Source organism: Paraburkholderia sp. RL17-347-BIC-D, from assembly GCF_046027915.1.
Classification (GTDB): domain Bacteria; phylum Pseudomonadota; class Gammaproteobacteria; order Burkholderiales; family Burkholderiaceae; genus Paraburkholderia.
In genome coordinates, this window is record NZ_JARESS010000012.1 from 1 (window position 1) to 113569 (window position 113569).

A 113569-nucleotide genomic window follows, 5' to 3' on the forward strand; every position below is an offset into this window, starting at 1 on the left:
TTTCCCCCCCCCCCCCCCCCCCCCCCCCGCGCGCGCGGCCCCCCCCCCCCCCCCCCCCCCCGCCCCGGTTCGAACCGAGTGACTCAATGTGTTAGCAGCCGTGTTTTACTGGCCGTTTTGCATCGTGCCGCCGGTTCCGTTATTCAGGCCATTACCGGTGCCGCCGCGCGTGCCGTTGTTCATGCCGTTACCCATGCCGCTGTTCGATCGGTTCATCGATGGGCTATTCGGCGTCGCGCCGGTGCCCGTCCCCAAGCCACCGCCGGTGCCGGTCACGCCCGGCGAACCGTAGCCCGAATCGCTCGGGCTCTTCATCGATCCGGCGCCGACGCCGGGCGCTGCGGTCCCGCCCGCGCCACCGGTGGTGCCGCCGCCCGCGCCCACGCCGGTACCGCCACCGCCCGCACCTCCGCCGCCCGCACCTCCGCCGCCACCGGCGCCACCGCCAGCCTGCGCATAAGCGCCGCCCGACAGTGCCATCACGAGCGCCGAAGCGAAAATTGTCTTGGTAATGCGTTTCATGGTTCACCTCCATAGAGTCGGTTTGATGTCACGCAAGCGCCTGTCGCTCACATGCATGGACTGCCGCAAGCGGTGTGCCTCGCTTGAGCGTGTTCCGCGCGAACATGGGGCCGCGGCAGCATGCCGGTGATCGAGCATGGGGCGTTCCCGGTGTCGCGTGATCAAACCGATATGGAAACCGAACTATTTTGCAGTGCAGCGAAACAGATTCAGCGTGCGCGTCTTGCCATGCCGTTGCGGCCCGCCTTTCGTCCACCTCGACCCCACGTGGTTTCGGTGCGCTGCCGGGATGCGCTGCACGCTTTCGCACTTTCCATTACATTGCGGGTGCGGTGGCGCTTTAGCATCGCTCCCTCCAATCAAACAACGGTGTCTGCCATCGTCGATTCCATGCAGCCAATCGTCTCAGTCACGAACCTGTCGAAAACCTATGCCACCGGTTTTCATGCACTCAAAAACATCAATCTGGCCATCAACCGCGGGGAAATCTTCGCTTTGCTCGGTCCGAACGGCGCGGGCAAAACGACCCTCATCAGCATCATCTGCGGCATAGTCAACGCAAGCGTTGGCAGCGTGACGGTGGACGGCCGCGACATCGCGACCGACTATCGCGGCGCGCGCTCGCTGATCGGCCTCGTGCCGCAGGAGTTGACCACCGACTCGTTCGAAACCGTCTGGGCGACCGTCTCGTTCAGCCGCGGACTGTTTGGCAAGCCGAAAAACCCGGCCTACGTCGAAAAGGTGTTGCGCGACCTGTCGCTGTGGGAAAAGCGCGATAGCAAGATCATCACGCTCTCGGGCGGCATGAAGCGGCGTGTGCTGATCGCCAAGGCGCTCTCGCACGAACCGCGTGTGCTGTTCCTCGACGAACCGACCGCCGGCGTGGACGTGGAGTTGCGCCGCGACATGTGGAAGCTGGTGCGCTCGCTCGCCGAGAGCGGCGTGACGATCATCCTCACCACGCACTATATCGACGAGGCCGAGGAAATGGCCGACCGCATCGGCGTGATCAGCGGCGGTGAGATCATGCTGGTGGAAGAGAAAACGGAGCTGATGCGCAAGCTCGGCAAGAAGCAACTGACCCTGCAACTGGAGAGCCCGCTCGCGCAAGTGCCGGTCTCGCTGACCGGCTATGGGCTCGACGTCGCGAAGGGCGGCACCGAGCTGATCTACACCTACGAAGGCGAGGGCGGCCGCACCGACATCATCGCGCTGCTCAAGGCGCTCGACGATGCCGGCATCCGCTTCAAGGACCTGCACACCACGCAAAGTTCGCTCGAAGACATCTTCGTCAGTCTGCTCCGAGGTGACCAATGAATATCTACGCAATTCGCGCGATCTACAAGTTCGAGATGGCGCGCACCTGGCGCACGCTGATGCAGAGCATCATCGCGCCGGTGATTTCGACTTCGCTTTACTTCGTCGTGTTCGGCGCGGCGATCGGTTCGCGCATCAAGGAAGTGGACGGTATCAGTTACGGCGCGTTCATCGTGCCGGGTTTGATCATGCTGTCGCTGTTGTCGCAAAGCATTTCGAATGCGTCGTTCGGGATTTACTTTCCGCGCTTTACGGGCACCATTTACGAGTTGTTGTCGGCGCCGGTGTCGTATCTGGAAATCGTCGTGAGTTACGTGGGCGCGGCGGCCACCAAATCGATTCTGCTCGGGCTGATCATTCTCGCGACCGCGGGCTTGTTCGTGCCGCTGCAAGTGCAGCATCCGTTCTGGATGATCCTGTTTCTCGTGCTCACGGCGGTCACGTTCAGTCTGCTCGGTTTTATTATCGGCATCTGGGCGGATAGCTTCGAGAAGCTGCAGCTCGTGCCGCTCCTGATCATCACGCCGCTGACTTTTCTCGGCGGCAGTTTCTATGCGGTCAATATGCTGCCGCCGTTCTGGAGGGTCGTGACGCTGTTCAACCCAATCGTCTATCTGGTGAGCGGATTTCGCTGGAGCTTTTATGGTCTCGCCGATGTGAATATCGAGGTGAGCCTTGGCATGACCGCGCTTTTTCTGGCGGTGTTTTTGTTGATCGTTGCGTGGATCTTCAAGACCGGTTATCGGCTCAAGACCTGATAGGCCGCGCGTCATGCGAAACTCACGGACACCCCCAACACGGAGCCGATAGCCATTATGTCCGTCGACCTGAGTCTGATTGAGCGAAGCGCGTGCGAAGTCGTCGATCTGTTGCGTGAGGAAGCGGTGAGTCCGCACGACCTGCTCGACACGCTCGCCGCGCAGGTGGCGCGCGTCGAACCGCAGGTCAACGCGCTGCCCACGCTCTGTTTCGAGCGTGCGCACGCGCATGCCGATGCGCTGCTGAAGAAGCCCGTGGCCGAGCGCGGCTTGCTGTGCGGCCTGCCGGTGCCGATCAAGGATCTGACCGACGTGGCGGGCGTGCGCACCACACGCGGTTCGCTGGTCTACCGCGACCGTGTGCCGGAAACGTCGGATGCCGGCGTGACCTTGCTCGAAGCGCACGGCGGCGTGGTCTACGCAAAATCCAACACGCCGGAGTTCGGCTCCGGCGGCCATACGTATAACAGCGTGTTCGGCGTGACGCGCAATCCGTGGAACCTGTCGCGTTCGGCTGGCGGCTCGTCCGGCGGCGCGGCGGCCGCGCTGGCGTCAGGCACCGCGTGGGTCGCGCAGGGCTCCGATCTGGCCGGATCGCTGCGCACGCCGTCTGCATTCTGCGGCGTGGTCGGCGTGCGTCCGACGCCGGGTCGCGTCTCGTACGGCCCGGTGGCCAATCCCTACGACACACTTGGCATTCACGGACCGATGGCGCGCAACGTGACCGACGCGGCGCTGCTGCTCGACGCGATGTGCGGCGAAGTCGACGGCGCGCCGTTGTCGCTGCGTGAGCCGGCGACCTCGTTCCTCGAGCATGCGCGCCGGCCGCAACGGCCAGCGCGTGTGGCATTCAGCGAAGGACTCGGCATCGCCACCGTCGAGCCGGAAATCCTGGCGATCTGCCGCAAGACGATGGATCGGCTCGCGGCGGCGGGCGTCGGCGTGGAGGAGAGCGATCTCGACCTGAGCGCGGCGACACAGGCGTTTCACACGCTGCGCGGCATTGCCTACGCGACGAACTACGAAGACGTGCTGGCGCAGCACCGCGACGTGCTGAATCCCAACGTGATCTGGAACATCGAGTTCGGTCTGCAACTGGACAACCGTGCGATGCGTTCGGCACAGCGCACGCGCGCGGAACTCTTCTACAAGCTGAATGCGCTGCTGCAGCGCCATGACGTGCTGATCTGTCCGGCCTCGATCGTGCTGCCGTTTCCGGTCGAAGCACGCGATGTCCGTGACGCGGTCGGCCAGCACTTCGAGACCTACATCGACTGGCTCGCGATCACTTATGCACTGACGCTCACCGGCATGCCGGTCATGGCGATCCCGTGCGGGATGAGTGCGAGCGGGCTGCCTGTCGGTATCCAGATCGTCGGTAAGCCGCGTGGCGAGGCGGCGTTGCTCTCGGCGGCGAGCGCAATCGAAGAGATCATCGGCACGTGGGCCACGGGCAAGCCGCCAGTCTTTTGAACGTCAACCTGCGTACGATGCGCGGCGTGTGAGCCGCGTGAGGAAAAGGGTTGAGGGCCGGGTGAGGCGTGCGTGAAGATCGCGCCGTGGCCGGCACCCCAACGGGCGTGGCGGCCGCGACGCCAGCCTTTACGTCACATACGCCTGCGCGACGTTGATCAACTGCACGCGGTTGCGCACGTTGAACAACTGCCGCAGACGGCGCAAGTGGTAGTCGACGTTGTGCGGCGACAGCCCGAGGAAGTAGGCAATCTCCTTGTCCCGCTGACCCTGCACGACCGCCTTCAGCACCGCATGCTGCAACTCGCTCAGCGTGACGCGCTGCTGCTGCGCGGGCGCGATGCCGATCACGCTCTTCGCGTGCGTCCAGATGAACTCATGGATCGTGTGCGCGAACATCAGCGTCTCGGCCACGATCGATTCGGTCATCCAGCGCGGATTGCCGATCTCCGAATTGAAGCACAGGCTCGCGCTCAGCTCCGGCTCGGGGAGCGGCATCTGCGTGAGAATGCCGCTTTTGCGCCCAGTCGCCTCCAGCAAGTCGATCAGCCCGCCGAGCCGTTCGCTGCGCATTTGCGCACGCGGCAGGTCGGCGCGCATGTCGGCCGTATTCCAGAGGAACGGCATGCCGGTCGGCGAGGCGAGTGCCACGCGCGGGTCGAGCTCGAAATAACGCTCGCGGAAATAACGCGTGAGCCAGCTTTGCGACTCGTAGCTGGTCAGCACGAACATCGTCTTGTGATGCGCCGACGTGCGCGTGGCCGAATAGCTGAAAGAGTCGAAGCCGAGTTGCTTGATGCGCTGCCGCACGAATTCGATGCGGTCCTGCGCGCTGCCAAAACGCACCAGCGGACTGATGACCGGTGCGGCGCGGCGCGCCGCGGGCGAGGGTGTGCCGATCTCCTCCTCGGTGAAGAGTGTGAGAAAACCTGTGGGCGCCACGCCTGTTGCGGTGCGGCTGGATGCCCTGGATGCTTCAGCCGCGTGGGCTGATTTCTCGAGTTGCCGCGTGCCGGCCGGGTAAGCCGGTTGGGCGGTAACCGCCGAGTTGTATGCTGCCGACGCGTGCCCGGCTTCACCTTGCGGCGAGCCGGTCAGCCAATGCGGCAGCGTATCGCATTCGTGTTCCATGAAACGGTAGCTCCGGCGTTCGAAACGCGTGAAAGACGACAACCTGAATGATTAGCTATTTCCAAAAATTGCGGTAGCCGGTTCCTTGCTATCATTTTTGAGTTCTTGCTCCGACAGCGGATTGGCAACGCGGGTATGGCAGGGTTCACTCTTCATATGGCACCTCCCTGGGAATGGACGTGATGGCACGAATTCCAAAACTCACAACGACGCTCGCCTACGACCGCTACATGGCGGGCCAGAAACTGGTGTCGAGCGTGGATCGCCCGTGGCGGCACCTGGTGCTGCGTTCCTATCTCGAACCGGCCGAGCAGGAACTGCTGGAAGCGCCCGGCTTGCAGGACCTCACGCTGATGACCCTCGCGAGCGGCGCCGAGCACCTCGAGCGCAACCTGAACGGGCGCTGGGAAAGCGCCGATCTGCGGATGGGCGACGTCTGGTTCGTGCCGCCCGCGCCGATCTCGTGGCGCTGGCGTTCGATCAGCGATGAGCCGCTGTCGACCGTCCATTTGCACATCGAGCGCAGCCTGATCGACAGCGTCGCCGATCAGATGGAGCTCGGCGGCTCCCGCGAGCTGTCGCTCGGCGACGCGATGCGGTTTCGTGATCCGTTGATCGCCGCGATGCTTGCTGCATTGCATCGCGCCGCCGCCGATCCGGCCGACTCGCGCCTGTATGTCGATGCGCTGGTTCACGCGCTCGCCGCGCACCTGTTGCAGCACTATTCGCGCGGCCGCCCCGCGTTGGCCGGATTGCTGGCGCGCCCGGAACGCCTCGTGCCGCGCCGGATCCGCCGTGTAACCGATTACATTCGCGCCAATCTCGCCGAGGATCTGGCGATCAGCGAACTGGCCGCACAGGCGGGGTTAAGCAGCTTTCATTTTGCGCGTGTGTTTCGCCGCGAGACCGGCGAGACGCCGCATCAGTACGTATCGCGATTGCGGCTCGAGGAAGCGGCGCGGCTATTGCGTGCCACCGATCAGACCGTGCTGCAGATTGCGATCGCGGTTGGTTTCGAGAATGCCAGTCATTTCTCCGTGCAGTTCAAGCGTGACTACGGCGTGACGCCGCTCGCTTACCGGCTGCGCGGCTGAAGTACGGATTGCGCGGCTGGAAGTGGCCGGCTGGTCAGCCCGGCAATCGCGGGACGGCGGCGGACGGTTCGAGGCAGTCCGATGAGTACACTCGGAGCCTCGCCGCTTTCGTCGCCGGGCAATGCTGCGGCCCCTGTCTCTGACGGCAGACAGGGTTGGGTCGCCGGAAGGTACAGTCCGATGAGCCGCCTTGGGGGAATCACGCACTTTGCGCAGTGTGCTGCGCATTGCGCGGCTTGCAAACTACGAACTTTCGTGGCGCTCGGGCGGTTGGACCTGGCATGCGTGTGCCGTTGTGGCTTGCCGGGCGGTATTCGCACAAGAAAACAGTACTGGTCCAACTGGCCTGACCAGTCGAACGGCAACTGTATCTGTCGAAGCCTTGCATCGGACGACAGAATGATGTGCCTACGGCCTGGCTCCGCCTTGCGTCAAACCTCCGACCGACCACTCCATTCACCCTCACACTGGAAACCTGGCGATGACCCGACTCCGAATCACCTCCTGTGGCCATGTCTTTACCGCCGAAACCCATCCGGACGCGCCGCAAACCGTGGCCGCCTTCCTGAAGCTCCTGCCGTACCGGCAGAAGATCATTCATGTGCGCTGGAGCGGCGAAGGCTGCTGGGTGCCGCTTGGCGACTTCAAGCTCGAGAACGACGGCGCGGCGGTCGGCTTCGAAAATCACACGAGCCATCCGTCGGTCGGCGACATCCTGTTCTACCCCGGCGGCTACAGCGAAACCGAGATCATTCTCGCGTACGGTTCGTGCTGCTTCGCGAGCAAACTGGGACAACTTGCGGGCAATCACTTCCTGACCATTGTCGAAGGCAAGGAGAAGCTGCGCGAACTCGGCACCAAGGTGTTGTGGGAAGGCGCGCAAGACGTGTTGTTCGAAAAGATCTGAAGCAGTGGCGCCGGGTCGCGCAAGGGGGAGACGTTCGGGCGGCTCTTGAGGGGACTTTCTTTGTGAGACCCTCACGGAGGCTTTCTTTGCGGCGCACTACTGCGGACGCGTCCTAACCCTGGTTAATTTTTATTCCGTAAATCGCGCATACTGGAGGCGCCCGGGCGGCTTGTGAAGCGCTCACCTTCTGCCTCCTGAGCGCGGTTTGCAGTCCATGCGGACGCGTTAGGTACGCTCCGAAAGCAGTTCTTTGGAGCCGGCGCGGAACACCTATTTTCGCCGCCATGCGGCGCCAGGTCTCGCACATGACGGACTCGCACGTACTGCCGCTTACCGCTTTCGCCACACAGTTGCGCCTGCAACAGGTCGATCTGACCGAACGCTGGATGAAGGCCGTCTTTCACGACGCCGAATTGACCGAATCCGACCGGCTGACCTACGAGCAACTGGCCGATCACATCCCGAACATCCTCGACGAAATCTGCAGCGTGCTGGAGAACCAGGATCTCGACCATGTCGAGAGCGCGATCGAACGCGACGCGCGCCTGCACGGCAAATTGCGCTGGAAGCAGGGCTACCGGATCGACGAACTGGTGCGCGAGCTCGATCTGTTCCGGCAGATGCTGACCGGCGCGATCGTCGAATTCAGCGAAGCGCGGCCGTATTTCACGCGGCGTCATGAGGAGCGGGCGCGGCATTTCATCGACGAAGCCGTCAGCTTTGTCACGCTGACCTCGATCCGCGAGGTCGTCAACGAGCGCGACCGGAAGATCGACGACTACACCGGACGCCTCGAACGCGCGAATCACGAACTGACGCTCAAGCAACGGCTGGTCGGCGATCTGTACGAGTCGCGCATGCAGATCACGCGTAGCGTCGTGCACGATTTGCGCAACTTTCTCAACGTGTTTTCGATGGCGCTGCAACTGATCAGTCGCGCGCCGTCCAAGATCGAGACCGCGCTCGCGCTCGCGAACCGTCAGGCAGCCGATATGAAAACACTGGTCGACGAACTGGTCGAATACTCGGTCGTGCTCGGCGACGACAGTCCCCTCGTGCTGGAAACCTTCGCGCTGCGCGAGCTGTTCGACGAACTGGTGATTTCGTGCGAAAGCGCGATCGAAGCGAAAGGGCTGCGCCTTCTGACTGCCTTCGACGGGGCGTTGGATATGGTCGTCTCCAATCGACTCAAACTCAAGCAGGTCGCGCTCAACCTGTTGACCAACGCGGCCAAATACACGAAGGCCGGTCAGGTCGAATTGAGCATGACGGCCGCGGAAGACGATCGCTGGCGCCTGCGCGTGTCGGATACCGGGGTGGGCATCGGCGCGTCGGACCGGGAACGCGTGTTCAAGGAGTTCGAGCGCGCCGCCGATGACGACGTTCCAGGCGCCGGCCTGGGCCTCGCGATCGTCAAGGAACTGTGCCGGGTGCTGGAGGGCGAAATTCGTTTCGACTCGCAGGAAGGCGAAGGGACGATCTTCGAGATCAGTTTTCCGATGCGCTTGCAGGCGGTGGATGGGTGATAGGGTTATTCGGCGTTTGTCCGTTTAAGGGTTTGGGCGGTAATTCTTAATTGAACAATGCTTTATTTAAGAATAACAAAAACTTCCACTTAATTCCGCCTAATACACAGTCCGTGCACATTGAGACGTTTGGCATTTCGCGTCTTAAATGGACTACGCCTTTGAGCTAATTCGAGCTAAAAAATAGCTTTTAAGAATTTGCCGTATTCCGCGTAATCGGGGCATGACGGCAAACTGTGCGCTTCGCTTTTGTCGGCCAAGTGAAAGCGCAATGCCATCTCAAGTTTTTACTGATTTCTCTTTAATAGTTAGGATGACATAAGAAAAATCTTGGCGTACGCTGCTTTAAGAAAAAGATTGGGAGGAATGTTGAACAAGTCTTATAGGACCGTATGGAACAACGCGACCCGCACATACGCGTCGGCGTCCGAGGTGGCGAAAAGTCGCGGTGCGAAAGGGGCTTCGGTACGCGGGGCGCTGATGGCCGCCGGAACCAGTCTGTTTGGCGTCCTGGTGGTGGCTTCGCCTGCGAGAGCGGCGGAGGAGTCGCCCAACCCGATCATGAATGCGCCTGTCCAATGGGATGCCGACACGCTGACGACCGTCTCCCAGCCGCCCGAATCCGGCGTGGCCCGTTCGAAAACGCTGACTCTGGGAGCCGCCGCGTTGACGGACGCAGTACCGGTCACCCAATACATTGCTGTGAGTTCGTTCACTACGCCGGCTTTGACGACGTCCGCGTCGGGGGGAGAAAACGCAATGGCGATTGGCGTCGGTGCGATGGCCATCGACGACAATGCGCTCGCAGTCGGTACGAGTTCCGGCGCTGCGCGTAGCAACACGACCGCGGTCGGCGCGGGCGCAGCAGCGTTGGCGCCTTATGCGACGGTGGTGGGCGCCGGCGCGACGTCCAACTATTTCGCCGAGAATGGTGTTGCAATCGGCTACATGGCAGCCGTTCAGAATGTCAACGCGGTGGCTATCGGGACAAACGTCCAGACGGACGCCGTAGACTCGATCGCAGCCGGCAGCGGTGCCTGGATCACGGCGGCCGCAGCGAAAGCGATCGCGTTCGGTTCCGGCTCGAAGGCTACCGCAGCGGGTTCCGTAGCGCTCGGTGCGGATTCCGTCGCGGACCGATCGAATACCGTCTCAGTCGGCAATGCCGCGCTGCAACGGCAGATCACCAATGTTGCAGCCGGTATCCAGGGTAACGATGCCGCTAACGTCACACAGTTGAAGGGCATGGCGGCCGTACTGGGAGGCGGCACGGACGTTGCCGCTGACGGAACGATCGCAAAGCCTGTCTACAAAGTCAGCGGGAAGATATACAACGACGTCGGCTCCGCGCTCGCGGCCGCCGTCACGACCAGTACTCAGGCCAGCGCGGATTCTGTCCAGTACGATTCGAGCTCACACAGCGCCGTCACGTTGGGCGGCACCGCCGCGCCGGTTCGGCTCACCAACGTGCGCGCCGCGAATCTCGCTGCCAACAGTTCGGACGCCGTCAACGGCGCGCAGCTGTTCACCACGAATCAGGCCGTCGCGCAGAACACGGGCAGCATCACGAACCTCGATCAGCGCGTTACGGATAACACGACGAACATCAGCAATCTCGACCAGCGCGTCACGGATAACACGACGAACATCAGTAATCTCGATCGGCGCACCACGACGATCGAAGGCGACGTGAGCAACATCACCAACCAGATCACCAATGGCGAGATCGGGCTCGTTCAGCAGGATCAGACGTCGCGTATTCTCACCGTGGCGAAAGGCACGGATGGCGCCCGCGTCGATTTCACCGGTACCGGCGGCGCACGCGAGCTGACCGGGATTGCGGCGGGCACCACCGATGCATCCGCGGTCAATCTCGGCCAGTTCAAACCGATGGTGGCCGCGTTGGGCGGCGGCGCCCAGATCAACGCCGATGGTTCTGTGACCGGCCCGAGCTATCACATGCAGGGCGGCACACAAACCACCGTCGGCGACGCGCTCGGCTCGCTCGACAACGGCCTCACCACCTTGCAGCAGAACATGGCGACCGGCGGCATTGGCATGATCACGCAGGATCCGGTGTCGCGTGTCATCAATGTCGGTGCAATCACGGACGGCAATCTGATCAACCTGGCCGGCACGGCGGGCAACCGCGTCGTCACAGGCGTGGCAGCCGGCGCGGTCGCTCCGGCCAGCAGCGACGCGGTCAACGGTTCGCAACTGTATGCGCAGTCGGCGGGCACGGCGGTGGCGCTCGGCGGCGGGTCGACCGTCAACGCGGACGGTTCGGTGACGGCGCCGTCGTATCGCGTGGGCGGCACGGTCGTGAACAACGTCGGCAACGCGATCACCAACCTGGACGGCCGCGTCACGCAGAACAGCAGCGACATTGCCGGTCTGCAGACCACCGTTGGCAACCTTGGCGGGGCGGTCGCGAATGCGGTGCAGTACGACAGTTCGGCGCATGACAGGATCACGCTAGGCGGCACGGCGGCCAATGCGCCGAAAGTACAACTGACCAATCTGCAGGACGGCACGCTATCGGCCACCAGCACCGATGCAGTGACCGGTGCTCAACTCTGGAACACCAATCAGACTGTCAGCAGTCTTAGTCAGCAGATCAACGTGGTGCAGAACAGTCAGACCACCGGCAGTCCCTATGTCGCCGTCAGCAGTTCGGGTAACGCGGCTCAGGCGATCGGCAACGGTTCGGTGGCGATTGGCGGCGGCGCCAAAGCGTCCGCGCCGAACTCGGTGGCGATCGGCGAGGGGTCGGTAGCCGATGTGACGAACACGGTGTCTGTCGGCTCGTCCGGCAGCGAGCGCCGCATCACCAACGTCGCGGCAGGCCAGACGCCCACCGATGCAGTGAATATGCAGCAGTTCCAGGGCGGCCTGAGCAACATTGCACGCGCCGCCTACACCGGGACGGCGTCCGCTATTGCATTGACCATGGTGCCGGAAGTGGACGCGACCAAAAATCTCGCGATCGGTGTCGGAACGGCCGGGTATAAGGGTTATCAGGCCGTAGCGGTCGGCGTGTCGGCGCGTGTCACGCAGAACCTGAAAGTGAAGCTGGGTGCCGGCATTAGCTCAGCCACGACGACAGTGGGTGCCGGTGCGGCCTACCAGTGGTAACGCAAGGGAGGTCATTCGCCGCACCCGAGCGGCGCGGGCATCAATTCCGCCACGACCGCGCTCACGGCCGGCGCGGCGTCTCAATGGAAACAGGGAGACGGGAGATCGGCGCGTTTGACATGCATCGGTAGACAGTCAGCGAGTCATGCTCGCTGCAAGCACCCCGCGCGCTGAACGCGCGGGGTTGCCGTACGACATTTACTTGAAGAGCTTCATCGCCTGCGAGAGCGTATTGACGACGCCCCATGCCAGCGGCAGCGTCACATACAGCCAGAAGACGGCGAGTTTGGCCTTGCTGGTCTGATTCCCTGCTTGAACGGTCGACATGCGAGTCTCCTTAAGCGCCTTTGGCGAGTTGTGCGTCGGTCATGTGGTGCTTGTCGTCCACGCGCTTGACCAGCAGGTTGCAGACGAAGCCGACTACAAGCAGCACGGCCATGATGTGAACGGTCATCGTGTAGGCGTCCGCCTTGGCGACGCCTTGCGCGACTTCATAGGCGCGAATGTAGTTCACCAGCACCGGACCGGCGACGCCCGCCGCGGCCCACGCCGTCAGCAGACGGCCGTGAATGCCGCCGACGAACGCCGTGCCGAACATGTCTGCGAGATAGGCCGGCACGGTGGAAAAGCCGCCGCCGTACATCGTCAGGATCACGCAGTAGGCGAGCACGAAGAGAGCGATGTGACCGGACGCAGCGAAGCCCGGCACGAGGTAATACAGCACCGCGCCGAGCGCGAAGAAGATGAAGTAGGTGTTCTTGCGGCCGATCCAGTCCGACGCCGACGCCCACACGAAACGGCCGCCCATGTTGAAGAGCGACAGCAGGCCAACGAAACCGGCTGCCGCGGCTGCCGACACCGTGTCCTTGAAGCTCTCCTGAATCATCACCGAGGCCTGGCCGAGAATGCCGATGCCGGCCGTCACGTTCAGGAACAGCACGAGCCAGATCAGATAGAACTGCGGCGTCTTCAACGCCTGATCGATATGCACATGGTTGCGCGAGATCATCTTGCTCTGGCTGGTGGCGCCCGGCGTCCAGCCGGCCGGCTTCCAGTCCGCCGGCGGCACGCGGATCGCGAGTGCGCCAATCGTCATCGAGATGAAGTAGGCGATGCCGAGCACGACGAACGTCTCAGCCACGCCGATGCTGCTTGCGCTGCGGAAGTGGTTCATCAACGCCACCGACAACGGCGCGGCGATCATCGCGCCGCCGCCGAAGCCCATGATCGCCATGCCGGTCGCCATGCCGCGGCGATCCGGGAACCAGCGGATCAGCGTGGACACCGGCGACACGTAGCCGAGGCCCAGCCCGATTCCGCCGATCACACCGTAGCCGAGATAGAGCAGCACGATCTGATGCAGATACACGCCGAGCGCCGAAACCAGGAAGCCGCCGCCGAAGCAGCATGCGGCGGTAAACATCGTGCGGCGCGGGCCGACGCGTTCGAGCCACTTGCCGGCGAAGGCCGCCGACAAACCGAGGAACACGATCGCCAGCGAAAAGATCCAGCCGAGCGACGTCAGCGACCAGTCATCCGCGCTGGATTGCGTAATGCCGATGACCTTGGTCAGCGGGCCGTTGAACACCGAGAAGGCATACGCCTGGCCGATACAGAGGTGGACGGCAAGGGCCGCAGGCGGAACCATCCAGCGCGAAAAACCTGGCTTCGCAACGGTGGCCTGTTTGGAAAAGAAGGGGGCGGAGCCTGAATTCCCGCTAGGCTCGGTGATACTGCTCATGGTCGGTCTCCGGGGTGACGAATTAGTTGTTATCGGCGCTTCACACCAATGCTTTAGGTCTCGCGGCGTAAAAATTGTGGTTTTTGGTGCCGTCGATATATGTAATTAAGGTGCATATGGTGTGCACGAATTCGCGCCAAAATCAGCTTCGTCGAACGATAGGGCGCGATCAAGCCCTTGGCAATATGAGATGCAAATACATAAGGTGTTTGCCTGGTGAAACACGACCGTAATTTGTCGAATCGCGGCTTGGCAATGAGGCTGTCCGGAATAAGCTACCGAACGCTCAAAGCAAAGCGGGCCGGCAATGGCATCTTTCGCCACGCCGGCCCGCTTATCAGTGATCGAGGGAAACTCAGTCGACGGTGCGCCCGGTCTTCATCTTGGCCGCCACGAGCACCGAGATCAGGCAGCCGACGGCCAGATACGCCGCCACCGGATGCCACGAGCCGCCGGCAAAGCTGACCAGCGCCACCGCGATGAACGGCGTGAAGCCGCCGCCGACCACGCTCGCCACCTGATAACCCACGCCCGCGCCGCTGTAACGGTACTCGGTGCCGAAGAGTTCGGTGAACATGGGCTGCTGGACGCTCACCACCATGTCGTGCGCGATGTTGGCGAGCATGACGGCGAACACCACGATCCACACCGTCGAGCGTGCTTCGAGCGCGAGGAAGAACGGCACCGCGCTCAGCATGCCGACCAGCGCGCCGACGATATACACGCGGCGGCGGCCGAAACGGTCTGCCAGCAACGCGAAGCACGGGATCGTCACGCAACTCAGCGCGCCCACCAACAGACCGATGGTGAGGAAGAACTCGCGCGGCATATGCAGATTGGCCGTCGAGTAGTTCAGTGCGAATGCGGTCACGATATACATCGTGAACAACTCGGCCAGACGCAGTGCGATGATCAGCAGGAACGCCTTCGGGTGGCGCAGCAAGGCTTCGACGATCGGCAGTCGCACGCTGCGCTCACCGTGCTTGCCGACTTTCTCGACGAACTCTTTCGACTCTTCCATGCTCGAGCGGATCCACAGCGCGATCAGCACCAGCACCACGCTGAACAGGAAGGGCAGGCGCCAGCCCCAACTCAGGAACGAGGCGTTGTCCATCGAACGGCTGATCAGCGCGACCAGTCCGGTCGAGAGTACGAGGCCCACGCCGTAGCCGACTTGCACGCCGCTGCTATAGAACGCTTTCTTCTTCTCCGGCGCGCTTTCGACCGCCATCAATGCCGCGCCGCCCCATTCGCCGCCCACCGCGAAGCCCTGGATCGCGCGCAGGGTCACGAGCAGCACCGGCGCCCACCAGCCGATGGCGGAGAACGACGGCAGCAGGCCGATCGCGGCGGTCGACAGACCCATCATCATCACCGTGAGCACCAGCATGCGCTTGCGTCCGAGCCGGTCGCCGTAGTGTCCGAACACGAAGCCGCCGAGCGGACGGAACAGAAAGCCGACGCCGAAGGTGGCGAACGCGGCCAGCGTGCCCATCGCCGGGCTGACTTTTGGGAAAAACTCGGAGTTGAAAACGAGCGCGGCGACGATGCCGTACAGCAGGAAGTCGTACCAGTCGACCACGGCGCCGACGAAGCTGCCGAGCGCCGCCTGGCGGGCCTGGCTGCGCGCCTTGCGGTTGTCGACCGTAGCGGCCGTCGGGATGGTGGTACTCATGACAATGTCTCCTTAAAACTCTCGGGCTGCTAGGGGCGGGCGGCGGACACTGGGCTGTGGCCGCTCGCGATCAATTGCAGGATGTGCGAAGGTTAATGATGCGGAGTCGATCCCACAATCCGCATCCGATAGAAATTGCGCGATCATCGGACGCGACTGCGCGAATAGCGCGCGTTTTGCGCGTTTACACCGAGCGCCATGCGTTCGTGCATGGCGATGAACCACCGGGAAGCAGCCCGTGCTACCGTGAGGATGTAATCCTGAAAACAACAGTTATTGATATACTACATACGGAATATTGATTTTTGCGGCAATGCAGCATATGATTGAGTCATTCCTTCACTCAATCATTCGGAGTTACAAATGGAATTTGTTCCTCTTTCGCTGTTCGCCGCTGCTGTTGTTGGTTTGGGCTCTGCCGCCACTGTGCTGTTGACCCGCTGGATTCCGCGGCCGGTCGCCCAGCTTGCAGCGCAACATGGCCGCTTTGTCGGTCTGGGCGAGCAACGCGTGGCAGTGGCAACACCGTATCGTGCGCATGTTAAACAAGAGGCGATGAATGTCGTCAGAACTTCAAACTGAAACAGTGGCCACACCGTTGACGTTGTCATTGCAGCCGATCGGCGCGAGCGCGAGCTTGCGCGATCAGGCGTATGCGATGCTCCGCCAGGCCATTGCCGACGCGGACATCTATCAGAACCGCGAAGAAATCCGTCTCGACGAGCGGGTGCTGAGCGAGTCGCTCGGCGTCAGCCGCACGCCGGTGCGCGAGGCCATGACGCTGCTCGAACAGGAAGGTTTTTTGCGCATGGTGCCGCGGCGCGGCATCTATATCGTGCGCAAGAGCAAGCGCGAAATCGTCGAGATGATCCAGATGTGGGCCGCGCTCGAAAGCATGGCGGCGCGTCTTGCCACCCTGCACGCCACGGACGAGGAAATCGCCCGTCTGCGCCACATGTTCGACAACTTCCGCGACGCCACGCCGGCTGAGCACATCGCCGAGTATTCGGACGCCAATATCGCGTTTCACCAGGCAATCGTCGAGTTGTCCAAGTCGCAGATCATTCTCGACACGATCAAGAACATCTTTATCCACGTGCGCGCGATTCGCCGCATGACCATTTCGCAGAGCGACCGCGCGTCGCGCTCGATCGTCGATCATCTGCGCATTATCGAGGCGCTGGAGCAGCGGGATACCGAACTGGCCGAGCGTCTCACGCGTCAGCATTCGCTGGATCTGGCCGCCTTCGTCGAGGCGAATTGCGATTTTCTGGACTGATGGCTGGCGGCCCAAGGGGCGTCTGATTGGCAAGTTGAACAAGAAGGGCCCGCGGTGGAGACACCGCGGGCCTTTTTTGTTTGCCGTTAAACCAACGTGGCGTGGGGCCGCGCGAGCGATGCGGGATAAACCTCGCTTGACGGTCTTAGAAATATGGTATGTGATATATCAAACGATGCGAGACAACAACCGGCCTCGGTGTTTTCCCTCGAATCGAGGCGACGGCATCGGCACTTTTCCTCGTAACCCTTAGCAGACAAGCAAAAGCAGCAGAACACGAGCCACGAGCATCTGGAAATCCCGATTGATTGAATCTGATATATCACATACGGTATGGTCCAGCTGAGTGGAGTGCAAGGTCGAGACTGTTCGAAGCGGGCGAGTTCACCGATAACCCTTTGCGTAACCGATTGACCCAGGAGCCGACTATGTCTGCAGTTGTGTCATCCCTGCACCCAGCCACGGACACGATGCGCGTGCTCACGCTCGAGCAGGAGGTGCGCACCGCCAGCGCCTTGCCGCGCGCTGCCCTCAAAGCGACCCATCGCACCGGCCGCCCGGCGGTCGTGAGCATCTGCGCTGACCCGAGCCAGTACGCGCTGGGGACCCGCAACCAGACCACATACCAATGAGCCACCCTTCAGGAGACAGGACATGAGCAAAGCACTCGACGGTGTGCGCATTCTCGACTTCACGCATGTGCAATCCGGGCCCACCTGCACGCAGCTGCTTGCATGGTTCGGCGCGGATGTGATCAAGGTGGAGCGGGCGGGCGCGGGCGACATCACGCGTGAGCAGTTGCGCGATATTCCCGACGTGGACAGCCTCTACTTCACGATGCTCAACCACAACAAGCGTTCCGTCACGATCGATACGAAGAATCCTGAAGGCAAGCAGGTGCTCGAAGCGCTGATCCAGAAATGCGACGTGCTGGTGGAGAACTTCGCGCCGGGCGCGCTGGACCGCATGGGCTTCACGTGGGAGCGGATTCAGGAGTTGAATCCGCGCATGATCGTCGCGTCGGTGAAGGGCTTCGGTCCTGGGCCGTACGAGGACTGCAAGGTCTACGAGAACGTCGCGCAATGCGCGGGCGGTGCGGCTTCGACCACCGGCTTCGACGACGGCCCGCCTGTCGTAACGGGCGCGCAGATCGGCGACAGCGGGACCGGCTTGCATCTGGCGCTCGGCATCGTCACGGCGCTTTATCAGCGCACGCACAGCGGACGCGGTCAGCGCGTACTCGCCGCGATGCAGGACGGCGTGCTCAATCTGTGCCGCGTGAAGCTGCGCGATCAGCAGCGGCTCGAACGCACCGGCGTGATGAAAGAGTATCCGCAATATCCGAACGGAGAGTTCGGTGAGGCGGTGCCGCGCGCGGGCAATGCGTCGGGCGGCGGTCAGCCGGGCTGGATCCTGAAATGTAAGGGCTGGGAGACGGACCCCAACGCGTATATCTACTTCATCACGCAGGCGCCGGTGTGGGCCAAGATCTGCAACGTGATCGGCAAGGAGGAGTGGGCCACGGATCCCAACTACGCGACGCCCGCCGCGCGTCTGCCGCACCTGAAGGATATCTTCGCCGAGATCGAGCGCTGGACCATGACGAAGACCAAGTTCGAGGCCATGCAGATTCTCAACAAGTACGACATTCCGTGCGGACCGATTCTGTCGATGAAGGAAATCGCCGAGGAACCGTCGTTGCGCAAAACCGGCACGATTGTCGAAGTGGATCACCCGACTCGCGGCAAGTATCTGACGGTTGGTAATCCTATCAAACTGTCCGATAGTCCGACCGAGGTCACGCGCTCACCGTTGCTCGGTGAACATACCGACGAAGTCATGGCCGAACTCGGCTATTCGCCTGAGCAGGTCAGTGCATTGCGCACTGCCGGCGCGATCTAGGCCTGATCCAGGCAAATACGGAGCGATGAATGGATACATGGATGCGGTTCATGTCGAGCGACGGCGGCGTCGTGTTCGGCCGTGTGGAAGGCGGCTATCTGCACGAATACGAAGGTCTGGAGCACCCGGTGCCGACTGGCGCCGTGCTGTCGACGCGCGCACTGACGCCGCTCGCGCCGTGCGCGCCCGGCAAGGTCGTCGCGTTATGGAACAACTTTCACGCGCTGGCGGCGAAGCTCGACAAGCCCGTGCCGGCGCACCCGCTTTTCCTGTTGAAGCCGGCGGGTTCGGTGATCGGCTCGGGTGAGCCGATCAGGCGGCCGCTCAGCTATGCGGGCAAGATCGCCTATGAAGGCGAACTCGGCATTGTGATTGGACGGCGCTGCCGCGATGCAAGTGTCGAGGAGGCGGCCGAAGCGATTTTCGGCTACACGCTCGTCAACGACGTGACTGCCGCCGATCTGCTGAACGAAAATCCGCACTTTCCGCAATGGTGCCGGGCGAAGGGCTTCGATACGTTCTGCTGTATCGGACCGGCGATCGTCTCCGGTTTCGACTGGCAGCAAGCGCATCTTGTCACGATGCTCGATGGCGTCGAGCGGCAGAACTATCCGCTCGACGACATGGTTTTCTCGCCCGCCGAGCAGGTGAGTCTGATCTCGCAGGATCTCGCGCTCGAGCCGGGCGACGTGATCGCGTGCGGGACGTCGGTCGGCGTCGGCTCAATCAAGGATGGCGCGACGGTGTCGATCACGGTCGACGGGATCGGAACGCTGAGCAATACCTTGGGCGCCGCGCGCGCGGTCGCCGCGGAGGGCGCGGCGCCGATGGTGGCAGGCGCTGTCTGAACGGTTGACCGATTGCGCGATGCGTTGGCATCGCGCCCATGTATTCCGACACGGAGAAGCGCGCATGCCGCTAGCGTATGACAGTACCGTGTGGTGTTCGCTGGCTGTGGTGTTGGCTTCCGTGCTGGCCGTTGCGCTTGCCGCGGTCGGGCAACTGCCGCTCGAACGGCGACCGAGGCGCCGGCCTGACTGGCACGCCGGTGCATTGGCCGTCGCGCTCGCGGGCCTTTTCGCGGCCGGCATGGGCGCGAGCAACGGCGTGGTCGGAGCAGCGGTGGCGGGCGCGGTGCTCGGCGCGTGGCTGGTGCGCCGGCGCAATCTGACACGGCGCCCGCGCCTCGTTGCGCTGTTGGGCAGCAGCATGGGGCTCGCTGTCATGTCGGGCGGCTTCGCGCGTTATCTGTCGTCGGCGGCGCAGGCGAATGTCGAGCGCGTCGAACTCTATGTCGCCGTGTTCATCGGCGCGCTGATCTTTGCCACCTCGGCTATTGCGTTCTGCAAACTGCGCGGTGCGTTGCAACTCGGCGCGGCGGTGCGGCCGGGGCACGGCATCGTCAACCTGCTTGCGCTGTTGCTGTGCGGGTGGCTCGGCTACGGATTCGTCACGGAACATGCGCAGCCATTCGGGCTCGCCTCGCTACTCGCGATGAGCGCGCTGGCTTGTGCGATGGGTGTGCATCGGATGCTCAGCCGCGAGTATTCCAGCGGCCACGAGCATGGCCACGATTCAAGCGAGCTTGCCTTTGCCGCGCGTTGCCATAGCTTGACGATGGGCAAGCGCGGCCTGTTGGCACGAATCGAATGGCACGGTGGAGAGGACCAGGCCTGGACGCTGCGCGACGTAGCGCAAGGTAAGGTGCGCACGGCAGCTTACCCGCATCGTCGAAATGGAAGCCATGGCGTGAATGCGGAACGGCGGCAACGTGTGTGCGCCGGCCACCGGCCGGCTCGCGCTACGACACGGCGCACGCCATGAATGCACACAGGCGTCGAATGGTAGGCACGACAACGCGTCGCGGGATCGTGATCGCGCCGACGTCCTCAGTCGCCCGTCGCGGCGAACTCGCTGAAGTACCGAGCCTTCTTGTGCAGAATCATTTGAGCGAGAAAGTCGGCGTCGTAGGCACGGTGCAGATGGGCGTGAAACCGCTCGATGTAGGCAGTAATTCGAGCCGCCTCGCTGTTGAATTCCTGGAGTACGTCGAGCGTGGCGCGATCCCAGCGGAAGCGCAGGCCGAGGTCGCTGAAGGCGGCGTTGTACGCGCTCAGGTGGGCGTCGTCGGGATGGATCGCGGCAACACGAGCGGTGTGCGCGCTGGGCTGGGACTCAACCGAAGCGTGATTCATGATCGGCCTCCTGGGCTGACGAGTGATGGAACTCGCTTGCAGCATAGAAGTCCTGACGAATTTGCAATAGTTAAAGTTTCATTGGGTCTCCATAGCCTACTGCTTATACACGCTCAATTCCTTGACGCGCGTGATCTTCTCGATCAGATTCGCGCCTTCTTCCATCAGGAAGCGTTTGAAGGCAACCGCAACCGGCGGCAGCCGCTTGTTCTTGCGATGCACCACGTACCAGTTCAGCATGACCGGAAAGCTCTCGACGTCGAGCACGACCAGATGGCCGAGCTGCAATTCGAGGCTGATGGTATGCGCGGACAGGAAGGCGATGCCCATGCCCGCGATCACGGCCTGCTTGATCGTCTCGGTGCTCTTGATCTCCATGGCGATCTTGAGGTTGGCAAGACGCCCGGCGAAGCCTTCTTCCATCGAATTCCACGTGTCCGAGCCGCGCTCCCGCACGATAAACGCTTCGCTCGCCAACTGGCTGAACTTGATGTTGCGCTTGTTTGCAAGCGGATGCGTGGGCGCCGCCACGATCACATACGGGTGCGGCGCGAACGGCTCATTGGTCGCGTCGGTCTCGTGCGGCGGGCGCACCATCACCGCGAGGTCGGTCTGGTTGGTGGCGAGCTGATGCAGCAGTTCCTCGCGATTGTGCACGGCGAGGTTGAGCACGACGCCCGAGTAGCGGCGCGTGAATTCAGCGAGCAGCCGCGGAAAGAAGTAGTCGCCGGCGCTGATCACCGCGACATTCAGCTTGCCGCCGGAGACGCCTTTGAGCTGACTCATCGCTTCGTCGACTTCGTGGAACTGCTGGATGATCGCGCGGCTGTAGTGAAGCATTTCGGTGCCGGCCGGCGTCAGATAGATTTTTTTACCGAGTTGTTCGAACAACGGCAGCCCGGCGTGTTCTTCGAGTTGCCGGACCTGGGTGGAGACGGCAGGCTGTGTGAGGTGCAATTCCTCGGCGGCGCGCGAGAAGCTCAGGTGGCGCGCCACCGTTTCGAAAACCTTCAGTTGCCGCAGAGTCGCATTCCGCATCGTCATGACCGATGTATAAGCAAATGTGAATCAACATAATAACAAACTTTAATTATTAGTAATTCAGCAATGACCCTAGCATGGCTCTGTATAAGAAAGAGGAATTGCCGCCAGCGGAGTGGGCGAAAAACTCGGGGTTAACGCTTGGATTTGAGGCCTGTTGGACGAGGCGGCCGGCGTCTCGCAGTGTAAAAAAGCATTAATTGATCGGAATAAAGCGCTTCCCAGAAAGCGATGATTTAAGCCGATCTATTTTTAAAGCAGCGAATTAAAGACGCAAATATCAAATATTCCCGAAGAGCACGGCTTTTCGGGTCAAAACCATAAGGTGGGACGCATACAGCACGGCGTCTCCCGAGGGGATTTCCTTCGGGACGTTGGCCGGCTGCACCAAATAAATAGTGGAGACAAGGCACATGGACGATATCAGTCAGCAGACTACGACCCGCGCGTTTTGGGCGAACCGTTGGTGGCAACTCGTCATCGGCATGGTGTGTATGGCCCTGGTGGCCAATCTTCAATACGCCTGGACGCTGTTCGTCACGCCGATGAACGCGCGGCATCACTGGGGCGAAGCATCCATTCAACTTGCGTTCGCTATTTTCATTCTCACTGAAACGTGGCTCGTGCCGCTCGAAGGCTGGCTCGTCGACAGGTTCGGACCCCGACCCGTGGTCGCGGGCGGCGCCATTTGCGCGGGCATTGCCTGGGTGATGAATTCGTATATCACGACCTTGCCGATGCTGTACGTCTCCGCGGTCATCGCCGGGATTGGTGCGGGTGGCGTGTACGGCACGTGCGTGGGCAATGCGTTGAAATGGTTTCCCGACCGCCGCGGACTTGCCGCGGGTCTCACGGCTGCGGGCTTCGGCGCGGGCGCAGCGGTGACGGTGATTCCGATCGCCAATATGATCACGCGTTCGGGCTATGAGCACACGTTCTTCTTCTTCGGCATTCTGCAAGGTGGATGCATTCTGGCGCTCGCGCTGTTGTTGAAGAAGCCGACCGTGCGCCAGCAAGCCGCACCGAAGAGGAAGTTCGCCGTCTCGAAGGTCGACTTCACGCCCGGTCAGATGATCAAGACGCCAGTGTTCTGGGTGATCTACGTCTCGTTCGTCGCGGTGGCCGCGGGCGGCTTGATGGCGACCGCGCAGATCGGTCCGATCGCCAAAGACTGGGGCCTCGCACGCATCCCGATGACGATCTTCGGCATGACCTTGCCGCTCCTGACCGCCACGCTGTCCATCGACAACGTCTGTAACGGTTTTACGCGTCCGCTGTGCGGCTTTATCTCCGACAAGCTCGGCCGTGAAAACACGATGTTCGTGATCTTCATCGGCGAGGGCCTGGCGCTGCTCGGCTTGATGGAGTACGGCACCAACCCGTATGCGTTCATGACGTTCGCCGCGTTGATCTTCCTGTTCTGGGGCGAAATCTTCTCGATCTTCCCGGCGATCTGTGCCGATACCTTCGGCAGCAAATATGCCGCGGCCAACGCAGGGACGTTGTACACCGCCAAGGGCACGGCTTCGCTGCTGGTGCCGATCGCCTCGGTACTGTCGGCGACGGGCGGCTGGAATCTTGTCTTCATCGTTTCCGCCGTCGTGACGATCGCCGCGGGCATCTCGGCGAAATTCATACTCGCACCGATGCGCTCGCGTTGGATCGAATCGCACGATGAGCCGCAGGGTGTGCTTGCCGTTGCCGGCAACGGCAAGGCGTCGCGGTTGAGCCGCTGGCCTGAGCAGACAGGGGAATAGCATAAATGGCCCACACCCGGCAGTGACGTTATGAATGTTTCGTTGCAGCAACTCAAGGTGTTTGTCGCCGTTGCGCGTGAGCGGAGTTTTACGCGCGCGGCGCGTGAGTTCGATCTGACGCAATCGGCGGTGAGCCGTTGCGTGCGTGAACTCGAAGAAGCCGTCGAATTGAAGCTGTTCGACCGTACCACGCGCCAGGTCGAACTGACTCATGCGGGCGCGAGCCTCGAGCGAAGGATCGGCCGGCTGCTCGATGAAATCGAACTGACGCTGCGGGAAGAGCGGGCCGCTTACGACGGGCACACTGGCGTAGTGGTATTGGCCAGCAATCCCGTGTTGTCGTCGAGTTGGGTGGCGCAGGGACTCGCGCACTGCGCGGCGGCTTTTCCTGAGCTCGCCGTGTCCGTCAGGGATCAGCCGCAAAGCAGTGTGCTAACCAGCGTGGAACAAGGCGAGGTGGACTTCGGCGTGGTTTCGATGGCCGAGCCGCTTGCCGGCGACCTGTTGCACGCGCAACTGGTTTTCACGACGCCGCTCCATGCGGTGATGCCACCTGCCCATCCGCTTGCCCGCCACGCGAGCGTTGCATGGAGCGAGTTGCACGAATGGGCGCTCGTCACGCTGAACGCCGACACGGGTGTGCGCGCCGCGCTCGAACTCGCCTTCAACACGAACGGCGTTAAACGACGGCCGGTGCAGGAACTCGGACATGTCGCGGCGGTGCTGCGCATGGTCGAACTGGGGCTCGGCATCGGCATATTGCCCATCGACACGCATTGGCCCGCAATAGGCGCATCATTGGTCAGCCGGCCGCTCGCGCCCGCGATGAATCTGGCGACACTGCTCGTGCATCGCCGCAACCGTTCCCTCCGACCCAACGCCGCGGCGGCCTGGGCACAGTTCTCCGCGACTTCACATGCCACCGGCGTGTCACCGTCCGCTTCGCAGATAGACGCGAAGCCGACCGTTGCGCGCGACGGCGCCGTCCTCCACGAGCCCTAGCGTCGTTTACCCGAACCGGCTCGCAAGCACTCAGCCCACGCAACATCCAAGCAAGGAGCTTCATGATGGAAACTGAAACCGACCTCAGGCGCCATGATTTGCTGATTGACGGCAAGCGTTTGCCGCCCGGCACCGGCGAGTATTCCGTCGATATCAACCCCGCCACCGAAGAGCCGATCGCGCTGGTTGCGCAAGGCAGCGCCGCCGACGTGGATGCCGCCGTGCGCGCGGCGCGCGCCGCATTGAAGGTATGGAACGGCATACGGACGGCTGAGCGGGCCCGCATTCTGATGCGTCTCGCAGGCCTGATGCGCGCGAATCTCGAGGAACTCGCCGCGCTCGAAAGCCTCGACGCCGGCAAGCCGATCGCGGCGGTGATGCGCCAGGACATCCCGGCCGCGATCGATACGCTCGAATACTACGCAGGCTGGTGCGACAAGATCAACGGTCAGGTCGTGCCGGTGCGCCCCGATGCATTGACCTACACGCTGCGTGAACCCGTGGGCGTAGTCGCCGCGATCGTGCCGTGGAATTTCCCGCTGATGATCGGCATGTGGAAGATCGCGCCGGCGCTCGCGTGCGGTTGCACGCTGATCGTCAAGCCCGCGGAGATCACGCCGCTGACCGCGCTGCGCATCGGCGAACTCGCACTCGAAGCGGGTGTGCCGCCGGGCGTGCTGAATATCGTCACCGGCAAGGGACGTGTGGTCGGCGATGCGCTGGTCGCGCATCCCGGCGTCGACAAGGTGACGTTCACGGGCTCGCCCTCCGTGGGGCGCGGCATTCTGCAAGGCGCGGCCAGCAATTTCAAACGCGTTACGCTGGAACTCGGCGGCAAGTCGGCCAACCTGATTTTCCCGGATGCCAATCTCGACAACGCGGTGCGCGCCGCGGCGTCGGGGATCTTCTTCAATACCGGCCAGGTGTGTTCGGCGGGTTCGCGCATTCTCGCCCATCGCGACGTGTACGACGAAGTGGTCGAGCGTCTTGCCGCGCGTGCGAAGTCGATCAAGGTCGGCGATCCGTCGTCGCGCGAAACGTCGATGGGGCCGCTCATCTCCGCGGCGCAGATGAAGACCGTGCTGGGCTATGTCGAAACGGGCCGCGCCGAAGGGGCGTCGCTCGTAGCCGGCGGCGCGCGGGTGGGCGAGCGCGGCTTCTTTGTCGAGCCGACTGTGTTTGCCAACGTCGAGCATGAAATGCGCATTTCGCAGGAGGAGATCTTCGGGCCAGTGGCGAGCGTGATTCGTTTCAACGACGAAGCCGACGCGATAAGGATTGCCAATGGCACGTTGTATAGCCTCGCGGCGGGCGTGTGGAGTGCGGACATCGGCCGGGTGCATCGGGTTGCGCGCGATCTGAAGGCGGGGACCGTGTGGATCAACACATACGGCTACACCGATGTGCGCCTGCCGTGGGGAGGATCGGGCGACTCGGGATTTGGCCGCGAACACGGCGACGTTGCGATTGAGAACTTCACTGAACCCAAGGCGGTGTGGCTCGCTATCGATCAGTAGCGTTAAAAAAGGATCGAACGCGCGCGGCGTTCGATCCTTTCTTGTTTGCGTTTGACGATATGCGAGAGAGAGCGAGTTTCTGATCGCTCTCTCTTTTGAGCCTCAAGCCCCCTGCAATGCCATCCGTTCACGCAGTTTAATGAGCGCCAGCACGACATCGATAGTCGGCGTGGGCTCCGCGACGAGGCGGCCCATTTCCTGCACGACCGTCAGCAGCGGATCGATCTCCATCGGCCGACGATTCTCCAGGTCGACCAGCGTCGAGGTCTTGTGCGCGCCGACCGCGCCCGCGCCATCGATACGCTTTTCCACGTCGACGCGAAAGTGCACGCCGAATTGATCCGCAATGCGCTTGGCTTCGAGCATCATCGTGCGCGATACCGCGCGCGTGCCGGGGTCACTGGTGAGCACGTCGAGCGTGGCATGCGTCAATGCGCTGATCGGGTTGAAGCACAGGTTGCCCCATAGTTTCAGCCAGATTTCGTCGCGGATATTGTCGCGAATCGGCGCCTCGAAACCTGCCGCCTGCATGATCTCGTGCAATTGCTGAATGCGCGGCGTGCGTTCTCCGCTCGGCTCGCCGATCGGGAATTTCTTGCCATACACGTGTTTGATCACGCCCGGTTCGACGATTTCGGCGGCGGGGTACAGCACGCAGCCGATCGCCCGTTCGGGCCCGAGCTTCGTCCATTGGCTGCCGTCCGGGTCGACGCTGGCGAGACGCGTGCCGGCGAATCGGCCGCCGTGCTGATAGAAGTACCAGTACGGAATGCCGTTGACGCCCGTGACGATGGCCGTGTGCTTGCCGAGCAGCGGCTGCATTGCATCGACTACGCCGGGCAGCGAATGTGCCTTTAGCGTAATGATCACGAAGTCCTGCACGCCGAGCTCGCGCGGATCGGACGTGCAGCGCACAGGCGCGCTGAACGTCTCGCCGTCCATGATCAGACGCGCGCCGTGCTCGCGCATTGCCGCGAGATGCGGACCGCGCGCGACGAAACTCACATCCGCACCGGCGCGTGCAAGTTGCACACCCATCAAGCCGCCGATCGCTCCCGCTCCGAAGACACAGATCTTCATGATGCCGCTCCTCTGATGATGAAAAGTCGCTTGCCCGATGCCGTATCTCGCCGTGCACGGTTTGCGGGTCATTGTTCGAGCATACGGGGGCGGGACGATTGCAGATAGTTAAAGTTTGTCGACGAATGCATTAGGGATGGGTTATGGATGACGCGACGCCAGAGAACGCGGGAAGGAAACTGTACTGAACCGGAAAGCAAGGCGGGAAGCGGACGAATGCCGCAATTGATTGGGAAATCTCTTAAGCCTAGGAAATTTACGTGGGCGCAGAATGCGACTTCTTTGAGAAGTTACGCATGCAGGCGACATCGCAAACAGAATGTTGAGAGTGGCGCCAGAAAGTCAAAGGTTGATGTGAGCTATCCCGTCGTGTTCTTGTGTGTGGCGCCCGTGTGGATAACTTTTCAACTGTTCAAAATACCGGCGAATGGCGGTCGCACGTGTTGCCACAAATTAGCCCTGTTAAACACATTGGCGTGGCTCTATTTATTTGCGGAGGATGCCCGCCGATGCGGAATCGGCAGCGGCGGACGCCTTTCCAAACACTTCCGCACTCTCCTTGCGACGACACCGACCGGGTATCGTTCGTTCAAGCGAAAAACATACAAACTGTCGCAACGAATCGTTTAAGGGGCGGGTGGTGTTGAGGCGGTTGCGGCACGTGCGCTTCAAACCAGCTTCCTTGTTGCGGGACATACGATCCTGGCTCGTACGTATGGCGGCTTCACGGCACGTTTGGGTTCTGTCGCATCATCTGCGTCCTGTGCGATGCGCTCGAGCGAAACGGCGTGATTGGCCGCGCCGAGTGCTCAATGTCCAACTCCCTCACCCCCGCCTCACCATCAAAAACCCCACCCCAATCGCCGCCAGAAATCCCCCACAGCAGCGATTAAACCACCGCCTTACCCTGGCACGCACCAGCCACTTCCCAAGATACATCCCGGCCCACGAATACAACGCAATAGCAAACCACTCCAGCACGAGAAAGCTCGCCCCGAGCACCGCAAACTGCGGCAACATTGGCTTCGCAATATCAACAAACTGCGGCAAGAACGCGGTAAACACGAGAATAGCCTTCGGATTGCCGGCGGCCACGAGAAACTCCCTTCGCGCGACCCGCCCAAGCGACGCCTCTTCCTGCTGCGTCGTGTCGATCGTAGGCGCATCGCTCCGCCAGAGCTGAATGGCCAACCAGATCAGATAAGCCGCGCCGGCCAGTTTGATCGCGAGAAAGAACCACTCCGAGGCGTGCAACACAACCGCAAGACCGGTTGCGGCAAGCACGAGCATCACGGCGAAGGCGACCAGGCGCCCCATGCCGCCGACGAACGCGGTCATGAAACCGTGACGCGCCGCTACATTGATCGACAGTAGATTATTAGGCCCAGGCGCGAGATTGATCGCAAAGCAGGCAGGCAGGAAGAACAGCCAGGCGGTGATGGACATGACGGCTCGCACGAAGAACGCGGTTGCCACGGAGCGCGGCACGCTATTGCAAATTGTAGCGAACCCGGCCGACCCGATGTCGACGATGCGCTTAATTCACCGCTTTGACAAACCCCGGATCGCCGATCAAAGCGTCGACGCTCAACTTGACGGTATCTTCAATAGCAATGGTGCTGCTGGTGAACTTGGGCGACTTTTGCTTGACCGTCTTGGTGGTCGAATACACGACCTTCTGGGTCGCGGCGTCGGTCACCACATAACGCATTTTCAGCGTCCACAACGCCGGCGAGCGTGTGTCGTCCACAGTGAATTTCTCGATGCTGCCGCTGAGAACGCGCTCGCCTGCGTCGAGATGAAAGCCGGCGATCCGTAGACTGGTCACAATGCCGTTGCGCACGGTTTCATTGATATCGTCCTTGAGCACGATGCCCGTCATCGCCGTGTTTTCAATGCGGTTCGGCGACACTTGTCCGCTGCGAGCGGGCATATAGGCGAAGTCACGGGCAGGGGCCACGCTGAGCCAGCCGGTCGGATGCGCTACCGCGCGCGGCGAGCTATTCAGGCCGAACCAAGACCACGAGCAGGCGGAGAGCATCAACGGCAGCGCGATCGTCCCGCATCCCTTGAGCACGGTCGATGTCAAAGGTGAACGCGTGGAATTGAGCGACTGCGGCAGAGACGCGCTCCGATGCGGCGACTCAGTCGCTGTGCTGGAAAAAGCGGCGGTCGAGGTCAGAGGAGTTGCCCTTTTAGATTGAATCAAGCCGGGGAATAAACGACATGGTAACAGCGGCCCGGACTCGCGCATCTCTTATTCAGGGAGCGCTCTGCCTCTCGCAAGGAAGAAACACGTCAAGCCGTCAGAAGAACCCGGCTTTTCCTTGAGTCATATCCACCAACGCTCGCTGGGCATCATCGACCGCGTTGATGGGCAAACGGATCGTCATTTTCACCAGCATCGCGTAGGCGCTGTCCACGAGCGCATAGCCTTCGGCATCGATCCATCGGCGCACTTTCGCCTCGTCGGCGTAACTCACCTCGACGATCAGCGAAACCTGTGCAATCCGCTCGACGCGCGGCGCATCCAGCAGCGCCGAAGCGATCGCATCGGTGTATGCGCGCACGAGGCCGCCGGCGCCGAGCTTCACGCCGCCGTAATAACGCACGACGGCGGCCAGCACGCCGTCCAGATCGTGATGCCGCAACACTTCGAGAATCGGCCGGCCCGCAGTGCCGGAGGGCTCGCCGTCGTCGGACATGCCGGACTGGCCACCTGCCAGCAGCGCCCAGCAGACATGCGTCGCGGCAGGATGCTCGTCGCGCAGGCGCCGCAATTCGGCCATCGCGGCGTCGCGGTCGGCGACCGGTAGCGCGTACGCAATGAATCGGCTCTTGCGAATCTCGAGTTCCGCGCTCAACGGCGCGGGCAGGGTGTAAGTGGGCAAGGCAAAGACTTCGGTGAATGGAAACGCTGACCGCGCGCGGTCTTACGCCCGCCATGGTAACGGATCGACGGCTCGCTAATGGACAATCTCCGAGACGGCCATGCACGGCTTGCGCGGCGGGTTTGCGGCGTGCGTTGTGCCGGCCCACTCGCCGCGCGTTTATCGCGTAAGTCATGGCGATGCGCCGGACGGCACGCACGGCGCGCGCCAGTCAGAAATCGCCCGTTCGTCTACAATCTTCCGCTAAACACGCGCGGCTGTCCGCCGGAACCAGCGCGTCAAAGGAGACGACATGCTTGACCTATCCACGTTAGGGACTTTCGTAGCCGTTGTACTCGGGCTCTTTCTGATTCCGGGTCCGGCGGTGCTGCTGGTGTTGACGCGCACCGTGCATGGCGGCCGCAAGGCCGGCATTCTCACCGGCCTCGGCATTGCGGTTGGCGATTTCATTCATACGCTGGGCGCGTCGGTCGGCCTCTCGGCGCTACTGATGACCTCGGCGCTGGCCTTCAACGCGGTCAAGTTCGTCGGCGCGGCCTACCTCGTTTATCTGGGCATTCGCGCGTTGCGCGAGAAGCAGGCGAGCGCGCATATGCCGACCGTCGCCCCGGTGTCGGCCTCGAAAGCCTTCTTTCAGGCCATTCCCGCCGAAGTGCTGAATCCCAAGACCGCACTGTTTTTCCTCGCGTTTCTGCCGCAGTTCGTTCGTCCCGAACACGGTTCCACGTTTCTGCAGTTCACCACGCTGGGCCTCATCTTTGTCGGCATGAGCGCGCTTTACACGACGCTGATCGTGTTGACGATTCGTCCGCTGGGCAAATTCGTCAAGCGTCTGACGTGGCTGACGCGCTGGCAGAACAAGATCATCGGCGTGCTGTTTATTTCGCTCGGCCTGCGCGTGGCCACGCAAACGCGTTGATCGATCCGCGCGGCCTCGCTTCGTCACAGAGGCAGCGAGGCCGCATTCCCGCTAGATATTGCGGCGCTGGCGCCTGAGACGGCCTTCGCGCGCGTACTCCATCTGACCTTCCGTGCGGACCGCGAGCCTTTCCTGCTCGGCGCGGCTCATCTGCCGCGTATCGTCGATGTCGCCGACACGCAGCACTTCTTGCGCAATCCTGATGCGCAGCGTCATCAACGGTTCGCCGCGTTCGACCAGCGTGCGGTCCGCGGTGCGCGCCTGCTGAACGCCGCAGTCGATCAGGTTGCGCAGTTCCAGCAGCGTAAGCCGCTGCCGCTGGATTTCGAGGATGAGCCGCTGGACGGCCTGCTCGTCGCGCGTGCGCCACCAGGCGCGCAGCTCGGCGAGCGTGGGAGGTTCGAAGGGTGGAAGGCGCATTGCTCAGACGAAAAAGTACTGTATATATGTACAGTATATCCCGTCTTTTTACGGAGACGCGTAGAGCGCGTTCGCGGGTTTACCGGCTCCGCGGGAGAGGGCGTGAATAGCTCAGGACAGCGCGAGCATGATGGACGTGGACACCACGATGATGAAAAGACACGCGGCGGTGAGAATGTCGTAGGGATAGTTCATGTTATGAGCATCTGACGTAGCGGTGTGAAGGGCCATCATAGGGATAAGCGCGCGGCACGACTGTTAAGCTTTGCAAGACCTAGGCGCTGTCCGGCTACGTATGACTGGAGGGAAAGATGAACGAGGCAGCAACGCGCGTGCCTACGCATGCACCGGAGATCGAGTTCTGGTTCGACTTCGGCAGCAACTACAGCTACCTCAGCGTCATGCGCATCGAAGCTGAGGCTGCGGCGCGAGGCGTGCGGATTCTCTGGCTTCCGTTCTTGCTGGGGCCGGTCTTTCGCGACCTCGGTTTCGACAATTCGCCGTTCGTGCTGCAGAAGGAGAAGGGCGCATATGTGTGGAAGGACATGGAACGGCAATGCCGCAAATACGGCATCGCCCTGATGCGTCCCACCACGTTCCCGCGCGCGGCGCTTCTTGCAATGCGCGTGGCGCTGCTCGGCGCGGATCGCGAATGGATTGCCGCCTATTGCCGCAAGATCATGCAATTGAACTTCGCGCATGACCGCGATATCGGTTCGATGGAGGTGGTGAGCGAAGCGCTCGATGAACTGGGTTTGCCGGCGCGGGAGATCATCGCCGAAGCGCAAAGCGACGCGAACAAACTGCGCTTGCGTGAACAGACCGCGGCAGCCGTGGCCCGAGGGATTTTCGGCGCGCCGACGTTCTTTGTCGGCGATGAAATGTTCTGGGGCAACGACCGGCTGGACGATGCGTTGGACTACTGCGCATCGCTCGCCACGCGCGGCTAGCGTGACGAATGCGCGGCGCGCGATCGGCGCGCAAGCGTGTTATTCGTTGCCGTCCTGACAAAAACGCCGGCCCGGCACGTGCGAGACGACAGCCTGAGCGATTTCAAGCGGCGTACTCTCGGCGGGCACCACCCGGCGGCTCGATTCGGGCGTGTGCTTCATGGTCCATTCGACGAGCCGGTATGAGCGCCCCCAAGGATGCTGCAGCGGGTCCGAGACCTTGCATGAGTGAATCTGGCTGACCCATTCGTTGCCGGGCATGGTGCGCAGATGCTCGAATACCGTGTCTTCAACCATGGTTTGACTCCTTCTTCGCGGGCCTGCAGCCCATCTTCTGGCGCGTCGTCGACACCCCGGGGAAAAAGCGCCGCCGATGTTCTGGCGGCTTCAACAGGGGATGTTGTGCCTCATGGTTACAGCAAAGAATTAAGCCAGACTTAAGAAGGCGCAAAAGCGGATCGCGTGAAAAAGCGTGGTCGCCGCGATCGGGCCCTCAAGACCTCGCGAAATCCGCCGTTATTACAGCGATTGGGGGCCGCCAACCCCGCTTCGCCTTCGGGCCCGCACCTATAAAGTGACGAACCTCGCCCAAACGCCGCTTTCCGAGCGCCTTCGTTCGCTCGTCGATACCGTGCAGCACAACGAGCGCACGCTGCGGCGCTTCCAGAACGTCGAGTTGCGTTTGATCGGCGCTCAGGACTTCGCATCGTTTCTCGACACGCTGTTCACCCAGTTGCCGCGGGAATTTTCGCTGACGGGCGTGACGCTCTGGCTCGACGACCGCGCGCCGATGCTGCGCGAGCTGCTCGAACCGGTCGCCTTGCGCGCACTCGATCAGTCGAAGCTGCGCACCTCGCGCGAAGGCGGTCTTGCCGCACAAGGTCTGTGCGAGGAGGGCCGGCCGTGGCTCGGTAAGCCGCACGACATGGATGACGCGGCGCGACGCGCGTTCTTCGGCGACACCGAAGCACCGGCAAGCGCGATCCTGTTGCCGCTTGCCGCGGGCGACACCGTCAGCGGCTATCTCTGTCTCGGCAGCGACGACCCGGCGCGTTTCGGCCAAGGCATGGCCACCGACATTCTGGAGCGCTTCGCGAGCATCGTGACAGCGAGTCTCGACAACGTGGCGCATCGCGAGCGGCTCAAACAACTGGGCATGACCGATTCGTTGACGGGCCTCGCCAATCGCCGCTATTTCGACGAGCGGCTGCGCGAGGAGATCATGCGCGCCGTTCGCTATTGCGTGCCGGTGGCGTGTCTGTTCATCGATATCGACAGCTTCAAACGGATCAACGACACCTACGGCCATCAGACCGGCGACCGCGCGTTGGCGGCGGTGGCGGCTTGCGTGCGGCAACAGGTGCGCCTGGGCGATACCGTGGCGCGTTATGGCGGCGAAGAATTCGCCGCGCTGCTACAGGGCGACCGCGCGGATGCGCTCACGGTCGCCGAGCGTGTGCGCCTCGCGGTCGAGCGACTCGCTTTGCAGGACGATCATGGCGAGCGCATCGCCTTGACGGTGTCGATCGGTGTGGCGGCGCGCACGATCAGCGGCACGCCGACCGAGGCGGCCAAACTAGGCGGCGCGATGATGGAAGAAGCCGATCGCGCGATGTATCAGGCCAAACGCAACGGCCGCAATCGCATCGAGGCGCTGGTGAATGCGGGCGGCGAGCAGATGGCTCGTTGATGTGAGCCGCTGAAGCTCGCATCGAACTTGCGTGACCGGCTGCTCGGCGCGCATGCCGCTTAGAGCGCTCAAGTGCCCGGCGCATCCGGCGGCACACCCAGCAACTGCAGCGCTCCGCCCGTCACACCACTGAACACCGGACCGGCCACCGTCCCACCATAAAACGCCTTGCCCGCCGGGTCGTCGATCATCACGGCGACGATCAGGCGCGGGTCGCTCATCGGCGCCATGCCGACGAACAACGCGCGGTAGCGGTTTTTCGCGTAGGTCGCGCCGACCTGTTTGCGCGCCGTGCCGGTCTTGCCGCCAATCCGGTAGCCTTCCACTGTCGCCGCTCGTCCTGTGCCGCCCACGCCGGTCGCCATTTCCAGCATTGAGCGGATGGCGCGTGCGGTGGTCGGCGTCGTAACCGCCTGGCCCTTGCCGTCGGATTGCGCGGCCGCGCCCGCTCCATTGCGCAACAGACTCACGCGAGGCATCGTGCCGTCGCCGGCATAGGCCGTGTACACCTGCGCCATCTGCAGTAGCGACGTGGACAGCCCGTAGCCGTACGCCATGGTCGCCTGTTCGATCGGCCGCCAGCGTTTGTACGGACGCACCTTGCCCGACGCCACGCCCGGAAACGTCAGCTCGGGCCGCAGGCCGAGCCCGTATTCCTGATACTTGCTCCAGATCTTCTCGGCCGGCAGATTCAGCGCGAGCTTGGCGAGCGCGATATTGCTCGACTTCTGCACGGCTTCGGCGACGGTCATCACGCCATGATTCGAGGTGTCGTGGATGACGGCCGGCCCGATCTTGTACCAGCCAGGCGCGGTATCGATGACACTTTGCGGCCGCACCTTGCCCTCGTCGATCGAGAGCGCGACGACCACCGGCTTGATCGTCGAACCTGGCTCGAAGGTGTCGACCACCGCGCGATTGCGCAACTGGCGGCCGGTCAGGCGGGCGCGGTCATTCGGATCGAAGCTCGGGTAGTTGGCGAGCGCCAGAATCTCGCCATTGCGCGCGTCGAGCACCACCACGCTGCCGGCTTCGGCGTGATGTTTGGCAATCGCGTCCTTCAGTTGCGCATAGGCGAGCTGCTGAATCCGCCGGTCGATCGTCAGGTGGATGGTCTCGCCGTTCTGCGCGGGCACGAGCGGCCGGGTCTCGGACACCACGCGGCCCAGACGGTCGCGGATCACTTCGCGCTGACCGGGCACGCCGAGCAGTTGCTCGTTGGCCGCGAGTTCGACGCCTTCCTGGCCGTTGTCCTCGATATCCGTGAAGCCGACCACGTGCGCCGCCGATTCGCCTTCAGGATAAAAGCGCTTCGAATCGGCGATCTGCGTGATGCCCGCGAGGCCAAGCTTGGACAGATGCCCGGCGGTCTCGGCGTCCACCTGGCGCTTGAGCAGGACGAAGGTCTTGTCGCCGTTCAGACGCCGGCGCAGTTCCGCCAGCGGCAGATCGAGCAGCATCGAGAGCGGCGCGATCGCGGCTTCGTCGATCAGTTTGGGCGAAGCCCAGATCTCGTAAGTCGCGAGGCTGACGGCGAGCATCGAGCCATTGCGATCGACGATCCGCCCGCGCGTCGCGTCGAGTTCGATGGTGCGCTGATAGCGCTTTTGCCCTTGGTCGACGTAGAAGTCCTGGTTCACCACCTGCACCCAGAACGCGCGCCCCGCGAGCGAGGCGAACGCGCCGAACACCAGCAGGACGATGAATTTCGAACGCCACATCGGCAGGCGCGCGGCCAGCAACTGGTTCTTCGCGACGGGCGCGTAGGGGTCGTGCGGCTGCGATTTCTTCTTCTGGATCATTGGGTGCGGATAACGAACAGCTCGATTAACTTGCGCCGCCCGAATCGGCGGCGGTGAATACCTTGAGTTGCCAGCGGAATCGCACGGCCAGCATGCGCACCGCGAAACCGCCTGCGAGCACCACGACCGACGCCGGCCCCGGCGCCACGCCGCAGGCTTGCAAGGCCACATACACGGCGCCGGCGCCGAGGGCGATGCTGGCGTACAACTCCTGACGCAACACCAGCGGCATCTGGTTGCACAGCACGTCGCGCAACATGCCGCCGCACACGCCGGTGATCGCGCCGGCCAGCACGACAAGGGCGGGGCTTACGTCCAGCGTCGCGGCCACGTCGCAGCCGATCACCGTGAAGGCGATCAGGCCGATCGCGTCAACCGTGACGAAGAGCCTCTGCCAGTTGCGCAGCCACTTCGCGCACGCCGCGGCAACCGACGCCGCCCCGATTGTAATGAGAACGTAATCTGGATGCGAGATCCACGCAAGGGGATAGTGACCGAGCAGGACGTCGCGCACCGTGCCGCCGCCGAGCGCGGTGACGGTGCCGACGAGGCACAGACCGAAGCGATCCATGCCGCGGCGCATGCCCATGAGCGCGCCGGACATGGCTTCCGCGACGATCGCGAGCAGGTAGAGGAGATGGAGCAGCATGACGGCGAGCCTCGATGAACGGCGCTCGCGGACGGCTCCGACGTGGAGCGCATCTGCGCGGCGGGCGTTAAAAAAGCGGCCATTATCGTAAGCGTGCCGTTAGCATGAAAATGCCTTAAGCAAAATTCGGCGATGCCAAATTCGGCTTAACCTGGTTGCAGTTTGGCGCGTGGTAAGCGTTTGCTGAGCAAGGCGACACCAGGTGCGCCAGAGGTGGTCCAAGGTGGACCGAGGCGCGCGCGGGCGTAAAAAAAACCGCGCGGACTTAAAAAATCCGCGCGGCTCTTTCGTTCGATTAATGCGTCGACTCCGACGCGGCGTGTTAAAGAGGCGCTCCCTGCCTGTTGAGCGCCTTCTTTTTTGTGTGCTGCTTGCTCCGGTTTCGGCCGGTCTGAAAACGCTCAGGCCGGCAGCGCGAAGCTCGAAATCGCTTCGCGCAACACACCCACCTGGTCCTTCAGCGAATGTGCCGCGGCGGCCGCCTCTTCGACCAGTGCCGCGTTCTGCTGCGTGACCTGATCCATTTCGCCGACCGCGCGATTGACCTGCTCGATGCCCGCGCTCTGTTCACGCGAGGCGTTGCTGATCTCTTCGAGAATCTCGTTCACGCGACGCACCGACTGCACGATTTCGCCCATCGTCGAACCGGCGTTGGCGACCAGCGACGCGCCGGCTTCCACCGTATTCGTCGAGGTTTCGATCAAGGCCTTGATTTCCTTCGCCGCCGTGGCCGAACGTTGCGCGAGGCTGCGCACTTCGGCCGCGACCACCGCGAAACCGCGACCCTGTTCGCCCGCGCGGGCCGCTTCGACCGCCGCGTTGAGCGCGAGAATGTTGGTCTGGAAGGCGATGCCGTCGATCACGCCGATGATGTCGCCGATCTGCCGCGAGCTGGCGGTGATCTCGCCCATCGTGCGGACCACGTCGTCGACCACGCGGCTGCCGCGCGTGGCGACATCTGCGGCCTGGCCGGCGAGGTGCGCGGCCTGCAGCGCGCTGTCCGCGTTCTGCTTCACGTTGACCGTCATCTGATCCATGCTCGACGCCGTTTCGACGAGCGCGGCCGCCTGTTCTTCCGTGCGTTGCGAGAGATCCGTGTTGCCGGCGGCGATTTCGGTCGCGCCGATATTGATGTTCTCAGTGCCGAGACGCACGCGCGACACCGTCTCGACGAGACCGGCCTGCATCGTCTGGAGCGCATGCAGCAGGCTGCCGGTGTAGTCCGACTGAACCGGCACGCGCGTGGCGAGATTGCCGCGCGCCATCAGCTGCGCGTGTTCCACGGCCACTTCGAGATCGCCGCCGAGCGTGCGGCGAATGCTGCGCAGCACCAGCAGCATGACGGCGGTGGCGATCGCGCCGAGCGTGACGGTGATGACGAGCCAGCGCAGCAGATTGGCGTAGAACGCGCTTTGCACGTCGTCCATATACATGCCGGTGACGAGATACCAGTCCCACGGCGCGAAGTGAATCGAGTAGCTGGTTTTGGCGACCGGTTTGTCGCTCCCCGGCTTGGACCACAGGTAGTCGACAAAGCCGCCGCCCTCGCGATTGCCCGCGTTGACGATATCGACGAACAGATGGTTGCCCGCCGGATCGGTGAACTGCGCGAGATTCTTGCCGACCATTTCCGGTTTGATCGGATGCATCAGCATGGCGGGCTGCGAATCGTTGACGGAGATGTAGCCGTCTTTGCCGTAGCGCATGGCCGCGAGGCTTTCCAGCGCCTGCTTCTTCGCTTCGTCTTCGGTAATGGTGTGCTGCTGCGCGAGCGTGTAGTAACGGCCGACGATGTGGTTGGCCTGGTCGATCAGCGATTTCAGCTGATCGCGGCGGTCCGAGATCATCGAGGCACGGTTTTGCCATGCGCCGAAGCCGCCGATCAGGATCAGGCCGATCCAGAGGACGGCGATCATCGAGGCCAGTTTTCTGTTCAAAGTCATAGCGGTTTTTGCTTTCGCACAGTGGTCGGTCAGGGATTGGATTCGCTTGTGGCGAGTGGCTTGTCGCTGACTGTGTTTACGGCGCGGCGGCATGGGGTCCGCAGGGCAGGGGAAACCCGCTGTTAAACATTTCTATTCGTCTGACTAAAGAGACCTTTTACCGTTGGAACGGCATTTTTTATGTTTCGGTAAGTGGATTTATTCATTTTTTGCTTGTTCAATCAGGCTTTCTCGCTATTGCCAATTAAAAATGTCGGTGTTGATGAATCCGCATTAATAATTAAGGCTTTCCGTAATTAAAGAACGAATATTAAAACCTCAACATCGCCACAACTGTTGACGACCAAAACGAAGGGACGCACCGCCCATCAAAGCGCCGCCATGTGATTGCGTCAGGATTCCACAAAACGCCAATAAAATCCAAGCCACCGCGCGCATTAGTGAATCGCAAAAAACGACACATTTTTCCACTTATCCGCAAATGGAGATAACCGCTGCCACGAAAAAGACGAATAAATAAAAATTCCGCTATAGTCGCCATTTTCCAGTCGTCAGTCGGGCAAAAGAAGAGCACCAATAAGCCCGCCACCAGGAGTACATAAAATGAACGCCCGCGAACCCGCTTTCGTTTCCGCTTCCCGCAGCGCGCGCCTGCGCCAGATGCTCGTCAGCAACGAACTCGAATTCATGATGGAGGCCCATAACGGCCTGTCCGCGCGGATCGTCCGCGAAGCCGGCTTCAAGGCGATCTGGGGCTCGGGCCTCGCGATCTCCGCGCAGTACGGCGTGCGCGACAACAATGAAGCAAGCTGGACGCAAGTCGTCGACACGCTCGAATTCATGGCCGACGCCAGCGATCTGCCGATCCTGCTCGACGGCGATACCGGCTACGGCAACTTCAACAACGTGCGCCGCCTCGTGCGCAAACTCGAACAGCGCGGCATTGCCGGCGTGTGTATCGAAGACAAGCAATTCCCCAAGACCAACAGCTTCATCAACGGCGAAGCGCAACCGCTCGCCGATATGGACGAGTTCTGCGGCAAGATCAAAGCCGGTAAAGACTCGCAGTCCGATGAGAATTTTTCGATCGTCGCGCGTGTTGAAGCGTTGATCGCCGGCTGGGGCATGGACGAGGCGCTGCGTCGCGCGGAAGCCTATCGCCAGGCCGGCGCGGATGCGATCCTGATTCACAGCAAGCTCTCGCGTCCCGACGAAATTCTCGAATTCGCGCGCGAATGGGCCGGCCGCGGTCCGCTCGTGATCGTGCCGACCAAGTACTACAGCACGCCGACCGAGGTCTTCCGCGAAGCCGGCATCAGCACGGTGATCTGGGCGAACCATCTGATCCGCGCGGCGACCTCGGCGATGCAGGCCGTTGCCAAGGAAATCCACGCGAGCGAAACGCTCGTCAACGTGGAAGACAGCATTGCCGCCGTCAACGAAATCTTCCGCCTCCAGGACGCCGACGAATACTCGGAAGCCGAAGACCGCTACCTGTCGAGCGGCCGTGCGGCCGGTTCCGCGGTCGTGCTCGCGGCGAGCCGCGGCAAGGGCCTCGAAGCCGTCACCGAAGACCGTCCGAAAGTGATGCTGCCGATTGCCGGCAAGCCGCTCTTGCGCTGGCTCGTCGATGCGTTCAAGAAGCAGGGCGTGAACGACATCACCGTGGTCGGCGGTTATCGCGCCGATGCGATCGACACGGCCGGCATCAAGCTCGTCGTCAACGAACAGCATGCGCAAACCGGCGAACTCGCGTCGCTCGCCTGCGCGATCGACAAGCTGGCCGGCGACACGGTGGTCTCGTACGGCGATCTGCTGTTCCGCAGCTATATCCTGCGCGATCTCGTGGAGAGCGAAGCGGCGTTCAGCGTGGTAGTCGATTCGTCGCTGACCGACGCGGAAAACGCCAGCGTGCGCGATTTCGCGTGGTGCTCGGCGGCCGACGACCGCGGTTTGTTCGGCAACAAGGTCGTGCTGCGTCACGTGTCGAGCGGGCAGGACGCCACGTCGGCCATCGCGTCGCAAACGCCGCATGGCCGTTGGGTCGGTTTGCTGAACGTGCGCGGTGAAGGCCGTGAGCGTTTGCAGGCGGTCATGAGCCAATTGCAGGCGCGCCCGGATTTCGCGTCGCTTGACATGCCCGCGTTGCTGAACGCGCTGATCGAAGCAGGCGAGTCGATCGAAGTGCAATACGTGCACGGCCACTGGCGCGGCGTGAACGACCTCGAGGACTTCCGCCGTGCGGGCGACTTCGCGCATGCACAAGCGCCGTTCGCGGCCGCGGTCGGCCGTGCGGGCAAAGGCGCGGCGGACGCAGCGAGCGGAGCCGCGCAATGATCGAGGCAGCACAGTTCGTCGAGGCGGCGCGTGAACGCGGCTTCGACTGGTATGCGGGCGTGCCGTGCTCGTATCTGACGCCGTTCATCAACTACGTGTTGCAGGACGAGTCGCTGCATTACGTGTCGGCGGCCAATGAAGGCGACGCCGTCGCGTTGATCGCGGGCGTCACGCTCGGCGCGCAAAACGGCCGGCGCGGCATCACCATGATGCAGAACTCCGGGCTCGGCAATGCCGTGAGCCCGTTGACCTCGCTCACGTGGACCTTCCGTCTGCCGCAATTGCTGATCGTCACGTGGCGCGGCCAGCCCGGTGTCGCTGACGAACCGCAGCACGCGCTGATGGGTCCCGTCACACCCGCGATGCTGGAGACGATGGAGATCCCCTGGGAAACCTTCCCGACGGAAGCCGACGCAATCGGCCCGGCTCTCGATCGCGCCATCGCGCATATGGATGAAACCGGCCGCCCGTACGCGCTCGTCATGCAGAAGGGCAGCGTGGCGCCGTACGAGTTGAAAGACAACGGCGCGACCGAGCGCCGCGCACCCGTCGCGCCGCAATCGCAGTTCACGAACGTGGCGGCGAGCGAACTGGCTTCGCGTCACGACGCGCTGAACAAGGTGATCGCGCACACACCGCTCGACTCGACGGTGGTGCTCGCGTCGACCGGCTTTTGCGGGCGCGAACTCTACGCGATCGACGACCGGCCTAACCAGTTGTACATGGTCGGCTCGATGGGTTGCGTGACGCCGTTCGCGCTGGGTCTTGCGCTCGCGCGTCCCGACCTGCACGTCGTCGCGCTCGACGGCGACGGCGCCGCGTTGATGCGCATGGGCGCGTTCGCCACCATCGGCGCGTACGGTCCGTCGAATCTCACGCACGTGCTGCTCGACAACGGCGCGCACGATTCCACCGGCGGTCAGGCGACGGTGTCGTCACAGGTTTCGTTTGCGGGCGTGGCCGCGGCGTGCGGTTACGCGTCGGCGGTCGAAAGCGACGACGCGAACGTGATCGACGCCCTGTTCGAAGCGGCGCCGCTCGACGGCCCGCGCTTCGCGCGTCTCATCATTCGCCGCGGCACACCCGACGGGCTGCCGCGTCCCACCATCACTCCGCCCGATGTGAAGACGCGTCTGATGCGCCACATCGGCGCCGCTTAAAGTCAAGGAGCGCTCATGCTGCTGCTCAATCCCGGCCCGGTGACGCTCACCGAACGCGTTCGCAATAGCCTGTTGCAGACGGATCTGTGCCACCGCGAAAGCGAGTTTTTCGTTTTGCAGGAAGAGGCGCGCACGCGCCTCGTCGATCTGTACGGTCTCGACGCGAGCGAATGGCAAGCGGTGCTGATGACCGGCTCCGGCACGGCGGCCGTCGAAAGCATGACCGCCGCGCTGGTGCCGCAAAACGGCAAGCTGCTCGTGGTGGAAAACGGCGTGTACGGCGAGCGTATTTCGCAGATCGCCACGCAATACGGCATCGCGCATGAATCGCTGAAGCACGACTGGATGCAGGCGCCCGATCTCGCGAAGATCGCCGAACGCCTCGACGCGGATAAGGCGTTCACGCACGTCGCCGTGATTCATCACGAAACCACCACGGGCCGCCTGAACGATCTGGCCGCGCTCGGCGCGTTGTGCCGTGCACGGGGGCTGCGTCTGCTGGTGGACGGCGTGAGCAGCTTCGGCGCGGAAACGATCGATTTCGCCGACACCAGTCTCGACGCGGTGGCCGCCACGGCGAACAAATGTCTGCATGGCGTACCGGGCGCGTCGTTCGTGCTGGTGCGCCGCGCGGCGCTCGCGCAGGCGGCGAGCCGCACGTACTACCTTGACCTCGGCCGTCTCGCGAAATTGCAGGATCAGCGCAACACGCCGTTCACGCCGTCGGTGCATGCGTACTACGCACTGGTCGAAGCGCTGCGCGAACTCGCCGACGAAGGCGGCTGGCGCGCGCGTCACGCGCGCTACGCGGCGCTGGCTGAACAGGCGCGGGCGGGTCTTGCCGAGCGCGGTATCGGCAGCGTGCTGCCGCCGGAAGGGTCGTCGGTGGTGCTGCGCGCGTACCGCTTGCCGGCAGGCATTGCGTATCCGCAACTGCACGACGCGCTGAAGGCGCGCGGCTTCGTCATCTACGCGGGGCAAGGCGGTCTGTCGGCCGAACTGTTCCGCATTTCGACGATGGGCAACATTCACGCCGCCGACATCGACCGCCTGTTGCAGGGCTTTACCGAACTGACGCGCTGATTCGCGCGTCCGGTGGCTGGCCGCGCAACGCGGTCACACCGGGTCTTTGTCCGGCGGCCCATCGGGCCGTTGCGGCTCCTCGGTGTGATGGCCGGGCGACGGCGGTACTAGCGGATCGGCTTCCGGGTCGCGATTCGGATCGGCGTTGGGGTCGGGAATCGGACTGGTATGCATGTCGTAGCTCATGGCAGCACCTTTGAGTGGAGAAGAGGCCGGTGCGGCGACGGCGTCGAACTCGCGCCGGCCGTGCTCTTCAAGCGTAGGCCTTTCCGGCGCGCCGCGTCTCCTACTTTTTCACGCGACGACCCACGCTGAGCTGCCAGTAACGCTCAGTCGCGAAGATGTCGTCGTAATTGCCCGCGCCGAACGCGCGCAACTGGCTTTGGTAAGCGTTGACCGCCTCGCGTTTGAGTTGCGCGCGGCGCTGTGCATCGATCGTGTGGCCGGCACTCGGACTGGCCGGCGTCGCGACGATGCCGCGCTGCGCGAGATCAGCGAGCCGCGCCTGCACCACGCCGGGCGTGCGCCGGTGAATCGCTTCCTCGTAGCCGAACCAGGTCAGATGCGACAGGCGTGGCAGGATCTCACAGCAGGCTTCGAAGACTCGCACGTGATCGTCGTGATACAGGCCGAGCGGCATCAGCAACGTGTTGGCGGTGCTGCGGTAGATAGTTTCCTCGAGCGCCGCCGCCATTTTGCTGATCGAGGGCGAGTCCAGGTACTGGCTGTCGCGAAACGGCATGCGCAGCGGAATTGCGTCGAGTACTTCGAGTGCGCGGTTGTCTTCCAGCGTGCGTTCGTGGATGGCCTGATGGGCGTCCGTGAAGCCCGACTTTTCATCCCATTCGGTATGCATCGGCTGCTCGGGTGGGGCGGCGAAGACCGTGCAGACCGCAGCGTCGGGATGGGCGGCGAGCAATGCGCCGCAACTGAAGACGGCGTCGTCGAAATGGGGCGAGACAATGAAAAGGCGTGGGCTGGTTTCGCTCATGGGACGTGTGATGGGTTCGCAACGCGCGGGCCGTTGGCGAGGCCGTTCGAGGCTCGAGCGTCACGCCGGTGCTTGGAAAAATGCGGCGTCACATCAGCTTAGGCGGAATCGTCGCGGCTTGCGCGGCGCGTTTGTGGTACGCAATCCGCGTGCCTGATCGCGCTGGTCGAGTGGAGGGTTCCCGTAGAGGCTCACCCTGGTGGGACGGAGGCTTCCTGAATTGGCTCACCATTCGAGGCAAAAAAGCTACGCTCCTTCCGCCGTCAACCCCGCCGCGCGGCTGAACGCCGCCACCATGCCCGCGACGATATCCTCGCGCAGCCGGCCGTCCATCATTTTCAGCGCATACGACGGATGCCACGTCGGCACGATCAGCCGCCCGCCGTGGTCGATAGTCTGCCCCAGATATTCGGACAGATTGACGTGCGCGCCCGTCAACGCCTTCAGCGCCGTCGCGCCGAGCGTGACGACCACGCGCGGCGCGATTTGCGTGAGTTCGTGTTCCAGCCAGTACTGGCAAGCTTCGACCTCGCGCCGCGCGGGCGTGCGGTGGACGCGCTGCTGCTCCAGCGTTTCCCACTTGTAATGCTTGACGGCATAAGTCAGATAGAGCGCCGCGCGGTCGAGGCCGGCGCGCGCGAGCACCGTATCGAGCAGTTGACCGGCGGGCCCGGTGAAGGGCGCGCCGTGCTGGTTTTCGTGCTCGCCGGGTTGTTCGCCGACCACCATGAGCGCCGCCTGAGCCGGACCGGCGCCCGCGACGGCCTGCTTCGCGTTGCGCCACAACGCGCAGCGCCGGCAGGTAGCCAGCGGGCCGGTGGGCTCGCGCAGCGGTGGCGTCACCGCCGAATATTCGAGCGGAGGCATCTCCGGAACGGTGACCGCGCGACTCTGCGCGCCGAGACGGCTACGCTCGCGCGCAAGCTGTGCGGGCAGCGGCGGACCCGCAGGCGGCGTTCTCCAGTAACGCAGCGGCACGGGCGCCGGCGCTCCATTGAAGGCGCTGGCGTAATACGCGAGCCAGAGCGCCTCGGTGGGTTCGCTGGTCGTGGCTTCGCCGGCCATGGCGCCGGGTGGTAACGCCTCGGTGGTTAGCGGATTCTGCTGCTGGTGCTCGGGGCAAGAGGTCTCGCCGTCATCCGCTGCCAGCCGGCTGATTCGCAGCAACATGCCGTTCCAGAAAACCGCGCCTTGCGGCGTCGCCAGCATCCAGGTGGAATCGCCCATGCGCTCGGCAAAGCGCTCGGCGGCCTGCGCCAGCAGATCATGATGCGGCTCGTACCAGCCGACGAATTCCGGCGCTCCCATGGACGGATCGCGCCGCCTGAACAGGGTGAGTGTCACCAGATCATTGGTTTCGTGCTCGACCGACTGGATGCGCTGATCGAGCAGCGCGCCGTCGGCGTCTTGCGGATCGAGGACGTGGCGCTCGCCGTGTGTCCAACGCCACAGGATGCGGTAGAGCAGGGACCAGCGGTCCGGCGCGCAAAAGCAGGCCGCCGTTTTCAGCCAGGCGAGCAGTTCGCGAGGAATGGCGGGCGTGGCGACGACCGGGGCGGCGGAGTTGCCGGGAGCGGCGACGCTGTTGATACCCGTGTCGACTGAATCGAATTCAACCCACTCGATCCGCTCCGGCTCGACGCCTTGCCGCAGCAGTTCCCGCGCCGCGCGGCGCCAGGCGGCAAAAGACGGTTCGATTGAAATGCGTTTCATGCGGACGCGCCGCGGCCATGCGCAACGTAACGCGCCAACCCATGCGGACAAAATACTGTATGGATGTACAGTATGCGCCTGAACACCAGTCCGGATCAAGCGTGTCACGTCACGACTGCCAGGCCAGGGTCACGCAACGACTACACGTTGCGCAAATCCTCCGGCGTGTCCACATCGCGCAAGATGCCCGCATCGTCGACGTCCAGCCGCGTCACGTGCTGCGACATGAGCAAGGACCTGGCGCCGGTATCGCCGTCGAGCGCCAGCAGCGCGTCGCGATGCTCGACGCCGAAGCCGACCGGATGTCCACGCTGCCCCTGGTAAAACGGCGCGACCAGCGATGCGCCGCCGTCCAGCGCGCGCGCCACGTCTTCGATCGTGCTGGTGGCGATGCGCGGCATGTCCGCGAGCGCGACGATCCAGCTCTCGGCGCTCTCACTGGCTTCGACGCCGGCGGCGAGACTCGCGCCCATGCCGCGTTCGGCGTCCAGCGCGAACACCACGTCGCAACCGGCATCGTTCAGGAGCCGCGCGAGCGCGTCCGAACCCGGCCGCACCACGGCCAGCACGCGCGTCACGACCCGCAGCAGCCGATGCGCGGATTCATGCGCGACCGGTGTGCCATCCGGCATGCGCGCGAGCAGTTTATTGTGCAGGCCGTCCGGGTCGAAGCGCGAACCGAAGCCGGCGGCGAGCAACACGCCAGTGGCGAGCGAGGCGTAGGCCATGGGCGGGCACCGATAGAAAGGATGAGATCGATTGTGCGATGCAACGCAGCCACAGGCAAGCGCCAATGTCGATTCACGGCGCGGGACTGCCAAGGCCACGCCGCGCTCGCTGCGAAGCAGAACGCCATGCGTGCACGGGCCCGATCCGCCTTGAAAGCAATGGCGAAGATAGACGTGAGCGCGTCCGCCACCGCATCCGCGCTAAGCGCACGCGCCAACGAACACAAACCCGAACGCGACCGCGTCGCCATGAAACGCACTGGCGAACGCGAGTGCGTCAAACCTGCATCGTCTGCATCACCTTGTCGAGCGTGATGGGCAGATCGCGCACGCGCACGCCGGTGGCGTGATACACCGCGTTCGCAATCGCCGCCGGCACGCCCGTAATGCCGATCTCGCCGATGCCGCGTACCCCGAGCGAGTTGATATACGGATCCGGCCGGTCGATAAAGCTAATGTCGAGCGACCCGATATCGGCATTCACCGGCACGTGATACTCCGCGAGATTCGCGTTGGTGAAGCGGCCATAGCGCGTATCGAGCGAGGTCTCTTCCTGCAGCGCCGCCCCGACGCCCCACACGATGCCGCCCATCAACTGGCTGCGCGCCGTCTTCTGGTTGAGCACGCGACCCACGTCGTACACGCCGACCACACGCGCCACGCGGATCGTGCCGAGATCGGCATCGACATGCACCTCCGCGAACACCGCGCCGAACGAGTGAAGCGAGTACTTCTGCTTTTCGTCGCCGGGCTTGACGGTCGCGCTCGCCTCGATCGGCTTGCCGCCCGAGCGCGCGATGATCGCCGCCGCCGGATCGCGCTTGCCCGGTTGCGAGCGGCTCATCACCCAGCCGTTTTCCACGGTGATGTCGTCGAGCGCAATGCCATGCACGGGCGAAGCCTGATCGGCGAGCGCCAGCGCGATCAACTGGCTGCGCGCCTGACTCGCCGCGTCGCGCACGGCCGGCGACACGCTCGCGGCCGATTGCGAGCCGCCCGACCCCGGCGCTCTGGGCAGCGACGAATCGCCAAGCGCGAAGCGAATGTTTTCCGGCGCGAAGCCGAGCGCGTCGGCGGCTACCTGAGTCATCACGGTGTAGGTGCCGGTGCCGAGATCCTGGGTGCCGGAGGCGACCATCGCGGTGCCATCCGGCAAAATTCGCGCGATGGCGCTGGCCTCGCTGCGATTGGCCGGATAGGTCGCGGTCGCCATGCCCATGCCGATCAGAGTGCCGCCGTTGCGCATCGAGCGAGGGGCGGGCGGGCGCCGCGACCAGCCGAATTTCTCGGCGCCGATCTGATAACACTCGCGCAAGGACTTGCCCGACCACGGCTTGTTTTCCTGCGGGTCGGCCTCGGCGTAATTCTTGATGCGCAGCGCGAGCGGGTCCATCTTCAAGGCCGCAGCGAGTTCGTCCATGGCCGATTCGAGCGCGAACGAACCGGTCGTTTCACCCGGCGCGCGCATGAAGGTCGGCGTGCCGAGATTGAGCGGCACGATGCGGTGTGTGGTCACCTGATTCGGCACCGCGTACAGCATGCGCGTGACCATGCAGCAGGTCTCGGTCCAGTCTTCGATCACCGAGGTGTTCGAGATGCTGTCGTGGCGCATTGCGGTCAGCGTGCCGTCGTGCCGCGCGGCGAGCACGAAGTGCTGTTCGGTGCGCGGTCGCGCGCCGACCGGCCCGAACATCTGCGGCCGTTCGAGCACGAGCCGCACGGGCCGCCCAGTCTGCTTCGCCGCCATCGCGCACAACGACACATGCGACCACGACGAGCCCTTGCAACCGAAGCCGCCGCCCACGAACGGCGAAATCACGCGCACGTCGCCGGGCGACATGCCGAACGTCTTCGCGATTGCCTGCGCCGCGCCGCTGACGCCTTGCGTCGAATCGTAGAGCGTGAGTTGCGGACCGTCCCAGTGCGCCATCGTGGCGTGTGGCTCCATCGGGTTGTGATGTTCGATCGGCGTGGTGTAGGTCGCGTCCACGCGCACTGGGCCGCTTTGCAAGCCGTCGTCGAAGCTGCCGCGTTGCGTGTCGGTCTGGCGGCCTTGCGGTTTGTCCGGCGCGTGCGCGTTCGGCTTGGCTTGCGCGAAGTCCACGGTCGCGGCGCTGCTCTGATACGCGATGCGCAACTGGCGCGCGGCGTCGGTGGCGTGTTCGAGTGTGTCGGCGACCACCACGGCGACCGGCTCGTTGCTGTAGTGAATCTGGTTGTCCTGCAGCAGCGACAGGCGGCGTCCGGCCGGCGGCGCCAACGTGGGCTTGCCACCGTTCGGCAGACGCGGCGCGTTCTGATATGTCATCACGAGCAGCACGCCGGGCAGTGACTGCGAGCGGCTTGCATCGATCGAGGCGATGGTCCCACGCGCGATCGTGCTGGTGACGAGCACCGCATGCGCGAGACGTGCTTCAGGAAATTCGGCGGCATAGCGCGCTTCGCCGGTGACTTTGAGCAGACCGTCGGTGCGGTCGATGGGTTGACCGATCAGATTCATGCGACACCTCCCGCGCGGCCGGCGGCCTGGTTCACTGCGCGCACGATCGCGCGCTGCGCGAGCTGCACCTTGAAACGATTGTCGTGTTGCGGCCGCGCTTCACGTAAAGCGGCCGCGGCGGCGTTGGCCAGCGTCGCTTGCGTGAGCGGCTGGCCGTTGAGCATCTGTTCCGCGCCGCTTGCGCGCCAGGGTTTGTGCGCGACGCCGCCCAATGCGATGCGCGCGGTCTTCACGCGATCGCCATCCATCTGCAATGCGGCGGCAACCGAGACCAGCGCGAATGCGTAACTGGCGCGGTCACGCACTTTCAGATAGTGGGAGTTCGCGCTGAAGAGCGGCGGCGGAAGATCGACGGCGGTGATCAGTTCGCCCGGCTGCAAGGTGGTATCGACATCGGGCCGGTCACCAGGCAGCCGGTGGAAATCGGCGAACGCGATAGTCCGTTCGCCTGCGGGGCCGCTCACGCGCACTACCGCATCGAGCGCGGCAAGCGCCACGCTCATATCCGATGGATTCACGGCGATGCACTGCGGACTCGCGCCGAGAATCGCATGCGTGCGATTGTGGCCGTCGAGCGCCGCGCAGCCGCTGCCCGGCATGCGCTTGTTGCACTGAGTGAAGGCGGTGTCGTAGAAGTAGCCGCAACGCGTGCGTTGCAGCAGATTGCCGCCGACCGTCGCCATATTGCGCAGTTGCGACGATGCGCCCGCCAGAAATGCTTGCGAGAGCAACGGGTATTGCTCGCGCACCAGCGCGTGATTGGCGGCATCGCTATTGCGTACCAGCGCGCCGAGCCGAATGCCGCCATCAGGCAGCGTCGTGACCGTATCGAGTCCGCGGATGTGCGTGATATCGATCAGCCGCATCGGCCGCGCTATGCCGCCCTTCATCAGATCGAGCAGATTGGTGCCGCCGCCGATGAATACCGCGCCCGGCTGCTGCGCCGCCCGCACTGCGCCGGCGACATCGCCGGCGCGTTCATAAGAGATCGCATCCATGCTGTCGCTCCGTCAGGCGTTGGGGTTGTTGCCGCCGCTGTTCTGGCCGCCGCCTTCATGCACCGCGCGTACGGCGGCCACGATGTTCGCGTAGGCGCCGCAGCGGCAAATATTGCCGCTCATGCGTTCGCGGATTTCATCGTCGGAGAGTTGGGCGGGGCGGCTGCGCACATCGGCCGTGACGGTGCTGGCGGTGCCATTACGGAACTCATTCAGAAGGGCAGTCGCGGAACACAACTGCCCCGGCGTACAGTAACCGCACTGAAAGGCGTCGTGTTCAATGAATGCGCGCTGCATTGGACTCAATGCGCCATTGGCGGCAAGCCCTTCAACCGTCGTGATGTTCTCGCCTTCATGCATCACGGCGAGTGTCAAACAGGAGTTGATGCGGCGGCCGTCGGCGAGCACCGTGCAGGCGCCGCACTGTCCGCGGTCGCAGCCTTTCTTCGTGCCCATCAGGCCCGCGTATTCCCGCAACGCATCGAGCAAGGTCACGCGCGGCTCGAGTTGCAGCGTGTACGCGCGGCCGTTCACCGTCAGCGTGACCGGGCGCGGCGGCACGGCTTGCTGAACCTGAGCCGGTGGCGCGGTTGGGGTTTGAGTCTGCGCGCGCAGATGCGGCGCCGCGCCGACCGTGGCGGCAGCGGCGGCCGATTGAAGAAAGCGGCGGCGTGAAGGTTTGGGTGGGGTGGCGGCTGAGACGTCGCCCGGATCCTGACTTTCGTTATGCTTGGACATGACGTTCTATTGACTCCATTGAAAGGTCAATGCAGGCTAGCGATGCGTCGGTATCCGAAGCGTCGCGATCCCTTGGACAGCGGGCAGCAAATTCGGTGCCGTTGCATTCACAACGGTATTAGCAAATATCGGAGACAAAAAACGTGAAGTCCATTTTCAGAGTCCAGCCTGCGCAACGACCGGTGCCGATGGTGCAAACCCTGGCGATCGTGATGGCCGTGGCGGTCGTGCTGACCGCTTGCCACGGCGGCGGTGACAGTGATTCGCCGCCGCCGCTAGCCAACACGCTGCCGGGTTTCATTACCGCTTCCTCGGTGAGGACCCAGGCCTACGACGGCAACACCGACGACCTGCTCACCGCGGGCCTCGGCAAAACCGGCCTCGGGTCGGCCACGGCGCCGGCCATTGCCAACGCTGCGCAACCTACTGCCGCCGAACTCCGGCGCCTCGCCATCTGGTCGAACTATCGGGCGCTCGTCGACATGACGGCGACCGGCGGCTATGGACGCTTCTGGGGGCCAAACGTCGACCTCAACGGCAACGACACGCTCGGCGAAGGCAAGATCGCCGGCAAGGAATACCTCGCTTACGCTGACGACGGCAGCGGCACACAGAACGTCACCATGCTGGTGCAGATACCGGCAAGCTTCAATGCGGATCAGCCGTGCATTGTCACGGCAACGTCATCTGGTTCGCGTGGCGTGTACGGCGCGATTTCCGCAGCCGGCGAGTGGGGCCTCAAGCGCGGTTGCGCGGTGGCGTACACCGATAAAGGCAGCGGCAATGGCGCGCATGAGCTGTCTTCCAACCTGGTCACGCTGATCGACGGCACGTTGCAGGATGCCACCGCTGCAGGCAAGAACAGTTTCTTCACGGCCAACCTGGGCAACACCGATCTCGCGACTTACAACAGCAAGTTTCCGAATCGCTATGCGTTCAAGCACGCGCACTCGCAGCAGAATCCGGAGCAGGATTGGGGCGAGGATACGTTGGAGGCGATCCAGTTCGCGTACTGGGCCCTCAACGATTCTTTCGGCACGCTGAACGGTTCGACCCGCACGGTGCGTTATGCAAGCGGCAGCATCACGACTATCGCGGCCTCGGTGAGCAACGGCGGCGGCGCATCGCTCGCGGCGGCGGAACAGGATACGTCCGGTTGGATCACCGCGGTCGTCGTGGGCGAACCGCAGATCAATTTGCGCTTGCCCGCCCAGGTGTCGGTGGCTCAGGGCGGCGTGCCGGTCGGAGCATTCGGCAAACCGCTCGCCGACTACATGACGCTTGCCAACATGCTGCAACCGTGTGCGGCGCTCGCGCCCGCCGCGGCCGGCGCGCCGTATCTGTCGGCATTGCCGGTCGCCACGACGACGGCGATTCGCACCGCGAGATGCGCGTCGCTGGCAACCGCTGGTGTAATCGCGGGTGGGAACTTGACGACCCAGGCGACCAACGCGCTCGCGCTTCTGCATCAGAACGGCTATCAGACCGACTCCGATCTGCTGCAAGCGCCGATGTGGGACTCGCAAGCGGTGCCGGCCGTCGCCGTGACCTATGCGGATGCGTACGCGAAAGCGAGCGTCACCGCCAACCTCTGCGACTTCAGCTTCGGCACGACGAGTTCGACGGGAACCGCCGGTGTGACGCCGGCCGTGTCGCCGATGCCCACGGTGTTCGGCAATGGCAACGGCGTGCCGCCGACCAACGGCATCAACCTCGTCTTCAACTCGGTCGGGGGCGCGGCGGACCACCGGCTGGCGACCGCCGACGCCAGTTACCAGGGTGCCTCCTGCCTGCGTACGCTGTGGACGAACGGCACGCTGACCAACAGCGTCGAGGCCATTCGCGTGAATGCGAATCTGCATGGCAAACCCACCATCATCGTGCAGGGCCGCGCTGATACGCTGGTGCCGATCAATCACGCGTCGCGACCGTATCTCGGCCTGAATCAACTGAGCGAAGGCGGCGCGAGCAAGCTATCGTTCTATGAAGTGACGAACGCCCAGCATTTCGACGCGTTCCTCGGCGTGGCGGGTTTCGATTCGCGCTTCCTGCCGCTGCATTACTACAACCTTCAGGCGCTCAATCTGATGTGGAGTCATTTGAAGAGCGGTACGCCGCTGCCGCCGTCGCAGGTGATTCACACGATACCGCGTGGCGGCGCGCCCGGCGCCGCGCCCGCGCTGACCACGGCCAATCTGCCTGCGATCGCGGCGAATCCGGGCGTCAATGCGATCATTGTGAGCAACGGCGCGGTGAACGTGCCGAACTGAGTCGCGCACAACGGAAGCACCGGCTCGCGGCTGCGCTTCACGCACGCGAGCCGGCGTGCGTGAAGCGCCGTCGGTGAGCATGGCTGATCGGGAATAAACGATGCTATAGCAGACGAAGTGAAGCGCGTTCAAAGGAGAGCGAATGCAGTTCGACTACAGGCATTTCCATATCGATTGCCGCGCCCGCCACGCAGACGACGGCCTCTACTATGCGAGAGCGAAGATCACTCGCGTACCGCGGAAAAAAGAACACGTGCAGGCGCACGATTCCGGCGACATCGACGCCTTTCCCAGCCAGGCCGATGCCATTTCATGCGCGAGGTCCTGGGCGATCGAGTGGTGCGACGCGGCAGCGCAATAGGGCGCATTGCAGGGAGTGCAGGGAGGACATGCCGTGGCCAGGCTTCGAATCGCGACCTTCAACATCAACGGTATCCGCTCGCGCCTGCCGGCGCTGCTGCAATGGCTCGAACGCGAGGCGCCCGACATCGTCTGTTTGCAGGAACTCAAGGCGGTGGACAGCGCGTTTCCTGTCGAGCAACTGCGCGACGCCGGCTATAGCGCGATCTGGCAAGGGCAGAGCGCCTGGAACGGCGTGGCGATTCTGTCGAAAGGCGAAGCGCCGCTGGAGAGCCGCCGCGGCCTGCCCGGTTTCGAGGACGACACGCATAGCCGCTACCTCGAAGCGGCAGTCGGCGGCGTGCTGGTGGCGTGCCTCTATCTGCCGAACGGCAATCCGCAACCGGGCCCCAAGTTCGACTACAAGCTGGCGTGGTTCGATCATTTCATCGAGCACGCGGCGAAACTGTACAAGAGCGCCCATCCGGTCGTGCTGGCGGGCGACTTCAACGTGGTGCCCACCGACGAAGACATCTATAACCCGCGCTCCTGGCTAAAGGACGCGCTGCTGCAACCCGAGACCCGCGAGCGTTACCAGCGGCTGCTCGCGCAAGGCTGGACCGACGCGCTGCGAACACATTTCGGCGACGAACGGGTCTACACGTTCTGGGACTATTTCCGCCGGCATTGGGATACCAACTCCGGCTTGCGCATCGACCATCTGCTGCTGAGCGCCGACCTCGCGCCGCGCTTGCGCGATGCGGGCGTCGACCGCTGGGTACGGGGCGAGCCGCACGCGAGCGATCATGCGCCCACGTGGGTCGAACTGGAGATGAGTGCGGGGCGCCGCAAGAAAAGCGGCGCATAGGAGTGTAAAAGCGGGCGTATAGCGGGCGCATAAGCGCGAAACGGGCGATCGCTCATCGCGGATCGCCCGGCGATCAACCGCGTCGAAAATCAACGGCGATAGTCGCGTCCAGCGGCACCGTGTGCCCACAGCGCACCGGCCACGAAGCCGGCGAGCGCGACCACCGCGATCGCGGTGAAGGGGCTTTCCGCCGTGGTTTCACGCACGAGGCTCGTGGTGCTCGCGGCTAGTTGCTGGGCTTTGCCGCTGAGTTCTTTCGCCTTGCCGGCCAATTGCGTGCCGGTATCGCCCAATACATCGCCGACCGCGCCCTGAACCTTGCCCGCGACTTCCTTCACTGCGCCTTCCGCTGAGTTAGCTGCCGAATTGGTGTCCATACGTTTTTGCTCCCATTGTCATATTTACGTGTGAGCCATTGCGATCGCAACGCGGCCACACCAGGGTGTCGCGCAGGCCGCGCCGAGAAGCGCGGCTTACGTCCACCAGACAGGGCGCAAGAAGCGCGCCCGACGGAAAAAGCAAAACCGGTGGCGCCGGACTGGAGCGTCAGTGCCGCCGCCGGGAATTGATCCCCACGAATACGGCCATCAGCATAAGGAAGCCGCCGAACAGCAGCGCCGAATTCACCACGGCGTGCGTAAACCCGAGTCGCTCGACATTGATGAACGGATAGGGGTAGAAATCCGACAACGTTCCGCGCCAGAAGGTCACGCCGAGATAGGTCAATGGATACACCAGCCACAACAGACAATGCCGCAGCTTCAGGTGAAAACGCGGCACGAACAGCACCCAGTAAAGCGCGGCGAGCATAGGCAAGACACTGTGGAGCGATTCGTTGAGCAGGAGCCGGAATGCCGTAGGTGTCCAGTAACCTCGCAACAGCAGGTTGTAGGCGATCCCGACAAACGCCATGTACACCACCACGGCGGTGACGACGGTGGGTTGCCGGAAAAATCGCGCGGGCGTCGACCGGTGGCCACGCAACGCCACGCAGGTAAAGCAGATCGCGCAGGCGAGAACCGTCAGATTGGTGAGGTAACTGCTCATGCGGGCGAAGCCGTCGAGCACGGTCAGCCCGCGGGCGAGCGTGCGATCGATCGTGACCTCGGCTTGCGCGACGATGGAGATCCACGCAATGACGGCGATGATCGCCGCCAACGTCACCGACGGAACACTAGGCGTATGCAGCGGAAGCTCGGGCTCCCGTTGCTCGGAAAGGGCAGGGCGCATGCGTTCGATTCTATACACACTGCATGGGCTTTGCAGTGTGCGCTATCGAGCGCACGCGCTGAATCGATCATGCGGAGGTCCGAAAAAATACTACGGCGTGCTACGCGAACCGGTCACCGCCTGCAAGCCCCCGACCACGGCGGGAATGGTCGAACTCGCCGGAGTGGTTTCGTCGATCGCGGTGCGTCCGCCGTCGTGGAAAAACGCCAGTTCCGCGGCTTTGTTCAGCACCAGGATGCTGATGCGACGATTGGTCGGCTCGTCGACGACATGGCTGTTCAGCGGCAAGACGTCCGCCAGCCCGCGCACCTGCAGCAGCTTTTCGCCATGCATGCCGCCGGCGACCAGCGAGCGGCGCGCGGCGTTGGCGCGTTCGGACGACAGCTCCCAGTTCGAATAGCCTTCCGGGCCCGCGGTGTACGGCACCGCATCCGTATGGCCGGCAATCGAAATGCGGTTGTCGACGTCGTTGAGCGCGGCGCCGATCTGCGTGAGGATCGTCACCGCGTAGGGCTGCAGCTTCGAACTGCCGGAAGGGAACATCGGCCGGTTCTGCAAATCGACGATCTCGATACGCAGCCCTTCGTTCGTGATCGAAATGCGGATCTGATCCTTGAACGCCTTCAATGCGGGGCTTTGCTCGATCAACGTAGTGAGCTTCGCCTTCAGTTGTTCGAGACGCGCCGCATCGGACGGCGCCACGGTCGGCGCGACGGTGGCGGGCGGAGTGGGCTGGGTCTGGCTCTTCTTGCCGTCGCCGGGCCGTGTATCGGAGATGTCGCGGCCGCCGCCTTGCACCACGCTCGGACGCGCGGCGGCGGTGCCTTCGTTGCCGCCGAGCAGGCTCGACAGGGGCGTGTTGAAATAGTCCTCGATACCCTGCTTGTCGTACTTCGACGTGGAGCCGAGCAGCCACATCAGCAGGAAGAACGCCATCATCGCGGTGACGAAGTCGGCGTAGGCGATCTTCCATGCGCCGCCGTGATGCCCGCCGTGGTCATCGCCTTTTCTCGAACGGCGCACGATCACCGGCGCCGGCGCCTGTTCCTCCTGCGAGGCGCGCGATCTTCTTTCGCTCATCATGCCGCTCCGCGTCAGGCCGACTTCGGCATCTTGGTGGCGCGCACGGCGTCGTCGAGTTCCTGGAAGCTCGGACGGTCGGCGGTGAACAGCACCTTGCGGCCGAACTCGACGGCGATCGGCGGCGCGTAGCCGGACAGCGACGCGAGCAGCACGGCCTTCACGCACTGGTACGGCTTGGCCTCAGCGCGGCCCTTCGCGTTGAGCAGATCGGCCACGGGGCCGATAAAGCCATACGCGAGCAGAATGCCGAGGAACGTGCCGACCAGCGCGCCGGCAATCATCTCGCCGAGCACGGCGGGCGGCGCGCCGACCGAACCCATGGTATGAACGACGCCCATGACCGCCGCGACGATCCCGAAGGCGGGCAAGCCGTCGGCCATTTTCTGAATGGCGTTGGCCGCGACCGACGCTTCCGCGTGATGTGTGGCCAGCTCCTCGTCCATCAAGTCCTGCACTTCGAGCACGTTCACATTGCCGCCCGACATCATGCGCAGATAGTCGACGATGAAGTCGAGCAAATGATGGTCCTCCAGCACGTGTGAATACTTCTGGAAAATCACGCTTTCTTCCGGCGCGGTGACGTCCGTTTCGAGCGACATCATGCCTTCCTTGCGCGCCTTTTGAAGCAGTTCATAAAGCAGCGCGATCAGCTCCAGATATTTTTCCTTGGTGTAGCCGCCGCCTTTAAAACATGACGGAATCGCCTTGATGGTTTTCTTCAGCGTGGAAGTCGGATTGCTCACGACAAATGCGCCGATTGCCGCACCGAAAATACAGAGTAATTCGAACGGCTGAACGAGCGCCGGCAGGTGCCCACCCACGCCGACAAAACTCCCGATCACAGAACCGATTACTACAACCCAGCCGATTGCGACAAACATACTCTCTCCGATTATCTTGCGCGACGCACGGCCGATCAGAGCAGGTCCTATTTCAAGGCCTTTTCTTGTGCGTCATAAAATTTTTGCATGTATGGGTAAACGGCTGGATTCGTTGTTGCTGAAGTGCTCGGCTGGGTGAAACACTAAAAATTTCACCAATCGGTTAGTTTATTGAATGGGTGCCGGTAAATTTGTCCGCTCAGTGCGATCGTTGCAATTGCAACTTGTATTCGCCCAGTCCGGTAAAACCCCCGTGTCAATCTGCCGCTGATGCAAACGGATACGTAACCTTTTTACCGATCGGTCTGCTAGCATGACGAACAGTTTGTATCGACGGCCATTCCCCTGGGACACCTCGCCACAGCGCCCCCGTCGACCACGAATACCGGCAGCGCTAGCGACTCACCCGGAGAACAATGCCGCATGCGGAATCTGACATCTGCTGCTCGATATTGGCTGGTTCGCAAGGCGGCCGCCTGCATGACGGGTCTCGGCCTGCTGTTCATTTCCACTCTCAGTCACGCTCAGGAGTTTTCGCTATTCGGCGGCGGCTCGCGCGCGAGCAGTATCAACACCTATACGTGGGCCTTCAACTATCAGGAAGGCCTGGGGCAATATTTCGCCGCGAGCTTCACGTGGCTCAACGAAGGGCACATTCCCGATCATCATCGCGACGGGCAGATGATCCAGTTGTGGGCGCGCCTTCCCGTGGGCAGCCCGCAGTTCGTCGTGCAAGCGGGCGTCGGCCCATACCGCTACTTCGATACGACCACCGCCGAGCAGGGCGGCAGTTATTCCAACACCCACGGCTGGGGCGTGGTGTACAGCGTGCGCGCCGCGTATTACGCGTCGAACCGGTGGATCACGCAGTTCCAGTTGAATCGCGTGCACGTTCAGCGTGGACCGGATTCGACCGGCGTGATGTTCGGGGTCGGCTATCAGCTCGACGCGCCTGGTTCGCCCGGTCCGCGCGACTGGGCGATCGGCAGCACGCACAAGGTCACCAATAACGAAGTGGCGGTGTATCTCGGCAAGACCATCGTCAATTCGCCCAGCTCACCGAACGCAGTGGGCGGCGCGATCGAGTACCGGCGCGGCCTCGCGAAATATCTCGACGTGACGGTCGGCTATCTTCACGAAGGCAGTACCAAGGTGGCGCGCCGCGACGGGCTAACGAGCCAGTTGTGGGCCACACGCGCGTTCCTCAACGATAAGGTTTCGTTGGCGGTCGGCTTCGGCGCCTACTATGCGATCGACGAGAACGAACATAGCGAGACGCCCGGTCCGGGCGCCGGGACGTTCTCCGGCCTCATCACGATTACGGGCTCGTATCGCATCACCGAGCACTGGGATGCGCGGCTCGCATGGAACCGCGTCATGACCCGTTATGATCGTGATTCGGATGTGATATTCGGTGGCGTGGGCTACCGTTGGTGAAGGCTTACTCGACCCACGCAGGATGTTGTCGTGCCAGCAGAAGCAGTCTCTCGAGCCGCTAATCAAGACCCGGAAAAACGGAGAAGAGCATGAAAGCCAGCACCATCGCCGAACGGGAGGCCCGGGGCCGCGCCGCCCGCGAGCATTCGAAACGGTCGAGCCATAAGGCGGTAGGCGAGTTGCATCGCAACCCGATCGAGTTGCTCAAGCAAAGCAGCGAGGGCCGGGTGCAGAACCTCGTGCCGCTGCGCTATGGGCGCATGGCCGCCTCGCCTTTCACGTTTTTTCGCGGCACCGCAATCCTGCAGGCGCACGATCTCAGCCAGGTGCGCGACTCCGGCCTGACCATGCCGATCTGCGGCGACGGCCACTTGATGAATTTCGGCGGCTTCGCCACGCCCGAGCGGCAACTCGTCTTCGATCTGAACGACTTCGACGAGGTGTCGATCGGGCCATTCGAGTGGGACCTGAAACGGCTGACCGCAAGCTTCGTCGTCGCGGCGCGTCACATGCGCCTGAGCCGGGGCGCCGCTGAAAACCTGGTGATGACGGCGGTCACCGAATACCGCGACCGCATGGCGCAGTATGCGCAATGCGGCGCGCTCGAACTCTGGTATGACCGGATCACCTTCGACCGTATGGCGGAAACGGCGTTGACACCGGAACGCCGCCGCACCGTAAGGCGCGGCATGGAAAAAGCTGCGAACCGGACGCACGAAAGCCTGCTCGAGAAAATGGCCGAGCACGACGGCGACCACTGGACGATCCGCGATGCGCCACCGGCGCTGTTTCATGTGCTGGGCGCCAGCACCCTGTTCACCGCGGAAGAGACCGAAGCGTTCCGAGGCGCGAACTGGCGCAAGTTGCTCGAACGCATGTGGGGCGAGTATCTGAAGACGATGTCGCATGACCGGCGCGAACTGCTCAGTCATTTCACCGTGCAGGATCTGGTGTTCAAGGTGGTGGGCGTGGGCAGCGTCGGCACGCGCTGCATGGTGCTGCTGTTGGTCGATCACATGGGCAAGCCGCTGTTCCTGCAGTTGAAGGAGGCGCGGCCTTCGGTGATCGCGCAGTTCTACAAATCGCCGGTCATCAAGCACGAAGGTGAACGCGTCGTGCAAGGACAGCGCATGCTGCAGGCCGCGAGCGACGTCTTTCTCGGCTGGGCGACGGGGCCGCTCGGGCGGCAATTCTATTTCCGCCAGCTGCGCGACATGAAGCTCTCGGCGAACATCGAGTTGTTCGACATCGACCTGCTGGAAGGCTATGCGCGGCTCTGCGGCTGGATCATGGCGCGCGCGCATGCCAAGGCGAGCGGGCAGGCGATCGAAGTCAGCGCGTATATCGGCCGTGGCGACCAGTTCGCGGAAGCGCTCACCGGCTATGCCGCGACCTACGCGGATCAGGTGGAGCGCGATTACGACGTGTTCCTGAAGGCGTGCCGCAGCGGACAACTCGAGGCGCGCACGGACGAAGAGATGGCGGCGGATTTCCGCGTGTAGCGGCGGTGTTGGCGCGGCTCTCCGCGTTGGACTGCATGCGAGCGGTGTAACGCGCATGGACTGAGCGGCCTACGCGCGTACGCGTGTGCGCGCCTCAGTCTCTGCTGTCTACGCGCGCCTCGCGCAACGTCACGAAACGCAAGCGCCGTTGCCGAGCCGCGTCGATCACACGCGGCAGCACCGCGAGGATCAACGGCGTGCCCTCGATCGTGAGCGCGGCGTTGCCGTCGTGGAGTAGCAGAATGTCGCGCGGCGCGAGGCCGTCGAGCAGCCGCCGCGTGACCACGCCTGGATCGCGCTCGCGCGTGTCGTAGCCGCGCCGTGTCCACGCTGCGAGCCGCAGATCGAGCTTGCGCAAGACCGGTTCGAGAAAGATGTTGCGCAGCCCCGCCGGCGCGCGGAAGAACATCGGCCGTTCGCCGCTTAGGGCTTCGAGCGTGCGTTGCGCGGCGTCGATCTCGCGCGTGAGGGCGCCTGGTAACGTCACGGAAAACGTGTGGACGTGAACCTGCGAATGGTTTTCGAGCGCATGGCCGCGCGCGACGATCTCGCGTGCGAGTTCCGGATAACGCTGCGCCTTCGCGCCGATGCAGAAGAACGTGGCGCGCACGCCGAAGGCGTCGAGCAGATCGAGCACTTGCGGCGTGACGAGGGGATCGGGACCGTCGTCGATGGTCAGCGCGATCGCGTCGGCGTTGCGCGCGGACGCGGGCAGGCGGGTCCAGTTCGGACCGAGCAGCGAGGTGCGCGGCAACAGGCCGGCCACCGTGAAAATGGCGTGATTCACGAAGATCGCGGCGAGCCACCAGGGCCACGCGGCGGGCGCGACCAGCCATCCTGCCAGCACGAATACGTGCCATGCGGCGGTGGTGGTGAGCATCGCGGGATAGCCGGTTTGCGGCCAGCGGCGTGGCGGCGCGTGGTGGACGCCATGCGGCGGCGTGGGGAGTTCTTTCATAAAGCGTGCTTCCTGTCTTCCTTCCTCCTTCCTGGGAAGGCCTTGAATCGCGCGCGCGGCGCGCAACAGCAAACGATACCATTGATGCGCGCCGCGACGCGCCCGCGGACAGGAACGGCAAATAATGAAAGCGCGCTGAAAGACGTTATGCTTCGCGACGGCCGGGCCTTCAGGGCGGCCGCTCGTCCAACTCACTGTGCCTAATTCGCCGGTTCGTGCCGGTCATGCGTCCATGCGTTTGCGTCACATCGAAATTTTTCACGCCATCATGCGCACGGGGTCGCTGTCGAAAGCGGCGGAACTACTGTGCGTGTCGCAGCCCGCCGTGAGCAAGGCGCTCGCGCACGCCGAGCGTAGCCTCGGTTTCGCTTTGTTCAACCGCGTGCATGGCCGCTTGCAGCCGACGCGTGAAGCGGAGCTGCTGTTCTCCGAATCGCAGAAGCTGCACGCGAATCTCGACGGCATTCGCCATCTGGCGCGCAATCTCGCGCTGCAACCGGAGGGGCACCTACGCATCGGCTGTCTGCCGAGTCTCGGGCTGAGTCTGATTCCGCCGGCGGTGCAGGCGTTTCGCCGCGACTTTCCGCGCGTGTCGCTGAAGATTCAGACACGGCATACGGAGGAGTTGCTCAACGCGTTGCTCACGCGCGATCTCGATCTCGCGATCGCGTTGAATCCACCGGCGCGGCCCGGCATCACCGCGGTCGAGCTGGGCCGCACGGCGATCGTCTGTGTCTGTCCGCCCGACGATCCCGACGCGCGGCAGCCGATCGATCTCGCGGCCTTCCTCGCGCGCGACTGGATCAGCATCGGCAATACCGATCCGCTTGGCGAATTGATCGGCAATGCGCTCGAAGCGCAGGGCCTCGATGAAAGCGTCGCCGCCGTCGAAGCGCAGACCTGGTATGTGGCGCGTGCTCTCGCCGCACGCGGCATCGGCTATGCGCTGCTCGATGAACTGACGGCGCGCAGCGGCGCGGAGCCGGTCGCGATCCGGCCGGTGACGCCCGCCCTGTCGGCGGGCGTGTTCGCGCTGTGGCGCGACGGCGGCATGGACTCGCAGGCCGGCAACGCGTTTCTCGACGTGTTGCGCGCGCCCTTCGCCTGAGCCGTCCCTCGGCTTCGAGCTCTTAACCCTGGGTTATGGAGCCGTGCATCTGCTCATTTGCTGCGCGCATTTCGTCGCGCCACACTCATGTGGATGAATCTTCGAAGGCGTGATGTTTATGCGGGTATGTGTACTCGGTGCGGGCGTGGCGGGTTTGACGAGCGCCTATCAACTCGCGCGAGACGGCCACGAGGTAACGATTCTCGAAGGCCGCGACGGCGCGGCGCTCGAAGCGAGCTTCGCGAACGGCGGCCAGTTGAGCTATAGCTATGTCGCGCCGCTCGCCGATCCATCGGTTCTGCCGCATCTGCCCGCATGGCTGCTGCGAAGCGATTCCGCGTTGCGTTTCGTGCCGCGTCTCGATCCGCAGCAGTGGCGCTGGTGTCTGTCGTTTCTGCTCGCCTGCCGCGGCGAACGCGCGCGTCAAACCGCCATTGAGATGCTGCAACTGGGCGCGTTGAGCCGCGCTACGCTGCACGATCTCGTGCAACGCGAAGCGATCGACTTCAACTACGTGCGCAACGGCAAACTCGTCGTGTACCGTGACGCGAATGCGTTCGATGCGGCACGTCGCAAGATGGCCTATCTGCAAACGGCCGGCTCCGATCAGCGTGCACTCGACGCCGCCGCCTGCGTGGCGCTCGAACCCGCGCTCGAACGCGCGCAGCCGTTGCTGGCGGGCGGGATTCATACGCCGTCGGAAGAGGCGGGCGATTGCCACCGCTTCAGCGTCGCGCTCGCCGATGTGCTGAAAGCGCGCTACGGCGTGACGATTCACTACGTGACGCCGGTTCACTCGTTCGTCACCGAGCGCGGCTCTGCGGTGGCCGTGCGCACGCCGCAAGGCGAATGGCGCGCGGATGCCTTCGTGGTCGCGTTGGGCAACGGCAGCGCGCCGTTGTTGCGCGAGCTCGGCATGCGGTTGCCGATGTATCCGCTCACCGGCTATAGCCTCACCATTCCGGGCGCGCCCGGCCAGGCGCCGCGCGTGAGCGTGACCGATCTGCATCGCAAGGTGGTGTATGCGCCGCTCGGCGAGCGTTTGCGGATTGCCGGCATGGTCGAAATCGCCGGCATGCATGTCGCGCAACGCGAGCGGCGTCTGGCCTTGCTCAAGCGCCAGGCGCAGGAGATTTTCCCGAATGCCGGCGACTACGCGAAGGCGCAGACATGGTGCGGCCATCGGCCGGCCACGCCGGACAGCAAGCCACTCATCGGCGCCACGCCTTATCGCAATCTGTGGCTCAACACGGGACACGGCGCGCTCGGCTTCACGCTGGCGTGCGGCAGTGCGCGTGTGATCGCCGATGCGATCGCGGGCCGCACGCCGCCGCTCGACCTCGGCGCCTATGCATGGCAGCGCTAGCGCACAGTGCGTTGCATTACGCCGTCTTTACAGAACCACCACAACACGCCGCTTCGGCGCCACGAAAGGAGACCTCATGAAACTCGCTGTAGCCCTCACCACGATCGCCATCGCCACGACGCTTGCCGGCACCGCGCGGGCCGAAGAGACTAGCGCCACGCTGAAAAAAATCCGCGACACCGGCGTGATTTCGCTCGGCGTGCGCGAATCGTCGGTGCCGTTCTCTTACTACGATGAACAGCAGCAGGTGATCGGCTACTCGCAAGCCATCGCGCTGAAGATCGTCGACGAGGTGAAAAAGGGACTGAACCTGCCGAATCTGAAAGTGAAGGAAGTGCCGATCACGTCGCAAAACCGCATTCCGCTGGTGCAGAACGGCACCGTCGATATCGAATGCGGCTCGACTACGCATACCAAAGACCGCGACAACCAGGTGGCGTTTTCGAACAGCTTCTTCCAGTACGGCGTGCGCATGATCGTGAAGAAAAGCTGGGGCGTGAAGGACTTTCCCGATCTCGCCGGCAAGACCGTGGTGACCACGGCGGGCACTTCCGAGGAACGCCTCTTGCGGCAGATGAACAACGACAAGGGCATGAACATGCGCCTGATCAGCGCGAAAGACCACGCGGAATCGTTCCTCAATGTGAAGACCGGCCGCGCCGTGGCATTTGTGATGGACGATCCGCTGTTGTATGGTGCTAAAGCCAAAGAGGCGGACGCGGACGACTACCTGATCACCGGCACCTCGCCGATGTCCGAAGTGTATGGTTGCATGTTCCGCAAGGAAGACCCGAGGTTCAAGAAACTCGCCGACGGCGTGATCGCCCGGCTGCAAACCTCGGGCGAGGCCGCGACCATGTACCAGAAGTGGTTCACGCAGCCGATTCCGCCGAAGGGCATCAACCTGAACTATCCGCTGTCGGCGGATATGAAGTCGCTGTTCGCGAACCCGAACGACCGCGCGCTGGATTGAGCGCTCGCTGGGCGTTTCCCGTGGCGCTTTCCACGCCGTCCGGTCCGGCAAGTTCGTGTGCAGCGGTCCGCATCATGCATCAACTGCACAAACGAGGAGACGTGCCGTGACGGAAACGGGAGTCAAGAAGGTCGCGCTGGTGACGGGCGCGGGCAGCGGGATCGGTCGCGCGTGCGCGCTCAAGCTGCTGGAACACGGTTATAGCGTCGTACTGGCCGGCCGTCGTCAGGCGCCGCTCGATGCCGTCGTTCAGGAGGCGCAGCCACTCGGCGGCGACGCGCTCGCCGTGGCGTGCGACGTCACCAACGCCGATAGCGTCGCCGCGTTGTTCGAGACGATCCGCGCGCGCCGCGGCCGGCTCGACGTGCTGTTCAACAACGCAGGCCGCAACGGTTCGCCAGTCGATATCGACGAACTCGATATCGACGAATGGCGCTCGGTGGTCGACACCAATCTCACCGGCGTGTTCCTTTGTACGCGCGCGGCCTTCGGTCTGATGAAAACGCAGAGCCCGCGAGGCGGGCGCATCATCAACAACGGTTCCATCTCGGCGCATGCGCCGCGGCCCAATAGCATTGCCTACACTGCGACCAAGCACGCCATCACCGGCCTCACGAAAGCCGTGTCGCTCGACGGCCGCAAATACGACATCGTGTGCGGGCAGATCGACATCGGCAATGCGGCGACGGAAATGGCCGAACGCATGGCGCGCGGCGTGCCGCAGGCCAACGGCGAAATCGCGGTCGAGCCGCTGATGGACGTTCAACACGTGGCGGACGCCGTGCTGCACATGGCGGAGCTGCCGCTCTCGGCGAACGTGCAGTTCATGACGATCATGGCGAGCAAGATGCCGTTCGTCGGGCGGGGGTGACGGCTGCGCGCGCGCCGGACGCAAAGAGCAAGCGGCGCGAGATCAACTTATACTGATCGCTTCCCGCCTCGATGGAAAGCGATTCGCCGTGCCCCGAGCCACACCCAAGGACGACCCGCAACCGGTGCCGCCCGTGCAGCCCGATCTCGACGACTGTTGTCATAGCGGCTGCAATCCGTGTGTTTTCGATCTCTACGACGACGCGCTCGAACGTTATCGAACTGCGCTCGCCGAGTGGCAGGCGCGGCAAGCGCAGCAGACGCCACATACGGCAACGCGGCAGAGCAAGCCGCGTTCGCACCGTTGAACGGCGCTCGAGATTTAGCCTTGAGACCGCCGCAGCCCTTCACCATGCCCCGTCATGACCGACCTTCAGTCCGCGCCTCACGAACCCCTGAATGATTCGCACACGCTGGACGACCTGCATCGCTTCGTGCAGCGTTATCCGCGGCTGTTCGTGCTGACCGGCGCGGGCATCAGCACCGACTCCGGCATTCCCGGCTATCGCGACGACAAAGGCGAGTGGAAACGCTCGCCGCCCATCACGGTGCAGGAGTTTCTCGGCACGCTCGCCATGCGCCAGCGCTACTGGGCGCGCAGCATGGTCGGCTGGCCGGTGGTCGCGCACGCGCAGCCCAACGCCGCGCATACCGCGCTGGCCCGGCTCGAAGCGGCCGGCCACGTGCCGACGCTGGTGACGCAGAACGTCGACGGCCTGCATCAGCGGGCGGGCAGCCGCGAGGTGATCGAACTGCATGGCGGCATCGATGGGGTGACGTGTCTGGACTGCGGCATGCAACACTCGCGCGCGTCGATCCAGCAGACCCTTGAAGCCGACAATCCCGCGCTCCTGAACGTGACCGCCGAAACCGCCGCCGATGGCGACGCGCATCTCGAATGGCACGATCTCGGCGGCTTCCGTATTCCGGCGTGCTCGAACTGCGGCGGCTTGCTGAAGCCGGCGGTGGTGTTCTTCGGCGAAAGCGTGCCGAAGGAGCGCGTGGAGGCGGCCTCGCACGCGCTCGACGCGGCGGACGCCGTGCTGGTGGTCGGCTCGTCGCTGATGGTCTACTCCGGCTATCGCTTTTGCGTGTGGGCGCAGAAGCAGGGCAAGCCGGTCGTCGCGGTCAATCTGGGGCGCACGCGCGCCGACCCGCTCTTGTCTCTGAAAATCGCCGCCCCGTGCGCCGCCACGCTGACCGCGCTGGCCGGCCGCCTGGCGCTGGATTAAACCGGTCACACCGATATAAAAAGGAATGCCGATGTTGACGACGATCGCACAGCTCGAAGCCCTCTACGGTCAGCCGCACGAGCGCGCCGTGCGCAAAGAGATTTCATACATCAACGAGGACTATCGCGCGTTCATCGATGTCGCGCCGTTCGCCGTGCTCGCGACCGCCGGACCGGAAGGCCTCGACTGTTCGCCGCGCGGCGACGCGCCGGGCTTCGTGCGCATCGTCGACGAACGCACGCTCGCGCTGCCGGACCGGATCGGCAACAACCGCCTCGACAGTCTGCGCAATATCATCGTCGAGCCGCGGCTCGCGCTGCTCTTCATCATTCCCGGCGTCGGCGAAAGTTTGCGCGTGAACGGCCGCGGCCGTATTACCAACGATCCGCACTGGCTGGACAGTTTCGCCGTCGAAGGTAAACTGCCGCGCACCGTGCTGCTGGTCGACGTGGACAGCGTCTATTTCCACTGCTCGAAAGCGTTGGTGCGCTCGAAACTGTGGGACCCGGCGCGGCACGTCGAACGTTCGCGGCTGCCGAGCGCCGGCGAGATTCATCGGCGCATCAACGGCGCGCAGTTCGACGCGGCCACCTACGATCGCGAACTCGCCGAACGCGTGCGCACGACCCTGTACTGAAACTGAAACCGAAGCTCAACCGAAGCTGAACATGACAGATTCCCAATCGGCGTTGCGGCAACATTCGCCATCCGCTGAACGCAACCGCGAACCGATCCTCGCGGTGTTGCGTGCGGCGCTGCCGGTCACCGGCCGCGTGCTCGAAATCGCGAGCGGCACCGGCCAGCACGCGATCTGGTTTGCCCGCGCCATGCCCGGACTCGACTGGCAACCGAGCGACGCAGATGCCAGCGCGCGTGATTCGATCGCCGCGTGGACCGCGCACGAGGGGCTCGCGAACGTGCGCGCGCCGCTCGCGCTCGACGTGCATCAGCCGGACTGGCGCGTGGACACGCTCGACGCCGTGGTGTGCATCAACATGATTCACATCTCTCCGTGGAGCGCGGCGCAGGCGCTGTTCGCGGGCGCGAGCCGCCGTCTCGTCGATGGCGGTGTACTGTATCTGTACGGTCCTTACAAACGCGGCGGAGCGCATACTTCTCCGAGCAACGATGCGTTCGATCAGCAGTTGCGCGGCCGCGATCCGGAATGGGGCGTGCGCGACATGGAAGCCGTGGTGGCGTTGGGCGCTTCAGTCGGACTCGTGTGCGACGAGCCGATCGCGATGCCGGCCAACAATTTCAGTCTGGTGTTCAGGAAACGCGCGGACGCGGCGCGGGTCTGACGAACGTCAATGCAGGTTAAGCGCGGGTTGGACGCGGATTCAACGCACTGAAAAGCGCCGCCCGGTGTCCGCCAACGAGCGGCAAGCTGGCATTTCTTTTATTCTTTCACCCTCGACGTTGCACTGACGTTCTTCCCGGCGCGGCGTCACGACATTTTTTGGACTCTGGAGAATTCACATGGGCAAACAGGCAATCGGCGTGGTGGGGCTAGCGGTCATGGGCCGGAATCTGGCGCTCAACATCGAGAGCCGCGGCCACGCGGTATCGGTGTACAACCGTAGCCGCGAGAAAACCGACGAACTCATCGCCGAATATCCGGACAAGAAGCTGGTGCCGGCGTTCACTTTGGAAGAATTCGTGGAGTCGCTGGAAAAGCCGCGCCGCATTCTGCTGATGGTCAAGGCAGGCGAAGGCACCGACGCCACGATCAACCAGTTGAAACCGCTGCTGGACAAGGGCGACATTCTGATCGACGGCGGCAACACGCATTTCACCGACACCATCCGCCGCAACCAGGATCTCGCGAAGTCAGGTCTGCACTTCATTGGCACGGGCGTGTCGGGCGGCGAAGAAGGCGCGCTGAAAGGTCCGTCGATCATGCCGGGCGGCCAGCGCGACGCGTACGACCTCGTGGCCCCGATCCTCACCGAAATCGCCGCGAAGGCGCCGGACGGCGAGCCGTGCGTCGCTTACATGGGGCCGGACGGCGCGGGCCACTTCGTGAAGATGGTGCACAACGGCATCGAATACGGCGACATGCAACTGATCGCGGAAAGCTACGCGGTGCTCAAGCAGGTGGTCGGGCTGTCGAACGAGGAACTCGGCAAGGTCTATACCGAGTGGAATCAGGGCGAACTCGACAGCTACCTGATCGAAATCACCTCGAAGATTTTCAGCAAGAAAGATGACGAGACCGGCAAGGATCTGGTCGACGTGATTCTCGATCGCGCCGCGCAGAAGGGCACCGGCAAGTGGACCAGTCAGAACGCGCTCGACCTCGGCGCGCCGCTGCCGCTGATCACGGAAGCCGTGTTCGCGCGCGTGCTGTCGTCGCTGAAGACGCAGCGCGTGGCGGCGAGCAAATTGCTGGAGGGGCCACAGGCCAGGCCGCTCGGCGTCGAACGCGACGCCTTTATCGAATCGGTGCGCCGCGCACTGTATTTCAGCAAGGTGATTTCGTACGCGCAAGGCTTCGCGCAACTGCGCGCCGCCTCGGAAGAGTACAAGTGGGATCTGGACTACGGCACGATCGCGAAGATTTTCCGCGCCGGCTGTATCATCCGCGCCCGCTTCCTGCAAAAGATCACGGACGCTTATACGAAGGACAAGGCGATTGCCAATCTGCTGCTCGATCCGTATTTCCGAGATATCGCCAGGAATTATCAGGCGGCGTTGCGCGAGGTCGTGGTGGCAGCGGTCAACGCGGGCGTGCCGGTGCCGGCGTTCGCGTCGGCGATCGCGTATTTCGACGCGTATCGTTCGGAACGCCTGCCGGCGAACCTCGTGCAGGCGCAGCGCGATTTCTTCGGCGCGCATACGTTCGAGCGTATCGACAAGCCGGGCAGCTTCCACGCGAACTGGAGCTGAGCGTTTGAATCGCCGTCCGGCGCGCCCTTGCAGCAAGGCGCGCCGGCTTGTGAAAGCGCTTCAAACCCAGTTGGTGAATTATTGCTGAAAGGCAGCGGACAGGTAGTGCGGCGGTTCGGTCCGTCTGCTACTGTTGCGAAATTCGAAATAGAGTTTCGTCGTTTTAGGGGTTTCCCCTAGGTGTCGACACTCCTAAACTTCTATTTAAGCGCTACGGCACAACAAGCCCACAGCGAATTAAAAAACAAGTTCTGGAGGTTTACATCATGAAGGCTCTTATCTCTGCAGTTGTCGTCGCCGCCGCTCTGGCCGCTCCTGTCGCTTCGTTTGCTCAATCGAATCAGCCGGTGACGCGCGCTCAAGTCCGCGCTGAACTGGTTCAGCTGGAAAAGGCCGGTTACAACCCGGTGGGCGATCACTTCGATTACCCGGCTAACATCCAGGCCGCCCAGGCACGTGTCGATGCGCAAAACGGCACCGCCCAGGCTGTGAACAGCGGCTACGGCGCACCGATCGCCGGCAGCTCGCAAGCTGGCCGTCCGGTGAGCAGCAACGACCGTAACTCGGTTTACTTCGGCAACTAATTTGCGCCGAAGCTGATGGAAATGCCGCCTGGCTGATAGGCGGCAAGCAAATAAAAACGCCGTCCGGATTGCCGGGCGGCGTTTGTCGTTTACGGCGCGGCGCGGGCGCCGGCATCCGACACGATGTCGGTGCGCGCTCGTCGACCCGCGGTCCTCAACGATTGGGCAAATGCGGGATCGCTTCGTTGCTCGTCAGATTGAGCTGATGAATCTGCCGATGCGCCTTGTTCAGATGCGCCTGCGCGGCCACGCGCTGCGCTTCCAGTTGCGACACCTCTTTGCGCACCTGATGCTGCCGGTTCGACACCGCCTGCTCGTGCGTGCCGCGCCTTTGCAGATCGCTGCGCAGCCGCTCGGCCTGCGCCTCGGAGCGCGCGATCATGCGCGCGAGCTGTTCGTTCTGCGCCTCGAGTTGGGCGCGGCGGGTTTCGCCGTCCGCGAGCCGCGTCGCCTGCTCCTCGAAATGATGGAAGGCGGTTTGGGCGGCTTCGAGATCGGTGGCTTTCAGTGCGCGCCATAGCGAGCCGTCCTCATACAGGGCGACGTAGTAGGTCAGTTCCTTCGCATGGAAGAGCAGGCTGACCGAGTAGTCGAAGCTGCGGAATACGCGAAACGGCGTCAACGCTTCCTCTTCGGCGAGCCATTCGACTTCGGCGATGTCGGCAATCTGCACGCCGCGCACGCCGACCTGTGCCGGCACCACCGGTACCGGCCGCAAGGTGCTCACCGGACGAACCGGCCTCGGTGCCGCGTCCAGCGCCGCGGAGCCGGCGGACGAGTCGTCGGCCGCTGCCGGTTCGTCGTCGTCGGACGAGGCGGGATCAGAGGCGCTCGCGCGCACGTCATGCACGAGATGCGACGGGCCTGCCAGCACGTGGCGGCGGTTCAGGAGACTTTTCACGGCGGTCCTCCGGTTGAGTCGCCCGAAATCCGCAAACGGCGCCGACAGTGAAGCGTGCCGGTTAGTCTGGCAGGCGAGCGGTGAGCGAAACATGGCGGACCGGCGGCGTTGGTGAACGGACGCCGGGGGTGCGCGGCAATACGGATGCAGCCCGGATGCAATCCGCGTGCGTGGCTCTAATGCAGCGTGCGATGCCGGCGGCCTATTTCATCGAATAATGCGCGGCTCGGTTCGAGGGCGAGCAGCCAGGATTCGTCGTAGCCGCTCAGATTGTCGAGCGCCTCGCGCAGCCGCTCGATCGCCAAAGCAGGAATCTCGACGCTCGCCTCCACGCCGCTCGACAATCCCGCAATGCTGGCCAGTTGGACGAGGGCGTCGGCGGCTTCGGCCACGTCGGCGGCGAAGACCAGGTGCGTGTTCAGCAACTCGACCAGACCAGGCGACGCCGCGACATCGTCGACGTGGAGTTGCACGGCCAGAAAAGTGGCTTTGTTCATTCTCAACCCCCTCGCGGAATCAATCGTTTTGCTTACGGCGCGTCGCGGCAGCATGACTGAGTATAGGCGAGGGCTCAAAGGATTCAATGCTCACACAAATCGGCCGCGCGGCCTGCTGACGACGGGCGAGCGGGCCAGCGCACCTATAATGGGGCCAGCCGGGAGGTGGTTCGCCCAAGGCCTGGCGGCCCGCTATGCACAATGGATCGCATGACTGGCCGGTGTCGTTTTTCTCAACTGCCTCGTGACCATGAAGATCATTCGCAGCAAGAATTTCACCGCGACGCGTGCCTGGGGCGCGCTCGATATCGCCAACATGGGCGGCATCACGACGCGCCTGCATTGGACCGATCAGCCTTATAAATGGCACGTCAACGACGGCGAGGAAGTGTTCGCCGTGCTCGATGGCCGCGTCGAGATGCGCTATCGCGAAGGTGGCGTCGAACAGTCGGCCATTCTGGAGACCGGCGACGTGTTCTACGCAACGGTCGGCACCGAACATGTGGCGCATCCGATCGGCGCGGCGCGCATTCTGGTGGTCGAGGCGGAAGGCAGCGTCTGAATGTTGGCGGACGGCCGATGCCATGCCGGCGCGGTTGTCGCCGCGCACGGCGGCATAATGGATAACCGTCGCCGCGCCCTCGAGACGAGCGGCACGGCAAATGCTTGGGCATCGATTGAATCCGATTGATTGAACAAAGTGTCGAGGAAAATCACATGACAAGACCATGGCAATTGACGGGGACCCGGTTGCTAACAGCGGCCGCGCTCGGCGTGATGTTCAGCGGCTGTACGACGATGCCGTGGGAGAGCACGCCGTTTTACAGCAGCACGCCTTCCGGCCCGACCACGCTCAGTACGGTTCCGGTTCCCGCCGGTTTCTACCGGGTCAATCCGGGCGACACGATCGGCGGGATTGCTTCGGCATATGGCCGCAAACCGCAGGAGGTCGCGGCGTGGAACGGCCTTGCGGCCAATGCCGCCGTTACGCCGGGCCAAGTGCTGCGAGTCTCTCCGCCGATGGCCTCGGGCAGTGTCGTGACGCCGCCGGTCGCCGTCGGGCCGAACGGTCCCGCTACGCCCGGCGCGCCCCCGGCATCCGCCGGACCGCAGCAAGGCGTGTTGCAATGGCCGGTCCGCGGCCCGGTGCTGAGAGCCTTCGCGCCGGGTAAATCGAACGGCATCGTAATCGGCGGGCGTGCGGGCGATCCGGTCAAGGCAGCCGCTACCGGCCGCGTCGTCTATGCCGGCTCGGGTATCGAGGCGTACGGCCCGCTCATCATCATCAAGCACGACGACTCGCTGATCACCGCCTACGGGCAGAACAGCACGCTGCTCGTCAAGGAAGGCGACGCGGTCGCGCAGGGGCAAACCATCGGTGAAGTCGGAGTGGATAGCCGCGGTGTCGCGTCGATCCAGTTCGAGGTCCGCCAGAACGGCCAGCCGGTCGATCCGCTCGCGTGGCTGCCCAAGTCGGGCGGCTGAAGCTTCTTTTTAGCGCGATTTCAGCGCCGCGTTAATTGAATATACTGTGTGGCTAAACTGCCGGCGCCGTGTCCGCCCGTCGATACCGACGGCGCGGTGCGTCGACCGGCTGTCATAGGCTGTCATTCACAGGCGCACAGGAACACACAATGATCGATTTACGCAGCGATACCGTAACCCGTCCAACGCCGGCGATGCTCGCGGCCATGACGGCCGCCGAAGTCGGCGACGACGTCTGGGGCGACGACCCCACCGTGTTGCGTTTGCAGGCCACGCTCGCCGAACGCACCGGCAAGGAGGCCGGCCTGTTCTTCCCGAGCGGCACGCAAAGCAACCTGGCGGCCTTGATGGCGCACTGCGCGCGCGGGGACGAATACATCGTCGGCCAGTTGGCGCACACCTATAAGTATGAAGGCGGCGGCGCGGCGGTCCTCGGCAGCATCCAGCCGCAGCCGCTCGAAAATGCCGCGGACGGCTCGATCCCGCTGGAGAAGATCGCTGCCGCGATCAAACCCATCGACAACCACTTCGCGCGTACGCGGCTGCTGGCGCTGGAAAACACCATCGGCGGCAAGGTGTTGCCGGCGGGGTACGTTGCCGAGGCGGTGCAACTTGCGCGTCAGCACGGCCTGTCCGCACATCTCGACGGCGCGCGTGTCTACAACGCGGCGGTCGCGTCGGGCAAGCCGGTTGCGGCGTTGTGCGAGCCGTTCGATTCGGTCTCGGTCTGTTTTTCGAAGGGGTTGGGCGCGCCGGTCGGCTCGGTGCTGGTCGGCAGCCGCGCGCTGATCGACGTGGCGCACCGCTGGCGCAAGGTGTTGGGCGGCGGCATGCGTCAGGCCGGCGTATTGGCGGCGGCGTGTCTCTACGCGCTGGATCACAACGTCGAGCGCCTCGCCGACGACCACGCACACGCCGCGCATCTGGCCGCAGGTCTGGAGGCCATCGACCAGGTCAAAGTGCAGTCGGTCGCCACTAATATGGTGTTTGCGCAGTTTCCGCAGCAGCACTGCGCGCCGCTCGAAGCATGGCTCAAGGAGCGCGGCATTCTCACGCAGATGCTGTATGCGTCGCGATTCGTGACGCACAAGGACGTGTCGCGTGGGAATATCGATACGTTTATCGCCGCGGTGAAGGGGTATTTCGCGGCGCGGTGATGTTTGGGCGGAGCGCGGTCGAACTTGAGTTTTTAAGCGGCCGCGCTCGCAAAAGTCTGGGCGCAAAGTTGGCCGGCAATGCGCGGCGAAGACTGAGGCACGGGAACGCCGCGTATCAATGCCGCTGGCAACAGCCGCAAAGCCGGATCGCAAGACGAGGCGCCGAACAAAAGCAGCAACGAGAATCAGCAAAACAAAGCGGACGCACTGTCACCCCAGCGCGCCCGCTTTTTCATTTCATCGACGCTTTCGCATGCGCCCCCGACCGATGCGACGGCGCCAGCAAACGCAGGCCGCTCGCGAGGCTCGCCGCGCCCGCGAAGAAAGCGCCGGTGCTCAGCGCCAGCGTCGGCCCATGCCGCCCGGCAATCCCGAAGCTCAACGCGACGAGCGCCGCGCCGGTGGTCTGCCCAAGCAGCCGCGCGGTCGCGACAATGCCGCTTGCGCCGCCGCTGCGCTCGGGCGGCGCGCTCGCCATCAACGCCTTCAGGTTCGGCGACTGGAAGAAACCGAAGCCCGCGCCGCAAATCGCCATGCGGATGCCGATGTCGAGAACGTGCGGATGCACCGGCAGGAGCGCCAGCGACGCCATCCCCGCCGACATCACCGCGAGACCGATCGCGCCGAGCAGTCCCGGCGGATAGCGGTCGGACAGGCTGCCCGCCAGCGGCGCGGCCAGCGCGACCACCACGGGCCACGGCGTCATCAGAAAGCCGGTTTCGACCTGGCTGCGATGCAGCACGTCCTCGAAGTAGAACGGCAGCGAGACGAACGCCAGCCCTTGCGCGGCGAACGAGCAAACCGCCGTCACCGCCGACAGCGCGAACACTGGCCGCTTGAACAGATCGACGGGCAGCATCGGCGCCGGATGGCCCGCTTCGCGGCGAATCAGCAGCAGACCGAACACCACGGCAATCGCCGCCGCGCTCAGCACCAGTTGCGTCGAGGCGCGCTGGGCCGCCTCGCCGAGCGCGAAGATCAACGCGGCGAAGGTGATGACGTTCAGCAGCGCGGCGACCGGATCGAAGTTGTGCTTGCCGCGCTCGGTGTGCGGCAACGCCGGCCACGCGAAGCCCAACGCCAGCAGGCCGAGCGGCACGTTGACCGCAAACAGCCACGGCCACGCGGCCACGGACAGAATCAGCGACGCCACCGTCGGCCCGACCGCGAACGACACGCCGACGATCAGCGCGTTGGTGCCCAGACCGCGTCCGAGCCGGTGCGGCGGAAACAGATAGCGGATCAGCGCGGTGTTCACGCTCATGATCGCGCTCGCGCCGAGGCCTTGCAGGACGCGCGCGGCGGCCAGCAGCGGCAGCGTCGTCGCTAGCGAGCACGCCAGCGAAGCCAGTGTGAAAAGCGCAATGCCGCCGATGTAGATCCGCCGATGCCCGACGATATCGCCGAGCGCGGCGAGCGGCAGCAGCGTCGCGACCATCGCGAGCTGATACGCATTGATGATCCACACCGACGCCGCCGGTGCCGCATGCAGGTCCGCGGCAATGGCGGGCAGCGCGGTGTTGGCGATGGCGGTATCGAGCGTGGCGAGCGCGACGGCGAGCATGATCGCGGCCATCGCGCGGCGGTTGGCGGCGGACATCGGAACGTCCGCGGGGAAGGGTTGGGCGGCGGTGGCGCTGGGTTTGTCGGACAAGGCGGTGGTTCGTCGGGTTGAGCATGCCCGCGCGCAGCCGGACGAGTCGAGGCGCGCGGCGCGGGAGTGGCAGGAGTTGCGAGGCGTGTGGCGCGTTGGCCCGAATCCAGCGTTTGACGCGTTTCAGGCGGGGCGCGCAACGAATGTAGTGATTGTTACAGAGACGCGGAAATCGTGCTGGGACCTGGGCGGAGAGGGTGCTGATCACGCGGGCATTAATGCAACTAACGGTCAAGCCCGCCCCCATCCGCGAACTGCTGCGCGCTCGCGGTGTCACATGCCATTCCGGCACAATCGCTTAGCAGACGAGGCGCTTCCATTTGACCACGCACCGGCCCATCGGCTCATTCATCCGCGCGTCACGCGGCGAAAAAATAATGGCGTTGCCTTCCATTCAATGCGCATTGGACGATTCGCAATCGTTTGCCTGTTTTGCGCAACCGATGCACGCGCGCAGTGCCACGCACACGTGGCTTGCACCTCGCGCGTGCGAAAAAACGCCGCGCCGGCTGATGTCGGTAGGCATGGCATGTGCGTAACCAAGCGCTCGCGCTCGCCAGTGTCCGGTGGTCGTAAAATGTCGTACTCTGCTTCTTAACCCGCCTGACCGGCACGCGCCTCCCGCCCGTCATCTGTGCGGTTCGCGTATGTCGCGTCTTTTTTCCCGGAGGCTTCGATGACAGCCGTCGATCTGGAATTCGACCAGCTCAACAGTACCGTCGACGCGCTACGGCGCTCAATTTCCAATCGCATGATGTACGGCGTCGGCAAGGACGCCGTCACCGCGCATCCGCATGACTGGCTGCACGCCGCGGCGCTTGCCGTGCGCGACCGGCTGGTCGCGCGCTGGATGAAGACCACGCGCCTGCAATACGAACAGGACGTGAAACGCGTCTACTACCTGTCGATGGAATTCCTGATCGGCCGGACGTTTACGAACGCCTTGCTCGCTCTCGGCATTCATGACCAGATGAAGGAAGCGCTCGCGAGTCTCGGCGTCGACATGGATGCGCTGACCGATATCGAGCCGGACGCCGCGCTCGGCAACGGCGGCCTCGGCCGGCTGGCGGCCTGCTTTCTCGATTCGATGGCGACGCTCGGCATTCCGGGTTTCGGCTACGGCATTCGTTACGAATACGGCATGTTTCGTCAGCAGATCGTCAACGGCGAGCAGGTCGAAGCGCCGGACTACTGGTTGCGCGCGGGTAATCCGTGGGAGTTTCCGCGGCCCGAGATCAAGTACATGGTGCACTTCGGCGGCCGCACGGTACAGCGTGGCGAGCATGTCGAATGGATTGACACAGAGCACGTGAACGCCACCGCGTACGACACCGTCATTCCGGGTTACGCAACCGACGCGACCAACACGCTGCGCCTGTGGTCCGCGCGCGCGACGGAAGAACTCGATCTCGGCGCGTTCAATCGTGGTGACTACCGCAACGCGGTCGACACGAAGAACATGTCGGAGAACGTCTCGCGCCTGCTGTATCCGGACGACTCGACACCGGCCGGCCGCGAGTTGCGTCTGCGGCAGGAATACTTTTTCGTCTCGGCGACCATGCAGGATCTGATTCGCCGCTATCAGCGCACGCACAGCACGTTCGGGCGCTTCTCCGAAAAAGTGGCGGTGCATCTGAACGATACGCACCCCGTGCTGGCGATTCCCGAGTTGATGCGTTTGCTGGTGGATGTCCACCATCTGCAGTGGGACAAGGCATGGAAGCATGTCACGCAGATCTTCTCGTACACGAATCACACGCTGATGCCCGAAGCGCTCGAAACGTGGGACGTGGAGATGCTCGCGCGCCTGTTGCCGCGGCACCTCGAGATCATCTTCGAGATCAACGCGCAATTTCTCAAGCACGTCAGCGAGCAGTCGGGTCATGACGCCGAGATGATCCGCCGCATTTCGCTCGTCGACGAATACGGGCAGCGGCGCGTGCGTATGGCGTATCTGGCGATCGTTGCGAGCCACAAGGTGAACGGCGTCTCGAAGCTGCATTCGCAACTCATGACGCGCGATATCTTCGCCGACTTCGCGCGCATCTATCCGGACCGCTTTACCAACGTGACCAACGGTATCACGCCGCGCCGCTGGCTCGCGCAGGCGAGCCCGTCGCTGTCGTCGCTGATCGATCAGCAAATCGGCAAGCATTGGCGCAGCAATCTGTTCGAACTGGAGCAACTGCGCAACCTGCGCACGGACAGTGGCTTTATCGAGGCCTTCCGCGAAGCGAAGCGGCAAAACAAATTGCGGCTCGTGCACCGTCTCGCGCATCACACGAAACTGCATTTCGATCCGGATGCGCTGTTCGATCTGCAGGTCAAGCGCATTCACGAATACAAGCGGCAACTGCTCAACGTGCTGCACGTGATCGTGCGGTACAACCAGATTCGCGCGAATCCCGAGCGCGACTGGGTGCCGCGCGTGGTGATGTTCGCCGGCAAGGCCGCGTCCGCGTACCGGATGGCGAAGACGATCATCAAGCTGATCGGCGACGTCAGCGAGAAGGTCAATCACGACCCGCTAGTGGGCGACCGCCTGAAAGTGGTGTTCGTGCCGAACTACGGTGTGAGCGTGGCGGAGTTGATCATTCCGGCCGCCGATCTGTCGGAGCAGATTTCGATGGCCGGCACGGAGGCATCGGGCACCGGCAACATGAAGCTCGCGCTCAACGGCGCGTTGACGATCGGCACGATGGACGGCGCGAATATCGAAATCTGCGATGCGGTGGGCCGCGAGAACATCTTCATCTTCGGCCACACCGCCGACGAAGTGGACAACCTACGCGCCACCGGCTACCGGCCGCGGCAAATCTACGAAGAAAACGCGGAACTGCGCACGGCGCTCGACCAGATCCGCACGGGCTTCTTCTCACCGGACGATCCGCTGCGCTTCTCGGATATTTTCCACACGCTGGTCGATTGGGGCGATCACTACATGGTGCTCGCCGATTTCGCCGCGTTCGCCAAGGCGCAGGACGAGGTGGACGCGCGCTTCGTCGACAAGCGCGCGTGGGCCGAAAGCGCGATCGAGAATGTGGCGGGCATGGGTCAGTTTTCGTCGGATCGCACGATCGGCGAATATGCACGCAATATCTGGCATGTGAATCCGCTGAATATCGAATAGCAGACGCTTGCCTCGTTTCAGTCTCGGAGTGGAAAGGCCGTGCGATTGTTGATGAATCGCACGGCCTTTTTTTACTGGCTGCAGCCAGTGTGGCTACTGCGCGAACTGCTCGACGCCGTTCGCGGCACGCAGGCCCATCTGGCCATGCGGGAAGTCGAACAGCACGTCGATATTCTGCATGCCCATCAGGCCGATCACGATGCGGTCGGCGCCCGGTTTCGCCTTGACGATCGTCACTTGCGCGCCTTCATAGCGATGCACCCATTTGCCCGTGCCGACCGCCGCGTTGTAGTTGCCTTGATTGAGCACCTTGCCCGCTTCGTCGTCGCCGGTCCAGTTCGGCGCCTTGTCCATTTCGACGCGGATCATATCGGTGCTCGCCGTGGCGAACACCAGCGGCGCGCAAAAGGTCATCTTGTCGCCGACGTTCACGCAACCTCTCGGCCATTGCGCGGTGCCGTCTTGCGGGACAGTCAACGGCACCATCGTGTAGTCCTTCGTGATCGCGCTCGACGGACTCAGCACCAGGTAAGGTTTCGCAAAGTTCGAGTGCACCAGATAGCGCTGGCCGATATTGCCGGGCAACGCGCGCAGCGGTTGCGTGCAGCACGTGTCATCAGATTGCGCCGCGCCGACGCCGAACAGACCCGAGAACGCCCAGCCAAATTCACCGGTGTAGCCGTCCATGCCTACGCAGCGCCGGGCGTTGGGCTGACAGTTCACCATTTCGACGGCTTGTACGTCGATCTGCGCCGGCTTCGTGCTTGCGAGACTCATTGGCAATTTCACGGCTGCGCCGGAAACTTGCGCGCCGTTCGCCAAAGGCAGCGAACTCGATGGCCCGGCGTTCGGATAATTCGTGGCCGGCAAGACCGACTTCAGCACGCGCACGCCCTGCGTGCCCGTGTCCAGTGCGACATACACCGGCTTGCCATCGAGCTGGATCGGCAGGCCGAGGCGCGCGTGACCTGCGTCGACGCGCTCCACTTGCAGCGGAATCAGCAGACCGTCCTGGCCGCCGTTGATCAGGGAGGCGGTTGGCGCGGGCGGCGTGGGCGTGGGGAAGGTGACGGCGCAGCCGCTGAGTGCGGCGAGCGCCCCGGTCACGACAAGCGCGGCCGCGCTGGAATGACGCAGGGCGAGGCGTAAATGCCGGCGCGCGGTATCGAGAGGTGACAGGAACATAGATCACACGCTTTGCAAAAAGGCGGGTCCCTGACGAAGGCGAGGCATCGCACGCTGTGAGGCGGACAGCACGAGCGGCAATCTCGCTGGATTGGCCGTGGCGTGGGCGGTGAAACCGGGACGCTTGCGAACCTGCGGAAGGGAACACGCGATAACAGGAGCGGCGACTCTACATGGCCGCTCGAGTGCAATTGCAAAGATGTGTGAAGGCGCGGGCGCGGCAGGCAACCGGCCCGTGCAAGTGTCGATCTAGATCAATAGTCGCGCGGACGCCGGATCACGGTTGATTGCGCGCGGCCGAGCGTGGCGCGATCGAGTTTGACGGTCAGCAGGCCGATCACGTCTTCGAGGGTGCGCGAGGTGACTTCGACGCGGAAGGTCACGCGCTCGCGTTGCTGGTCGATGGTGACGACATAAAGACGCAGGTCGTCGCCGAGCGCGGCGTGCAACGCGCGCCGTCCGTCGGCCGACGACCTGCCGGGCACGGTGACGTCGATAATGACGAGTGGCACGACGATATGCGTGCGGCGAGCCATGTGCGGCGCTTGCGGCGCGCGCTGGGTGCGCGAGGAGGTGCGCGTGATGGGGAGATCGGACGTGGCGACGGAGGGGGGCATAGGGTTGCGCCGACCCGGCGGGCGGCGCGCGTTGTTGGCACCCGCCCACAATAACGGCGCGCGTCTCAAGGAAGCGCAAAAGCTGCCGCGCGGCGAATTAAAATTGTGTTAACGCGCGAGCTGCGTGTGGTGTGGTAACGCGGCAAACAGCGGCGAACCGCGGCATCAAACCTTCGGCGCCACAGCCGTGGCCTTCGCCTCGTTCACGGCCACGCCGACGCGTTCGACGAAATCGCGATCGGTGCTCGACAGCGCTTCGCGATCGCCGTTCGCCGTTCGCACCATCAGACGATGCGTGATGTCCTGGGTCAGCCAGGTGAGCCAGCCGACCACGACCAGCATCGTGCCGCACACCATGCCGACCGGCGAGCGCAATATCGCGCCGACAATAGCGCCGGCGAGTCCAAGCAGCGAAATCGTGAGCGGCAAGACCTTGTTCTTCGGCACGGTGACGACCCGCACGTCCACGATATCGCGCAGCGGAAAGACCTGGCCGGCGGACGAGAGTGCGTTGCGCGTGACCGACACGCCACGATCATTGAAAGGGGTTTCCATCGAGTCGAATGCAAGCGGTAGCAAAGGCCGCAGCGTACCAGACTTCGAATGTCGAAAGTTACGGGGCCTTTCGCCGGCTCACAGGCTGACTGCGCAAGGGGAGCGTGCGCAGTCGGCTCAAACCTGCAATCACTGGATTTTTCTGCCCGCATGGTGCGGGCGATCTTCGAGCGCTGCTGGCAATTAGTCGCAACTAGTCGTTATCGTTTCACGCTTCGGAAGTAAGGCTCCCTGGGCGACCATTAGTCACGGGCTACGTAGACGATCGGGCGTACATCCCGGATTCCCATATGCAAAGCGGCGCCATTCCACCGATGGCGCCACTTGCGGGCGTGAAGTCGTAGGCTTGCTTATCGCGCCACGTGCCCGACGTGATGACCCAGCCGAAGCTCGAAGTCGCCTTCCTTCTGCAGACCTTTCTCGTACATTTTGCCGATCAGAGCCTGCGTTTCCGGCCAGGCGGTCGTGCCGATGAAGGCCTGATTCGAGGACCAGCGCTCCGCTTCAGACGGAATCCCGGCGCGGGCATTGACGAGCTTCTTCGCCAGTTCGAGCGCGCGCTTTTCGAAGCTCGCGACACGCCGGGCAAAGTTATCGACGAAAGCGTCCAGCTCGGCGTCAGGAATCGAGCGATTCACCCAACCATATTTCTCCGCGGTGTCCGCGTCGAAATCGTCCGCGCCGCAGATGATTTCCAGCGCGCGTGAGCGACCGGCCAGAGCGGAGAGCCATTCGGTTGCGCCGCCGCCGGGGACCACCGCCACGCCAACTTCGACCTGCGCGAGGACGGCCTTTTCCTTCGACGCGAAACGCATGTCGCATGCCAGGGCGAGTTCCGAGCCGTGGCCGCGGGCGCGCCCACGAAGCTTGGCCACGCTGACGACCCGCGATTGCGCCAGCCGGGTGACGAATTTCGGCCACGCGCTAAATTCAGCGGCGCCCGGTTGTTCCGGGATGACCTCGCCACGATCGAGATCGTAGTGCGCAACGAAGTAGTCGGGGTTGGCACTTTCAAAGACAACAACCTTCAGATCACGGTCGGCGTCGATCTTGTCCATCAGGACATTGAGTTCCGCGAACATCTCCGGGTCGTAGAGATTGATTGGCGGATTCTCGATGATCACGCGCCAATAGCTGGGGGTCACAGTGTCGATCGACAGTCGGTTCTGGTTGGAAGTCATGTGTTTCTCCAAGTGATTTTACGGCCGAGCCACGTTGGCAAGAGGTCCGTTATCTGGTTTCGTTATGAAACCATGTGGAGGAGCGTAACAACAATGGTTTAGTAACGCAACCAGTTCGTAGGGGAAATTCTGGAATGGTATGTTGTCGATTGGGAGGGTGGTAACCGTGGAAAAATGGGGTAATTAAAGGACATTAGATCTATTTCGTGCATAATGGTCATGCACGAAAATCATCTCGTTGTGGTTGTATAACAAGACTAGATACAATAAGATCAAACCGAATTGATCGATCATGCACCGAGAGGCAATCGATCCGACGCTGGATTGGCTTCAGTGATTTTTTAGCTTAGAGGAAGAGAGCAATGTCACTTCAACAACACGTTTCAGACGACAACACCCAGGAGTATTCATGGCCTGGCGTGTTGGCCATTGCGCTTGGCGCGCTCTCGCTGGTTGTCACCGAGTTTCTGCCGGTTGGGTTGCTGTCGGGAATCTCCCGCGATCTGGGCGTGGCCGAAGGAACAGCCGGGCTAGCGGTCACTGCCACCGCGGTACTCGGCTTTATCGCCGCGCCGGTAACGGCGATTGCAATCGGCAAAGCCGACCGCAAGCTCGTCCTGCTTGGTCTCACGGTCTTGCTCATCATTTCCAGCGTATTGTCGTGGACTGCCGGAAGCTTCGCGACGCTACTGATCGCCCGCATCATCCTCGGCATTGGGGTAGGTGGGTTCTGGGCCATCTCCATTACCGCGGCAGCGAAGCTTGTTGCGCCGGAGAAGGTGCACGCGGCGTCGTCGCTCGTGTTCGCCGGCATATCGATCGGTTCTGTGATCGCAGTTCCGGCCGGCTCCTACATCGGTGCTCATGCCGATTGGCGTGACGGATTTCTTGGCGCGAGCATCCTGGCCGTTGTTTGCTTCATCTTGCAGCTCGTTTTTCTTCCGACGCTCAAGATGAAAGAAGGGGTAAGCGTCAGTGACTTCTTTGGCTTGCTGAAGGACCCAAAGATCCGGGCGATCTTCTTGACCGTGATCTTCATCGTTGCCGGGCAGTACGCAGGCTACACTTTCGTCACGCCTTACCTGGAACAGATCACTCATCTCGATGCCGCCATCGTCAGCGGCCTGCTGTTCGCGTACGGCGTGTCTACTGTCGTCGGGAATTTTGCCGGCGGTGCCTTCGCCGGACGGAACCTGCATAGCACGGTGGTCGCCACGGTGTGGATCTTCGTGTTGTCTCTCGCTGCGATGGCCGTCTTCGCAACCAGCCCCATCTTCGCTGGCGCGGCGTTGCTGATATGGGCTCTTTCGTGGGGAATGGCTCCCGTGGGAACTCAGCTGTGGCTCTATAACGCTACCTTGCATGCGCCTGAAGCCGCGCAGGCGATGAACACGAGCGTGTTCCAGCTGTCGATAGGATTGGGCTCGCTGGCCGGAGGCATCGTAGTCAATAACGTTGGATTGCGCGGTTCGATGTGGCTCGGTGTCCTGATCCTGGCCCTTGCGGTCGTGATGGTCTACATCGTCGGCCGTACGAATCCGCAGGCTGCCGTCGCGTGAGATGGATACCCTTCTCACGCTAGTAACGAACGCCGAACTCTTTTCGATCGTGCTGTGCTCGATGTGTTGACTTGACAGGAGATGAAGATGCAACCAACCGCAGTAGTGGTGGGCGTTGGCTCGGAGGAAGGCCTTGGCGCCGCAGTTGCGCGCCGATTCGCGCACGGTGGCTTTCATGTGCTAGTGGGCGGCCGTACTATGAGCAAGCTCGAACAGGTAGTGGCGGGCCTCGCTGACGGAAATGGAACGCCGGTTCAGGTGGATGCTACGAAGGAAGAGGATGTCCTGCGGCTATTCGAACTGGCGTCGTCTCCTGGTGTCGGGCGCTCACCAGCCAGTGTCGTCGTCTTCAACGCCGGAAACAACCAGCACATCCCGTTTCAGGAAGTGTCCAGCGCTCAATTCGAGGACTTTTGGCGTGTGGGCTGTCTTGCCGGTTTTCTGGTCGGCAAAGAGGCGGCGAACCTTATGTTGCCTCAACGCCAGGGTACGATCATCTTCACCGGAGCGTCAGGTAGCTTGAGAGGAAAGCCCGGCTACGCGCATTTTGCAGCGGCGAAGGCGGGACTTCGCATGGTAAGCCAGAGCATGGCGAGGGAATTCGGACCACAAGGCCTGCATGTCGCTCATGTGGTGATCGATGGTGGCATCAACGGAGCCAGGCTGAAGAACCTGCGTCCAGACGCCGTTGCCCAGCGAGGAACGGATGGTCTGTTGAACATCGATGCTATTGCCGAGACTTACTGGCAACTGTATCTGCAACACCCCACTGCGTGGACTCACGAGATCGACCTGCGGCCGTTCAAGGAATCGTTCTGACGCGTCTGGATGAGTCCATTCTTTAAACCGATGCGGTCATCGCCGCCGGCTAGTTCATGAAGACGATGCGGGGCACCAGGACATCCTTCGGATGGAGATGGCGCCCGTCTTCCGACACCATCGCTAGCCGCTTGAGAGGCCGCTTTTTCTTGGCATCCAAAGGGATGGAGCCGCGCTCCCCGGGTTCGAACAGATATTCAGCGCCCCACTGACCGAGCGCGACAAGCACGGGGAGCAAAGCCTCCCCTTTGCTGGTCAGTGCATACTCCTGGTATGCGCTGCCATCCGAGGCGGGGACAATTTCCATTACCCCCTGTTCGACCATTGATTTCAGACGCGCCGACAGGATATTTTTGGGGATTCCAAGGCTGCGCTGGAACTCGCTGAAGCGGCCTATGCCGGCCGTAGCATCGCGGATGATGAGCAGCGACCACCAGTCGCCAATTTCATCGAGCGCCCGGGCGATCGCACAGAGATTCCCTTCGAGACTTTTGCGTTTCATGGCTGATCCTGCTTGACTATGCCCTAGCATATCATATCTGGTATCTTTATTGAACCAACATGATGGAGGCATGAGAGTCTTCGCGGTGACTATCTCGTCATTGCACCCGCCAGGAGAGGCTCTGTCGCAGGGCTGCGATCGGCTCGCCCGGACCGGGCCTGCCGCGATGGTTATTGCTGGTGGGAGGCCTGTTCTGCGGGCGATGGATTGTCTTTCTCCGCCTAGTCAATGCGCAGCGGCTGCCTCGACCAGAGCGACCACGCCACTGAGCGGCTTCATCAAATCATCCGGAAGTCCATGACGTTGGCGGAGATACTCGATCGAGTTGAACGACAACCATGTACGGCCATCGGCATCCTCCCAGACGAGTACCTTAAGCGGAAGATCCAGCGCAGCAGTAGGCGCGCATTGCATCAATGGCGTACCAGCCTTGGGGTTGCCGAAGATCACGAGTTGACTGAAGCTTAGCGCGAGCCCGGCTCGCTCGGCGTCGCCACTGAAATCGATGCAGCTGAAAAGCATCAGCCCCCGTTCCCGGATCAACTGTTGGAGGCGCTCGGTTGTTGCGGCACCGGAGCGCGCGCTTGCAAAGGTGACGATGCCGTTATCGGCACTCTCAGTAGTTGAGTTGGTGGTCATGGTGTCTCCAATGCGGACGGTACGCGTTCGACGTAGTCCAGACGAGCGCACCAGCTCAGTTTAGGTGTTCCCGGAACCAGCGTGGTCGATTTTTTGCCCAGTCTCAATCAAACGCCTTGTCGTTCGGCGCTGCGTACATTTTTTCCAGTCCCTCGCTCATGGGAAAGTCAAAGTTGATGCCTTTCGGCGGTACCGGCTTCATGAACCACTTGTCGTACATGGTTTTGATATCGCCGCTTTTCATCTCGTGAATCATGACGTCGTCGACCAGCTTCCTGAACTCCGGGTCGTCCTTGCGGAGCATGAAGCCATACGCTTCGGACGATTGAGGCGTTCCCACAATGACCCAGTCGGCGGGCTTGGCCGTCAGCGAGCGCGCGCCGGCAAGCAGGACGTCGTCCATCATGTAGGCCACGGCCCGGCCGGTTTCGAGCGTGACACGGCCTTCACCGTAATCTTTCGCGCTGATGATCTGCATGTTCATCTTTTTCTCCTCGTTCATTTTCCTGAGGAGACGTTCTGACGTGGTTCCCTGGTTGGTCACGACGGTCTTGCCGGCAAGGTCGGCGAAATCCTTGATGCCGGAGTCTTTGCGCGTCAGGAGACGCGTCGTGGCAACGAAGAACGTGTCGGAAAACGCGACCTGGTTTTGCCGGGCCGTCAGGTTTGTCGTCACCCCGCATTCGAGGTCGACTGTGCCGTTCTGCACGAGTGGAATGCGGTTCTGCGAAGTAACCGGTATGAAGCGGACGTGCAGATCGGGGTGGCCAGTCTTGGCCTTCACCGCGTCGATGATCCTGTTGCAAATATCCTGGGAAAATCCGATCACCTGATTATTCGTATCAACGTACGAAAACGGCACGGATGTTTCGCGGTGGCCGATCGAAATCGAATTTCCGTTCTGGATTTTTGCCAGAGTCGACTGCGCCTCCTGCGCCGAGGCGGTCGTCGAAACAACGGCAAAAGTCGCGAGGGCCATCAACAGCCTGTGTTTCATAGCAATTTCCCCATCGTGGTAAGAACCCGTCTCTGCGCGTGTGCGCGGCCGATCTGATACATATGTTGCCAGAAAAATATTTAATGCAACATATGTTAACCACTGATACGCCAAACATTTGGCCGCTTTGGTTGCACGAGCGGCACAGGGGATCGACGGGTGCCTCACAAGGGCCAGTCACGCTGCGCTGCAATCCACGTCTGCGAATGCGTGTGATTTCGCCTGTCGGCATCGCGGCCGGAATCCGCTCGGGGGAGGGGAACGTTAAATGCTACTTCGGTCGACGGAGTCGCGCGGCGGCACGAACGAATACAGCCGCGCGAGTTGCACATCGACCCTGGAGACAAACAAAATGAGCACTCGGCCCACCAATCCGCCTGATCCTGCACGCCGGAAAATTCTCGCTGCGCTGGCAAGTTCTATTGCGTTGTCGGCTTGCGGCGGAGGTGGCGGCGGCAACTCCGGGTCAGGCGGGTCGACCAATCCTGCGATCGGAGCGATCCCGCCAGATCGCGCCAATCTTCCGCGTCCTCCGTTGCCCGATCCGTCGACTTCCGGCATCGACCATATCGTCCTCGTCACGATGGAAAACCGTTCCTTCGATCATCTGCTCGGCTGGGTGCCGAACGCCGAAAGCGCGCAGGCTGGGCGCACGTTGACTGATGCGTTCGGCACGGCCCGCGCGTCGTTCGCGCTCACGGCAAATGCGGCCTATGGCTTCCAGGGCTGCGCATACGCGGACCCGGATCACGCGTACGACGCCGGGCGCACCCACCTCGCAAACGGCGCAATGAACGGCTTCCTGCTGACGCCGGCCACCAGCCTCACGCCTGGCGACTTGCTGCCGATCGGCTATTTCCAGGCCACGGATCTGGAGTTCTACCAGGGGGCTGTCGCGCAATACACCGTCTGCGACTATTACATGAGCGGCATTCTTGCCGACACCTACCCGAATCGCGTCTACCTGCATAGCGGTGAAACGGACCGCCTTTCCGACACGCTCGACACCTCGTCATTGCCGACCATCTGGGACCGTCTCGACGCGAAGAACATCTCGTCGACGTACTACTTCCACGACGTGCCGTTCACGGCGCTCTACGGAACCCGCTATGTCGGCCGTTCGAAGTTGTTTGCCGATTTCCTGACCGATGCCGCCGCGGGCACCTTGCCGTCGTTCTGTATGGTCGATCCGAGTTTCGGCGGCGAAGCACAGGGGACGTCGAACGACGACCATCCGCATGCCGACGTCCGCAACGGCCAGGTGCTGTTGGGGCAGATCTACGATGCGCTGCGCACCAGCCCGAACTGGAGCAAGACGCTCGTGATCATCGTCTACGACGAGTGGGGCGGCTTCATGGAACATGTCGCGCCGCCGATAAGGACGGTGTCGGCCGCCGAAAGCGCGTTGGGCAACGACGGGCGGCTCGGGTTTCGCGTGCCTTGCGTGCTGCTGGGACCGCGTGTGCGGGCGAACAGCGTGTCGCGCTATCCGTTCGATCCTAGTTCGATCCATCAACTGCTTGCCTGGCGCTTCGGGCTCGACCCGCTCGGCGTGCGGGGAAGCGATCCGGGAACGGTCAACCTCGCGTATGCGTTGGATCTGGCGGACGCGCCACGTACCGACGCGCCTGCCATCGCCGTCACGCAGGGTGTTTTCGGCGCGGCGTGCGCGGCGTCGGCGTCCACCGGCGCTTCGGCCGTGACCGGCATCGGAGAACTGGACAAGAGCCAGGTCACGCCAGGAAGCACCGTCCCCGATACGGCAGTGAGCCCGGTGGGCGGCCGTTTCGCGGAGCTCAGAACGAAGGCGGACGCTCTTGGGTTCCCGAGCCCGAAGTAACCTGGCGTCAAGCGTGATCGGCTGGATTGCCTTGACCCGCCTTCGGCGCTCCGGCGTCCTGATGATGATCGGCGGCGAGAAACATATACATCGCGGGCACCACGAACAACGTGAAGAGCGTACCGATCGACAGCCCCGTGAAGATCACGAGGCCCATCGCATTGCGGCCCGCGGCGCCTGCCCCGGAGGCGACCACGAGCGGCAGGACGCCGAGCACCATCGCCGCCGTGGTCATCAGAATCGGGCGCAGCCGCACGCCGGCCGCCTCTTCCAGGGCTTCGCGCTTCGATCTGCCGGCATGTTGCAGTTCGTTGGCGAACTGGACGATCAGAATGCCGTGCTTGCTGACGAGCCCCATCAGCGTGACGAGCCCGACCTGCGTGTAGATGTTCAGCGTCGTCAAGCCGATGTTGATGAAGATCAGCGCGCCGAAGAGCGCCATCGGCACCGAAATCAGAATCACGATCGGGTCGCGGAAACTTTCGAACTGGGCCGCGAGCGCAAGGAACACGATGATCGTCGCGAACATCAGCGTGATGACAAAACCGCCGGACTCCTGCACGAACTGCCGCGATTGCCCCGAGTAGTCCGCCGAATAGCCTGCTGGTGCTGCCTGTGCGGTCGCCTTGCGCAGAAAGTCGAGGACCTCGCCTTGTGACACGCCCGGCACGATCACGCCGGAGATCGTCGCCGAGTTGAGTTGCTGGAAGTGGTTGATCGATTCCGGCACGACGTTGTGTTCGAGATGCGCAATCGTCGAAGCCGGCATGACACTGCCGTCCGGCGTGCGCAGGTAGTAATCGAGCACCTGTGAAGGATTCAGGCGGTCGGTCTGCAATACCTGCGGAATCACCTTGTACGAGCGCCCGGCGATCGAGAAGTAGTTGACATAGCCGCCGCCGAGCGCCGACCCGAGGGCCTGCCCGACGTCGCTCTGCGAGAGGCCGAGCGAGGCGACCTTGTCGCGGTCGACGACGAGCGTGGCTTCCGGCTTGTCGAGCTTGAGATCGCTGTCGACGAAGAAAAACATCCCGCTCGCGCGGGCTTGTTGCAGAACTGCCTGCGATACCTCGTTGAGGTTCTCGAAAGGCTCGGTCGTGCTGATGACGAACTGCACCGGCAAGCCCTGCGAGCCCGGCAGCGGCGGAAACTGGAATGCCGCGACACGTGCCCCGGCAATCTCATTCCATTTCTGCTGCAATTCCTGTTGCAACGCGGTCGCGCCCTTGCTGCGCTGATCCCATGTCTTGAACAGCACCCCGCCGATTCCCTGGTTGAGTGTCGGTGAGCCCGTGAGCTGGAACATCTGCGAGTATTCAGGCAAGGCCTTGGATATGTCGAATACCTGGTCCGCGTACGTCTGCATCTGCTGGATGGTCGCGTTCGGCGGCCCCTGGATCTGCGACAGTACGATGCCCTGATCCTCCTGCGGCGCGAGTTCCGATTTCGACGTCATGAACAGGTAGACCGTTCCGCCGAGCAGCAGCGCGCCCATCACGGTGAATACGGGCCAGGTGTCGAGCGTCGCGTGCAACAGACGGCCGTAGCCACGATGAAGGCGTTCGAACTGGCGGTCGACGAAGCGCGCGAAGCGTCCCGACTCCTGGTCCGCGCGAAAGAAGCGCGAGCACATCATCGGCGACAACGTGAGCGCGATCACGCCGGACACCGTCACCGCGCCGGCCAGCGAGAACGCGAACTCGGTGAAGAGGGCGCCGGTCAGGCCGCCCTGAAAACCGATCGGCGCATACACGGCGATCAGCACGACGGTCATCGCGAGGATCGGGCCGCCGAGTTCGCGCGCGGCGATCAGCGCGGCCTCGAATGGCGCCTTGCCTTCCTCCTTCATGTGGCGATCGACGTTCTCGACGACGATGATCGCGTCGTCCACCACGAGCCCGATCGCGAGCACGAGCGCGAGCAGTGTCAGCAGATTGATCGAATAGCCGAGAAACTGCATCACGAAGAACGTGCCGATGAGCGACAACGGCATTGCGATCAGCGGCACGACGACCGCGCGCAAGCTGCCGAGGAACAGGAAAATCACCGCGGTGACGATCAGCAGCGCCTCGACCAGCGTCTTGATGACTTCGACGATCGCGGTGTTGATGAAATCGGTTGCGTCATAAACGATCTCGCCCGTCATGCCGGTCGGGAACTGCTTCTGCAGCCCCGGAAAGATGGCCTTCACGCGCTTGGCGACATCGAGAATGTTGGCGTCCGGCGCGACCTTGATGCCGATGAACACCGAACGCTTGCCGCTGAACGCGACATTGAAGTCGTAGCTGTCGGCGCCGAGCACGACGTTCGCGACGTCTTCGAGGCGCACGATCGCGCCGTTCTTCTGTTTGACGACGAGTTGCTTGAAGTCGTCGACGGTATGCAGGTCCGTGCCCGCGTTCAGATCGACGCTGACCATTTGCCCCTTGGTCGTGCCGAGCGTCGCGAGATAGTTGTTGTTGCCGAGCGCCGTGAAGACGTCGGCTGCCGTCACGCCGTGGGCGGCGAGCCGCGTCGCGTCGAGCCACGCGCGCAACGCGAACTGCCGGCCGCCGAGGATTTCAGCCGTCTGCACGCCTTCGATCGAATCGAGCTTGGGCTTGATGACGCGTAACAGGTAGTCCGTGACGTTGTTGCTCGGCAGCACGTCGCTGTAAAAGCCCATGTACATCGCGTCGGTGGTCTGCCCGGTCTGTATCGTCAGCACCGGCTGCTGCGCCTGCGGCGGCAACTGGTTGCGCACCGAGCCGATCTGCGTATTGATCTCGGTCAGCGCGCGGTTCGCGTCGTAGTTCAGGCGCAGCGTTGCGATAATGGTCGACACGCCGGTGCTGCTCGTCGACGACATGTAGTCGATGCCTTGCGCCTGGGCAATCGCCGACTCGAGCGGCTGTGTGATGAAGCCGGCGATGGTGTCGGCGCTCGCCCCGTAGTAGGCCGTGGTGATCGTCACGATGGCGTTTTCGGTCTGCGGATACTGGCTGACTTTCAGCGCGGCCAGCGAGCGCAACCCGAGCACGAGGATCAGCAGGCTGACGACCGAGGCAAGCACGGGCCGGCGGATAAAGAGATCGGTGAAGGTCATCGCGCGGTCTCTCTATTGTTCCTGGGGCGCCGGGTTCGGATTGTCCGACGGCTGCACGCTGTTGTTGATGACGAGCGGCGTGCCGTTCTTCAGCTTGAGCTGACCGCTCGTCACGACCTGCGTGCCGGCCTCGACGCCTTTGAGGATCGCGACCTGATCGCCGCGCGTCGGGCCAGGCGTGACGAACACCTGCTGCGCGACGGGCAGCGCCTTGCCCTGTGCATTGGGTTGCGTGCCCGGCTTGACGATGAACACGGTCGCGCCATAGGGGTTGTAAGTGATCGCGGTTTGCGGGAGCGTCAGGTAGCGCTGTCCGGCGCCCGCGTCGATCTTCACGTTCGCGTACATGCCCGGCAGCAGCTTGCGCTCGTGGTTGTCCACGCTGGCTTCGATCTGCACGTTGCGCGTGGTGCTGTCGACCTTCGGGCTGACCGACTGGATCTTGCCCTTGAACGTTTGCCCGCTGTAGGCATTGGTGTCGACCACGATGGTCTGGCCGATCGCGAGCTGGCCGAGCTGCTGCTGTGGCACGTAGAAATCGGCGTAGATCGGATCGATTGCCTGCAACGTGACGATCGCATCGCCCGGATTGATGTACTGCCCCGGATTGATCGTGGTGATGCCGAGACGTCCCGCAAACGGCGCGCGAATGATCTTCTTGTCGACAAGCGCAACCTGTTGCGCGACTTGCGCCTTCTTGCCCTTGAGGTCGGCGGCGTCCGCGTCGAGCTGCGCCTTGGCGATCGCCTTGATGTCGTACTGCGCCTTGTCGCGCGTGTAGACCGTCTGCGCGAGTTCTGCGGCTGCCTGGAGCGACTGGAGCAGCGCCACGTCGCTGTCCGCGTTGAGCCTGACAAGCACTTGTCCGGCTTTCGCTTCCTGTCCCGAACTGAATGCCACCTCGCGCACGAGGCCCGCGACTTCGGTGGTGACATCGACGCCGCGCACGGCGCGCAGGCTGCCGACCGCCGCAAGCTGCGGCTGCCATTGCTGATAACCGGCGACGACTGCCGAGACGGTGGCGGGCGGCGCCGAGTTGCCCGCCATGAACTTGGCGAACATATGCGTGCGAAACACGTTGAAGCCGACGAGCGCGGCCAGCAGCAGGCCGACACAGATCAGCATGATCACCATCCGTTTTGTCAGCGGTTTTCTTTCGGTCATCGTGATGTCCTTGCACGGCATTGGGCGAAAGCGCCGGACGGTTCGTCCTTTCGTTCCTTCGTTTCTGACGGCGCGTGTTGCAAAGAGCGGTGAAGCGAGTGTCCCGTCGGGCTATGGCAATGCGTCAATGCGTGGTCGCGGCGGTGGCCGGCGCGGCGGCGTTCCACCAGCCGCCACCGAGCGCCTGGAAGAGGGCCGCGGTGTCGGCGTAGCGGGCTGCCTGAGCCTGAGCGAGGCTCACCACGGTTTGCTGGTACTGGCGTTGGGCATCGAGAAGCGATAGATAGCTCACGCCGCCGACGCGGTACTGCCCACGCGTGAGTTCCAGCGAGTCGTTGGCGGCATGCCAGGCATCCGTCTGCGCTTTCAGGCCGGTCGCGTCGTGATCGAGCGCGCGCAGCGAGTCCGCGACGTTCTGAAACGCCAGCAGCACCGTTTCACGATATTGCGCGTCGGCCTGCTCGTACGCCGCCTCGGCTGCGCGCTTCTGCGCGCTCAGTTGCCCGCCGTGGAAGACCGGTTGCAGCAGGCCGGCGCCGATGCTCCAGATCGTGCTGCCGGCCTTGAACACCTGTGCCGGCGTCAGAGCCTCGGCGCCGTAGCTGGCCGACAGCGTGATCTGCGGATACATCGCCGCGGTGGCCACGCCGATTTGCGCGCTGGCCTGATGCAGCACGGCATCGGCGGCGAGAATGTCGGGCCGCTGTTGCACCAGGGCCGACGGCAGGCTGACAGGCAGCGTTTCGGGTAACGAAAACATCTCGAGCCTGAATTCGGGCAACGCGGTGTCGCTGGGCAGTCTGCCGGCCAGCACGGCGAGCTGGTGACGCACCTGGTCGAGTTGTTGTTGCAGCGGCGGCAGCGTAGCGCGGGTCTGCGCCAACAGGGTCTGCTGCGCGAGCACCGTCGTACGGCCCACGCCCCCAAGTTCGAACTGCTTGCCGAGTACGCCGAGTTGCTCGTCTTCTTGCGCGGCGATCTGCTCGGTTGCCTCGATCTGGGCGCGCAGCGACGCCTCCTTGACGGCCGCGGTCACGATGTTCGCCGACATCGCGAGATAGGCCGCCTGCAACTGGAAGCGCTGGTAATCGACTTGCGCGTGCACCGCTTCGAGTGCGCGCCGGGTGCCGCCGAACACGTCGAGTTTGTACGACACGTTCACCGATGCGTTGTAGAGATTGAACTCCTCGACGAGTCCGGGCTCGCCGAATGTGACGCCGTTGAATTTTTCGCGCGTGGCGCCGAGTTGCGCGTCGACGCTGGGCAGAAGGGTGCCGCCCGCTTGCGCCGAGAAGTTTTCGCGCGCCTGCCGCAGGGCCGCTTGTGCCGCCGCGATGTTCGGACTGTTGACGAGAGCCTGACGGATCAGCGTGTCGAGCGGCTCGCAATGAAAGAGCGCCCACCAGGCGGCGGGAATGTCCTGTCCCGGCACGAAGCGCTGCGGCAAGCCGGCGGCTCCCGGGGAAGAGGCCGTCTGCTCGGGCAGCGGCGAGGCGGTGTAGGTGTCGGTAGCGGGCGCGGGGGGAGAGCGGTAGTCAGGACCGACCATGCACCCGGCCACTGCGGCGCAGCCGCATAGGGCGACGCACAGGCGCCGCTGCCGGACAATACGCGGGTTAACGTCGGTCATCGATCCACCTTATATCGCCTGCGTTCTGACTAAACGAGCGAGCGGACGCGGATATTCGGGCAACGTGAACGTTCGGTGTTTCTTTTCCTGCCTGACGCCGGAATTTACCACGCGGGACGATAGCTACGCGTAGCCTAGCACGGTCGATTGCTGCGCTCGCACACGAGATCACGTAGGCAGTGCGCTTGACCTGCCGCCACCGGAATCTCCCATCGCGCAAACGGTCTATACTGGAATATCGCCCTTTTTTTCGGGGGATCAAATGGCTGCCACGCAATCCGGGGCGACGCCCCTCTCCGATCAGGACGCTCGGCGGCAGTTACGCCGCGCCGTCATCGCCAGCACGATTGGCACTACGATCGAATGGTATGACTTCTTCCTCTACAGTACGGTCACCGGCCTGGTTTTCGCGAAGCTGTATTTTCCCGGATCAGACCCACTCGTCGGCACACTGCAAGCTTTCCTGATTTACGCCGTCGGCTTTATAGCGAGGCCGGTTGGCGCGGCTATTTTCGGCCACTACGGAGATCGCATCGGACGTAAAGCCACGCTCATCGTCACGCTGTTGCTGATGGGATTCGCCACGTTTGCCGTGGCCTTTGTTCCGACCTATGCGACGATCGGCATCTGGGGCGCCGTCGCGCTCACGGTGCTGCGTTTCATCCAGGGCGTGGGCGTCGGCGGCGAATGGGGTGGCTCGGTCCTGATGTCGATGGAATGGGCACGCACCAACGCGCACCGCGGCTTCGTCGCCTCCTGGCCGCAGTTCGGGGTGCCGGCGGGACTGTTCCTGGCCAATCTCGCCGTGCTGGCCATGAGCGAGATCTCCGGCAGTGCTTTCCTGACGTGGGGCTGGCGCGTTCCCTTCTTTCTCAGCATCGTACTGGTCGCGATCGGCCTCTACATCCGCCTGAATATTCTCGAGACGCCGATCTTCGCGCGGCTCCTCGCCGAACACAAGATCGAGAAGACGCCGATGCTCGAGGTATTGCGCCGCCAGCCGAAAGACATCCTTCTCTCGGCCTTTGCGCGCATGGCGGAACAGGCCCCGTTCTACATTTTCACGGCCTTCGTCTTCACCTATGGCGTCACGACACTGGGCGTGACACGCGACCTGCTGCTGACGGCGGTGCTGGCGGCTTCCGTGCTGGAATTCGTCACCATCCCGCTGTTTGGCCATGTGTCCGATCTGATCGGGCGGCGGCGGATGTACATGATCGGTGCCGCCGCTGTCGGCGTATTCGGCTTCCTCTATTTCGGCATGGTCGACACCAGGAATCCAATGTGGATCTTTGCGGCCATCGTGCTCTCGCTGGTACCGCATTCAATGATGTATGGTCCGCAAGCTGCATTGATCGCCGAATCGTTCACGGGGCGGCTGCGTTACAGCGGGGCGTCCATGGGCTACCAGTTGGCTTCGGTCATTGCGGGCGGCCCCGCGCCGCTGATTGCGACCGCGCTCTTCGCTTACTACCATTCGGGCTATGCGATCGCCGGCTATGTGCTGGTGTGCTCGGTGCTCAGCCTGATCGCCGCTTCGCGGCTGGGTGACTACACGAACAAAGACATCTCGCAGGAATACGACGATGCGCGGACGATGGGCGATAGCGGGCACGCCACTCCAGCCGCATGATTAGTCGGCTTGCCGCGGCTTCCATCAATAGGCCGCGGTCAGAGCGGGTCGGGTTCGCATTGCCTGTCTTCATTTCCACCACGCTAATTCCCGTTACCTCTGGTCCTACATACCTCGACAACATCCGCGGGCGCGCGACCTGACCGGTGCCTCATTGCGCCCATTGGCCAGATTGCCAGCGTGCCCCGTGCCATGCCCGACGCAATGTTCCTTCACATGCGTCGAATCTGATCAGGCGTTTCAGTCATATCTTACGGCGACCTGATCATAGAACCTCGCGTCTCCCAATCGTACATTTGAGCCACCGGAATGCCAGGTCAGCCGCCTGCCTTCAGGCCGGTAGATGAACGCTCACGGCCCCGCCGCATGACGATCCATATTGGGAGAAATGCTATGAATGCAGTATCGCGACTCACCGACCGCGATCGTTACGCGCGGTGCATTCGCGCTTCAAAGATGGTCAGCTGGGACATCGACCGTGACGTGATTCGAGGCCGCACCTTTGACACGTCGCAGAAGTATTTGCCAGACGGACTCTCGCTGGCTCCGAATTTCATCACGCTCTCGGATAGCGAGAAGCTTTTTGTCAGCCAGATTCAGGGACGCACGTATGCCAACGTGTTCGGACTGGTGGAGCGCTTCATCAACGCCAAGGTGCTGGAAGTCAGCCGTGACTATTGGCTTGGCGACCAGGTGGCGCTCGAGGCGCTGGTCCGCTTTAGCGACGAGGAGCTTAAGCATCAGGCGCTGTTTCGCCGCATCGACATGCTGGTCGGTGAAACGCTGCCCGCTGGCTATCGCTTCAACGTCGACCCTGATGCCATTGCCGCCGTGGTCCTCGGCAAGAGCACCTGGGCCGTGCTGGCGCTGACGCTGCATATCGAACTGTTCACCCAGCTTCACTATCGCCATAGCATTGATCCAGACGGTCAGCTTTCCGAACTATTCAAGAATGTATTCCTTTACCACTGGAAGGAGGAGAGTCAACACGCCATTCTCGACGAGCTCGAATGGGGACGTCACGACGCCACTGTCACGGCTAACGATCGCGACAAGGCTGTTGACGAGTTCATCGAACTGGTCGTCGCGATCGACGGCATTCTGCAGGCGCAGGCCGTAGCCGACGCGCGTTACTTCGTGGCCAACTGCGGCCGCGCGGTCTATGAAGCGGAAACGCTGTCGATCGAAGCGAATTTCCTCGAGGCCTACCGGTGGCAATACATCCACTCGGGTGTACGTCACCCTCATTTCAGGGAGGTGCTTTATAGCCTTATTTCCGAAGACCAGGCCATGCGCATCCAGACTGCGCTCGCCACCCTGCAATAAGACTTTCTGAAGCTGAACAACCCACGTTTGTCCAGGAGATGGAACATGAATGCCAATGCACAGACCCATGAAACTAACATCGTCAACGGCCTCAACGTCGACGACCTGTTCTCCCTGATCGAAGGCGTCAAGGGCGATGCGTCGAAAGCCAACACCAGTTGGCGCGTTGCCACGACCTGGAAGGGCCAGGCCCGGAGTCACTCCGAGGTAAAGGGGTTCGCGATCGGAGGGCAGGACGTGTCGCGTCGATTCACGATCGATATCGATGAACCTCTCGAACTCGGCGGCTCGAACCAGTTCGCCAATCCTCAGGAGCATCTGATCGCGGCGCTGAACGCTTGCATGACGGTGGGTTACGTGGCGCAGTGCGCTGTTCGCGGAATCACGCTCCAATCTCTCGAGATTGAAACAGAGGGCGACATCGACCTTAGAGGATTTCTTGGGCTCGACCCGAAGGTGGCAAACGGTTACGAGAGCCTGCGTTATACCGTTCGTATCAAGGGCAGCGGTACCAAGGAACAGTTCGCCGAAATCCACGACGCTGTCATGGCCACTTCTCCCAACTTCTACAATCTGGCGAATGCCGTCTCCTTGAAACCCACGCTTCTGGTCGGGTGAGCTTCGCCATGTAGGGCGGCGCGACTCGAATCGTTTCCGTCGCGCCGCCTTCCAACTGCGGATCGCCAACTCAGCTGTCCGGTGAACGGTCATACGCGTTCACCGACGTTCACCGGTTCCAACTTTTCGCCAGGTGTTCAGGCTTGAAGTTACTCGACGAAATCCGTTGCTTCGGAAGAGCCTTTCCAGGCGTCGACATCGTGCTGGACCGCCGCGATCTTTTGCGCCGCCAGTTCGTTCGCAATCTTGCCGGCGAACAGGTGCAACGGGGGCTCTGTTACGTCCACCGCCTGCATGATCAGCAGGGCCAGCTTGTCCGGGTCGCCTGCCTGACGACCGTGCAGCGTGCCGAGATGCAGATCGAGCGATGCCTTGGCCTCGGTATATTCGTCGATCTGCCGTTTGGCCACCGCTAGCGCGCCACTCGACAAAAACTCCGTGCGCACCGGCCCCGGATACACCACCGTTGCCTTGATGCCGAACTCGGCCACCTCGGCGGCCAGCGACTCCGTCAGGCCGGCGATGGCGAACTTGCTTGCCACATAGCTGCCCCAGCCGGCGTAGCCGCCCTGGAAACCCACAATCGAAGCGATATTGATCACGTGCCCGCCGCGCTGGGCACGCAGGTGCGGAAGCGCATGCCGCAGCACCGTCAGCGGGGCGAACAGGTTGATGTCGAAGTTTTGCCGAAGCTCCTCGTCCGAAAGCCCTTCAACGGTGCCTTGTTGCGCATAGCCGGCGTTGTTGACGACCACATCGATCTTGCCGAAGGTTTCAATCGTCCTGGCGATAGCGGATCGCACGCTCTGGTCGTTGGTGAGATCCACTTGCAGAGGAAGAAACTGCCCGGAGGCCGGGCCGATCGCTTCGGTCAGCGACGCTACGGTTCGCGAGGTCGCCGCGACGCGATCGCCGCGCGCGAGGAGTTGCCGCACGAGTCGTTGGCCGACGCCTTTCGACGCGCCGGTGACAAACCAGATTTTTGCAGACTTGCTCATGATGATGTCCTTTGATAGATCAGTCATGCGAAATTAATGGAGGCCAATTGTTTAAAGGAACTCGGCCATGAATTACTTGAGCGCCACGCTCATTCCACCATCGGCCATCACCACCGCGCCGACGATATAGCTGGCTTTATCGGAAGCCAGGAAGGCGATCACTTCGGCGATTTCCCGCGGATCGGCCGCCCGTTTGATCGGCGCGCTCTTGCCATGCGCGGCGAGAAAAGCCGGCCCGTCTTCGTGGATGTGGTTCGTGATGTTCGTCACCGCATCGCCCGATCCGACCGCATTGACGCGAATGCCGTGATCGATCGCCTCGAGCGACATGGCGCGCGTCAACTGGGCGAGCGCGCCTTTCGACGCCGCATAAGCGGCGATCAGCGGAAACGCCTGATAACACGCATATGAACCCACGTTGACGATCGCGCCCGTCTTCGCCGGCATCATCGCGCGCATTGCCTCGCGCGAGAAAAGGAACGCGCCAGTGGAATTGACTGCCTGAATGCCGTTCCAGTCGTCGAGCGTCATGTCAATGACCGGCTTGTTGATGATGATGGCCGCGTTGTTGACCAGAATGTCCAGCCGCCCAAAGCGTTCTGTCGCTGTCGACACCGCACGCACCGCGCTTTCTTCATGCGCGACGTCGGCGATGAGCGGCACGATCCCCGGCTGGGCCAACGCTTCGACATTGGCGCCACGATCGACGGCGATCACGGTGGCGCCTTGGCCGTGCAGTAGCTCGGTGGTGGCGAGTCCGATGCCGCTAGCTGCGCCAGTGACGATGGCGACCTTGCCGGCGAACATTTGGTCTGTGGATGCAGATGAGGTCATGATGAATTTCTCCTGGGGGAAGGGGATGGTTAGAAGGGACTGGCCGTCGGACGCACGACGAGTTCGCTCACGTCGACATCCGCCGGCTGCTCGATCGCATAGGCGACTGCGCGCGCAATGGCGTCGGAGGTCAACGCGATCCGGCGGAAGTCACGCATTGCGGCCCGCGCCGTTTCGTCGGAGATCGAATCGGCCAACTCCGACTCCACGACGCCCGGGCAGATCACGGTCACGCGAATCTTGTCGGTTTCCTGCCGCAAGCCATCCGAGATGGCGCGCACGGCGAATTTGGTGGCGCAGTAGACAGCGGCCGTCGGCGTGACGGCCAGCCCGCCAATCGAGGACATATTGATGATCTGGCCGAACCCCTGGCGCTCCATGGTCGGCAGTACCGCGGCGATGCCGTGCAACACGCCGCGCACGTTCACGTCGATCATGCGATTCCATTCGTCCACTTTGAGCGAGCTCAAAGGCGACAAAGGCATCACGCCGGCGTTGTTGACGATCACATCGATACGGCCGAAGGTGTCCAGCGCGAACTGGGCGAAAGCGTTCACGTCGGCGGCGGACGTGACGTCGAGTGCCCGATAATGAACCGAGCCGCCGCTCGCCTGGATTGTTTCGGCCAGCGCCGCGAGTCGTTCGGTGCGCCGTGCGCCGATCACGAGCTGATGCCCCTGGGCGGCGAGCAGCCGAACCGTTGCTTCGCCGACACCGCTGCTTGCCCCGGTGATGAGGATGACCTTGGGTTGGTTGGTTTGCGTTGTCATGGTGCGTTCTCCGTTCCGATAGTTCGTGCAGGTTTTGTCCGAGGGGCGCCGCGAAGGCCGTACATCACGAAGCAGGGCAATCGCGGCGGCGTCTCTCTCGAGACCTTCGGCAGCACTGTGCAACCGATGACCCATCTTATGAGCCGGCCACCTGCGTGCGAATACACGCGACAATGGCGGTATTGCCTATTCCTATCGACGTGGGCTGTTGCCCGTTGATCGAGTCCGGCGGAATCGCTTAACCTGACCTCGCAAAAAAAGGAGTTCTCGTGACCGTTGCCGACAACCCGGTTTCCACAAGAATGGTGAGCCTGCTTGGGCGTCTGGCGCCGAATGAGGGGTACACCCAGTCCGCACTGGAATCGGTGCGGTTCATGCGCTCGAACCGGCCGCTGGGGCGCACACCCGTGCTGTACGAACCCAGCATCGTGATCGTGTGCCAGGGGCGCAAGCTGGGCTTTCTGGGCGAAGAGGTGTACGTCTACGATGCGCAGCACTACCTGGTTCTGTCGGTACCGCTGCCGTTTTCGACGGAAACCGAGGCGAGCGAGTCCGAGCCGATGCTGGCCGTGTCGCTGCGGCTTGATCTCACCGATCTGACCGACCTGATTCTGGCGATCGATCAATCGGCGTGCCAGCAGCAAGGCACGCCGCTTGGGATCGTCTCCACGCCGCTGGAGGGCGATCTTGCCGACGCTACGTTGCGCCTGCTACGGGCGCTGAGCTCGCCGCTCGATGCCCAGGTGCTCGGGCCGTCAATCGTGCGCGAAATCTGCTATCGGGTCCTGGTGGGGGAGCGTGGTGCGGCGATGCGAGCGGCGCTCGCCCATCAAGGCCGCTTCGGCAGGGTGGCCAAGGCGCTGCGGCGGATCCACACGGACTTTGCCGAGCCACTCGATGTCAGCCGTCTCGCCGACGAGGCCGGCATGAGCGTGCCGGCTTTTCACGCCAATTTTCGGGCCGTCACGCAGACTTCTCCGATCCAGTACATCAAGTCGACGCGCCTTCATCAAGCGCGCCTCATGATGATCCGCGACGGCTTGACTGCCGCGTCCGCGTCGGCGCGAGTCGGCTATGAGAGCCCGTCGCAGTTCAGCCGCGAATTCAAGCGGTTTTTTGGCCGCTCGCCGGTGGACGAGGCTCGGGACATGCGAGCGTCTTTTGCGCTTTCGCCCGCCGCGAAGATCGACGATTTTGTTGCGTCTCACTGATAGCCGGCTTCACCCATGCTGCGCGCGAGTTGCGGCGCTCAGACCGGGCATCGGCGCTGAGCACAAAGGCAACGGCAAGGGAGAATGGCGCTAGCTGCGGTAATCGGATTTCGGGTCGTCGATCAGACGGAGCGCGGCTTGCCACGCCAGCTCCGCGATTTCCGCCGAATCCTCGCGAGCGAACTGGCTCGCGGTCAGTTCACAGACTTCGCGCGGCGGGATGCGCAAGGCGCTGCCGCCGGCCAACGCCTGAATCTGCGCCTGGCAGGCACGTTCGAGGAAGTAGATCTCATGGAATGCTTCGGCGGCCGTGGCGCCTGCGGCCAGCAATCCATGATTGCGCAGGATCATCGCCTTGCAGGTGCCGAGATCGCGGACCAGACGTTCGCGTTCGCCGAGTTCCAGCGCGATGCCTTCGTAATCGTGGTAGCCGAGCTTGCCGTAGAACTTCAACGCATGCTGGCTGATCGGCAGCAGCCCTTGTTCCTGAGCGGATACAGCGGTTCCGGCGGCCGTGTGCGTGTGGATCACGAAATGCAGGTCGTCCCGCGCGGCGTGAATCGCCGAGTGGATCGTGAAACCCGCGGCGTTCACGCGGAACAATGCGGGCTCGGTTTGCGCGCGCTCGTCGACGACCTTGCCCTGATGATCGATCTTCACCAGATCCGAAGCGCGCATCTCGTGGAACAGGACGCCATAGCGATTGATCAGGAAGGAGGCCGGGTCACCCGGCGCGCTCGGCAGACGCGCGGTAATGTGCGTGTCGATCATGTCCGTCATGCGGAAATGCGCGACGAGCCGGTAAAGCGCGGCCAGTTCTTCCCGCACATGCTGCTCGCTATCGGATCGCGCGCTGCGTGCAGCGTGCGATTCCAGCGCAGGGTCGGATAATTGGGTCGTTTGCATTTGAGAAGGCTCCGAGGTTCGCACTTGTTGTCGTGTGCGTAATGTTCGCTGCCGGCGAGGCTGGCAAGCGTCGCGGCTTCAGTAAACAATACGCCGTTATCGTCGGCGAGGACCAGCCCATCGGGCCTTACCTGCTCGTGCATGGTCTCGTGCCTTTATCGGAAGCCAAAAACAACGGGGCGAATGATCTCCGATAAAAAAGAACTCGCCCAAAAAGAAAAACGCCCCGCAGGGCGTTTTTCAAGAACCTCGGTCCAGCAGGAAACTCGCGTTCCCCGCTGAGAGAGACTCGCTTAGAACTTGTGACGGATACCGACGCGGAACGCCAACTGGTTGTCCGAACCCGTGCCCGACGTGTTGAAGTAGCTCGTGCTCGAACCGATCTGCGCTTGCACATCGCCCGTTGCCGCGTTGTGGCCCGAAGCGATCTGGTAGATACCCAGTGCATACACGTCCGTACGCTTGCTCAGCGCGTAGTCGACGCTCAGGTCCACCTGGTTCCAGTGGCCCGTGTTCGCGTTGCTCAGGTGCATGTACGTGTAGCCCGCGCCTGCCGTCAGAGCCGGCGTGAACGCGTACTTCGCGCCTGCTTCATAGGCGGCGAACGTCGTCGAACCACCCGTGATCGGCTCGAAGCGCGTGTTCGTGTACAACGCCCACAGCGTCGCTGCGCCGATCGAGTAACGGCCGCCGACGCCGAACGTGCGCAGATCGCGCACCGTGCCGGTCGTCACGTTGGCCATCGCCGTCGAGAAGGCCGGCGTTGCCTGACCCGGGAAGCGGATGTCCGTGTAAGCCGCGCCGACGCTGAACGGGCCGTTGGCGTAGTTCACGCCGAAGCTATAAGCACGCGACGAACCGGCGGTCGTGCCGACCGTCGGTGCGCCGGCAAATGCGCCTGCCTGGTTCGAGAAGCCGTACATCGCGCCGAAGGTCAGGCCCGCGAAATTCGCGCTGCTGAACTTGACTGCGTTGTTGATACGGCTCGACGTCAACTGGTCGACGTCGTTGATGTGGTAAGCGTAGTTACCCGCGACGGTCTGGCCGCCGGTCGAGTAGTTGCCGCCCAGATAGTCCGTCGAAAACGAGTACTGGCGACCGAACGTCAGCGAGCCGATGCCGTCCTTCGACAGACCGACATAAGCTTGACGGCCGAACAGCGCGCCACCCTGGCCGAGCGTGCCGTTGCCGCTGTTAAAGCCGCTTTCCAGGACGAACAGCGCCTTCAGGCCGCCACCCAGATCTTCCGTGCCGCGCAGGCCCCAACGGCTGCCTTGCGAAACGCCGTCGTCGTACTTGAAGAGGTTGTCGTGACCCGTTGCGGTCTTCGAGTTGTTCACGTAGCTGATACCGGCATCGATCAAGCCATACAGCGTGACGCTGCTTTGCGCGTGGGCGGCGGTGGCGAAGACGGCGAGAGTAGCGGCGGTCAATACTTTCTTGTTCAAGACTTTCTCCGATTAAAAATTAAGCGATCGCGGCGCCGAACTCTTTGGTCAGGTCGTGCGATGGCCCGAAATTTAAGGGAACGCAGAGTAAGGTATGTGACAGCATGGGTTATTTTTGAAATCTGTCGCGCCGGCGCGACACTCACATGGCGCCGCCCGCTCAAATCACGCAGGCCATGCGCGTATAAGCTTTTTCCGGATCGTGCATATAAGCGTGTGAAAAACGATTGGTTTCGGGCGCCCCGGCCGCATGCGACGATGCGCGCCTATCAACAAATCACACGTGGGGCAACGCATGCAACGCCGGAGAATCATCCAGAACCTGCTCGCTATTGCGGCCATTTCGCTCACGGCCACGTTCGCGCACGCGGACGACAAACAACTCAAGATCGGCACGATGAGCGGTCCCGACGCGCAAATCTGGACGGTCGTGACGAAAGTGGCGGCGCGCGAAGGTCTGAACGTCAAGGTCATCGAATTCAACGACTACGTGCAGCCGAACGCGGCGCTCGACGCGGGCGATCTCGACGCCAATGGTTTTCAGCACCAGCCGTTTCTCGACAGCCAGATCAAGCAGCGCGGCTACAAGATCGTCAACGTCGGCCTGACCTATGTGTCGCCGATGGGCTTCTATTCGAAGAAACTCAAGTCGCTTAAGGACTTGCCGGAAGGCGCGAAGGTCGGCATCCAGAACGATCCGTCGAACGGCAACCGTGCGCTGCTGCTTCTGCAGAAGTACGGCGTGATCAAACTCAAGCCGGGCGTCGGCACGAACGGGGTGAACGCGACGCCGCTCGACGTCGCCGAGAATCCGAAGAAGATCAAGCTGGTCGAACTCGACGCCGCGCAATTGCCGCGCGCGCTCGGCGATCTCGACGCGGCGTCGATCAATACCGACTACGCGGTCAAGGCCGGCCTGCAGCCGACCAAAGACGCGATCGCGATCGAGGACCTCAAAGGCCCGTACGCGAATCTGATCGCGGTGCGCGAGCAGGACCGCAATCAGCCGTGGGTGAAGAAGCTGGTGGCGGCGTACGAGTCGGACGAAGTGCGCAAGTACATCGATACGCAATTCAAAGGCGCGATCATTCCGGCCTTCTGAGCGCGGCTTCGACACACGGAGTGCAAAAGCAGATCGCCCGCTGAAACAGCGGGCGATTTGTCTTTCGGCTCAAGCTTTTACCGGTGCAATGCGCGGCAACGCGGCACCGTCCACGGTTGCGCTTTAGTTGCTCAACAGCGAGCCGCTGCGGAACGCCTTCGCGCCGGCGATGCGCGCGAACTCCAGGCCGGCCGTCGCAAAGCGCGTCAAATGCCGTGCGTACAGCACGCCGGCCACGCTGCTCTTCAGCGTGACGACTTGCTCCGTCAGCGGATCGACAATATCGGCGATCTCATGGCCCACGTCGACCCAGGTGCCCACTTCGCAGCGATACACCAGCACGCCGCTCATCGGCGCGACGATCGGCTCGGCGCCGGCGAGCGGCGTGGCGGCGAATTCGAGCGGCGGCAGCGGAGCGGCCGTACCGTCGATCACGCCACGCGAGGTCAGGTATTCGATGATCGCCTGGGCATCGTGCTCGGCGTACTCGTACGACACTTCGCGCTGGCCGCGCAGTTCGATCGTGACCGAGATCGAGCCGTTCGGAATCGGGAAGCGGTCGCCGTAGCGGCCACGCAGATCCGACCAGCAGAAGCTGTGGATTTCATCGAACGGGTTGCCCACCGAATTGAGCGCGAGCAGCGAGGCCTTGGCATCCAGGTAGCAGGCGAGCGGCTCGACTTCCGGCCATAGATCCGGATTCGTGTAGAGGTGCATCGCGGCTTCCCAGTCGCAGTGCAGATCGAGCACGATGTCGGCGTCGTACGAGAGCTTTTGCAGTGCGAGGCGCTGCGATTCGAGTTCGGTTGCCGGCTGTTGCGCATCGAGCGCCTCGCGCATGGCCGTGCGGATGGCGGTGCGGTTGGCGTCGACGTTGTCGGTCAGGCGCGACTCGATCACCGGCTGCACCAGCGCCGACAGATCGTGGAAATTGCGGTTGAAGTTCTGCGCGGTGTTGGTTTCGAAGCGTCCCGTCAGATGGCCGAGAAAGTGCTGGTTCAGGCCGATCGGATTGGCCACCGGCACGATCACGACTTCGCCGCGAAGCTTGCCGGCGGCTTCCAGCGCGGCCAGCTTGCGGCGCAGCGCCCACGACACCAGCATGCCGGGCAACTCGTCGGCATGCAGCGACGACTGGATGTAGATCTTCTGCCCGCCGCCGGGACCGTAGTGGAAACTCATGAGGTTGCGGGCGGTGCCGAGCGTCGGGGCAATCAGCGGATGGGTTTGGGTTTGCATAGTTTTCAAATCCGCGGCGAGGTGGGGCGTGCCGCGCTATCTCGTTGATAACAGTGGGGAAACTTGCTTGGCGGCCGGTCAGTCTCGGGGCCGGCGGGTGGCGCCTTGCGGGCGCCTCGATCGCACGATCTTAGCCGATATGACGCAGTGTGTGGTTTTATGCGGCGCCGCAAATGAAACGGGCTCCGCATGTGGCGGAGCCCGTTTCGGCAAACCGGCAGGCGCGCCGTCAGACGCGCATGGCTGGTTGAGTTGGCAACTTAGCTGCCGTACACGTCGAAGTCGAAGTACTTCTTCTCGAGCTTCTTGTACGTACCGTCCTTGATGATGTCGGCGATCGCCTTGTCGATCTTCGCCTTCAGATCGGTGTCTTCCTTGCGCATGCCGATGCCCGCGCCGTTGCCGAGGATCTTCGGATCGTCGAGGTTCTTGCCGACGAAGTCGAAGCCGGCGCCGCGCGGCGTCTTCAGGAAGCCGATTTCAGCTTGCACCGCATCTTGTAGCGCTGCGTCCAGACGGCCCGACAGCAAGTCGGCGTAGACCTGGTCCTGGTTCTGATACGGCACGACCTTCGCGCCCTTCGCTTCCCAGTACGTCTTCGCGTAGGTTTCCTGGATCGTGCCTTGTTCCACGCCAACCGTCTTGCCCTTGAGCGAGTCGGCCGTCGGCAGGATGCCCGAACCCTTCTTCGCGACGAGGCGCGTCGGCGTGTTGAACAGCTTGTTCGAGAAGGCGATCTGCTCGGCGCGTTGCGGCGTCATGGACATCGACGACAGCACGCCGTCGAACTTCTTCGCCTTCAGGGCCGGGATCATGCCGTCGAAGTCGTTTTCGACCCACACGCACTTGGCCTTCAGGCGCGCGCAGATTTCATTGCCGAGGTCGATGTCGAAGCCAACGAGCTTGCCGTCCGAGCCCTTCGACTCAAACGGAGGATAGCTGGCGTCAACGCCGAAACGGATGGTCGACCACTCTTTAGCGTGTGCGCCAATCGAAACGGTAGCAAGCAGAGCAACCGTCAAAGCCGCTAGCAGTTTTTTCACTGTTTAACTCCTCGTGTAGTTCAAATACGCCCGCATGCGGTTGTACCGCTGCGAGTCACCCGGCGCGACTCACGACCGGGCTTGGGTTGAAGCTGCCAGCCGGGGCGGCCAGCAGCGCGCGCCAAGCTTATCAGTTCAAAAAGATTGGGTAGCTAGTGAAACACCGGATGGCGCGGGAGGATAGCTTTTAAGGTCCAAGTGTGGTGGAGATTCAAAAGCGGCCGTGATGCGTATTGGATGGAATGGCCGCTCGCCTTGCGCATGTAATCGCGTAGTAATGAAGTTGGCTAATTGCGTCCGTATTGCAGTTCGGCCGAATGACGCGCGATTCAAGCCACTCGGGCGCGGCGGACTAAAAACCGGCCATTTACTCCTTATTTACTGCTTACCCAGCGAATCCGCGCGCCCGGCGCCGACCTCGCCGCACCACAGTTCGCCTTTGTCCATCATCTGCGCCTCCTGCGCGGACATGCCCGCGCAGGTGCCGCGCATGTCCGGCGTCTCGCGCTCAGTGCGCGCGAGCGCGGCCCGGTTCATTTCGCCCTGAAGCCAACTGCCGAAGCACCCAATCGACCCGGCCGCGACGGCCACCCACATCCACTCTGTTTTGCTCAAGCGCATTGTCTGTTTCTTGTCCGACTCTTCGACTGCCCGCAAGACAGGCCGCGCGACATCCGGCGACGCTGCCGTCGACCGCCGGCGGCGGACTGGGCAAGAGAGTTTATCGGCACCGGCGCGGGGTTCTTTAGAGACGGCCCTCTATCTCCGAATGGCGTTATTAAGCGCGGACAATCGCGCGCTATTACAGCGCTTGCGCGCGTTTCAATCGATAGGCGGCGAGTTAAAGTTTCCGCATAAAGTGCCGTTAAATGCAGTTGAGCGGCTTTGATGCATCACGTCCGACCGGATATTTTTTCGACTCTGGCTAAGCCAAAAACCAAAAATGGTTTCCTTAGCGCTATCATCGATGCTCCTCGCGCTCCGCTACACGCAGCATCGAGCGCATCTGTCTGAAGAAAGTCACCGAGCACCCCGTCCGCGGATCGAGTCCGCGTGTTTGCGCTCGTCGGAAAGGCCTTCTGCTAAACGGTGTTGGTTATGCACATGATGTTGACGGCAGATGAAAAGCGCTTTTGTAAACGATTCTTCCATTCACGAATCGCTGCCGCCTTGGCGCGCGCGCGTTTGTCGTGTCGCGGCGTTTGTTCGGGATATTTAACATTTCTGATTGGCGCGGTTATCTGCCTGGGCGTTTGTTTGGCGTCGCCGGTTAAAGCCGAAGAAAAGATTCTGCGCGTGCTGGCATGGCCCGGCTACGCGGACGCCGACGTCGTCAAGAATTTCGAGGCGCGTTATCAAGCCAAAGTGGAAGTGACGCTGGTCGATTCCGACGAGGCGCTGTGGGCGCAGATGCACGCCAAACATGCGCCGCCGTTCGATGTGCTCGCCGCCAATACCGCGGAAATCCAGCGCTACACGCAGGCGAATCTGCTGGCGCCGCTCGATCTCGCCAGCTTGCCGAACACCAAAAAACAATTGCCGCGCTTTCAGGCGCTCGCGTCGATCGGCGGCATCACGTCGGGCGGCAAGGCGTACGCCATTCCGTTCACGTATTCGTCGATGGGCCTGATCTACGACCGCAAGCAGGTCGCCGTGGCGCCGCGCTCCATGCGCGAATTGTGGAATCCGCGCTACCGCGGCAAGGTGCTCGACTTCAACAGCGCGCAGCACAATTTCTCGTTCACGGCGCTGGCGCTCGGCTATCCCCATCCTTTTCAACTCGATGCCGCGCAGATGCGCGCGATCGCGCACAAGCTCGTCGATCTGCGCCGCAATCTGTTGACCTATTACACGTTGCCCGAGGAGGCGACCGCGTTTTTCATCCAGCACAAGGCTGCGCTGATGTTCGGCAACTACGGCACCCAGCAGGTCGAATTGCTGCGCCGCGCGGGCGCCGACGTCGGCTACGTGATTCCCGACGAAGGCGCGCTCGCGTGGCTGGATTGCTGGTCGATGACACGCGCGGCGGCCGATCAGCCGCTGGCGCTCGCGTGGATCAATTACATGCTCGAACCGGACGTGAGCGCCTTGCTGACGCAACGCCAGGGACTCGCCAACACGTTGACGGCGCCCGCGGAAAATAGCGATAACGCGCGCATCGTGTGGATCGGTCCGGTCGAAGATATTCAGCGGCGCGAGGACCTGTGGGCCAGAATCGTGTCCGGGGACCGGTCGGAGCGTTTTTGATGATACGCCCGGGGCTGACCTTCAAACTATCCGTGCTGCTTGCGTGCATCGGCGTGCTCGCGTCCGGCGCGACCGGCTATTACGCGTATCGCGCCAACCGCACGATGCTCGTGAACGAAGCCGAGCGCAGCCTGCTTACGTCGACGGAATTGCTCGGCCAGCGCTTTTCCACCTCGATCGACGATGTCGCCGCCGACGCGCTCGTGCTCGCGAGCATGCCGTCCACGGCGGAGGTCGCGCAGACCGACGACGGTATCGGCCCGAACGTGGCGCGCGAACGGCTGGCGCAGGTGTATTCCAGTTTCATGGTGCATCACCCCGAGTACCTGCAAGTCCGTCTGATCACGCGCCAGCACTATGGACTCGAACTGGTGCGCTTCGACCGCGACGCCGACGGCCTCGTGCGCGTCGAAGGCAACAAGCTGCAGGAGAAAGGCCAGTTCGCGTACGTGTTCGACACGCTGGCGTTTTCGCCGGGCCGCATCTACACCTCGCCGATCTCGGTCAACCACGAGTACGGCACGCATGCCGCGGAGGGCAAGCCGACCTTGCGGGTCGGCACGCCGGTGTCGAACGCCAATGGCGCGGTGGTGGGCGTGATCGTGATCGACATCGATCTGGCGGGTTTGTTCAAGCGCCTGCAAAGCGATTTGCCGAGCGACTATCAGGTCTATCTGGCTAACGAGTGGGGCGATTTCCTCGTTAATCCGGATGCGTCGAAAACCTTCGGCTTCGATCGCGGCCGGCGCGTGCTGATGCAGGACAGTTTCTCCGTCACCAAGCCGCTGTTCGAGCAGACGCAAAGCGAGGTGCTGGTCAACGGCCTTGGGCGGCCACGGCAGGCCGCCGGCCAGGTGCTCGCTTTCGTGCGCAGGCCGTTCGGCGATCTGGAGGGCAACCGCTTCATCGTGCTCGGCCTCGCCAAGCCGCTCGAAGACGTCCTGTCCGGCGCGAATCTGCTTGGCAACAGAATCGTGCGCATGGTGCTGATTTTCAGCGTGCTGGCGCTGTTCCTTGCGGTTCTGTTCGCGCGCGCGCTGACCAAGCCGCTGCACATTCTCGCGTACGCTGCGACGCATCTGTTCGCCGAGCACGCCATGGAAACGCTGCCGCTCAAACGGACCGACGAGATCGGTGTGCTGGCGCGCTGCTTCGACCGGCTGCGCCGCGAAATCAAATCGCAGATGGACGTGTTGCACACCAAGCAACGCGAGCTCGTGCATCTCGCCACGCACGACGTGCTGACCGGACTGCCGAACCGCGTGCTGTTCATGGAGAAGCTCGAAAGCGCAATCGACGAAGCGACGCGGCGCGAGGAAGGGTTGGCCGTGCTGTTCGTCGACCTGGACCGCTTCAAGCAGATCAACGACCAGTTCGGCCATGCCGTCGGCGACAAGGTGCTCGTCGCGGTGGCGCGCCGCTTGAAGCAGGTGCTCTGTTCCGCGGATGTGGTGGCGCGTCTGGGCGGCGACGAGTTCATCGTGCTGATCGAGGGGCCGCGCTCGGCGGAGGCGGCGCCCGCGATTGCCTCGCGGATCATGGCGACGTTGAACGAGGAACTCCGCGTGGACGGGCAGGGCATGACGGTGGGCGCGAGCATCGGCATCAGCCAGTTCCCCGACGACAGCGGCACGGCCGAGGAGTTGCTGCTCAACGCCGACGCCGCGATGTACGCGGCCAAATCCGGCGGACGCTGCGCCTATATGCGCTATCACGTCGTGCTCGAAATGCGCCGACGCGAACAGCTCGAGCAGGCGCACGCGCAGGCAGACGTAGGCGCAACGGAAGGGCGCGAGGCCAAGCCAATGGCCTGATGCGGCTGTTACGCTTGAGCTGCGCGCCCAGCTTTGCCGGTTGCTTGCCGGTTGCTTGCCGGTTGCTTGCCGGTTGCTTTCTAATTGCTTTCTGATCGCACCGCCTGCTGCTCTCTCCCGAGCAAAACCGCGAGGCAACTTTGCCTCGATCCTCGCTTTGCCGAGCGTCGAAGCAATCGTTTGCGCCGATCTTGAGGCAAGTCTTTTTGATTTTCGGCGAAGCGTTTCTGCCATATCAACTTTGCCGCGGGCCTGCCGAAAACTCCGATATAGCAACGGATTTGACGGGAGATTGCCGTGAAGCGACAGATAGGGTTGTTGGCTGCCGTTTTCGCGTTCGCCGGGTGCGCCCAGATGCCTCCGCCGACTGCGGCCCATACGGACAAGGCGCCGAACGAGGTGATCAGTTTCGACATTCCGCCCGACGCGCTCGGCGCGCGCGATCCGCAACTCAGCGCCGTGCTCGCCAAAGCGGGCGCGTTGGCCGCCGCGCAGCCGCAGTCCACGGTCGTTCTCGTGACCGCGCTGGGGCAGGATTTTGCGTACCTGAATCAGGCGGTATGGAAGGGCGTGCCCGCACAGCGCACGGCCCGCGTGAACTTCGAGAACCGCACCGCCGGACTGGGTCAGCCGTATAGCGTGTCGATCAGGACGGTTCAATGATGGAGGGCACCGTGACGGTTCGCATCATTTTGCTGGCGCTGGCCGCGCTTCTGAGCGCGCCGGCCTTTGCCGGCCAGCCGGGCGCGGACCTGCAATCCGCCGGCGCATTTCCCGCAGCATTTCCCGCCGCGGCGGACAAGGTTTATCCGCCGTTGCCGTCGCTCGCCATGCTTCCGCCTCCGCCCGCAACCGACGACGACTTGCCGCTCAAACCGGCTACGCGTCGAAAGAAGCCGCATGGGGCGGCTCAGACGCAGGAGCGCAGAAGTCCGCCGGGCCCGGTCGTGCGCATCGTCGTGTCCGACGCCTCGCGTGCCTATCTCGACTCCGTGCAACGACAGATCGATCAGGCGTTGGCCAGTAAATCGGGCGGCGACCCGACGCTCGCCACTCTTTATCACTAACTAGCGGAAGGATGCGTCATGTCCTTGAAGATCTTCCTTATTGCGCTCGCCTGCCTGTCGGTGTGCGGCGTCGCGCAAGCAGCCGACGATTGCTTCAACGAAGCCGCGGCGTATCAGGGCGTCAACCCATGGGTGCTGCGCGCGCTTGCGTGGTACGAATCGAAGGGCGACGCGGGCGCGATACGCCAGAACGCAAATGGTTCGATCGACGTGGGTCAGCTGCAGATCAACTCGATTCACTTCGACGACCTCGCGCGCGAAGGCGTGCCGCATCGCGCGCTGATCGATCCGTGCGTGAACGTGTACGTGGCCGCCTGGCTGCTGAAACAGAAGATGGTCAAGCACGGCAATACGTGGCGCGCGATCGGCGCTTACCACTCGGAAACGCCAAAGCAGCGCGATGCGTATGCGCGTGGGATTCAGAAGGTGCTGGTGGCGTGGGGGCAACTGCCGTCCACGCCATGAGGATGCTCGCGAGCCGCGCATCGCGAGCCCGGCGAGCAATAAAAGCCCTATAAAAAAGCCTTCAAACGATCCGTGCCCCGCCGCGATACGTCGCGCG

At 63.0% G+C, this 113569-nt stretch carries 105 protein-coding genes and 1 pseudogene (1 of these 106 cut by a window edge); 55 read left to right on the forward strand and 51 right to left on the reverse strand.

Annotated features, from left to right (window positions below; all coding sequences use genetic code 11):
* Positions 1-105: 105 nt before the first annotated feature.
* Positions 106-522 (reverse strand): hypothetical protein, encoded by a 417-nt coding sequence (locus tag P0D96_RS17870; protein ID WP_408314598.1) that lies wholly within the window; start codon positions 520-522, stop codon positions 106-108.
* Positions 523-912: 390 nt separating this feature from the next.
* Between P0D96_RS17870 and P0D96_RS17875 the strand changes: the two genes are divergently transcribed.
* Genes P0D96_RS17875 through P0D96_RS17885 form a run of 3 tightly spaced genes read left to right on the forward strand, consistent with a single transcriptional unit; the run spans position 913 to position 4070 of the window.
* Positions 913-1839, forward strand: a complete 927-nt coding sequence (locus P0D96_RS17875; RefSeq protein ID WP_132383256.1) for an ABC transporter ATP-binding protein — start codon at positions 913-915, stop codon at positions 1837-1839.
* On the forward strand, positions 1836-2597 hold the full coding sequence (locus tag P0D96_RS17880) for an ABC transporter permease (RefSeq protein WP_408250820.1): 762 nt from the start codon (positions 1836-1838) through the stop codon (positions 2595-2597). Before P0D96_RS17875 ends, P0D96_RS17880 begins: the two co-directional genes overlap by 4 nt.
* Before the next feature lie 57 nt (positions 2598-2654).
* A complete protein-coding gene (locus P0D96_RS17885) occupies positions 2655-4070 on the forward strand; it encodes an amidase (RefSeq protein WP_408314600.1) in 1416 nt (471 codons plus the stop codon).
* 129 nt (positions 4071-4199) lie between these two features.
* Here the strand turns inward: P0D96_RS17885 and P0D96_RS17890 are convergent, their stop codons facing one another.
* Entirely contained in the window at positions 4200-5201 is a 1002-nt protein-coding gene (locus tag P0D96_RS17890) for a helix-turn-helix transcriptional regulator (protein WP_408314601.1), read from the reverse strand.
* Positions 5202-5383: 182 nt separating this feature from the next.
* On the opposite strand from P0D96_RS17890, the gene P0D96_RS17895 reads away from it, so the two are divergent.
* The 4 genes from P0D96_RS17895 (at position 5384) to P0D96_RS17910 (ending at position 11863) form a co-directional block, all read left to right on the forward strand.
* Complete coding sequence (locus tag P0D96_RS17895) at positions 5384-6295, forward strand: helix-turn-helix domain-containing protein (protein WP_408314603.1); 912 nt, start codon at positions 5384-5386, stop codon at positions 6293-6295.
* Positions 6296-6776: 481 nt separating this feature from the next.
* Positions 6777-7202 (forward strand): DUF3830 family protein, encoded by a 426-nt coding sequence (locus tag P0D96_RS17900; RefSeq protein ID WP_132382068.1) that lies wholly within the window; start codon positions 6777-6779, stop codon positions 7200-7202.
* A gap of 305 nt (positions 7203-7507) precedes the next feature.
* Entirely contained in the window at positions 7508-8728 is a 1221-nt protein-coding gene (locus P0D96_RS17905) for a sensor histidine kinase (RefSeq protein WP_408314604.1), read from the forward strand.
* 366 nt (positions 8729-9094) lie between these two features.
* Positions 9095-11863, forward strand: a complete 2769-nt coding sequence (locus tag P0D96_RS17910; protein ID WP_408314606.1) for a YadA-like family protein — start codon at positions 9095-9097, stop codon at positions 11861-11863.
* Positions 11864-12061: 198 nt separating this feature from the next.
* Here P0D96_RS17910 and P0D96_RS17915 read toward each other — a convergent pair whose 3' ends face one another.
* The 3 genes from P0D96_RS17915 to shiA all read right to left on the reverse strand — a co-directional run bounded on the left by P0D96_RS17915 (position 12062) and on the right by shiA (position 15279).
* Positions 12062-12190 (reverse strand): MFS transporter small subunit, encoded by a 129-nt coding sequence (locus tag P0D96_RS17915; RefSeq protein WP_408176934.1) that lies wholly within the window; start codon positions 12188-12190, stop codon positions 12062-12064.
* Positions 12191-12200: 10 nt separating this feature from the next.
* Positions 12201-13604, reverse strand: coding sequence for an L-lactate MFS transporter (locus tag P0D96_RS17920; RefSeq protein WP_408314608.1), 1404 nt, complete (start codon positions 13602-13604; stop codon positions 12201-12203).
* Positions 13605-13959: 355 nt separating this feature from the next.
* Positions 13960-15279, reverse strand: a complete 1320-nt coding sequence (gene shiA, locus P0D96_RS17925) for a shikimate transporter (RefSeq protein WP_408314609.1) — start codon at positions 15277-15279, stop codon at positions 13960-13962.
* Positions 15280-15642: 363 nt separating this feature from the next.
* Between shiA and P0D96_RS17930 the strand changes: the two genes are divergently transcribed.
* The 6 genes from P0D96_RS17930 (at position 15643) to P0D96_RS17955 (ending at position 20284) form a co-directional block, all read left to right on the forward strand.
* Positions 15643-15861 (forward strand): hypothetical protein, encoded by a 219-nt coding sequence (locus tag P0D96_RS17930; protein WP_132382080.1) that lies wholly within the window; start codon positions 15643-15645, stop codon positions 15859-15861.
* Positions 15839-16558, forward strand: a complete 720-nt coding sequence (locus P0D96_RS17935) for a GntR family transcriptional regulator (protein WP_132382082.1) — start codon at positions 15839-15841, stop codon at positions 16556-16558. Before P0D96_RS17930 ends, P0D96_RS17935 begins: the two co-directional genes overlap by 23 nt.
* 428 nt (positions 16559-16986) lie before the next feature.
* The gene (locus P0D96_RS17940; protein ID WP_408314611.1) at positions 16987-17190 is read left to right on the forward strand and encodes a hypothetical protein; all 204 of its coding nucleotides are present in this window, start codon (positions 16987-16989) and stop codon (positions 17188-17190) included.
* Between the two features lie 22 nt (positions 17191-17212).
* Complete coding sequence (frc, locus tag P0D96_RS17945) at positions 17213-18460, forward strand: formyl-CoA transferase (RefSeq protein ID WP_106282483.1); 1248 nt, start codon at positions 17213-17215, stop codon at positions 18458-18460.
* Positions 18461-18489: 29 nt separating this feature from the next.
* Entirely contained in the window at positions 18490-19308 is an 819-nt protein-coding gene (locus P0D96_RS17950; RefSeq protein WP_408176939.1) for a fumarylacetoacetate hydrolase family protein, read from the forward strand.
* A gap of 64 nt (positions 19309-19372) precedes the next feature.
* Entirely contained in the window at positions 19373-20284 is a 912-nt protein-coding gene (locus P0D96_RS17955; RefSeq protein WP_408176940.1) for an NAD(P)(+) transhydrogenase (Re/Si-specific) subunit beta, read from the forward strand.
* A gap of 65 nt (positions 20285-20349) precedes the next feature.
* On the opposite strand, the gene P0D96_RS17960 is transcribed toward P0D96_RS17955, so the two are convergent.
* Positions 20350-20655 (reverse strand): hypothetical protein, encoded by a 306-nt coding sequence (locus P0D96_RS17960; protein ID WP_408176941.1) that lies wholly within the window; start codon positions 20653-20655, stop codon positions 20350-20352.
* Between the two features lie 96 nt (positions 20656-20751).
* The gene (locus P0D96_RS17965) at positions 20752-21699 is read right to left on the reverse strand and encodes a LysR family transcriptional regulator (RefSeq protein ID WP_132382092.1); all 948 of its coding nucleotides are present in this window, start codon (positions 21697-21699) and stop codon (positions 20752-20754) included.
* 410 nt (positions 21700-22109) lie between these two features.
* On the opposite strand from P0D96_RS17965, the gene oxlT reads away from it, so the two are divergent.
* The 3 genes from oxlT (at position 22110) to P0D96_RS17980 (ending at position 25972) form a co-directional block, all read left to right on the forward strand.
* Positions 22110-23453 (forward strand): oxalate/formate MFS antiporter, encoded by a 1344-nt coding sequence (gene oxlT, locus P0D96_RS17970; RefSeq protein WP_408281922.1) that lies wholly within the window; start codon positions 22110-22112, stop codon positions 23451-23453.
* Between the two features lie 30 nt (positions 23454-23483).
* Positions 23484-24455 (forward strand): LysR family transcriptional regulator, encoded by a 972-nt coding sequence (locus P0D96_RS17975; RefSeq protein ID WP_408281919.1) that lies wholly within the window; start codon positions 23484-23486, stop codon positions 24453-24455.
* A gap of 65 nt (positions 24456-24520) precedes the next feature.
* Positions 24521-25972 (forward strand): aldehyde dehydrogenase family protein, encoded by a 1452-nt coding sequence (locus P0D96_RS17980; protein ID WP_408176945.1) that lies wholly within the window; start codon positions 24521-24523, stop codon positions 25970-25972.
* Between the two features lie 102 nt (positions 25973-26074).
* Here P0D96_RS17980 and P0D96_RS17985 read toward each other — a convergent pair whose 3' ends face one another.
* Entirely contained in the window at positions 26075-27052 is a 978-nt protein-coding gene (locus P0D96_RS17985) for a 2-dehydropantoate 2-reductase (protein ID WP_408176946.1), read from the reverse strand.
* A 501-nt stretch (positions 27053-27553) separates the two neighbouring features.
* On the opposite strand from P0D96_RS17985, the pseudogene P0D96_RS17990 reads away from it, so the two are divergent.
* Positions 27554-27682 (forward strand): annotated as a pseudogene (locus P0D96_RS17990) (AraC family transcriptional regulator); the annotation flags it as partial.
* 195 nt (positions 27683-27877) lie between these two features.
* Here the strand turns inward: P0D96_RS17990 and P0D96_RS17995 are convergent.
* The 3 genes from P0D96_RS17995 to P0D96_RS18005 form a co-directional block, all read right to left on the reverse strand.
* Positions 27878-28498, reverse strand: a complete 621-nt coding sequence (locus P0D96_RS17995; RefSeq protein ID WP_408281915.1) for a LysE family translocator — start codon at positions 28496-28498, stop codon at positions 27878-27880.
* 91 nt (positions 28499-28589) lie between these two features.
* Entirely contained in the window at positions 28590-29129 is a 540-nt protein-coding gene (locus tag P0D96_RS18000) for a hypothetical protein (RefSeq protein ID WP_408314787.1), read from the reverse strand.
* 229 nt (positions 29130-29358) lie between these two features.
* Positions 29359-29943 (reverse strand): IMPACT family protein, encoded by a 585-nt coding sequence (locus P0D96_RS18005; RefSeq protein WP_132382102.1) that lies wholly within the window; start codon positions 29941-29943, stop codon positions 29359-29361.
* Positions 29944-30235: 292 nt separating this feature from the next.
* Between P0D96_RS18005 and P0D96_RS18010 the strand changes: the two genes are divergently transcribed.
* Positions 30236-30862 carry a LysE family translocator gene (locus tag P0D96_RS18010; RefSeq protein ID WP_132382104.1) on the forward strand — a complete coding sequence of 209 codons (627 nt, stop codon included), beginning with the start codon at positions 30236-30238 and terminating at the stop codon, positions 30860-30862.
* A gap of 51 nt (positions 30863-30913) precedes the next feature.
* Here P0D96_RS18010 and P0D96_RS18015 read toward each other — a convergent pair whose 3' ends face one another.
* Both P0D96_RS18015 and P0D96_RS18020 read right to left on the reverse strand, forming a co-directional pair.
* Positions 30914-31282: a hypothetical protein gene (locus tag P0D96_RS18015; protein ID WP_408281913.1), complete on the reverse strand. Its 369-nt coding sequence runs from the start codon at positions 31280-31282 to the stop codon at positions 30914-30916.
* Positions 31283-31393: 111 nt separating this feature from the next.
* A complete protein-coding gene (locus P0D96_RS18020) occupies positions 31394-31516 on the reverse strand; it encodes a hypothetical protein (RefSeq protein WP_279388643.1) in 123 nt (40 codons plus the stop codon).
* 77 nt (positions 31517-31593) lie between these two features.
* On the opposite strand from P0D96_RS18020, the gene P0D96_RS18025 reads away from it, so the two are divergent.
* Entirely contained in the window at positions 31594-32232 is a 639-nt protein-coding gene (locus P0D96_RS18025; protein ID WP_408314613.1) for a 2-hydroxychromene-2-carboxylate isomerase, read from the forward strand.
* Positions 32233-32271: 39 nt separating this feature from the next.
* Here P0D96_RS18025 and P0D96_RS18030 read toward each other — a convergent pair whose 3' ends face one another.
* Complete coding sequence (locus P0D96_RS18030; RefSeq protein WP_132382110.1) at positions 32272-32529, reverse strand: DUF2866 domain-containing protein; 258 nt, start codon at positions 32527-32529, stop codon at positions 32272-32274.
* 277 nt (positions 32530-32806) lie between these two features.
* Here P0D96_RS18030 and P0D96_RS18035 point away from each other — a divergent pair, with 277 nt between their 5' ends.
* Positions 32807-33922 (forward strand): GGDEF domain-containing protein, encoded by a 1116-nt coding sequence (locus P0D96_RS18035; protein WP_408281910.1) that lies wholly within the window; start codon positions 32807-32809, stop codon positions 33920-33922.
* A gap of 68 nt (positions 33923-33990) precedes the next feature.
* Here the strand turns inward: P0D96_RS18035 and P0D96_RS18040 are convergent, their stop codons facing one another.
* From P0D96_RS18040 to P0D96_RS18050, 3 genes are all read right to left on the reverse strand, one after another.
* A complete protein-coding gene (locus P0D96_RS18040; RefSeq protein ID WP_408314615.1) occupies positions 33991-35724 on the reverse strand; it encodes a peptidoglycan D,D-transpeptidase FtsI family protein in 1734 nt (577 codons plus the stop codon).
* A gap of 25 nt (positions 35725-35749) precedes the next feature.
* Positions 35750-36373 carry a trimeric intracellular cation channel family protein gene (locus P0D96_RS18045; protein WP_408281906.1) on the reverse strand — a complete coding sequence of 208 codons (624 nt, stop codon included), beginning with the start codon at positions 36371-36373 and terminating at the stop codon, positions 35750-35752.
* Positions 36374-36774: 401 nt separating this feature from the next.
* Positions 36775-38316: a methyl-accepting chemotaxis protein gene (locus tag P0D96_RS18050; protein WP_408314617.1), complete on the reverse strand. Its 1542-nt coding sequence runs from the start codon at positions 38314-38316 to the stop codon at positions 36775-36777.
* A 603-nt stretch (positions 38317-38919) separates the two neighbouring features.
* Between P0D96_RS18050 and aepX the strand changes: the two genes are divergently transcribed.
* From aepX to P0D96_RS18065, 3 genes are read left to right on the forward strand one after another with little or no spacing between them, the layout of a single operon-like run.
* Entirely contained in the window at positions 38920-40653 is a 1734-nt protein-coding gene (gene aepX, locus P0D96_RS18055; RefSeq protein WP_408176954.1) for a phosphoenolpyruvate mutase, read from the forward strand.
* Entirely contained in the window at positions 40650-41813 is a 1164-nt protein-coding gene (aepY, locus tag P0D96_RS18060; protein ID WP_408314618.1) for a phosphonopyruvate decarboxylase, read from the forward strand. The genes aepX and aepY overlap by 4 nt, the downstream gene beginning before the upstream one ends.
* A gap of 15 nt (positions 41814-41828) precedes the next feature.
* Complete coding sequence (locus tag P0D96_RS18065; RefSeq protein ID WP_408314620.1) at positions 41829-42896, forward strand: 2-aminoethylphosphonate aminotransferase; 1068 nt, start codon at positions 41829-41831, stop codon at positions 42894-42896.
* A gap of 33 nt (positions 42897-42929) precedes the next feature.
* On the opposite strand, the gene P0D96_RS18070 is transcribed toward P0D96_RS18065, so the two are convergent.
* The 7 genes from P0D96_RS18070 to P0D96_RS18100 all read right to left on the reverse strand — a co-directional run bounded on the left by P0D96_RS18070 (position 42930) and on the right by P0D96_RS18100 (position 50564).
* Complete coding sequence (locus P0D96_RS18070) at positions 42930-43082, reverse strand: hypothetical protein (RefSeq protein WP_165614491.1); 153 nt, start codon at positions 43080-43082, stop codon at positions 42930-42932.
* Between the two features lie 100 nt (positions 43083-43182).
* Positions 43183-43887, reverse strand: a complete 705-nt coding sequence (locus P0D96_RS18075; RefSeq protein ID WP_132382126.1) for a PIG-L deacetylase family protein — start codon at positions 43885-43887, stop codon at positions 43183-43185.
* A 246-nt stretch (positions 43888-44133) separates the two neighbouring features.
* Complete coding sequence (locus tag P0D96_RS18080; RefSeq protein WP_408314622.1) at positions 44134-45600, reverse strand: UdgX family uracil-DNA binding protein; 1467 nt, start codon at positions 45598-45600, stop codon at positions 44134-44136.
* 140 nt (positions 45601-45740) lie between these two features.
* Complete coding sequence (locus P0D96_RS18085) at positions 45741-46328, reverse strand: nucleotidyltransferase family protein (RefSeq protein WP_408314624.1); 588 nt, start codon at positions 46326-46328, stop codon at positions 45741-45743.
* Positions 46329-46605: 277 nt separating this feature from the next.
* Positions 46606-48828: a xanthine dehydrogenase family protein molybdopterin-binding subunit gene (locus P0D96_RS18090; protein ID WP_408176961.1), complete on the reverse strand. Its 2223-nt coding sequence runs from the start codon at positions 48826-48828 to the stop codon at positions 46606-46608.
* Entirely contained in the window at positions 48825-49826 is a 1002-nt protein-coding gene (locus P0D96_RS18095; protein WP_408314626.1) for an FAD binding domain-containing protein, read from the reverse strand. The genes P0D96_RS18090 and P0D96_RS18095 overlap by 4 nt, the downstream gene beginning before the upstream one ends.
* 12 nt (positions 49827-49838) lie before the next feature.
* Entirely contained in the window at positions 49839-50564 is a 726-nt protein-coding gene (locus tag P0D96_RS18100) for a 2Fe-2S iron-sulfur cluster-binding protein (RefSeq protein ID WP_408314628.1), read from the reverse strand.
* A 188-nt stretch (positions 50565-50752) separates the two neighbouring features.
* Here P0D96_RS18100 and P0D96_RS18105 point away from each other — a divergent pair, with 188 nt between their 5' ends.
* The 3 genes from P0D96_RS18105 (at position 50753) to P0D96_RS18115 (ending at position 54041) form a co-directional block, all read left to right on the forward strand.
* Positions 50753-52834 carry a D-(-)-3-hydroxybutyrate oligomer hydrolase gene (locus P0D96_RS18105; protein WP_408314789.1) on the forward strand — a complete coding sequence of 694 codons (2082 nt, stop codon included), beginning with the start codon at positions 50753-50755 and terminating at the stop codon, positions 52832-52834.
* A 142-nt stretch (positions 52835-52976) separates the two neighbouring features.
* The gene (locus P0D96_RS18110) at positions 52977-53195 is read left to right on the forward strand and encodes a hypothetical protein (RefSeq protein WP_132382138.1); all 219 of its coding nucleotides are present in this window, start codon (positions 52977-52979) and stop codon (positions 53193-53195) included.
* A gap of 33 nt (positions 53196-53228) precedes the next feature.
* Positions 53229-54041, forward strand: a complete 813-nt coding sequence (locus P0D96_RS18115) for an exodeoxyribonuclease III (protein WP_408314629.1) — start codon at positions 53229-53231, stop codon at positions 54039-54041.
* An 89-nt stretch (positions 54042-54130) separates the two neighbouring features.
* On the opposite strand, the gene P0D96_RS18120 is transcribed toward P0D96_RS18115, so the two are convergent.
* The 4 genes from P0D96_RS18120 to motA all read right to left on the reverse strand — a co-directional run bounded on the left by P0D96_RS18120 (position 54131) and on the right by motA (position 57235).
* Positions 54131-54418, reverse strand: coding sequence for a CsbD family protein (locus P0D96_RS18120; protein WP_132382142.1), 288 nt, complete (start codon positions 54416-54418; stop codon positions 54131-54133).
* A 169-nt stretch (positions 54419-54587) separates the two neighbouring features.
* Positions 54588-55271, reverse strand: coding sequence for a Pr6Pr family membrane protein (locus P0D96_RS18125; protein WP_408176967.1), 684 nt, complete (start codon positions 55269-55271; stop codon positions 54588-54590).
* A gap of 90 nt (positions 55272-55361) precedes the next feature.
* The gene (gene motB, locus P0D96_RS18130) at positions 55362-56351 is read right to left on the reverse strand and encodes a flagellar motor protein MotB (RefSeq protein ID WP_408314630.1); all 990 of its coding nucleotides are present in this window, start codon (positions 56349-56351) and stop codon (positions 55362-55364) included.
* Between the two features lie 14 nt (positions 56352-56365).
* Positions 56366-57235, reverse strand: coding sequence for a flagellar motor stator protein MotA (motA, locus tag P0D96_RS18135; protein WP_408176969.1), 870 nt, complete (start codon positions 57233-57235; stop codon positions 56366-56368).
* Positions 57236-57658: 423 nt separating this feature from the next.
* Here motA and P0D96_RS18140 point away from each other — a divergent pair, with 423 nt between their 5' ends.
* Both P0D96_RS18140 and P0D96_RS18145 read left to right on the forward strand, forming a co-directional pair.
* Positions 57659-58672 carry a hypothetical protein gene (locus P0D96_RS18140; protein ID WP_408176970.1) on the forward strand — a complete coding sequence of 338 codons (1014 nt, stop codon included), beginning with the start codon at positions 57659-57661 and terminating at the stop codon, positions 58670-58672.
* Between the two features lie 89 nt (positions 58673-58761).
* On the forward strand, positions 58762-60174 hold the full coding sequence (locus tag P0D96_RS18145; RefSeq protein WP_408176972.1) for a DUF2252 domain-containing protein: 1413 nt from the start codon (positions 58762-58764) through the stop codon (positions 60172-60174).
* Positions 60175-60268: 94 nt separating this feature from the next.
* On the opposite strand, the gene P0D96_RS18150 is transcribed toward P0D96_RS18145, so the two are convergent.
* Positions 60269-61132, reverse strand: a complete 864-nt coding sequence (locus P0D96_RS18150) for a polysaccharide deacetylase family protein (protein WP_408176973.1) — start codon at positions 61130-61132, stop codon at positions 60269-60271.
* A gap of 232 nt (positions 61133-61364) precedes the next feature.
* Here P0D96_RS18150 and P0D96_RS18155 point away from each other — a divergent pair, with 232 nt between their 5' ends.
* The 10 genes from P0D96_RS18155 (at position 61365) to P0D96_RS18200 (ending at position 70154) form a co-directional block, all read left to right on the forward strand.
* Positions 61365-62240 carry a LysR family transcriptional regulator gene (locus P0D96_RS18155; RefSeq protein ID WP_408281883.1) on the forward strand — a complete coding sequence of 292 codons (876 nt, stop codon included), beginning with the start codon at positions 61365-61367 and terminating at the stop codon, positions 62238-62240.
* Positions 62241-62358: 118 nt separating this feature from the next.
* Positions 62359-63606 (forward strand): D-amino acid dehydrogenase, encoded by a 1248-nt coding sequence (locus P0D96_RS18160; RefSeq protein WP_408314633.1) that lies wholly within the window; start codon positions 62359-62361, stop codon positions 63604-63606.
* Between the two features lie 76 nt (positions 63607-63682).
* Complete coding sequence (locus P0D96_RS18165; protein ID WP_408314635.1) at positions 63683-64579, forward strand: glutamate/aspartate ABC transporter substrate-binding protein; 897 nt, start codon at positions 63683-63685, stop codon at positions 64577-64579.
* Positions 64580-64685: 106 nt separating this feature from the next.
* The gene (locus P0D96_RS18170; RefSeq protein ID WP_132382162.1) at positions 64686-65450 is read left to right on the forward strand and encodes an SDR family oxidoreductase; all 765 of its coding nucleotides are present in this window, start codon (positions 64686-64688) and stop codon (positions 65448-65450) included.
* An 88-nt stretch (positions 65451-65538) separates the two neighbouring features.
* Complete coding sequence (locus tag P0D96_RS18175) at positions 65539-65757, forward strand: oxidoreductase-like domain-containing protein (protein WP_132382164.1); 219 nt, start codon at positions 65539-65541, stop codon at positions 65755-65757.
* 54 nt (positions 65758-65811) lie between these two features.
* On the forward strand, positions 65812-66681 hold the full coding sequence (locus tag P0D96_RS18180) for an NAD-dependent protein deacetylase (RefSeq protein ID WP_408176978.1): 870 nt from the start codon (positions 65812-65814) through the stop codon (positions 66679-66681).
* Between the two features lie 31 nt (positions 66682-66712).
* Positions 66713-67318: a pyridoxamine 5'-phosphate oxidase family protein gene (locus tag P0D96_RS18185; RefSeq protein ID WP_408314637.1), complete on the forward strand. Its 606-nt coding sequence runs from the start codon at positions 66713-66715 to the stop codon at positions 67316-67318.
* A 31-nt stretch (positions 67319-67349) separates the two neighbouring features.
* Positions 67350-67982 carry a DUF938 domain-containing protein gene (locus P0D96_RS18190; protein WP_408314639.1) on the forward strand — a complete coding sequence of 211 codons (633 nt, stop codon included), beginning with the start codon at positions 67350-67352 and terminating at the stop codon, positions 67980-67982.
* Positions 67983-68160: 178 nt separating this feature from the next.
* Entirely contained in the window at positions 68161-69570 is a 1410-nt protein-coding gene (gene gnd / locus P0D96_RS18195; protein WP_132382172.1) for an NADP-dependent phosphogluconate dehydrogenase, read from the forward strand.
* A 266-nt stretch (positions 69571-69836) separates the two neighbouring features.
* Positions 69837-70154 (forward strand): DUF4148 domain-containing protein, encoded by a 318-nt coding sequence (locus P0D96_RS18200; RefSeq protein ID WP_132382174.1) that lies wholly within the window; start codon positions 69837-69839, stop codon positions 70152-70154.
* 154 nt (positions 70155-70308) lie between these two features.
* Here the strand turns inward: P0D96_RS18200 and P0D96_RS18205 are convergent, their stop codons facing one another.
* Positions 70309-71055: a DUF2968 domain-containing protein gene (locus P0D96_RS18205; RefSeq protein ID WP_408176983.1), complete on the reverse strand. Its 747-nt coding sequence runs from the start codon at positions 71053-71055 to the stop codon at positions 70309-70311.
* Between the two features lie 176 nt (positions 71056-71231).
* Entirely contained in the window at positions 71232-71552 is a 321-nt protein-coding gene (locus tag P0D96_RS18210; protein WP_132382178.1) for a hypothetical protein, read from the reverse strand.
* A 250-nt stretch (positions 71553-71802) separates the two neighbouring features.
* Between P0D96_RS18210 and P0D96_RS18215 the strand changes: the two genes are divergently transcribed.
* The 3 genes from P0D96_RS18215 to ltaE all read left to right on the forward strand — a co-directional run bounded on the left by P0D96_RS18215 (position 71803) and on the right by ltaE (position 74194).
* Positions 71803-72114: a cupin domain-containing protein gene (locus tag P0D96_RS18215; protein ID WP_408176984.1), complete on the forward strand. Its 312-nt coding sequence runs from the start codon at positions 71803-71805 to the stop codon at positions 72112-72114.
* Positions 72115-72269: 155 nt separating this feature from the next.
* The gene (locus tag P0D96_RS18220; protein ID WP_408176986.1) at positions 72270-73037 is read left to right on the forward strand and encodes a peptidoglycan DD-metalloendopeptidase family protein; all 768 of its coding nucleotides are present in this window, start codon (positions 72270-72272) and stop codon (positions 73035-73037) included.
* 149 nt (positions 73038-73186) lie between these two features.
* The gene (gene ltaE / locus P0D96_RS18225) at positions 73187-74194 is read left to right on the forward strand and encodes a low-specificity L-threonine aldolase (RefSeq protein WP_408314641.1); all 1008 of its coding nucleotides are present in this window, start codon (positions 73187-73189) and stop codon (positions 74192-74194) included.
* A 232-nt stretch (positions 74195-74426) separates the two neighbouring features.
* Here ltaE and P0D96_RS18230 read toward each other — a convergent pair whose 3' ends face one another.
* On the reverse strand, positions 74427-75794 hold the full coding sequence (locus P0D96_RS18230; RefSeq protein ID WP_408177225.1) for an MFS transporter: 1368 nt from the start codon (positions 75792-75794) through the stop codon (positions 74427-74429).
* Positions 75795-76524: 730 nt separating this feature from the next.
* Between P0D96_RS18230 and P0D96_RS18235 the strand changes: the two genes are divergently transcribed.
* Positions 76525-78978: a glycogen/starch/alpha-glucan phosphorylase gene (locus P0D96_RS18235; protein ID WP_132382186.1), complete on the forward strand. Its 2454-nt coding sequence runs from the start codon at positions 76525-76527 to the stop codon at positions 78976-78978.
* A gap of 93 nt (positions 78979-79071) precedes the next feature.
* Here P0D96_RS18235 and P0D96_RS18240 read toward each other — a convergent pair whose 3' ends face one another.
* The 4 genes from P0D96_RS18240 to P0D96_RS18255 form a co-directional block, all read right to left on the reverse strand.
* Positions 79072-80163: a hypothetical protein gene (locus P0D96_RS18240; RefSeq protein ID WP_408314643.1), complete on the reverse strand. Its 1092-nt coding sequence runs from the start codon at positions 80161-80163 to the stop codon at positions 79072-79074.
* 254 nt (positions 80164-80417) lie between these two features.
* A complete protein-coding gene (locus tag P0D96_RS18245; RefSeq protein ID WP_132382190.1) occupies positions 80418-80780 on the reverse strand; it encodes a hypothetical protein in 363 nt (120 codons plus the stop codon).
* A 165-nt stretch (positions 80781-80945) separates the two neighbouring features.
* Positions 80946-81335 carry a DUF6232 family protein gene (locus P0D96_RS18250; protein ID WP_408314645.1) on the reverse strand — a complete coding sequence of 130 codons (390 nt, stop codon included), beginning with the start codon at positions 81333-81335 and terminating at the stop codon, positions 80946-80948.
* Positions 81336-81685: 350 nt separating this feature from the next.
* Positions 81686-82516 carry an enoyl-CoA hydratase/isomerase family protein gene (locus P0D96_RS18255; protein ID WP_408314647.1) on the reverse strand — a complete coding sequence of 277 codons (831 nt, stop codon included), beginning with the start codon at positions 82514-82516 and terminating at the stop codon, positions 81686-81688.
* A gap of 362 nt (positions 82517-82878) precedes the next feature.
* Between P0D96_RS18255 and P0D96_RS18260 the strand changes: the two genes are divergently transcribed.
* Positions 82879-84075 carry an MFS transporter gene (locus P0D96_RS18260; RefSeq protein ID WP_408314649.1) on the forward strand — a complete coding sequence of 399 codons (1197 nt, stop codon included), beginning with the start codon at positions 82879-82881 and terminating at the stop codon, positions 84073-84075.
* 87 nt (positions 84076-84162) lie between these two features.
* Positions 84163-84894: an SDR family NAD(P)-dependent oxidoreductase gene (locus tag P0D96_RS18265; RefSeq protein ID WP_408314651.1), complete on the forward strand. Its 732-nt coding sequence runs from the start codon at positions 84163-84165 to the stop codon at positions 84892-84894.
* A gap of 49 nt (positions 84895-84943) precedes the next feature.
* Here P0D96_RS18265 and P0D96_RS18270 read toward each other — a convergent pair whose 3' ends face one another.
* The 3 genes from P0D96_RS18270 to P0D96_RS18280 form a co-directional block, all read right to left on the reverse strand.
* On the reverse strand, positions 84944-85396 hold the full coding sequence (locus tag P0D96_RS18270) for a winged helix-turn-helix transcriptional regulator (RefSeq protein ID WP_408250697.1): 453 nt from the start codon (positions 85394-85396) through the stop codon (positions 84944-84946).
* Between the two features lie 225 nt (positions 85397-85621).
* Positions 85622-86035, reverse strand: a complete 414-nt coding sequence (locus P0D96_RS18275) for a DUF302 domain-containing protein (protein ID WP_408314653.1) — start codon at positions 86033-86035, stop codon at positions 85622-85624.
* Positions 86036-86138: 103 nt separating this feature from the next.
* Entirely contained in the window at positions 86139-87014 is an 876-nt protein-coding gene (locus tag P0D96_RS18280) for a glutamate/aspartate ABC transporter substrate-binding protein (RefSeq protein WP_408314791.1), read from the reverse strand.
* A gap of 370 nt (positions 87015-87384) precedes the next feature.
* Here P0D96_RS18280 and P0D96_RS18285 point away from each other — a divergent pair, with 370 nt between their 5' ends.
* A complete protein-coding gene (locus P0D96_RS18285) occupies positions 87385-88872 on the forward strand; it encodes an alkaline phosphatase family protein (RefSeq protein ID WP_408281856.1) in 1488 nt (495 codons plus the stop codon).
* Positions 88873-88879: 7 nt separating this feature from the next.
* Here P0D96_RS18285 and P0D96_RS18290 read toward each other — a convergent pair whose 3' ends face one another.
* The 3 genes from P0D96_RS18290 to P0D96_RS18300 form a co-directional block, all read right to left on the reverse strand.
* Entirely contained in the window at positions 88880-91957 is a 3078-nt protein-coding gene (locus P0D96_RS18290; RefSeq protein ID WP_408314655.1) for an efflux RND transporter permease subunit, read from the reverse strand.
* A gap of 12 nt (positions 91958-91969) precedes the next feature.
* Positions 91970-93121, reverse strand: coding sequence for an efflux RND transporter periplasmic adaptor subunit (locus tag P0D96_RS18295; RefSeq protein ID WP_408314657.1), 1152 nt, complete (start codon positions 93119-93121; stop codon positions 91970-91972).
* A 124-nt stretch (positions 93122-93245) separates the two neighbouring features.
* Positions 93246-94751, reverse strand: a complete 1506-nt coding sequence (locus P0D96_RS18300; protein WP_408314659.1) for an efflux transporter outer membrane subunit — start codon at positions 94749-94751, stop codon at positions 93246-93248.
* A gap of 262 nt (positions 94752-95013) precedes the next feature.
* Between P0D96_RS18300 and P0D96_RS18305 the strand changes: the two genes are divergently transcribed.
* The 3 genes from P0D96_RS18305 to P0D96_RS18315 all read left to right on the forward strand — a co-directional run bounded on the left by P0D96_RS18305 (position 95014) and on the right by P0D96_RS18315 (position 98328).
* Complete coding sequence (locus P0D96_RS18305; protein WP_132382202.1) at positions 95014-96384, forward strand: MFS transporter; 1371 nt, start codon at positions 95014-95016, stop codon at positions 96382-96384.
* A 393-nt stretch (positions 96385-96777) separates the two neighbouring features.
* Positions 96778-97710, forward strand: a complete 933-nt coding sequence (locus P0D96_RS18310) for a hypothetical protein (protein ID WP_408177004.1) — start codon at positions 96778-96780, stop codon at positions 97708-97710.
* Positions 97711-97755: 45 nt separating this feature from the next.
* Positions 97756-98328, forward strand: a complete 573-nt coding sequence (locus tag P0D96_RS18315) for an OsmC family protein (RefSeq protein ID WP_408177006.1) — start codon at positions 97756-97758, stop codon at positions 98326-98328.
* A gap of 149 nt (positions 98329-98477) precedes the next feature.
* Here P0D96_RS18315 and P0D96_RS18320 read toward each other — a convergent pair whose 3' ends face one another.
* The 3 genes from P0D96_RS18320 to P0D96_RS18330 form a co-directional block, all read right to left on the reverse strand.
* Positions 98478-99326, reverse strand: coding sequence for an SDR family oxidoreductase (locus P0D96_RS18320; protein WP_408314661.1), 849 nt, complete (start codon positions 99324-99326; stop codon positions 98478-98480).
* Between the two features lie 72 nt (positions 99327-99398).
* A complete protein-coding gene (locus P0D96_RS18325) occupies positions 99399-100160 on the reverse strand; it encodes an SDR family NAD(P)-dependent oxidoreductase (RefSeq protein WP_408314663.1) in 762 nt (253 codons plus the stop codon).
* A gap of 29 nt (positions 100161-100189) precedes the next feature.
* The gene (locus P0D96_RS18330; RefSeq protein WP_408314665.1) at positions 100190-100930 is read right to left on the reverse strand and encodes an SDR family oxidoreductase; all 741 of its coding nucleotides are present in this window, start codon (positions 100928-100930) and stop codon (positions 100190-100192) included.
* 269 nt (positions 100931-101199) lie between these two features.
* On the opposite strand from P0D96_RS18330, the gene P0D96_RS18335 reads away from it, so the two are divergent.
* The gene (locus P0D96_RS18335; RefSeq protein WP_408314667.1) at positions 101200-102141 is read left to right on the forward strand and encodes an AraC family transcriptional regulator; all 942 of its coding nucleotides are present in this window, start codon (positions 101200-101202) and stop codon (positions 102139-102141) included.
* A gap of 90 nt (positions 102142-102231) precedes the next feature.
* Here the strand turns inward: P0D96_RS18335 and P0D96_RS18340 are convergent, their stop codons facing one another.
* Both P0D96_RS18340 and P0D96_RS18345 read right to left on the reverse strand, forming a co-directional pair.
* A complete protein-coding gene (locus tag P0D96_RS18340; RefSeq protein WP_408314669.1) occupies positions 102232-103047 on the reverse strand; it encodes a class II aldolase/adducin family protein in 816 nt (271 codons plus the stop codon).
* A gap of 293 nt (positions 103048-103340) precedes the next feature.
* Entirely contained in the window at positions 103341-104495 is a 1155-nt protein-coding gene (locus tag P0D96_RS18345) for a porin (protein WP_408314671.1), read from the reverse strand.
* Between the two features lie 295 nt (positions 104496-104790).
* Here P0D96_RS18345 and P0D96_RS18350 point away from each other — a divergent pair, with 295 nt between their 5' ends.
* Positions 104791-105597: a MetQ/NlpA family ABC transporter substrate-binding protein gene (locus P0D96_RS18350; RefSeq protein WP_408177014.1), complete on the forward strand. Its 807-nt coding sequence runs from the start codon at positions 104791-104793 to the stop codon at positions 105595-105597.
* Positions 105598-105720: 123 nt separating this feature from the next.
* On the opposite strand, the gene P0D96_RS18355 is transcribed toward P0D96_RS18350, so the two are convergent.
* The 3 genes from P0D96_RS18355 to P0D96_RS18365 all read right to left on the reverse strand — a co-directional run bounded on the left by P0D96_RS18355 (position 105721) and on the right by P0D96_RS18365 (position 108500).
* Positions 105721-106836, reverse strand: coding sequence for a succinylglutamate desuccinylase/aspartoacylase family protein (locus P0D96_RS18355; protein WP_408177015.1), 1116 nt, complete (start codon positions 106834-106836; stop codon positions 105721-105723).
* Between the two features lie 260 nt (positions 106837-107096).
* Complete coding sequence (locus P0D96_RS18360) at positions 107097-107879, reverse strand: ABC transporter substrate-binding protein (RefSeq protein ID WP_132382224.1); 783 nt, start codon at positions 107877-107879, stop codon at positions 107097-107099.
* Between the two features lie 378 nt (positions 107880-108257).
* Positions 108258-108500: a hypothetical protein gene (locus tag P0D96_RS18365; RefSeq protein ID WP_408177016.1), complete on the reverse strand. Its 243-nt coding sequence runs from the start codon at positions 108498-108500 to the stop codon at positions 108258-108260.
* Between the two features lie 477 nt (positions 108501-108977).
* Here P0D96_RS18365 and P0D96_RS18370 point away from each other — a divergent pair, with 477 nt between their 5' ends.
* From P0D96_RS18370 to P0D96_RS18390, 5 genes are all read left to right on the forward strand, one after another.
* Positions 108978-110126 (forward strand): ABC transporter substrate-binding protein, encoded by a 1149-nt coding sequence (locus P0D96_RS18370; RefSeq protein WP_408314673.1) that lies wholly within the window; start codon positions 108978-108980, stop codon positions 110124-110126.
* Positions 110126-111940, forward strand: a complete 1815-nt coding sequence (locus tag P0D96_RS18375; protein WP_408314675.1) for a diguanylate cyclase domain-containing protein — start codon at positions 110126-110128, stop codon at positions 111938-111940. The genes P0D96_RS18370 and P0D96_RS18375 overlap by 1 nt, the downstream gene beginning before the upstream one ends.
* 354 nt (positions 111941-112294) lie before the next feature.
* Positions 112295-112603 (forward strand): hypothetical protein, encoded by a 309-nt coding sequence (locus P0D96_RS18380; protein WP_408281837.1) that lies wholly within the window; start codon positions 112295-112297, stop codon positions 112601-112603.
* Entirely contained in the window at positions 112600-113007 is a 408-nt protein-coding gene (locus P0D96_RS18385; protein WP_408281836.1) for a hypothetical protein, read from the forward strand. Before P0D96_RS18380 ends, P0D96_RS18385 begins: the two co-directional genes overlap by 4 nt.
* A gap of 18 nt (positions 113008-113025) precedes the next feature.
* A complete protein-coding gene (locus P0D96_RS18390; RefSeq protein ID WP_408281834.1) occupies positions 113026-113472 on the forward strand; it encodes a lytic transglycosylase domain-containing protein in 447 nt (148 codons plus the stop codon).
* A 61-nt stretch (positions 113473-113533) separates the two neighbouring features.
* On the opposite strand, the gene P0D96_RS18395 is transcribed toward P0D96_RS18390, so the two are convergent.
* Positions 113534-113569 carry the final stretch of an alpha-D-ribose 1-methylphosphonate 5-triphosphate diphosphatase gene (locus P0D96_RS18395; protein WP_408314677.1) on the reverse strand. Its footprint extends 1098 nt past the window's final position, so the window shows 36 of its 1134 coding nt (coding positions 1099-1134); its start codon lies beyond the right edge, outside the window; the stop codon is at positions 113534-113536.

Excerpts from the sequence above, each read along its gene's own strand:
- P0D96_RS17870 (WP_408314598.1), bottom strand. The coding sequence starts at position 522 with ATGAAACGCATTACCAAGACAATTTTCGCTTCGGCGCTCGTGATGGCA.
- P0D96_RS17875 (WP_132383256.1), top strand. The coding sequence starts at position 913 with ATGCAGCCAATCGTCTCAGTCACGAACCTGTCGAAAACCTATGCCACC.
- P0D96_RS17880 (WP_408250820.1), top strand. The coding sequence starts at position 1,836 with ATGAATATCTACGCAATTCGCGCGATCTACAAGTTCGAGATGGCGCGC.
- P0D96_RS17885 (WP_408314600.1), top strand. The coding sequence starts at position 2,655 with ATGTCCGTCGACCTGAGTCTGATTGAGCGAAGCGCGTGCGAAGTCGTC.
- P0D96_RS17890 (WP_408314601.1), bottom strand. The coding sequence starts at position 5,201 with ATGGAACACGAATGCGATACGCTGCCGCATTGGCTGACCGGCTCGCCG.
- P0D96_RS17895 (WP_408314603.1), top strand. The coding sequence starts at position 5,384 with ATGGCACGAATTCCAAAACTCACAACGACGCTCGCCTACGACCGCTAC.
- P0D96_RS17900 (WP_132382068.1), top strand. The coding sequence starts at position 6,777 with ATGACCCGACTCCGAATCACCTCCTGTGGCCATGTCTTTACCGCCGAA.
- P0D96_RS17905 (WP_408314604.1), top strand. The coding sequence starts at position 7,508 with ATGACGGACTCGCACGTACTGCCGCTTACCGCTTTCGCCACACAGTTG.
- P0D96_RS17910 (WP_408314606.1), top strand. The coding sequence starts at position 9,095 with ATGTTGAACAAGTCTTATAGGACCGTATGGAACAACGCGACCCGCACA.
- P0D96_RS17915 (WP_408176934.1), bottom strand. The coding sequence starts at position 12,190 with ATGTCGACCGTTCAAGCAGGGAATCAGACCAGCAAGGCCAAACTCGCC.
- P0D96_RS17920 (WP_408314608.1), bottom strand. The coding sequence starts at position 13,604 with ATGAGCAGTATCACCGAGCCTAGCGGGAATTCAGGCTCCGCCCCCTTC.
- shiA (WP_408314609.1), bottom strand. The coding sequence starts at position 15,279 with ATGAGTACCACCATCCCGACGGCCGCTACGGTCGACAACCGCAAGGCG.
- P0D96_RS17930 (WP_132382080.1), top strand. The coding sequence starts at position 15,643 with ATGGAATTTGTTCCTCTTTCGCTGTTCGCCGCTGCTGTTGTTGGTTTG.
- P0D96_RS17935 (WP_132382082.1), top strand. The coding sequence starts at position 15,839 with ATGTCGTCAGAACTTCAAACTGAAACAGTGGCCACACCGTTGACGTTG.
- P0D96_RS17940 (WP_408314611.1), top strand. The coding sequence starts at position 16,987 with ATGTCTGCAGTTGTGTCATCCCTGCACCCAGCCACGGACACGATGCGC.
- frc (WP_106282483.1), top strand. The coding sequence starts at position 17,213 with ATGAGCAAAGCACTCGACGGTGTGCGCATTCTCGACTTCACGCATGTG.
- P0D96_RS17950 (WP_408176939.1), top strand. The coding sequence starts at position 18,490 with ATGGATACATGGATGCGGTTCATGTCGAGCGACGGCGGCGTCGTGTTC.
- P0D96_RS17955 (WP_408176940.1), top strand. The coding sequence starts at position 19,373 with ATGCCGCTAGCGTATGACAGTACCGTGTGGTGTTCGCTGGCTGTGGTG.
- P0D96_RS17960 (WP_408176941.1), bottom strand. The coding sequence starts at position 20,655 with ATGAATCACGCTTCGGTTGAGTCCCAGCCCAGCGCGCACACCGCTCGT.
- P0D96_RS17965 (WP_132382092.1), bottom strand. The coding sequence starts at position 21,699 with ATGACGATGCGGAATGCGACTCTGCGGCAACTGAAGGTTTTCGAAACG.
- oxlT (WP_408281922.1), top strand. The coding sequence starts at position 22,110 with ATGGACGATATCAGTCAGCAGACTACGACCCGCGCGTTTTGGGCGAAC.
- P0D96_RS17975 (WP_408281919.1), top strand. The coding sequence starts at position 23,484 with ATGAATGTTTCGTTGCAGCAACTCAAGGTGTTTGTCGCCGTTGCGCGT.
- P0D96_RS17980 (WP_408176945.1), top strand. The coding sequence starts at position 24,521 with ATGGAAACTGAAACCGACCTCAGGCGCCATGATTTGCTGATTGACGGC.
- P0D96_RS17985 (WP_408176946.1), bottom strand. The coding sequence starts at position 27,052 with ATGAAGATCTGTGTCTTCGGAGCGGGAGCGATCGGCGGCTTGATGGGT.
- P0D96_RS17995 (WP_408281915.1), bottom strand. The coding sequence starts at position 28,498 with ATGTCCATCACCGCCTGGCTGTTCTTCCTGCCTGCCTGCTTTGCGATC.
- P0D96_RS18010 (WP_132382104.1), top strand. The coding sequence starts at position 30,236 with ATGCTTGACCTATCCACGTTAGGGACTTTCGTAGCCGTTGTACTCGGG.
- P0D96_RS18015 (WP_408281913.1), bottom strand. The coding sequence starts at position 31,282 with ATGCGCCTTCCACCCTTCGAACCTCCCACGCTCGCCGAGCTGCGCGCC.
- P0D96_RS18020 (WP_279388643.1), bottom strand. The coding sequence starts at position 31,516 with ATGATGGCCCTTCACACCGCTACGTCAGATGCTCATAACATGAACTAT.
- P0D96_RS18025 (WP_408314613.1), top strand. The coding sequence starts at position 31,594 with ATGAACGAGGCAGCAACGCGCGTGCCTACGCATGCACCGGAGATCGAG.
- P0D96_RS18030 (WP_132382110.1), bottom strand. The coding sequence starts at position 32,529 with ATGGTTGAAGACACGGTATTCGAGCATCTGCGCACCATGCCCGGCAAC.
- P0D96_RS18040 (WP_408314615.1), bottom strand. The coding sequence starts at position 35,724 with ATGATCCAGAAGAAGAAATCGCAGCCGCACGACCCCTACGCGCCCGTC.
- P0D96_RS18045 (WP_408281906.1), bottom strand. The coding sequence starts at position 36,373 with ATGCTGCTCCATCTCCTCTACCTGCTCGCGATCGTCGCGGAAGCCATG.
- P0D96_RS18050 (WP_408314617.1), bottom strand. The coding sequence starts at position 38,316 with ATGACTTTGAACAGAAAACTGGCCTCGATGATCGCCGTCCTCTGGATC.
- aepX (WP_408176954.1), top strand. The coding sequence starts at position 38,920 with ATGAACGCCCGCGAACCCGCTTTCGTTTCCGCTTCCCGCAGCGCGCGC.
- aepY (WP_408314618.1), top strand. The coding sequence starts at position 40,650 with ATGATCGAGGCAGCACAGTTCGTCGAGGCGGCGCGTGAACGCGGCTTC.
- P0D96_RS18065 (WP_408314620.1), top strand. The coding sequence starts at position 41,829 with ATGCTGCTGCTCAATCCCGGCCCGGTGACGCTCACCGAACGCGTTCGC.
- P0D96_RS18070 (WP_165614491.1), bottom strand. The coding sequence starts at position 43,082 with ATGAGCTACGACATGCATACCAGTCCGATTCCCGACCCCAACGCCGAT.
- P0D96_RS18075 (WP_132382126.1), bottom strand. The coding sequence starts at position 43,887 with ATGAGCGAAACCAGCCCACGCCTTTTCATTGTCTCGCCCCATTTCGAC.
- P0D96_RS18080 (WP_408314622.1), bottom strand. The coding sequence starts at position 45,600 with ATGAAACGCATTTCAATCGAACCGTCTTTTGCCGCCTGGCGCCGCGCG.
- P0D96_RS18085 (WP_408314624.1), bottom strand. The coding sequence starts at position 46,328 with ATGGCCTACGCCTCGCTCGCCACTGGCGTGTTGCTCGCCGCCGGCTTC.
- P0D96_RS18090 (WP_408176961.1), bottom strand. The coding sequence starts at position 48,828 with ATGAATCTGATCGGTCAACCCATCGACCGCACCGACGGTCTGCTCAAA.
- P0D96_RS18095 (WP_408314626.1), bottom strand. The coding sequence starts at position 49,826 with ATGGATGCGATCTCTTATGAACGCGCCGGCGATGTCGCCGGCGCAGTG.
- P0D96_RS18100 (WP_408314628.1), bottom strand. The coding sequence starts at position 50,564 with ATGTCCAAGCATAACGAAAGTCAGGATCCGGGCGACGTCTCAGCCGCC.
- P0D96_RS18105 (WP_408314789.1), top strand. The coding sequence starts at position 50,753 with ATGGTGCAAACCCTGGCGATCGTGATGGCCGTGGCGGTCGTGCTGACC.
- P0D96_RS18110 (WP_132382138.1), top strand. The coding sequence starts at position 52,977 with ATGCAGTTCGACTACAGGCATTTCCATATCGATTGCCGCGCCCGCCAC.
- P0D96_RS18120 (WP_132382142.1), bottom strand. The coding sequence starts at position 54,418 with ATGGACACCAATTCGGCAGCTAACTCAGCGGAAGGCGCAGTGAAGGAA.
- P0D96_RS18125 (WP_408176967.1), bottom strand. The coding sequence starts at position 55,271 with ATGCGCCCTGCCCTTTCCGAGCAACGGGAGCCCGAGCTTCCGCTGCAT.
- motB (WP_408314630.1), bottom strand. The coding sequence starts at position 56,351 with ATGAGCGAAAGAAGATCGCGCGCCTCGCAGGAGGAACAGGCGCCGGCG.
- motA (WP_408176969.1), bottom strand. The coding sequence starts at position 57,235 with ATGTTTGTCGCAATCGGCTGGGTTGTAGTAATCGGTTCTGTGATCGGG.
- P0D96_RS18140 (WP_408176970.1), top strand. The coding sequence starts at position 57,659 with ATGCGGAATCTGACATCTGCTGCTCGATATTGGCTGGTTCGCAAGGCG.
- P0D96_RS18145 (WP_408176972.1), top strand. The coding sequence starts at position 58,762 with ATGAAAGCCAGCACCATCGCCGAACGGGAGGCCCGGGGCCGCGCCGCC.
- P0D96_RS18150 (WP_408176973.1), bottom strand. The coding sequence starts at position 61,132 with ATGAAAGAACTCCCCACGCCGCCGCATGGCGTCCACCACGCGCCGCCA.
- P0D96_RS18155 (WP_408281883.1), top strand. The coding sequence starts at position 61,365 with ATGCGTTTGCGTCACATCGAAATTTTTCACGCCATCATGCGCACGGGG.
- P0D96_RS18160 (WP_408314633.1), top strand. The coding sequence starts at position 62,359 with ATGCGGGTATGTGTACTCGGTGCGGGCGTGGCGGGTTTGACGAGCGCC.
- P0D96_RS18165 (WP_408314635.1), top strand. The coding sequence starts at position 63,683 with ATGAAACTCGCTGTAGCCCTCACCACGATCGCCATCGCCACGACGCTT.
- P0D96_RS18180 (WP_408176978.1), top strand. The coding sequence starts at position 65,812 with ATGACCGACCTTCAGTCCGCGCCTCACGAACCCCTGAATGATTCGCAC.
- P0D96_RS18185 (WP_408314637.1), top strand. The coding sequence starts at position 66,713 with ATGTTGACGACGATCGCACAGCTCGAAGCCCTCTACGGTCAGCCGCAC.
- P0D96_RS18190 (WP_408314639.1), top strand. The coding sequence starts at position 67,350 with ATGACAGATTCCCAATCGGCGTTGCGGCAACATTCGCCATCCGCTGAA.
- gnd (WP_132382172.1), top strand. The coding sequence starts at position 68,161 with ATGGGCAAACAGGCAATCGGCGTGGTGGGGCTAGCGGTCATGGGCCGG.
- P0D96_RS18200 (WP_132382174.1), top strand. The coding sequence starts at position 69,837 with ATGAAGGCTCTTATCTCTGCAGTTGTCGTCGCCGCCGCTCTGGCCGCT.
- P0D96_RS18210 (WP_132382178.1), bottom strand. The coding sequence starts at position 71,552 with ATGAACAAAGCCACTTTTCTGGCCGTGCAACTCCACGTCGACGATGTC.
- P0D96_RS18215 (WP_408176984.1), top strand. The coding sequence starts at position 71,803 with ATGAAGATCATTCGCAGCAAGAATTTCACCGCGACGCGTGCCTGGGGC.
- P0D96_RS18220 (WP_408176986.1), top strand. The coding sequence starts at position 72,270 with ATGACAAGACCATGGCAATTGACGGGGACCCGGTTGCTAACAGCGGCC.
- ltaE (WP_408314641.1), top strand. The coding sequence starts at position 73,187 with ATGATCGATTTACGCAGCGATACCGTAACCCGTCCAACGCCGGCGATG.
- P0D96_RS18230 (WP_408177225.1), bottom strand. The coding sequence starts at position 75,794 with ATGTCCGCCGCCAACCGCCGCGCGATGGCCGCGATCATGCTCGCCGTC.
- P0D96_RS18235 (WP_132382186.1), top strand. The coding sequence starts at position 76,525 with ATGACAGCCGTCGATCTGGAATTCGACCAGCTCAACAGTACCGTCGAC.
- P0D96_RS18240 (WP_408314643.1), bottom strand. The coding sequence starts at position 80,163 with ATGTTCCTGTCACCTCTCGATACCGCGCGCCGGCATTTACGCCTCGCC.
- P0D96_RS18245 (WP_132382190.1), bottom strand. The coding sequence starts at position 80,780 with ATGCCCCCCTCCGTCGCCACGTCCGATCTCCCCATCACGCGCACCTCC.
- P0D96_RS18250 (WP_408314645.1), bottom strand. The coding sequence starts at position 81,335 with ATGGAAACCCCTTTCAATGATCGTGGCGTGTCGGTCACGCGCAACGCA.
- P0D96_RS18255 (WP_408314647.1), bottom strand. The coding sequence starts at position 82,516 with ATGACTTCCAACCAGAACCGACTGTCGATCGACACTGTGACCCCCAGC.
- P0D96_RS18260 (WP_408314649.1), top strand. The coding sequence starts at position 82,879 with ATGTCACTTCAACAACACGTTTCAGACGACAACACCCAGGAGTATTCA.
- P0D96_RS18265 (WP_408314651.1), top strand. The coding sequence starts at position 84,163 with ATGCAACCAACCGCAGTAGTGGTGGGCGTTGGCTCGGAGGAAGGCCTT.
- P0D96_RS18270 (WP_408250697.1), bottom strand. The coding sequence starts at position 85,396 with ATGAAACGCAAAAGTCTCGAAGGGAATCTCTGTGCGATCGCCCGGGCG.
- P0D96_RS18275 (WP_408314653.1), bottom strand. The coding sequence starts at position 86,035 with ATGACCACCAACTCAACTACTGAGAGTGCCGATAACGGCATCGTCACC.
- P0D96_RS18280 (WP_408314791.1), bottom strand. The coding sequence starts at position 87,014 with ATGGCCCTCGCGACTTTTGCCGTTGTTTCGACGACCGCCTCGGCGCAG.
- P0D96_RS18285 (WP_408281856.1), top strand. The coding sequence starts at position 87,385 with ATGAGCACTCGGCCCACCAATCCGCCTGATCCTGCACGCCGGAAAATT.
- P0D96_RS18290 (WP_408314655.1), bottom strand. The coding sequence starts at position 91,957 with ATGACCTTCACCGATCTCTTTATCCGCCGGCCCGTGCTTGCCTCGGTC.
- P0D96_RS18295 (WP_408314657.1), bottom strand. The coding sequence starts at position 93,121 with ATGACCGAAAGAAAACCGCTGACAAAACGGATGGTGATCATGCTGATC.
- P0D96_RS18300 (WP_408314659.1), bottom strand. The coding sequence starts at position 94,751 with ATGACCGACGTTAACCCGCGTATTGTCCGGCAGCGGCGCCTGTGCGTC.
- P0D96_RS18305 (WP_132382202.1), top strand. The coding sequence starts at position 95,014 with ATGGCTGCCACGCAATCCGGGGCGACGCCCCTCTCCGATCAGGACGCT.
- P0D96_RS18310 (WP_408177004.1), top strand. The coding sequence starts at position 96,778 with ATGAATGCAGTATCGCGACTCACCGACCGCGATCGTTACGCGCGGTGC.
- P0D96_RS18315 (WP_408177006.1), top strand. The coding sequence starts at position 97,756 with ATGAATGCCAATGCACAGACCCATGAAACTAACATCGTCAACGGCCTC.
- P0D96_RS18320 (WP_408314661.1), bottom strand. The coding sequence starts at position 99,326 with ATGAGCAAGTCTGCAAAAATCTGGTTTGTCACCGGCGCGTCGAAAGGC.
- P0D96_RS18325 (WP_408314663.1), bottom strand. The coding sequence starts at position 100,160 with ATGACCTCATCTGCATCCACAGACCAAATGTTCGCCGGCAAGGTCGCC.
- P0D96_RS18330 (WP_408314665.1), bottom strand. The coding sequence starts at position 100,930 with ATGACAACGCAAACCAACCAACCCAAGGTCATCCTCATCACCGGGGCA.
- P0D96_RS18340 (WP_408314669.1), bottom strand. The coding sequence starts at position 103,047 with ATGCAAACGACCCAATTATCCGACCCTGCGCTGGAATCGCACGCTGCA.
- P0D96_RS18350 (WP_408177014.1), top strand. The coding sequence starts at position 104,791 with ATGCAACGCCGGAGAATCATCCAGAACCTGCTCGCTATTGCGGCCATT.
- P0D96_RS18355 (WP_408177015.1), bottom strand. The coding sequence starts at position 106,836 with ATGCAAACCCAAACCCATCCGCTGATTGCCCCGACGCTCGGCACCGCC.
- P0D96_RS18365 (WP_408177016.1), bottom strand. The coding sequence starts at position 108,500 with ATGCGCTTGAGCAAAACAGAGTGGATGTGGGTGGCCGTCGCGGCCGGG.
- P0D96_RS18370 (WP_408314673.1), top strand. The coding sequence starts at position 108,978 with ATGCACATGATGTTGACGGCAGATGAAAAGCGCTTTTGTAAACGATTC.
- P0D96_RS18375 (WP_408314675.1), top strand. The coding sequence starts at position 110,126 with ATGATACGCCCGGGGCTGACCTTCAAACTATCCGTGCTGCTTGCGTGC.
- P0D96_RS18380 (WP_408281837.1), top strand. The coding sequence starts at position 112,295 with ATGCCTCCGCCGACTGCGGCCCATACGGACAAGGCGCCGAACGAGGTG.
- P0D96_RS18385 (WP_408281836.1), top strand. The coding sequence starts at position 112,600 with ATGATGGAGGGCACCGTGACGGTTCGCATCATTTTGCTGGCGCTGGCC.
- P0D96_RS18390 (WP_408281834.1), top strand. The coding sequence starts at position 113,026 with ATGTCCTTGAAGATCTTCCTTATTGCGCTCGCCTGCCTGTCGGTGTGC.